Below are 109,523 nucleotides of genomic sequence, written 5' to 3'. Positions count from 1 at the left end.
TGCGCGAAGCGGGCCTGGTGGATGCCGAACGGCGGGGCACGTGGGTCTACTACCGCGCCCGCCCGGGAATCCTGCGCCAGCTCGCCGCCCTGCTGTCGGTCGAGCCCGCCCCCTCGTCGCAGGCGTAAGCCGCCGGGCAAACCCCGTGCCTACCAGCGCCGATCGCGAAACGCGATCAGCGTTGAGCGCCGGATCCCAAGTGCGAGGCGACGTCCGCCTTCCGCTGCCGGCGCTGGCGAGGCCGTCTGGACACATGAGCGGCGAGGGCAGTCATGACGTGCGCGGCGTCGCGACCGACGCCGCGCAGGGTGTTCGAAGCGAAGGATCGCTGGAACTCCAACCCGAGATAGACCAGCCCCGGGTGGGTGGTGGAGATCCCGCCCACCTGCCGGGGCGCGCCATGGTCGAGGGCGCCGAGGGGCTTGAGGTAGGCAACGTCCGGGCGGTAGCCGGTGGCGAAGATGACCGCGTCGACCGGCTCGGGCGTGCCGTCGGCCCAGCTGACGCCGTCAGGGGTGAAGGCGGTGAACATGTCCCGCCGGGAGAGCAGCCCGGAGGCGAGGGCGTCGCGGTAGACGCCGGTGTCGAGCACGGTGGCGTGTCGGACAAGACGGGTAAGGACCCGGCGTGGCAGGCGGTCCGCGCCGGTGACCCGCAGCCAGTGGTGGAGGTCCCGCCCGCCGAGGCGTTGGGGCAGGAAGCGCACGGGTTCCCGGGTGGCGAGCGTGACCCGTGCGTGGGCCGCGATCTCGTAGGCGACCTGGACGGCGGAGTTGCCGGCGCCAACGACGACCACTCGCTTGCCCGCGTACGCCTCCGGCTGGCGGTAGTGGGCGACGTGCCGGAGATCCCCGGCATAGTCGTCCTGGCCGGGGAGTGTCGGCAGGTACGGGTTGCCGAAGGATCCGCTGGCGGCGACGACGCCGACCGCGCCCAGCTCGTCGCCGGCGTCGGTGTGGACGAGGTATCCCCCGTCGCGGCGAGGGCGCACGGCGGTGACGCGGCTGCGGGTGCGGATGTCGACGTCCACGGTCTGCGCGTACCGGCGCAGGTACGCCGTGACCTCGTCGCGGCGGGGGTAGCGGTCCGGGTCGCCGTCGAAGGGCATGCCGGGCAGGGCGCTGTAACGCGCAGGCGAGAAGAGGGTGAGGCTGTCGTAGTAGTCGGGCCAGGAGCCGACGGGCTCGCTGCCCGCCTCCAGGACGACGGGCCGCAGGCCCGCGGTCAGGGCGGCTCGGGCGGCGGCGAGGCCTGACTGGCCACCGCCGATGATGATCACTGGCTCGGATGTCATGGGACGATCATATCGTCGTTTTGTTGAATGACAATATGATGATGGTGGGGGAAGGTAGGGCCATGAGCGACGCCACAGCCGGACAGCCCATAGGGGCATCCCCGCCCGCGCGCGCGGGCGGAGTCCCGGTGGGCCTGGCGCCGCAGACGCAGGAGTTCCTCAAGGCCCTGGGCAGCCCCACCAGGCAGCGGATCATGATGCTGTTCGCGCAGGGCGCTGAGCTGTCGGTGGGCGAGGTGGCCGAGCGGACGGGCATCAGCCAGGCCACGGCGTCGCAGCAGTTGACGCTGCTGCGACGCGGGCGGGTGGTCACCTCCCGTCGCGACGGGAAGACCGTGTACTACCGGGCCGATCGGGGCGGTGCGCTCGCCGCCCTCGCCGAGCTGCAGTCTTACCTGGCGACCTGCTGCTGACCAGCTCGCCCACCGGCGACCCGGCGTTTTAGCGCCGTCCACCCGGAAGCTGCGCAGTCCCCCGACCCGCATAACGAACCTGCAGGCATGACAGGTTAGGTGTGGAGTGTGATGGTGCCGGCTGTTCCGTCGACGGTTACGAGCTGCCCGGGGCGCAGTCGTTGGGTGGCGTCGCCGGTGCCGACGACGGCGGGGATGCCGTACTCACGGGCCACCAGGGAGGCGTGTGCGGCTAGGGTGCCGCCGTCGGTGACCACTGCGGCGGCGCGCGAGAACAACGGCGTCCATGCCGGGGCGGTGGCCTTCGCGACGAGCACTTGACCATCGGCGAAGCCGTCGAAGTCCTCCGGTCCGTGCACGATGGCGACTTCGCCGGTGGCTCGGCCGGCCGAGGCGGGATGCCCGACGATGGCGCCCTCGGCGGTCTCCGTGGTGCCACGGGCCTGTTGCACCGCGCGTTCGATGACGTCGCCGATCAGTCGCGCGGGACGGCCGAGGGTCAACGGCGCGGTCAGGCGGCGTTGGCGCTGCCAGAGCGCGCGCCGCTCTGCGGCCTTGGCGCTGAGCTGTCCGGGGTCGCCGGCGATCGCCGTGGTCATTTCGTCGCGGTTGCAGAAGTGGATGTCGTCGGGCTGCTCGATCGCCCCCAGGTCGGCCAGGTGCCGCCCGAGGCGGGCGGTGCAGGCCCGCAGGACGGGCCAGGCGAGGGTGAACTCGCGCGCCTGCTCCTCGCGGATGACGGCGTAGCGCTGGTTGACCTTTAGCAGCCGGTCGAAGTCAGCCAGCAGCCGCGGGCGGTCGGCCAGCGCCGCTCGGCAGCGTTGTTCGGCAACCACGCGCTGTTCGGCTAGTGAGCGGTAGCGGTCGCCGGCTCGGGGTGGTTGGCCGGTGGCTAGTTCTCCGGCGACCGGGTGATACCAATCGATGCTCTGTACGGCGTGCGCGCCGGGCACCGGCTGGGCGCCGGGGAGTCCGCGCAGCAGCACCTGCGCGCCGCCCTCATCGTCGGGTAGCACGTCGATGAGATGCCGGCGGACGAAGCGAGTCAGGCAGGCTTCCATCTTCCACGCCGACCCGCCGACGATCGCCAGATACCAGAGGTAGATCCCGGCTTCTTGCCCGAGTGCGTCGACGAGCTCGGCCAGTCGCCGCGGTGATGCCGTGTCGACCTGCGCCTCTGCGGTGGCCACAACGCGTCGATAGCCGGGCAGTTGTTGTTCACGCCAGGTCCGCTCCAGTTCGGACAGCACGACGCGGTCGGCGGCATCCGGGTCATAGCTGACCCGGATCAACGCGTTGAGCAGGATCTTGACCGCCCGAGTGCGGCCCTGCCACAGCACGCCGGCCAACAGTTTCGATGACGGGATCGGCGTGGCGTTGTAGTACCAGCCGTTGACCAGCGCGTACCGGAACGGCACTCGCACCCCGACGCTGCCGTACATCCCATCGAGATACCCGTCCTCGAGCACCGGCAGCAGCCAGCTGGCAAACAGCGGAGTGACCGCCTCGGGGAGCCATTCCCCGAGCCGGAAGTTGCGCATCCACAACCCCGGCCCCGGCGCCGTCCACGACACCGGCTCCGGCACCGCGGTCATCGGCCGGGCCTGCAGCAGCCACAGCTGGCCCGCCCGGTCGATGGCCCACTCCACGTCCTGCGGGCGGCCGTCGTACCGGTCGGCGATCCGGCACGACAGCTCCGCGACCGCGTCGGCCTGGCCGTCGGCGAGGACCCGTCCACCGCCGGGGCCGGACCGGGTCATCGCGGTGCGGCTCGCGGTGACCGTCCACTCTTCGCCGGTCGTCTCACCCGACACCAGCGGATCCCCCAACCCCGCGACGGCGGCCACTATCGTCTGATCGCGGTCGCCGGTGACCGGATGCGCGGTGAAGGCCACCCCGGCCGCAACTGGGTCCACCATCACCTGCACTAGCACCGCCATCGCCGCCGTCGCCCCGCCGTGGCGCTGGTGGTAGGCGGTGACCCGCTCGCTGCCGGCCGCGGCGAAGCATCGCCGCACCGCCTCACCCAGCCCGTCGGCCGGCACGTTCAGGTACGTCTCGTACAGGCCGGCGTACGAGGCATCCGGTAGATCCTCGGCCGCTCCCGACGAACGCACCGCGAACCGGTTCCCGCCCAGGCCCTCGACGCCGGCCGCAAGCCGTCCATCCAACTGCGGGTCGTCGAGGGCTGCGGCGGTGACCACGATGCCGGGCGGCACCGGGAACCCGGCCGCGGTCAGGTCCGCCAGCACGGCCGCCTTCCCACCGATGACCGCCCGGTCGACCGGGCTCGCCTGCGCCAGGTCCACGACCGTCAGGTTGGAGTCCATCACCCACCACCATATGTAGCATTGCAAAGTATTGTGACGCTACAGTAGATGCGCTGGGACACAACCGGCAAGAAGGAGCCACAGGTGTTGCCGATGCGACCGGAACTACTCAAGGGCCATCTCGACGCGTTGCTGCTCGCGGTCCTGGAACCCGGGCCACAGCACGGCTACGCCGTCATCGAAGCCCTGCGAGCCAGCAGCGACGGGGCACTGGACCTGCCGACCGGCACCGTCTACCCGGCGCTGCACCGCCTCGAACGCGCAGGCCTGATCGCCAGCGACTGGCATACCGTCGGCGGCCGCCGCCGCCGTGCCTACCACCTCACCCCAGCCGGACAGGCCGCGCTCAGTGAGCAGCGGGCAGTCTGGGACCACTTCTCCACCGCCGTCACCACAGTTCTGGGCAGGCGGGCATGGCCAACGACCGCCTGACCACCCAAGCCGGCGAAGCGCGTCTCGACGCCTACCTGGGCGACCTCGCCGCACGACTGCGCGGACCACGCCGGCGCCGGGAGCAGATCCTCGCCGAACTACGCGACGGACTCCACCACGCCGTCACCGACCGCACCGCCGCCGGCCTGCCCCACGGTGAGGCGGTCGCCGCCGCGATCGCCCAGTTCGGCACCCCGCAAGCGGTCGCCGAGGCCTTCGCCGGGGAACTAGCCACCGCCTACGCCCGGCGCACCATCGCGTGGTACATCGCCACCGGACCTCTCGTGGGCATCTGGTGGCTCCTGCTCCTGCAGCCCCACCCCTGGCGCACCGGCCTGGTCGCCCTATTGGCCGCGATCCCCGTCATCCCACTGATCATCATCGCGATCGCCACCGCAGCCGGAGCCTTCGCCACCACCGGTCGCCTCATGCGCTGGCTACCCGAAGCAACCCCACATCACGCACTCGCCGCGACCACCACCATTGCCGCCCTTGCGCTCGCCGGGGATCTCACGGTGCTCGCCAGCTACCTCCGGTCAGACATCCCGGCCCACTCACTGGCCACGTTCGCCGTCGCCGCCAGCCTCACTCGGATCGCCTGCAGCCTGGTCACGATGCGCCACGCCACCGCGATGAGCACCTCACAGCCCTCCTGATCATCGGACCACCCGCTGGCTGAGCCGCACCAAGCACCCGTGGGTTGATCTCGCACTTCAGTTGACGAACGACAGATCACTCAGCGATAGTTGACTCAATGAACGCTGAGCTTGCTTCCCTGGCCAGGCGCGCACGGATCCACGCCGCACTCGGCGACCCGGCGCGCCTGGCGATCGTGGACGCGCTCAGCCTGGGCGACGCCTCGCCCGGGGAGATCGCCCACACCCTCGACATGCCGACCAATCTCGTCGCCCACCACGTCAAGGTGCTCACCGAGGCCGGCCTCGTCGTGCGGACCCGGTCGGAGGGCGACCGGCGGCGCACCTATCTCCGACTCCAGCCGGCAGCCCTGGCCGCCCTCACCCCTCCCCCGCTGGCCGATGTGGGACGGGTGGTTTTCGTGTGTACCCACAACTCCGCCCGCTCCCAACTGGCCGCCGCCCTGTGGAAGCGACGCACCCACGGGGACGCCGCCTCGGCCGGCACCAAGCCTGCGGCCCGAGTGCATCCCCGCGCACTCGCCGTGGCCCACCGCCACTCCCTCGACCTCGACGCGACCGCCACCGCGCACGTCAACGACGTCGTCCGCGCCGACGACCTGGTCATCGCCGTCTGCGACAACGCCCACGAAGAGCTCACCGGGCCGGTCCGCCCCCGCCTGCACTGGTCCGTGCCGGACCCAGTCCGCATCGACACCGACGAAGCGTTCGAGACGGCCTACGCCGACCTCGCCGACCGCGTCGACCGCCTCGCCCCCACCACCACGTTGAGAGGCACCCGATGACCGACATCAGCGCCCACTACCAGGAGATCACCCTCGACCAGCAGCTCGCCCTGCACACCGCCGCGACCCGGCTGGCCGACGAGTTCGACGACATCTACAGCACCGAGACCATCGAGCGGTTCCTGCACACCAGCTACGACCAGTTCGCCACCGCCGCCAGCATCCCGAACTACCTTCCGCTGCTCGCCGAGCGCTTCGCCCGCCAGCGGTTGCGGGCCCTCGCCCGGGTCGAGGGACACCACCGCGACGGCCGTCCCGTCGTCCTGTTCCTGTGCACCCACAACGCCGGCCGCTCCCAGATGGCCCTGGGCTTCTTCACCCACCTCGCCGGCGACCACGCCATCGCCTGGTCGGGTGGCAGCGAACCCGGCATCGAGATCAACCCCTCCGCCATCGCGGCGATGGCCGAACGCGGCATCGACATCTCCGAGGAGTTCCCCAAGCCGTGGACCGACGAGGTGGTCCGCGCCGCCGACGTGGTCGTCACGATGGGGTGCGGCGACGCCTGCCCAGTCTTCCCCGGTACCCGTTACGAGAACTGGGACATCGACGACCCCGCAGGCCTCAACGTCGCCGATGTGCGGCCAATCCGAGACGAGATCGAGCGCCGGATCCGCCGGCTCCTCGACGACCTGCACGTTCCCGCCACCCGATAACCCGCTGCGCCCCGATGGTCGGGGCAATCAGATCATGGGAGAGAAAACACTGATGACCATCGCACTCCGGCGGCGTCTGCTGGCCGAGTTCATCGGCACTGCCCTGCTCGTCACCGCCGTCGTGGGCTCCGGCATCATGGCCGCCACGCTCTCTCCCGGCGACGTCGGGCTCCAGTTGCTGGAGAACTCGGTCGCCACCGCTCTCGCCCTCGGCGCGCTGATCCTGATCTTCGGTCCGGTCTCCGGCGCCCACTTCAACCCCGTGGTGTCCGCAGCCGACTGGTTCCTCGGTCGCCGTGTCGGAACCGGACTGACCCTGCGCGAACTCGGCGGGTATGCCGTCGCCCAGGTCCTCGGGGCGATCGGTGGGTCGATCCTGGCGAACCTGATGTTCGACCTGTCCGCCGTGGCCTGGTCCAGCAAGGACCGGGCCGCCGGGCACCTCTGGCTCGGTGAGGTCGTCGCCACCACCGGCCTGATCCTGCTGATCTTCGCCCTCGCCCGCTCCGGCCGCGCCCTGGTCGCCCCCGCCGCCGTCGGCGCCTACATCGGGGCCGCGTACTGGTTCACCTCGTCGACCTCGTTCGCCAACCCCGCGGTGACCATCGGTCGGGCATTCACCGACACCTTCGCCGGCATCGCACCCGCCTCCGTCCCAGGGTTCGTCGTCGCCCAACTGGTCGGGCTGGCGGTCGGCGTCGGCCTGCTCGCCGCGCTCTACCCCGACGCCGGGCAGGCCGCCGACCAGGTCGTCGTCCCTGCGGAGGAACGCGACCCGGCACTGGACCAGCGCCCATGACCAACTGCGAGCCGGAGCATGGTGAGGCAGAGATGCGTTACCGCCGCCTGCTCAACCAGCCGCGTCCCGCCGGCCGATACCGGCTGCTCGACCGCAACAGCGACCCCGACCGGTCCCTGCCGGCACCCCGCGCCGAGGCGCACATGAACCGGCCCTACGAGCTGTACTCCAAGGAAGGCATCTGATGTCCAAGCCCAGCGTCCTGTTCGTCTGCGTGCACAACGCCGGCCGTTCCCAGATGGCCGCCGGCTGGCTGCGCCACCTCGGCGGCGACGCCGTCGAGGTCCGCTCCGCCGGCTCCGAGCCCGCCGAGCAGATCAACCCCATGGCCGTTGAGGCCATGCGCGAGGTCGGCATCGACATCACCGCCAACAAGCCGAAGATCCTCGACTACGCCACCGCCGAAGCCTCGGACGTGCTCATCACGATGGGCTGCGGCGACGTCTGCCCGGTCTTCCCCGGCAAGCGGTACGAGGACTGGAAACTCGACGACCCGGCCGGCCAGGGCCTGGACACGGTCCGTCGAATCCGTGACGAGATCCGCAGCCGGGTGGAGAACCTCCTCGCCGAGCTCACCCCCGCCGACTGACGCACCGTCCACCCCCCACGCCCGCCGCCCCCAGACCGGGTGGCGGGCGGACCGAGCGAGGAGCCCTCGTGCCCGACCCGCACCGCCTGATCATCATCGGCTCCGGACCCGCCGGATACACCGCCGCCCTCTACGCCGCCCGCGCCAACCTCGCGCCGCTGCTCATCGAGGGCAGCCAGTCCGGCGGCGCGCTGATGACCACGACTGAGGTGGAGAACTTTCCCGGCTTCGCCGACGGCATCACCGGCCCGGAGCTGATGGATAATCTCCGCAAGCAGGCCGACCGCTTCGGCGCCCAGTTCATCACCGACGACGTCACCCGCGTCGACCTCACCGGCCCCGGCCTGAAGACCGTGTACGTGGGCGAGCAGGCCTACCAGGCCCAAGCGATCATCCTCGCCACCGGGTCCGCCTGGCGGCCCCTCGGCGTCCCCGGCGAACAGGAACTCCTCGGCCACGGCGTCTCCTCCTGCGCCACCTGCGACGGATTCTTCTTCCGCAACCAGGACATCGCCGTCGTCGGCGGCGGCGACTCCGCCATGGAAGAAGCCACCTTCCTCACCCGCTTCGCCCGCAGCGTCACCATCGTGCACCGCCGCGACACCTTCCGCGCCAGCCGCATCATGGCTGACCGCGCCCTCACCAACCACAAGATCCGCGTCGTCTGGAACAGCGTCGTCGACGAGATCATCGGCAACGACGGGGCGGTCGCCGGAGCCCGCCTGCGCAACGTCCACACCGGCGAGACCAACGTCCTCGACGTCACCGGCGTTTTCGTCGCCATCGGCCACGACCCCCGCAGCGAACTATTCCGCGGCCAGATCGACCTCGACGACGATGGATACGTCCTCGTGCAGTCCCCCAGCACTCGCACCAACATCCCCGGCGTCTTCGCCGCCGGAGACCTCGTCGACCACACCTACCGACAAGCCATCACCGCCGCCGGCACCGGCTGCGCCGCCGCCCTCGACGCCGAGCGGTACCTCGCCGTCAACTCCTGAATCTCCGTCGGTCCTGCCGGTCTGAGGGCCGGCAGGACCGACGCGGTCAGCCCGGGGCGCCAAGGAGCGGTCCACCCGACCCGCTGGCTGGCTCTCGGGCTGCACGTCGATGGTGCGGCCCCATACGCTGTGAAGACGTCCCGGCTAGACGGGCGCTGCTGGAAGAAGCATCATGGCCCACATTTTGATCATCGGTGGCAGCGACGCCGGCATCAGCGCCGGCCTGCGCGCCCGGCAGGTCGACCCGTCCGTGGAGACCACCGTGGTCGCCGCTGATGCCTTCCCCAACTACTCGATCTGCGGCATCCCGTACCACATTTCGGGCGACGTGCCGGACTGGCGGGATCTGGCCCACCGCACACGCGACGACCTCGAACGCGCCGGGTTGCGGCTGCTCTTGGACACCCGCGCCCGGCACATCGATCCCACCTCCCGCACGGTCGCGGTGAGCGGACCGGACGGGCGTGAGGAGAACCTGCACTACGACCGACTGGTCATCGGAACCGGCGCAGTCCCGGTCCGCCCGCCGATCGCCGGCCTGCACGAGCTGGGGCCCGCGGACGGGGTACATCTGCTGCACACCATGAACGACACCCTCTCCCTTGCGGAGACGCTGCAGCAGGAACCGGAGTCCGCGCTGATCGTGGGAGCCGGCTACATCGGGCTGGAGATGGCCGAAGCCCTGCACGCCCGAGGCCTGCAGGTCACCATGGTCGAGCAGATCCCGCAGGTACTGGGCACCGTCGACCCGCAGCTCGCGACGCTGGTCGCCGACGAGCTGACACGCCAAGGCGTGCGCGTACTAACCGACACCACCGTCACCGGAGTGACACGCGAAGGCGGCCGGCTGAAGGTGACCGGCCACCGCACCGACCGGGCCGGCGACAAAGGCAGCTTCAGCCAGGTCACAGACCTGGTACTCGTCGTCGTCGGAGTCCGGCCCGACACCGCGCTCGCGCAGACCGCCGGCGTCCGGCTGGGAGTGCGCGGGGCGATTGCAGTGGACCGGCGGATGCGCACCGGCGTGCCGCACGTCTACGCCGCCGGAGACTGCGTGCACACCTACCACCGGCTCCTGGACACCAACACCTACCTGCCACTCGGCAGCACCTCGCACAAACAGGGCCGCGTGGCGGGAGAAAACGCCGCCGGAGGCGACCGGCAGTTCGCCGGCTCGCTGGGCACCCAGGCGGTCAAGGTCTTCGACCTCGTAGCCGCCCGCACCGGCCTGCGCGACGCCGACGCCCGCGAGCACGGACTCGACCCCGCCACGCACGTGGCCCGCGTCGACGACCACAAGGCCTACTACCCAGGCGCCAAACCGATCACGATCGCGATCACCGGCGACCAGCGCACCGGACGGCTGCTCGGCGCCCAGCTCATCGGCCACCGCGACACCGCGGTCGCCACCCGCGTGGACATCTACGCCGGCGCCCTGCACCACCGCATGACTGTCGACGCCCTCACTGACCTCGACCTGTCCTACACCCCGCCGCTGGGCAGCCCCTGGGACGCCGTGCAGATGGCCGCGCAGCTCTGGGTCAGCGCCCACGCCGCCGACCTCCCCTAACCAAATGGCAGCCCACGTATCCGCAACCGCAACGGTCAACGGCAGCTTTGACCCGGCGCCGCTGGTGACGGGTTCCTTCGCGCCAGCCGGAGTGCAGCAGGCGCTCTCGGAAGCCTTCTCGAGCTGCCCGGAGTCGGCCTTGGCGGTGTAGACCTCCCAAGGCTCGTTGCCGGGGCCGCGCAGTCCGCGCACCGGACGTTGGACCACCGACCGCCGGTGGCCGTCGAGATGGTGCCTGAGCCAGACTGGACCTTCCAGTGCAGGGGAAGGTCAAGGCCCGACGACCGGAGGCGATCGGATTTGCGAATTGGGGAACTGGCCGCGGCGACCGGCACCACCACCAAGACGCTGCGCTTCTACGAGGACAGCGGCCTGCTGCGCCCTGCAGGGCGCACCGCTACTGGGTACCGGGAATACACCGAGGAGGCGATCGCGCGGCTGGACTTCATCCGCCGCGGCCGTGCCGCCGGGCTGACCCTGGCCCAGATCCGCGACGTCCTCGCCGTCCGCGACCGCGGCCAGGCGCCCTGCCAGCACGTCGAGGACCTGCTCGCTGCCCGCCTACGCGACCTCGACGCCCAGATCGCCGACCTACGCGCGCTGCGGGACACCGTCGCAGAGCTGCACGCCGCGGCCAGCACTCCCGACCCCGGCAGCTGCCACCCCGAGCAGGTCTGCCGCTACCTGTAACCCACACGCTGCCGAAGGGGCTCGCCATGACCGCCGCCGCCGAAACCGTCCGAGAATCCGACCACGAACACTGCGGCTGCTGCGGCCGCCAACTTCCCAAGAGCGAGGTCGTCGAGCTGGGCAACACCCCGGGGGTGTTCATCTGCGTCGGCTGTGCGATCTGGGCCGCCCGCCGCGCCGGCCCGGCGGCGGCGCTACGCCAGCTGCGGTTCACTCCGCTGGGGACACTGGTGCGGAGGCTCGCCGGTAGCAGCACCGGCGCTGGGCCGCGGGCCGCCATCCCGATCCTGCCCAGCACCGACCTGGACCGCACCGCGGCGTTCTACGTCGCGGCCGGGTTCACCGAAACGGGCCGCCACCAGGGCTACCTGCTGATGCACAACAACGACGTGGAACTGCACTTCTCCCTTGAACCGACCGATCCGGCACCCGGCCAGTGCTTCATCCACGTCACAGACGCGCTAAAGCTGTGGAAGCAGCTGCGCCACCACGCCACCGCAGGGGTAGGCCCGATTGCCGACCAGGACTACGGGCTGCGCGAGTTCGTCCTGACCGACCCCGACGGCAACCGGGTCCGGTTCGGCAGCCCTGCCCGCTGAGGGCGGGCGACAGTCGACCTCAGGCGAGCAGCGGTTCGAAGATGTCGCGGCCCAGCGTGATGGCCTGGTCCTGGTCGAGGACGGTGGCGGCCAGGCCGGGACGGGCGGTGATCCACGCCTGGGCGGTGGAGGCGTCAGCGAAGAAGTTGATGGTCGAGCAGCAGGTGTCGACGGAGCGGCCGGTCGCTCCGGTGGCCGCGTACACGATCACCATTTCCGCCGGCTCGTACGTGGCGGCACCGTTGGTGATGGTCACGCGGACCGGTTGGCCGGTGTGCGGGTCGGCGGAGGTGATCACCGCGTCGGTGCCGAGCATGAACGGCATGCCCAACGCGTCGATGGCGCACATCGCGAACACCTCGACGTCGCCGAGGGACACCACGTGCGGCGTTGGCGTTGGCGAGAACGGGTAGGCCGCGACCAGACGCCCGGCGCTGTCGACGGCGACAAGATCTTCCCGAGCGAGTTCCCGCAGCGCGTTCGCTGTGTCCGCCCCGTTGACGGCAGCGCGGATGTCGGCGTCGCTGGGGGCGGTGCCGGTGGCGGCGAAGTGACGCAGGATCGCCCGGTGCACCTGCCGCAGCCTGTCGGGCAGTTGCTCGGCGCGGCGGGGCCGGTCGGTCCGGATAGCGTCGCCCGGCGGGGTGCAGCAGTCCGCCGGGCTCGGTTCCGTCGCGGCGGTAGCGGTCTCGGCGCCCATCGCCTGGCGCAGGGCAGCGCGGATGCGCTCCTCGGTGGGGAGATCCAGGCGGCACGCCGCCGACCCGTCCCCGCTGCCGCCCATCACGTCCACGCCGTTGACCAGGATCGACGGCGACGGATAGTCCCCCACGACCTCGGTGACCACCGCATGCGGCAGCGGCCGGCCATGATGTCGACGTCGGCGATGGCGCCGGTCATCCAGCTCGACTCGTCCGACAGCAGGAACGACACCGCGTTCGTGATGTCCTCCGGGCTGCCGGGAGCTGGTTACGCCGGGTGCCCACCCTGGCAGCGGACCAGTCCGATGACGTCTTCCGGTACGAGTCGCTCGACCTGGCCACGCGGTTGACGCTGATCCACAAGGAGGGCAGGACCGCTCGCTGTCCCCGCGTCCTTACGGACGAACGCGCATGATCGTCTTCCCCTTGATCCGCTCGGTCGGTTGAAGGCGGCGACGGCGTCGTCGAGGGTCGAGACGTTGCCGATGATTGTCCGCAGTCGTCCGTCCCGCACCCGCCGGACGATCTCACCCAGTTGGACGCGATCGGGCACGACGACGAAGTCGATCGCCAGGGAAGGCTTCGTCGTACTCGCTGAACGCCTTCGGGATGAAGAAATCTGCGGCGTTGACGAGCAGGGTCGCGTCGGCGTGCTCGGCGACGAGTTGCTTTCGGACCTCGGGCACCTGGTCGCGGTCGGTCAGCTCGGCTGTGATGCCCCATGCCTTTCCGTTCTGCGACAAGGCTTCGACCGCGGCCCCGACCTTGTCCTGGTCTCGGCCCGTGATCACGGCGGTGCCGCCCGCGGCGACGACTTGGTGGGCCGTGGCGAGGCCCATGCCGCTGCTGCCGCCGACGACCACGACCTTACGGCCCTCGAAACTCTCACTCATGACAGTTGTTCCTCCCCCACCGAGTCGCGATTTGTGTCGGCAGCACCCGGTTCCCCGGGAGTGGCGCGACGTCCGTAGAACTCGGCGCCGGTGGGCAAGTCGAACAGTTCGTCGCTTAGCGGACGCACCCGGTCGGACGCCCCGAACCTAGCCGTAGTAGAACTGGTCGGTCAAGTCCACTCCTGGGGTCAAGCGGATGCTACTGTGGCGGCAACTTACCCCAGAGCACCCACCGTAACGACGGCACCCAGCCGGCCACTTCCGGACATCTTTTCCGGACTCGATGGTCCACGGAAGGTAGGGGGTTGCGGGAATACAACCGGCCCGTAGGGTGTCTGTATATTTGCGCGTTCAGGTGCGTTTCACCTGGTTCCCCAGCTTCTCGGCGAAAGGCCGGGTAGGGAGAGCTGTGCCCCAGCAGACCCAGTATCACAAGAACCGGGAAGCCGTTTCGCGGCTCGACCCGGAGCAGTACCGCGTGACCCAGCAGGACGGCACCGAGCGCCCGTTCGCCAACGCCTACTGGGACAACCACGAGCCCGGCATCTACGTCGACGTCGTGTCCGGCGAGCCGCTGTTCGCATCGGTCGACAAGTACGACAGCAACTCCGGCTGGCCGAGCTTCACGAAGCCGATCGCCAAGACGAACGTCGTCGAGCGCGAAGACTCCAGCCACGGGATGATCCGGACTGAGGCCCGCTCGCTGCACGGGGACAGCCACCTCGGCCATGTCTTCAACGACGGTCCCCCCGACAAGGGTGGACTGCGCTACTGCATCAACTCCGCGTCGTTGCGGTTCATCCACCTCGACGACCTGGACAACGCAGGGTACGGCGAATACCGCACCCTGTTCACGAGTGACACCAACACTGACACCGACGACAAGTAAGGAGACGACGTGACCACCGAAAAGGCGATCCTCGCCGGCGGCTGCTTCTGGGGCATGGAGGAGCTGTTCCGCCGCCAGCCCGGCGTCGTGTCCACGCGCGTCGGCTACAGCGGCGGCGACGTCCCGAACGCCACCTACCGCAACCACGGCACCCACGCGGAGTCCATCGAGGTCGTCTACGACACCGAGAAGACCGACTTCCGCGCGCTGCTCGAGTTCTTCTTCCAGATCCACGACCCCTCGACGAAGAACCGCCAGGGCAACGACATCGGCACCAGCTACCGCTCGGCGATCTTCTACACCAGCGACGAGCAGAAGCGGGTCGCCGAGGACACGATCGCCGACGTCGACGCCTCGGGCCTGTGGCCCGGTAAGGTCGTCACCGAGGTCACCCCGGCAGGCGACTTCTGGGAGGCTGAGCCCGAGCACCAGAACTACCTGCAGACCTACCCCAACGGCTACACCTGCCACTTCCCCCGCCCCGGGTGGAAGCTCCCGAAGCGGGCGACGGCCTGACACCTCCGGCGCGCGGACCCCGGGTCCGCGCGCCGGCCCGGGCCGAGGTGGTCGGCCTGGACGAGGAGTCAGCCGGATGGGGCATAGATCAAGACTGCTGTCGGCCGTCGTCGGTCACTGCCGCTGACCTGCTCGTTGCGTAGCCTGACGCCGCCCTCGGACCATGCCCGTCGGCTGGCTTGGCTGTGCGAATGGCTGTACAGCCACCTTCTGGTCCGAAACTCCGGGGCGCGCTGCTCGCGTCATTGCGGTCGAGATTAATGGGTGGGCAGCCGTACGGCGCTACTAGCAACGTAGGTGGGCTCCACAAAGTGGCGGGGCATCGACGCGGCAAACCTTCCATCCGCCGTCGATGCCCCGCTCTTGCTTGGGCGGCGGTCAGCCGGGCGGCGACGGGACCTGCGGTGGCTTGCCCGCGGCGCTGCGCCAGTCCAGCACGGCGATGAGCAGCAGCACTGCGGCGGCGGCGGTGGTCGCGGTGGCCAGCGGCGACACCCGCCCCATCAGCGGGGACGCCGCGGCCAGCAGGGCGATGCCGACGATCCTGCGCCGCGAGACCCGGGCGAACACCAGATGCTCCAGGCGGGCCCGGCCGACGAGGAACAGTGCCGGCCCGCCCAGGATTGTCGCCAGCCACGATGGGTGTGTCACCTGGGTGTGGCTGTGCTGCACGATCTCGTGGCCGATTGCGGTGGTGACGATGCCCAGCACCATCACCGCATGCGCGAACGCGGCAGGCGACCCCCCCCCCGGCGGGATCGCCTGCCGCGTCGAGGGCCTTGGGCAGCAGCTCACCGGCCTTTTGGAAGTACACCCGCCACAGCAGCGTCGTGGTGGCGAAAGCGATCACCAGGCCAGCAGTCTCGTGGAGGCCGTGCGGGTGGGTGCTATAGCTGATCCCGACGGCGAGGATGCTCTCACCGAGGGCGATCATCAACAGCTGTTGGTTCCGGTTCGCCAGGTAGTGCCCGGCGACCTGCCAGATGGCATTCCGATGCCGACCCAGCCCGGGCAGCGGCCAGCCCAACCTCGCCGATCCCAGATCCACCACCGCCGCAACCGCCCACCACACCAGCTGGGCGGCGCCGACGGCCACCCCGCCGACTACCCAAAACACCCCGGCCAGGCATAACCACGCCGTTACCCGCCAGTACAACCGGCGCAACCGGTGCGACCGCAGACCCAGCGAGATCACGGCCGGGCGCGCCACCCGTTTCCCTCTTGTTGTTTCATGGCCGCAGCCAGGATCAGCTGCGGGTGATGCGTGTGACGTGCAGACGCATGTCAACGAGCGTTGACACACGCTGACCTCCGGCGCGCCGCTCACGACGCATCGCCGAGCAACTCCTCAGCGGCTTGCCACAGCAAGGACCAAGTGGTCCAGGAAAAGCCTCGCCCCATCGATGATCTTGCGGACATAGCACCCGTTCAATCAAGCTGGCGGCGCATGCGTTCGTCCTTCACCATCACGCGAATGCGACATAACGCCGGATGGACTCCAAGGTCCCATCATCCATGGATTATCTGACGAGCCGCTGGATACACTTGACCGATGAGCGACGAGCAGGTGGCTGCGCCGTCGAAGCAGCGGAGGATCAGTCAACGGGGCATCGCGACGCGAGAGCGGATCCTCGAGGCGGCGAACCGGCTGATGTTCGTGCGCGGAGTGAACGCGACGACCCTTGACGACGTCCGCGAGGCAAGCCAGACGAGCAAGTCTCAGCTTTACCACCACTTCGCCGACAAGCAGGACCTCGTGCGCGCGTTGGTCAAATATCGAGGCGCGCTTGTGCTTCAGCGCGAGCGCGGAGGGCTCGAACGACTGAGATCGTTCTCAGGGCTGGTCCGGTGGCGTAACGCGCTGGTCCAGGCCAACTCGCTGAACAACGGCAAATACGGGTGCGGCCTCGGGTCGATGGCTGTCGAGCTGTCTGATCAAGATGAGCAGGCTCGATCGATGCTGTCGGAGACGTTTGCGGCATGGGGAAAGCTGATCAGTGACGGTCTGCACCGGATGCGGGACAGCGGTGCACTGCGCCAGGACGCCGACCCGGAGAAGTTGGCCACGGGGTTGATGGCAGCTTTGCAAGGCGGCTACTTGCTGGCGAACGCCGCGCACAACGTCGCACCCATGGAAGTTGCTCTGGACATGGCGCTGGAACACATCAAATCGTTCCTCTTGGAGCCGTCCGGCGAGCCGACCCGTTAATTGAGCCCCTTTCATCGTGATCAGGCTGGTCACGGCGGGTGCGAGCAGCCCGGAGATCGATGACGGCGAGGCTCCAGGTAAGACAGCAGTCGAACCAAGATCCGATGCCCCGACCAGGAGCCTCGCCGTGCTGTCTCACCCCGCCACGATCCCGCTGTCCAGCCGAACCCTGAATCACCTCGCCGAATGCCTCCGTAACCACCGCCAGCAGCGTCGATCCCGGTGGCGGCGCCTGAACCCGGCCGGCAAGCCCTACTCACCCTCGCCCATCTGCGCAACGGCGACACCTACGCCCGCCTCGCAGCCGGGTTCAGCATCGGCGTCGCTACCGCCTGGCGCTACGTCCGCGAAGCTGTCGCTCTACTCGCCGCAGCCGCTGACGACCTGGCCGCCGCCATGGCATCCAAAGGCTGGCGTACGCGATCCTCGACGGCACGCTGATCCCGATCGACCGGTTCGCCGACCAGAAGCCCTACTACTCCGGCAAACACAAGCGGCACGGCGTGAACGTGCAAGTCATCGCCGACGCAGCCGGCCGGCTGATCTGAGCATCGACCGCGCTGCCCGGCGCCGCCCACGACCTCAGCGCCGCCCGCGCTCACGGCATCATCGACTCGCTGACCAGCGCCGACGTGATGACCTTCGCGGACAAGGGCTACCAATGGCAGGGAGTGGCCTGCGTTGACCTGGCTTGACCGGGCCCGCCAGGCCGGACGACGACCACACTGACCACGATCGACAAGGCCGTGCCAGCCGGCCTGGACGTGCACCTGATCTGCGACAACTACGGCACCCACAAGACCCCCGCCATCAAGGCGTGGCTCGCCAAGCATCCGCGTTTCCACCTGCACTTCACCCCGACTGGCTCGTCCTGGATCAACCAGGTCGAGCGGTGGTTCGGATACCTCACCGACCAGGTCATCCGCCGAGGAGTACACAAGTCGATCCAGGCACTGGAGGCCGACATCCGCGCCTGGATCAAGGACTGGAACCACAACCCGAAGCCGTTCGTATGGGCCAAGACCGCCGAGGAAATCCTCGACTCCCTCGCGCGATATTGCAGGCGGATTTCCGACGCACCGCACTAGGCCACCGCGCGACAACGTCGTGAGGCCGCGATAGGGCTCGTCCGAGGGGTCTCCGGCGCTCGGCCCGGTAGTCTCAGCCACCGGCCGTCGCCCGCGCCGACTCGGCAGCAGCATGATCGGAGTAGCCGGGGTGTCGGGCGTCGATCAGATCGACATAGGTGGTCGTTCGCGAGAGGTAGTCGACCACAAAGGGGCAGATTGCGGTGATCGTGCCCTCGCGGGCGCGGATCTCGTCGAGTACTCGCCGCACCATCGCGCCCGCCACGCCCTGGTGTTGATGACTCGACTCGACTTCGGTGTGCCGGAGGGCGTACCGGTTGGGCTTCAGGTGGGTGTAGTAGAGCCAGCCGACTAGCTCGCTGTCGCGGTAGAGCTCAAAGCGGCCATGATCGAGGCTGTCGATCAGCTCCTCGGCTACCAGTGGCTGTCCTTCACTGCTCATCGGCTCACCCTTCCAACGTGTAGTTACGCCGCGCGATCAGACAGGCCCCGTTTCGGACCTTGAAGTCCAAGTATGGCATTGGACTGCCCGCCATGCACCGCTCGAGTGCCGCACCTTGGACTAGGTGGTCCGTCCGTGGGCTTGGCAAGAACTGCTCGAAGCCACCGACCGAAGACGAACGAGGCGAGAAGAGAACATGGAGCGATCACCGGCGACCGTTGAGGTGCGCAAGGACGAGACCACCCGCCTCTACGAGGCGCTGATCGATGGCCGGGTCGTCGGTAACCTGGCTTACGAGACTACCGGCGGGCGGGTCTCGCTCACGCACTCTTACGTGGACGAAGACCAACGGCATCGCGGCATCGCGAGCTTCCGATCCAGTCGAGCTCGTCGGTTGTCCAGTTGGTCATCAGGTGTTCCTATCGATCACTTTGATTAACTCACCATGTTGGCTGTTCCTGGTCGTGCCGGTGTACGGGTTGCGTGCAGCGAGGACAGTGAACAGGGTGGCGACGATGGCAAGTCCGCCGTATCCGAGGGCGATCTGCGGTAGCGAGAAGGTGTTCGAGAGTTCCCCGGAGATGAGGCTGGGGAAGGCGGCGCCGCTGTAGCAGAGGAGGTAGATCGCGCTGAAGATCGGTGCCCGGTCGGCCAGGGTGCTGTCGTGCAGCAGGCCGCGGGTGGCGACGCTGATGGCGATACCTTGACCGGAGCCGGCGACGATGGTTGCGGCAATGAACAACGCCAGTGTGCCGATGGCGATCGCTGTGATGATGCCGATCCATCCGGTCAGGAAGATGATCATGCCGATGCGTTGGGCCGCCGCGGATGTGAACCGGCCGCCGAGGGGAGCGCCGAGAACGCTGGGGGCCATGTAGGCGGCGAACACCAGTCCGAGGATGAGCGGGCTGTGGGTGTGGAGCTGATCTTCGACCAGCGCGGGCATGAAGGCCTGGTAGAAAGCCCCGGTCGCCCAGGTGGCCAGGAACACCGCTGCCGCGACAGGGAGCAGATGCCTGACCCGGGCCGGTACGCGGACCCGGGGTAGCAGTGATCGCCAAGCGCCCGGCGTCGGCTCTGCGGTTTCCGGGCTGATCACGATGAGTGCGGCAGATAGTACGAGGAGACCGGCGCAAACCAGGTAGATGAGGTCGCGTGGCCAGGGGCCGAACTGGACCAGGGCGCCGGAGGCGATGGCGCCGAGGGTGAGGCCGAGCATGGGTCCCTGGCTGGAGGCGACGGAGGCCAACCATTCCGGCCTGGTGGGTGCGGTGTCGACGATGTAGGAGGTGAGGCTGCTGCTGGCCAACCCGGTACCGACGCCCATCAGTAGTCGACCGGCCAGCAGGGTGCCGATGTCGTGCACGTTCAGCAGCAGCAGGCAGCCCAGCAGGAGCAGGCCGAGGCTGGCGATCGCGGTGAGCCGTCGGCCCAGATGATTGGACAGTCGCCCCAGCACCAACAGTGCGGCGATAGTGCCGACGGAGTTGGCGACGACGGCCATCGAGATGCCGGCGTTGGTGAACCCGTCCTCGGCCCGGTAGATGTTGAACAGGGGGATCGGCGCGGCCGACGCGGCAAACGAGGCCACCAGGGAGACCACCGCGGATAAGAATGCCAGCCGAAGCGTTCTCCCCCGGCGAGCCTGGTTGATCGCTGGTGCCAGGTTTTGCATCGATATGTGTCTTTCTCTTGTTCTGAACCGCCCCGGAGTTCTGGAGGCGTCGGGTGGGTGCGCACCAGACACTTGACCAGTCCGCTGAGGTGTTCCCTACGAGTCGTCCGACCCTGACCACGTAGCTGACGCTGATCCACGAGGGCCCGGTTGCTGCCCCCAAGTCCTTTATGGACGAACGCGGATGATTGTCTTCCCCTTGGTCCGCTCGGTCGGGTTGAGGGCGGCGACGGCGTCGTCGAGGGCGGCGACGGTGCCGATGTTCGTCCGCACGCGTCCGTCCCGGACCCGCCGGGCGATCTCACCCAGCTGGGCGCGGTCGGACACGACAACGAAGTCGATCGCCGGGCCGTCAGCGGGCCGCGCCTCGGGCGGCCCGGTGACGGTCACCAGCGTTCCTCCGGCTCGAACCAGACCCGCGGACCGCTTCTGGATGTCGCCGCCGATGACATCGAAGACCAGATCGACTCCGCCGACGTCTTCCAGGGTGTCGTTGTCGAGGTCGACGAACTCGTGCGCGCCGAAGTCGACTGCGGTCTGCCGGCCGCTGGCACGTCCGGTGCCGATGACGTAGGCGCCGGCCTGACGGGCGAGCTGCGTCGCCATCGAACCGACGGCGCCGGCCGCGCCGTGCACCAGGACGCTCTGCCCCTCCAGGAGGTGGCCGTGATCGAACAGCCCCTGCCACGCGGTCAGGCCCGCCATCGCGACGCCAGCGCCCACCGTGAACTCGACGTCGCCCGGCAGCGGTGCGAGGTTGCGTGCCTCGACGACGACATACTCCGCGAGGGTGCCGTCGCGAGTCCAGTCCGTAAGGCCGAACACCCGCTGTCCCACCGACAGGCCGGTCGTGCCATAGCTGAGGGCGGTGACCACACCGGCCACCTCGTGGCCGGGGATCGACGGCGTCCGGTCACGGCCGAGGCGATCGATCCAGGTCGAGGGCCACTCCAGCTCATTCCCGGTGAATCCCGACGCATGAACTTCAACGACGACATCGCCGTAGTTCGCGCCCTCAAGACTGGCGAGCCTCGCCGCGTCCGGCGCGGGCCGCTCCACCAGCGTCATCCCCGCCGTTCCCGCGGCCCGGTCCGTCACCACGATCGCTTTCATCTGACTACCTCTCTCAGTAACAGTCCTCGTCTACCCCCGTTATGACGTAACGGGGTCTCCGTTGTCTCCGCGTCCTTACAGACGAACCCGGATGATCTTCTTGCCCTTAGCCCTTTCGGTCGGGCTGAAGGCGGGCGACGACATCGTCGAGGGCCGCGACGTTGCCGATGTCCGTCCGCAGCCGACGATCCCGGACCCGCTGGACGGCTCGAACCATGTCTGAACGCCGGACGGCTACGTCATGTCGTGCTCGAACGCGGTGAGCTGCTCGTTGTCCTGGGCCCCCGCGGGTTCGTGCTGGGGGTAGGCGCCGGCACCGGGATGAACCTTGTCGATGAGATCGAGGTATTCCGGGTTGCGGGCAATGAACTCACCCACGACCGGGCAGATGACGGTAATCTTCTTCCCGCTCTCGCGGATCTCGTCCAGCACGCGAGCGACGAGCTCCGTGGCCACCCGATTGCGTCGGTAGGCGGGGTCGACCCAGGTCGTTAGCAGCACGACACGGCCGCCCACGAACCGGTACGAAAGCTCGGCGATCGCTTCGGCGCCGAGGGCGGCGATCCAGCGGCCGCGCTCCGCGTCGTTGATGACATCGAGCTCCCAGCTGGATTCCACCTCGCTGAGACTTGCCTCGTTCAGAGCAGCGATGAGCGCCGCGTTGTTCTCTTCCCGGGTGGCCGCCTCGGCCTCGAGATTGACCGTCATTGTCACACTTTCTGTCGCGGAGCTAATAGATGGGTTTAGGACAAATGGGTGTGACCCTGGGTTACTCCCGGGTGCTCGGGGTCGATGAGGTCGGCGTACTCGGGGTTGTGCTCGATGAAGGTGCGCACGATCGGGCACATGATGGTGACCCGCTTGCCTTGCACGCGCACGTCGTCCAGGACGCGTCGGATCAGCTCGGTGGCGATGCCCTGTTTGCGGAACTCGGGGAACACCGAGGTGGCCAGCAGCACGAGTCGGTCGTCTCCGGCGACGTTGTAGGTCAGCCCGGCCACCTCTCGGTCCCCGACGATGGCGTCGTAGATGCCGAGTTTCTCGTCGTTGACGACTTGGAAGTCGAACGCGGGGGCGTGGGGATCGTCGATTACCTCGTCGATGAGGACGGCCTGGTCCTGGCTGAGGGTGCCTTTCTCGTCGGGGTATCCGGCCTCGTCGGGGTACTCGAAGGCGTGGCGGGTCGGCTCGGTTGGGTCGGTCATGGGGTTGCGCCCTCGTTGATGGTCATCAGATCACTCCCGGTCGTGGCGGTAGTCGTACTCGCCCAGCCGCATGTCGTCGACGGGAGGTGAAGGCCCAGCCATCGACGTACTTCTCGCTCCTGCGGGGGTCGTTCTCGTGCTTGGGTGTGCCGAGTCCTTACGAGCGAACGCGGATGATCGTCTTTCCCTTGATCCGCTCGGTCGGGTTGAAGGCGGCGACGGCGTCGTCGAGGGTCGCGACGTTGCCGATGTTCGTCCGCAGCCGACCATCCCTGATCCGCTGGACGACCTCACCCAGTTGCGCGCGATCGGCCTCGACAACGAAATCAACCGTCAGGCCGTCCGCCGGCTGTGCTTCGGGCGGGCCGGCAATGGTCACCAGCATTCCTCCGGCTCGGACCAGGCCCGCAGAACGCTTCTGGATGTCGCCACCGATCACGTCGAAAACCAGATCGACGCCGGCGACGTCTTCCAGGGCGTCGTTGCCGAGGTCGACGAACTCCTGCGCGCCGAAGTCGAGCACGGTCTGGCGGTCGGCGGCACGTCCAGTGCCGATGACGTAGGCGCCGGCCTCTTTGGCGAGCTGGGTCGCCATCGAGCCGACTCCACCGGCCGCACCATGTACGAGGACGCTCTGCCCCGCCTGGAAACGGCCGTGCACGAACAGTCCCTGCCATGCGGTCAGGCCCGAGATCGGCAGGCTCGCCCCTACCGTGAAGTCGACATCGCCCGGCAGCGGCGCAAGGTTGCGCGCCTCGATGGCCACGTACTCGGCCAGGGTGCCGTCGCGACTCCAGTCCGCGAGGCCGAACACCCGCTGTCCCACCGACAGACCCCTCGTGCCATAGCCGAGCGCGCTGACCACGCCAGCCACCTCATGGCCGGGGATCGACGGCGTGCGGTCCCGCCCGAGGCGATCGGTCCAGGTCCCGGGCCACGTCAGCTCGCCCGGGGTGAATCCCGACGCATGTACCTCAACGAGGACGTCGTTCCCCGTCGCCTGCGGCTCCGGTCGCTCCGCCAGCCTCATCCCGGCAGTTCCTGCGGCCTCATCCGTCACAACAATCGCTTTCATTTGGACGCCTCTCTGTATCAGTCGCAGACACGGCACTTCACTTCCCCGGGGTCTTGGCGCGACACGATGGCCGACAGTAGGTGCCGGTCGTCTTCACCGCGGTGAGAAAGCTGCCATCGAGTCGTTCCTCGCGTCGTTGGATCGCCTCGTACTGCGACTGCGGATCACTGAGCATCGATGTTTCTCACGTTGTCCGGATCTGAGTCCGCCCGAGTTGCGGGAGGCGACGACGATCGCCGCCCTGATGCGTGAACGACGGCAAATCCTAGCCTTAACGGACTGATGAGTCCAACTCGGGGTTTGGCGTTGAGCGAGTTCAGCTGGGGACGTCTTGGTCCTAACCGCCTATCAGTGCAGCTTAAAACACCGAGGTGATGGTTCACGAGGGCCGAGCGGTTCTGGCAACGAGCGATCAACTGGACTATTCGGTCCGCGAAGGCTAGCCTGCGGAGGTACTCGGTCACCGGGTGATACGCCCGGCCACAGCCCCCCGCTCAGACTGCGGCTCGGCTGCTGCTGGATCCGCGTACCTGGACCGTCACTACCAGGATCTACAGGAAGGCGCGGCTGATGGAAACCGATCATGATCGTGTCGTCGCATCCGCCCGAGCTGTCCTTCCGGCCACTGAGCGCCGGCGCACGGACATGATCACCCGCGGCTTCACGTTCGTCGCCGATGAACCGCACAACGGCGCACGCGGCGAAGGCCCGACGCCGACGGAGTACCTGTTGATGGCGCTCGCGTCGTGCACTGCTCAGACGCTGCGGCAGTATGTCGACTATAAGTACGACACCGCCGGTGACATCACCGTCGAGATCGACTACCACGAACCCGAGCAGGAAGGCGCAGAGCGTTACCTGCAGCGCACTATCACGCTGAGCGAAGAACCTGACCCCGACGACTTGAAGGTGATGCATGACATTGCCGGGAAGTCCCCGGTGACGCTGCTGATTCAGTTCGCATGGAGCGTGCGGACCGAGTTCGTCGGGCCGCGCTGAAATCAGGCCGCTTGCTGCCCGGCGATCACGGCCGGAGCAACAAGCGGTGGTCGTTCCGCCCAGGCTGCGACAGTGATCGGCAGCCGGTGGCGCTGCAACGCCTGGTTCATCCGGGCCCGGACGAGGTCGCGGTAATGACGGGGCGTGCGCGAGCCGTGCGGGTAGGGGTCGGCGGACGTGGAGAGCAGTTCGGGATCCTGGCGGCGCAGCCAGGCGAGGAACAGGTCTTCGACGCCGCGCATCAGATACAGTCATGTCGGGAGAATGTTGCCTACCCCTGCGTCGGCCAGAGTGTCGATCAACTCGTCGATCTCGCTCGGTGCTGTCTGTCAGTTCGGGCGGGATCGGCCAGTTCGGGCGGGATCGGCGCGAGGAACGGTGTGGGCGAGGCCGGCGTCGCGCATGGCGCACAGTGTGATCAGCCGGGCCACGGTGGACGGTGCGCCGGGTTCGACGAGCAAGCGTTGAAGTGCCTCGTCGAGGAAGGCGATGGACATGAGGAGCTCGACGTTGGCACGCTGAGTTGCGACAGCGAGCTGATCCAGGTTGCGGCGGATCACGGATTCCTTGGTGCGGATCGAGAATGAGATGCGGGCGCCGGCCAACGCGTCGATGATCGGTGGCAGCAGCGGGTAGCGACCCTCGGCGCGCTGGTAAGGATCGGTGCTGGTACCGAATGCGGCCCATTCGGGCCGGACTCGTTCGGTAGCAAGTTCGCGTCGCAGAACCTCGGCGATGGTGACCTTGACGAGCTGGCTGTCGAACTCGGCGACCATGTTGAGACCGAGGTGCTCGTAAGTCGGTCGGACCAGACAATAGCTATCCCTGCTGGCCCGACCAGCGCGTCGGAAGGTGACGTGTGACCGAAACCAAGATGAGCGGCCGGACGATCTGGAGGCGGAATCTAGCGGCACCGCTGCGAGCCTTTCTGCGAACTGAGTCCGGCAGCGCCGGCGTGCTCGTGGCCGCCATCGTCGCCGCACTGCTCTGGGCCAACATCGACCTCGGCTCCTACGAAGCCGTCTGGCGCACCCAACTGTCCCTGCGCCTCGGGCACCTCGAGCTCTCCCGCGACCTGCACACCTGGATCAACAGCGGCTTGATGACGTTGTTCTTCCTGGTCGTCGGCCTTGAGGCGCGGCGCGAGTTCGACCTCGGCGACCTACGCGACCGGCGACGTTTCGTGCTGCCCAGCGTGGCCGGCGTGATCGGCATGCTGATCCCGGCGCTGATCTTCCTGGTGATCAACCACGGCGGGCCGGGCGCGCATGGCTGGGGCGTGGCTATGTCGACCGACACCGCCCTCGCGTTGGGCCTGCTGGCACTGCTCGGCCGGGGCGTGCCCGACCGGGTGCGGATCTTCCTGCTCACCGTGTTCGTGGTCGACGACTTGATCGCACTCATCGTCATCGCCCTGGTCTACAGCGACGACATCAAGATTAAACCCATCGTGGTGGCCGTAGCGGCGTTCGCGGTCATGCTGGCCATCGGCGCAGCCGGCGTCCGACGTGGCTCGGCGTACGTGCCGGTCGCCATCGTGATGTGGGGCGCGCTGCTGGTCAGCGGAGTCGACCCGGTGGTGGCCGGACTGGCCATCGGGTTGACCGCGTTCGCCTACTCTCCCGGCCGAGCTGAGCTCGAGCAGGTCAGCGGGCTGTTCCGGTCGTTCCGTGAGCAGCCGACGCCCAAGCTCGCGCGTACGGCTTCGATCGGCCTCGCGAATACGCTATCGCCCAACGACCGCCTTCAGCGCATCTACCACCCTTGGTCCAGCTACGTCATCGTGCCGCTGTTCGGCCTGGCCAACGCTGGCATCAGCATCGACGGTCCGTTCCTGGCCCAGGCGTTCGCGTCGCCTGTCACCTGGGGCGTGCTGCTCGGGTATGTCGTCGGCAAGCCGCTCGCCGTGGTCGGCACCTCGGCCGGGCTCACCTGGATCTCACACGGCCGAATCCGTCCGGCCGTGGGCTGGGCGGGCGTGCTCGGCAGCGGCACGATCGCCGGTGTCAGCTTCACGGTGTCGCTGCTGATCGCCAGCCTGGCCTTCACCGGCGACCAACTGGCCGAGGCCAAAGTCGGGGTGCTCAGCGCCGCGATCGTATCCTCAGCGCTGACCTGGACCGCGTTCCGCCTCACCAACATGCTGCCCAAGGACAAGCGCACCCGGGCGCTCTTCGGCGACATGACGGAGCTGATCGACCTCATCCCAGACGTCGACGAGAAGCAGGACCACGTCCGCGGCCCAGCCGGTGCGTCGGTAACGCTGGTGCAGTACGGCGACTTCCAGTGCCCGTACTGCGGGAAGGCCGAGCCAGTCGTCCGGCAGTTGCTGGGCCACGCCGACCTGCGTTTCGTATGGCGTCACCTGCCTCTGTCAGACGTACACCCGCAAGCCCGGCTAGCAGCCGAGGCCGCCGAAGCAGCGGCCGATCAGGGCAAGTTCTGGCAGATGCACGACCTGCTGCTCGACCACCAGGACAAGCTGAACATCACTGATCTCGTCAAATACGCCGGCGTCCTCGGTCTGGATCAGAAACGCTTCTACGACGATCTGATAAGCCAGGCACACTCCGGCCGCATCGAAAGCGACATCGACTCGGCCGACAACAGCGGAGTGTCCGGCACCCCGACGTTCTTCATCAACGGCCGCCGCCACTACGGCGCCTACGACATCACGACCTTGACCGCCGCCATTCGTATCGCCCGAGCCCGGGCCCGCCTCGGCCGCGAGGCACCAGCGACCCGTAAATGAGCGCGTTCCCGTTGACTCGACAGCACGCTGGTCGGCCGTCAGATCCTGCCGCGCGAACTCTTGCCTTGACGCGAAGCGATGGGAGCGTCAAGAGGATTCGAGACCTCATCGAGGCTTGTGCAGAAGCGCCGGCGCGGCGTAGCCGATCGACGGTGGCCGGGGCCGACGCTACGCGTGCGAGCCGTCTACCCCGGCAGCTTTGATCCCTTCACTCCCGGGCATTTGAATGTGGTGAACCGGGCACGCGACCCCTTCGACGAAGTGGTCGTGCTCGTCGCGGTCAACAGCATCAAGCATCCGGGCACCGACGAAGAGGAGCGAGCGGCCGCCACGGCCGCGGACCTGGACGCCTGGCTGAGGCTCCGAGGGGAGTTCGCCAGCACGCGGAAGGACGTCACGAGGCGAGGGGTGAAGCGCACCAAGACCATCCTGCAATCCGCTGTCCAGCCAATCCACTGTATTTGCTACCCATCCAGGCCGGCGTAAGCGCGTAGCGCCTCGTGAGTCGTCGGCAGGCCGTGTTGGCGGAGCGGGCCTTGAGGCCCCGAAGAGCCGAACACATGCGGGTTATCGATGAGCCAGGCGACCACCGCCCGCTGTGCCGCCGTCAGTTCCTCGAAGCCGCGGCCGTGATCCGATTCCATCTGCGGAAACGCGCACCCCAGCACCACGTTGAAATGGTTGTGCCAGTTCGACGTGGGTTGCTCGGCGAGCACCGCCGCAACGAGGTCCGACCGTACCTCCCCGGCCACCGGTGCGGCGAAGGCGTCGAGCACTTCGAGTGCCACGTAGCTGGGGCTCGCAAACCAGATTGTCTGCCCGGTGTCCTGTTGGCGAATGGCCGCCCGTCCGCGTAGCTCGGCTATTGCCGAGTCCGGCACCTCTTCACCGGCCAGCTGCGCCCACGCCACAGCAGCCGCCCATCTCAAGTCGGGATCTGTACCTGCAAGGTTCCTGTCGAGCAGGTCCGCTACAGGCTGCGTCAACGCACCGCCGACCAGTCCTAACGCGATCAGCGCCGCTCCCACTATCTGCGCCGGGCGCTGGTCGTCGGAGGCGATTTCGAGCAGGCGGGGGCGGATCGACGTCATCTCCTCCGAAAACCAGGCCAAGGCATGGATCGCCTCCCCGACCACCTCGGCGTCTGGGTCAGCCAGGCATGTCAACAGCAGCGGGACGCCGGCCCGGACGGCATCGTACGCGGCGAGCGCGTGCCGGGTCTCGAACAGGCGCCGCTCGGGCTTAGTGAGCGGAAGCGGCTGCCTCTGCCCTGTTCTAACGACCTCGCACCAATCCTTCATCGCTTGCGACCAGCGGCGCCAGGTCTCCTCGGGGACTTGGGCCACGTCGTTGCGGATTTCGGCGATGGGGAAGCCGCTGGCGGGTATGTCGTAAGGCGTGTAACCGACAGCGAGGCAGGAGAGCAGCTGAATGACTTCGTGCCGGGCGGGCGTGGCGGGGTCGGCCAGCAGCTCCAGCAGGAACGGAACCGCGTATGCGCTGGCCTCGTAGCGGGTGCCCTGGTGGTAAATGTTGCCGTACAGCTCGTACATTGCCGCGCCACGGACCTCGGCGTCGGATGACCGCAGATCACGAATGAGGCCAGGCACGTCCTCGGCACTTCCGTACGCGTGCGTCAACGACGCCCAGTCGACGCTGTCCAGATCAAGTCGCACCCGCCGCATTCTCCACGAGGTGAGCCCACCATGGGGTACCCCTCGTGGTTTCGACCGCCGCCAGCCGGCCGCGCCGGTCGCTCGGCCATCTCCCTAGCGGATCAGATGCCCCTGGTCGCCTCGCAGTCCAGGATCGTGCCGATCTAGTAATGCAGGTCGCCGTCAACCCACCCGCCTGCCAGTCGGAAGTTGGCTCAAGATAACGAGAAGCGCCCGGCCATGGCCGGGCGCTTCTCATTATCTTGAGCCACCGCAGGTCAGAACAGCTTGGATGGCTCAGGATGAATGAGGAGTGGCACTCTCGCCTCAATCGCTTCTGCCGACGTAGGCCGCGAGGTGCTCGCCGGTGAGGGTGGAGCGGGCGGCGACGAGGTCGGCGGGTGCGCCCTCGAAGACGACCCGGCCGCCGTCGTGGCCTGCGCCGGGGCCGAGGTCGATGATCCAGTCGGCGTGCGCCATCACCGCCTGGTGGTGCTCGATGACGATGACCGACTTGCCGCTGTCGACGAGCCGGTCGAGCAGGCCGAGCAGCTGCTCGACATCGGCCAGGTGGAGCCCGGTGGTCGGCTCGTCGAGGACGTAGACGCCGCCCTTCTCGTCCATGTGGGTGGCCAGCTTGAGCCGCTGCCGCTCGCCGCCGGACAGCGTGGTGAGCGGCTGGCCGAGGCTGACATAACCCAGCCCCACGTCGGCCATCCGCTGCAGGATCTTGTGGGCGGCCGGCGTCCGCGCCTCGCCCGCGCCGAAGAACTCCTCCGCCTCGGCCACCGACATCGCCAGCACCTCGGCGATGTCGCGCCCACCGAACGTGTACTCCAGCACCGACGCCTGGAAGCGCCGCCCCTCGCACTCCTCGCAGACGGTGGCCACCCCGGCCATCATCGCCAGGTCGGTGTAGATCACGCCGGCGCCGTTGCAGTTCGGGCAGGCGCCCTCGGAGTTGGCGCTGAACAGCGCCGGCTTCACGCCGTTGGCCTTCGCGAACGCCTTGCGGATCGGGTCGAGCAGCCCGGTGTACGTGGCCGGGTTGCTGCGCCGCGAGCCCTTGATCGCTGCCTGGTCGACCGACACCACTCCGTCCCTTCCGGACACCGAGCCGTGGATCAGGGAGCTCTTGCCCGAGCCCGCCACCCCGGTGACGACGACCAGCACGCCGAGCGGGATGTCGACGTCGACGTCCCGCAGGTTGTGGGTGTTGGCGCCGCGCACCTCCAGCACCCCCGACGGCGTCCGCACCGACGGCTTCAGGGAGGCGCGGTCGTCCAGGTGCCGCCCGGTCAACGTGCCGCTCCCCCGCAGCCCGTCGACGGTGCCCTCGAACACCACCTCGCCACCGGCAGTGCCGGCGCCGGGGCCGAGGTCGACGACGTGGTCGGCGATCGCGATCGACTCGGGCTTGTGCTCGACGACCAGCACGGTGTTGCCCTTGTCACGCAGTCGCAGCAGCAGGTCGTTCATCCGCTGGATGTCGTGCGGGTGCAGCCCGATGGTCGGCTCGTCGAACACGTAGGTCACGTCGGTCAGCGACGACCCGAGGTGCCGGATCATCTTGGTGCGCTGCGCCTCGCCGCCGGACAGCGTCCCCGAGGACCGGTCCAGCGACAGGTAGCCGAGCCCGATCTCCACGAACGAGTCGAGGGTGTGCCGCAGGGCGCCGAGTAGCGGAGCGACCGACGGCTCGTCGACGTCGCGGATCCAGCCGGCCAGGTCGCTGATCTGCATCGCACAGGCGTCGGCGATGTTGATCCCCTTGATCTTCGACGACCGGGCTGCCTCGCTGAGCCGGGTGCCGTCGCACTCGGGGCAGGTCGTGAAGGTGACCGCGCGGTCCACGAACGCCCGGATGTGCGGCTGCAGCGCCTCCTTGTCCTTGGACAGCATCGACTTCTGGATCCTCGGGATCAGCCCCTCGTAGGTGAGGTTGATGCCCTCGACCTTGATCTTGGTCGGCTCCTTGTAGAGCAGGTCGTGGAGCTCCTTCTTGGTGAACTTCCGGATCGGCTTGTCCGGGTCGAAGAAGCCGCAGCCGGTGAAGATCCGGCCGTACCAGCCGTCCATGCTGTAGCCGGGGATGGTGAGCGCGCCCTCGTTGAGTGACTTGCTGTCGTCGTACAGCTGGGTCAGGTCGATGTCGGAGACCCGGCCCATGCCCTCGCAGCGCGGGCACATGCCGCCGGTGATGCTGAAGGAGCGCCGCTCCTTGGTGCCGTCTGCCTTCGTGACCGCCCCTGCACCGCTGATCGAGGCCACGTTGAAGGAGAAGGCCTGGGGCGAGCCGATGTGCGGCTGACCGAGCCGGCTGAACAGGATGCGCAACATCGCGTGCGCGTCGGTGGCGGTGCCGACCGTGGAGCGGGGGTTGGCGCCCATCCGCTCCTGGTCGACGATGATCGCGGTCGTCAGCCCTTCGAGTACGTCGACCTCGGGCCGCGCCAGCGTCGGCATGAAGCCCTGCACGAAGGTGCTGTAGGTCTCGTTGATCAGCCGCTGCGACTCTGCGGCGATCGTGTTGAACACGAGCGAGCTCTTGCCCGAGCCGGAGACGCCGGTGAACACCGTCAGCCGGCGCTTCGGGATCTCGATGCTGACGTCCTTGAGGTTGTTCTCCCGCGCGCCGTGCACGCGGATCAGATCGTGGCTGTCGGCAACGTGCAGCGCAGGCGACTGTGTGTCCGTCCTCGTGGCCATGCTCATCGTGTCTCCATCTGTTAGGCGGGGTCGCCTTCGCGGTCTCCGTCGGCGTCGCCTGGCTCGATCTGACCAGCTTCGAGCAGTACGTCTGGTTCTCCTTCGCCGGCGCGGTCGCGGCACCGGTCCCCTGTCTACCTGATCGGCGGTCGGCGGCGTCAGACCAACCAGCGGCCGTCGCGCATCAGCTCGCGGTCGGGCAGCTCGTTCACCTCGCGCCAAGCCTGGATGCGGCGCGGGGAGATGCGGAACCAGCGGTACGGCGTGGCGAGCGCACGTGGGTCGAAGCCGGTGTGCGCGACGAACCGGTCACCCCGCTCCTGCGGCAGCGCGTCGATCTCGAGGACCTCGACTTCGCCCTCGATCATGGTCACGTCGCGGGTGTGGCCCAGCCCCAGTCGAACGGCCCGGGTTGCGGCCAGGTTCCTGCCGGTCGGGCTGTCCGTCGGTGTGGCCATCAGCAGCGCCTCGCCGTCCCAGTCGAAGGACAGCGGCACCAGGTACGGCGCACCGTCCGCCGAGGCACTGGCTACCCAGACGTCGATGTCGTGGGTGAGCCGATGCTCGGTGTCGCGACGACGCTGAGCGCGGGAGCGAGGGTCGGCACTCATCGGTCCTGAAGCAGCCCGAGGACGTTGCCATCGGGGTCGGTGACCGTGGCCATCAGGCGGCCGCCACCGACGTCGTGCGCAGGCTCCTTCACGGTGGCACCCGCGGCGGTCACCTCGGTCAGCTTCGCCTCGATGTCCGGCACGTGCCAGTAGGTCACCGGTGAGGTCATGCCCTGCGGCCCACCACCCGGCACCAGCCCGATGTGCTGGCCCGCGGCCTCGAAGCCGACGTAGTAGGACGCGTCGGTCTGCGGCGGTACGCCGAGCAGGGCGGTGTACACAGCCTTTGCCGTCGCCAGGTCGGACACGGGATGCAGCACAGTCTTGATTCCCTGGGTGGAAGAGTCGCTCATGCTCACTCCTGAAGTCGTGGGTCACGCCGAACCGGTGGATCCGGGCTGAGTGGGAGCGGGTCGGCTCAGCGCAGCTGCTGGATGCGGACCATGTTGCCGGCGGGATCGCGGAAGGCGCAGTCGCGAACGCCGTACGGCTGATCGGTCGGCTCCTGGACGACCTCGGCGTCGCTGGCCTGCAGCCGCTCGAAGGTGCCGTCGAGGTCCTTGGTGGCCAGGATGATGCTGGCGTAGGTGCCCTTGGCCATCATCTCGGTGATGGTGCGGCGCTCGTCGTCGGTGATGCCGGGGGTGGCGGCCGGCGGGTGCAGGACGATGGACGTGCCGGGCTGGTCGGCGGGGCCGACCGTGATCCAGCGCATCCCGTTGTATCCGACGTCGTTGCGAACCTCGAAGCCGAGAGTGTCGCGATAGAAGGCCAGGGCTGCGTCCGGGTCGTCCTGTGGGAGGAAGGTCTGGTGAATGGTGATGTCCATGGCGGTCACGCTACGTGCGGCTCGGGGGCGGGCGCTTCTCGATTCCTGATCGGTCTGGTCACCTGTTTCGCCACACACGGCGGCATCCCCGCCGTCGCGCGCGCCGCGTCGCGCCGGTAGGTGCTGGGCGGCACACCGACCAACTCGGTGAAGCGAGTGCTGAACGTGCCCAGCGACGCGCAGCCGACCGCGAAACAGACGTCGGTGACGCTGAGGTCGCCACGGCGCAACAGCGCCATGGCGCGCTCGATGCGCCGCGTCATCAGATAGGCGTACGGCGACTCGCCGTAGGCGAGCCGGAACTGGCGGCTGAGGTGCCCGGCCGACATGTTCACGCCGCGGGCGAGCGCCTCGACGTCCAGCGGCTGCGCGTACTCCCGGTCGATCCGGTCGCGAACGCGCCGCAGCAATGCGAGGTCGCGCAGGCGCTGAGTCTCGGCGGGACTGCTGGTCACCTACGAGATCGTGCCACGTCGCACCGGAGCTGCCCAGCGCCGCTGGCGTCCCACCCGCTCCGCGTCCGGCTGATCGCCGCGGTGGAGCATGATCAGGGCTCCCGGTCGCTGCTGCCTTGCACGGCTTTGGTCGTGAGGAGCGGCGGGTAGTGGGGGGCGAGGCTCCCCGAACGCCGCCGGTAGTCGGCGACGAGGTCCAGAAGGTCCCGGCCCGTCGGCCGCCGGCCGGGCCGGATGTCGCAGGTGCCGACCTTGCCCTCCTGGATCAGGACGTTGGGGTCGAGGGTCATCCCGAACAGATCGTTGGCCGAGTCGCCGCGGGTGAGGCCCTCATATCCCCAATGGAAGGGCAGCACGATCTGGTGGATGATCCGGTTCTCTACCCGCAGCGGGGTGAGCCGGTCGGTCACCAGCACGCGCGCCTCGATGGCCGCGCGCGTGCTGATCATGTGGGCCCACGCCAGGTGGGTCAGCCGCCGTTCGGCCGCCAGATCCGGCGACACCTCGACGAACATCTCCGGCTGCAGCTCCGACAGGGTACGGACGAAGCGGCTCATGCCGCCGGCGGTGTGGTGCTCGGTGAGTCGGCTGATCGTGAAGACGTACGGGAAGACCTCGCTGTGCGGCTCCGGCGGGCTGGGGTTGAGCGAGTTGACCGGGTGGGTGTAGACCTTGCGGGTCGGGTTGGCCTGCTGGCCGTAGAGCGGGTTGCGCACCGGCGATTCGACCGGCTCGTAGTGGGTGGGCAGCGGCCCGTCGAGCACCCCGGCCGGGGCGTACAGCCAGCCCTTGCCGTCGCCCTGCATGATGAACGGGTCGTCGCCGGCAAGCGCCTCCACGCCCACGGCGCCACGGGCCGGCCGATACGACGGCGGTTTGGTCTTCTCGAAGTCCGGCACGTCGTACCCGGTCCACTCCCCCTTGTCGGCGTCCCACCAGACGTACTTCTTCCGCTCGCTCCACGGCCTGCCCTCCGGGTCGGCCGAGGCGCGGTTGTAGAGGATGCGCCGGTTGGCCGGCCAGGCCCAGCCCCACTCCGGGGCCACCCAGGTCTGCTCCGAGCCGGGCTTGCGGCGGGCGGCCTGGTTCACGCCGTCGGCGAACACCCCGCAGTAGATCCAGCATCCGCCGGCCGTGGAGCCGTCGTCCTTCATCTCGGTGTACACCGACAGCGGCCGGCCGGTCGCCACCTCGAAGCCGTTGATCTCGCGCAGCACCGCCTCGGCGCTCGGCTCCGCCTCAGGGCCGTGCGTCGGATAGTCCCAGGCGAGATCCAGCAGCGCCCGATCACGCGGCCGGGTCGAGCCCGCCACCCGTTCCCGGACGAGGCGGCCGAGGTGGTAGAAGAACCAGAGTTCGGAGCGGCAGTCGCCCGGCGGGTCCAGGGCCTTCTCCCGCCACTGCAGCAGCCGCTGCGTCTGGGTGAAGGTGCCCTCCTTCTCCACGTGCGAGGCGGCGGGCAGGAAGAAGACCTCGGTGCGGCACTCCTCCGGGACGATCTCGCCGGTGGCCACCTCCGGGCTGTTCTTCCAGAACGTCGCGCTCTCGATCATGAACAGGTCCCGGACCACCAGCCAGTCGACGTTGGCCATGCCCAGGCGGTGGGCCTTGCCGTGCGCCGCGCCGACCGCCGGGTTCTGGCCGAGCAGGAAGGAGCCCTTGACCTTGCCGTCGATCATGTTCAGCACCTGCTGGTACGCCCCGTGGTCGCCGGTCATCCGGGGCAGGTAGCCGTAGCAGAAATCGTTCTCCGCCGTCGCCGCCTCCCCCCAGTACGCCTTCAACAGGTTGACCCCGTACGCCTTCGCGTTGCCCCAGAAGCCCTTCTGGCCCGGGTGCGTGATGCTCGCGATCCAGTCCCCGAACGTCAGGTGGTCGGCGTGGTGCGGCATGGGCAGGTAGCCGGGCAGCAGGTTGAACAGCGTCGGGATGTCCGTCGAGCCCTGGATGCTGGCGTGCCCGCGCAGCGCCAGGATGCCACCACCCGGGCGGCCCATGTTCCCCAGAAGCAGCTGGATGATCGCCCCGGTGCGGATGTACTGCACGCCAACGCTGTGCTGGGTCCAGCCCACCGAGTAGACGAGCACGCTGGTGCGCTCCCGGCCGGAGTTCTCCGTCCAGGCCCGGGCCAGCTCCAGGAACTTCTCCTGCGGGATGCCGCAGACCCGCTCCACCATCTCCGACGTGTAGCGGGCGAAGTGCCGCTTGAGTATCTGATAGACGCAGCGGGGATGCCGCAGCGTCTCGTCCCGCTCGGCCTGCCCCCTGATCGGCGGGCCGTGCGACTCGTGCTGCAGTCCGGCCGCGGTTTCCCGACCGGTCTCGGTGTCGGGTAGCGCACCGCGCTGGTCATACCCCTCGTACTGCCAGGTCACCTGGTTGTAGCTGGCATTGTTGGGCTTGAAGCCGGAGAAGATCCCGTCCAGATCCTCGGTGTCGAGGAACTTCTCGCTGACGATCGTCGCGGCGTTGGTGTAGGCCAGCAGGTACTCCCGGAAGTCGAGCTCGTTCTCCAGGATGTAGCGCACCACACCACCGAGCAGCGCGATGTCCGTGCCCGCCCGGATCGGCAGGTAGGTGTCCGCCAGCGCGCTGGTGCGGGTGAACCGGGGGTCGACGTGGAAGACCTTCGCCCCCCGCCGCTTGGCCTCCATCACCCACTGGAAACCCACCGGATGGGCCTCGGCCATGTTCGAGCCCTGGATGATGACGCAGTCCGAGTTGGTGAGGTCCTGCTGGAAGCCTGTGGCGCCACCGCGACCGAAGCTGGTCCCCAGACCGGGGACGGTGGCGGAGTGTCAAATCCGGGCCTGGTTCTCGATCTGGAGTGCCCCCATCGCCGTGAACAGCTTCTTGATGAGGTAGTTCTCCTCGTTGTCCAGCGTCGCCCCGCCCAGGCTGGAGATGCCCAGCGTCCGGTTCAGCGGCCGCCCCTCGTCGTCGACGTCCTCCCAGGTGGCGTCCCGGGCGGCGAGGACCCGGTCGGCGATCATGTCGAGCGCCACGTCGAGGTCCAGGTCCTCCCACTCCGTGCCGTACGGCCGGCGGTAACGGACCTTGGTCTGGCGCAGCGGGCTGGTCACCAGGCTCTTGCTCGCCGAGCCCTTCGGGCAGAGCCGACCCCGCGAGATCGGGCTGTCCGGGTCACCCTCGATCTGGATGACCTGGTCGTCCTTGACGTAGACCTTCTGGCCGCAGCCCACCGCGCAGTACGGGCAGACCGAGCGGGCCATGCTGTCTGCGGTCTCGGTACGCGCAGTCAGCGCCGCCGACCGGGCCGACTGCGCCGCTGCGCCCCGGCCGAGCGGGTCCGTGCCGGTGAGCTGCCGGTAGACCGGCCAACCCTCGATCCAAGTGCGCACACCCATCTCAGCACCTTTGGAGCGAACGGGACGAAATGCGAACGGCATGACAATAGATGAGCGGTCCACCGGGGCGCAGCAAGATGAGCGGCGGAGGGCAGGGCCAGCAGCTGCGCCACCCGGCGGCCGTCGCGGTCCGGGACACCCTGCTGCGCCCGAACCCGGCCCGCGACGGCCTGCGCTCGATGATCCGGTACCCGGACTTGGCAGCCCCCGCAACCGGCCCGATGCGCCTGGCACCACAACTGACCGCGGCGCCAGCCGGCGGCGATCCGGGGACCGCCGCCGGCTGCTTTCAAATCGATCGGACTACCGGTCGGGCCGGTGGATCACCTGGATCCCGTTCACGATCGGCGGGGCGTACCCCCTCCTCCCCACGAAGCGGATGTTCAGCTGGCCGTCGGTGACCTGCACGTAGAAGACGTGCTGGTCGGCGGCGAAGCTACCCACCTCGGCGGCGGTGTCGTGTGCGGGCAACAGGACGCCGCCCTCCACGATGACGTCGTAGAGGCGGGTGTTCGGCTGCCGGTTGGCAACCTCGGCGAAGCGCAGGTCGACCTCGTAGACGCCCGCCGGTAGCCCGTCGAACCGGTACTCGACCGGATCCTGCCGCAGGTCCTGGTAGAGCGGGTCCTCCTCGGTTCCCGAGATCGGCCGTGCCGTGCTGGCGACCCTGGATTGGCTGCTGGTGTAGCCCCAACTCCCGGGGCTGTACCGCTGGTCGGCCGACCAGAGATCACCCGACAGGTCCGTGTAGCCGCCGCCGCCGGCGTTCACCGCCTGGTAGTACGCCGGCACGACCAGGCGGACGGGAACCTCCAGCCGCGGCTGTCGTCCGCTGTTCGTCTGGATGAGCATCGTCGCGCTGTACGTACCCGGTGTGAGCCCGGTCGTGTCCACGCTCACGCGGATCGGCTGGGTGGCGCCGGGAGCGACAGTGCCGCTGGCCGGGTCCTCGGACAGCCATGGCACGTCCACGACGTTCGGCACGCCGCTCTCGATCAGGTACACCCTGTTCGGGTCCTGGTCGATCATCCAGAGGTTGCCCGTCGAGTCCAGCTCGAGGCCCGCGCCACCGAATCCGGGGCTCGGGTGCGGCAGGGTGCTCAACACCGCACAGTTCGCGGGGTCGAGTTGGTAGACGGTGTCCGTCTCGCTGTTGGTCGCCGCCCAGACGATGTTGGAGGCGCCGTTCCAGGCGAGGCCGGAGATGTTGCCGTCCGGCGGGCTGCACTGGGAGATGACGGCACCCTTGTCCGGGTGGGACAGGCCCTTGATGTGGTACAGGATTCCCTCGTTCCACCCACCGACGTAGAAGGTGTCGTCGTCCGGCCGGTAGGCCAGACCGCGTTGCGAGATCGACGTCCACGGGAAGGAGCCGGTGATCGAGCCAACCTCCGCACCCGTGTTCGGGTTCCAGCAGTGGATCCCGTTGTCACCGCCCACGTTGAGCTGGCACATCACGCCGCGGCCGGCATCGTAGGCCATGTCGGCGGGCCACTCCCCGCCTCCCGGTGCCGGCCAGTTGCGCCCGGTCGGGGTGCCGGTGACGGAGAACTCGTGGTTGCGGTTGTTGTCCGGGACGTCGGAGAGCCAGACGTCTCCGGTGAAGCCGACGCCCCAGGCCAGGGAGAGCCCGCTCGGCACCCAGGACCGGATGACGTCGCCGGGTGCGGTCGGCGACCAGCCGGAAGGCGCCTTGCCGGCGTACAGGCCCTTGGTGTTGCGGGCGTTCGGGTTGTACTCGGGGTTCTTCGGGAGCCCGTTCGTCGAGCCCGTGGTTACCTTGCCACCACCGGTTTCGGCGGCCTCCCACGTCATGTCGCGGCTGCCGGTGTTGCGCAGGGTGAGCACCCTCGTGCGGGTCTGGCCGGGCGGCACGATGAACTCGAGCGCGCCCGGTGCCACCTCGGCCCGCGCGGTGCGCAGCACGAAGTCCCGGGTGGCCACCTCGTCCTGCTCATCGAGCACGACCTCGGCGGACTCGGCGGTGTAGTTGGTCGCCGTGGCCTCGATCGTGTACGTGCCCAGGCTCAGCTGCATCCGATAGCTGCCGGCTGCGTTCGTCGTCGTGGAGCGGACGACCGATCCGTTCTGCAGTGCGCGGACGGTCGCCCCGGCCACGGCCTGGTGGTCGTTGGCGTCGGTGACGGTGCCCTGGACGAAACCGCTCGGGGGTAGCCGGTAGAGCACCGCGAACGTCGGGTCGCCGATCGCGGCCGCGTTGAACGAGTACTGCAGTGCGACGTTTCCGCTCTCGTTCTCGATCCCGATCGTCGCCGAGTTGCCCTTTTCCCAGCCGTCGTTGTCGATGTTGCGGTACTCGGTCTGGACTCGTCCGTTCTCATGGAGCACGACCTCGAAGTCCATGCGGTGCGAGGAGTCGCCGAAGAAGGTGACATTCCGCCACTCGATCACGAACGTCCGGGCCGGCGCCGACCCCAGGACCTGGGTGCGAACGCTGGCCGCGCCGTCGACGACCAGGTCGTCCCAGTACGGGTAGATGGCCGCGTTCGGGGCCGCCGTGCTGGGAATCGAGGTGTTGAAGAACTCGCTGTTCGGTCCCAGGAAGTTCACCAAGCCGTTCGTGGACACGTGGGCGGTTTCGTACGTCTGGCCGTAGAAGGAGAACGGGAACGGCAGGTCAACCTGGGTCGACTGGTCGTCTCCGCTCAGCGGCAGAACGGTGTCGGCCTCGAGGTAGCCCGGCGTGGAAACCTGGCAGAAGTAGCCGTACTCGTCCCTGCGCTGCGGCAGCGTGAAGTCGAGCGTCTCGTCGCCGTCGACGACCAGATGTTGCTCCTGTTGGTCGCTGCAGCCTCCCGCCGCGGCCCGGACGTCATACTCGCCCTCCGGCACGCTCGGGAAGCTGTACCCGCCGTTCGCGTCCGTGGTCGCCGGCGCGATCGGCTTACCGAGCACCGTCACCGTCGCATTCGCGACCGGCTCGCCGTCGTTGTTGCGGACCTGGCCCGACACGGCGTGCGAGGGCGCCGGCTGCAGGGCCAGGTCTTGAATTGTGGTCGCGCCCTCGCTGATGACCAGCCCGCTGACCGCCTGCTGGCGGAACCCGAACGCGGTCGCGGTCACCTCGTAGGTGCCGACCGGGAGGACCATGGTGTACCGGCCGTTGGCGTCCGTTGCCGTCGTCCGGTCGGCCGGCCCGGCGACGCGGATGGTGGCCCCGCTGATCGGGCTGCCGTCGGCGGCGTTCGTGACCGTGCCGCTCAACGTCCCGACCGGGCCGCGCGGGGACTGGTCGACCGCGGCGAATGCGTCGAGGCGTCCCTCCCCCCACACGTTGTTGTCGGCGTCCGTGCCGCCACAGGACAGATCGGAGGTGTCGATGGCGGTGCTGTCCAGCAGTGCCCTGGTGCCGGCGATGTCTCCCACCAGCGTCGCCGCCGCCGACCACATGAGCGCGACGGTGGCCGCGACGTGCGGCGAGGCCATCGACGTGCCGTCGAACGACGCGTACGAGTTGGGCGGCACGCTGCTGCGCACGGCGACGCCGGGAGCCGCGATGTTCGGCTTCGGCTCGCCGTTGAATCCGGACGGCCCGCGGCTGGAGAAGTCGGCGATGTTGTTGCCGATGTCGAACGCGCCGGCGCTGTAGCTCTCGATGTAGTCGCCGGGCGATCCCGAGCTGTTGCAGCCCGGGCCGCTGTTGCCGTTGGAGAACGCGGGGAAGATGCCCGAGGCCACCCAGGCGTTCACGATCGCCTGGTAGAACGGGTCGCCACCGCCGCCGCCCCACGAGTTGTTCACGATGTGCGGCCGCAGGTCCGGCCGCGGGTTCTGCCCGTTGAGGTCGGTCGGCGCGAGTACCCACTCACCGGAGGCGAGCAGCGCGGACAGCGAGCACGAGAACGACTCGCAGCCCTTGGCCGCGATCCAGCGAGCGCCCGGCGCGACGCCGATCTGGTTCGGCCCCGGTTCGCCGTCGTCGCCGACCATGGTGCCCATGGTGTGCGTCCCGTGGTCGGCGTTGTCACAGGGAGCCAGTGACGGGCTGCCGCACACGTTGGACGGATCGAACCAGTTGTAGTTGTGGTCGAAGTTGCCGCCGCCCTGGTTGCCGCGGTAGTGCGCGACGAGAGCCGGGTGGTCGAACTGGACGCCGGTGTCGATGTTGGCGACGACGATCCCCTCGCCCCGGATGCCGAAGGTCGACCAGACCTGGGGCGCGTGGATGCGGTCGATGTTCCACTCGACCGCGTTGACCTCGGGCTGCTCCTTGTTCGGCTTCGGGTCGGGAATGTGGTAGGTGCGGTCGGCGAGGACCCGTTCCACGCCCGGGTCGGCCGCTATCTCCTTGAGCACCGACTGACCCGCGGTGACCCTGACGGTGTTCGTGATCCAGAAGCGTTGATGCTTCACACCCCGCTTCTTCAGCAGCGCCAGCAGGCCCGCCTGGCTCTGGTCCGCGGTCCGCTTCAGCTGATCCATCACGAACTTGCCGCGGGCGTTGCGGTCCTGCATCCCGGCCGCCCGACCCAGGTCGGCCTTGTCGCGCAGTACCGCCCAGAACGTCGCCTGCTTCGTCCCGGCGGTCTGTTCGAGGACCTTCTTCTCGACCTTGTCCAGCGAATCGGCCGCGGCCGGCGATCCGATGGCGGAGACGGCAGCGACCATGGCGACGACGAGCAGCGCCGCCATGGCTGTTCTGCGGGGACCCCCGCGCAGAGTACGGCCTCCCCGTAATGACCTACTCATGTTCCACCCCTCTCGTGGCCTCACCGGACCGTCACCCGTCCGGCCTGCTGTTGAGGGTCGAGGGAAGGCATGTGGCAAAACCCTGCAGAATTCTGAAACCCGCGGGGCAGGTCAGGGGTGTATCGGACACGGGGTCAGGTTGGTGACAGAGGCATTGACCGCGTTCGGTCGACCGGTCGAGCGTTGACCTGGGATGGGGCGGCTTCTGCCGGGTCGTTGATCCGCCGGCTGGTGGCGGCGGACTACCCATCGGTTCCATAACGGGGGCGTGATGGAGCTTCGGGTGTTAGGTCCGGTGGAACTGCAGGCGGCCGGGCGGCTCGTGGACGTGGGGGGTCCAAGGCAGCGTTGTGTGCTGGCCGCGCTGGCGGTGGACGTCGGCCGGCCGGTGATGGTGGACACCTCGTTGATCGTGCCTGGGGCCAGGCTCCGCCGGATCGGGTGCGGCACACGCTGTACGTCTACATCGCCCGGCTGCGAGGGTTGATCGCCGCGGCCGCGGCCGCCGATGGAACCGTGGCGGCCGTCGTGCGCCGCTCGCGTGGGTACGTGCTGGACGTCGACCCCGACCGGGTGGACGTGCACCGGTTCCGTCGGCTGGTCGAGCAGGCCCGCGACCCGCATTGTCCGGACACGAAGCGGGTGGCACTGCTGCGGCAGGCGCTCGCCCTGTGGCGGGGTACCCCCCTGGCGGACCTGCCGGGTGACTGGGCGGCGCGGGTGCGCGAGGGGTTGCAGCAGCAGCGCCTCGACGCGGTCGTGTGCTGGGCAGAGGCCGAGCTGCGCCGGGGCAACGCCGGCGATCTGGTCGGCCCGTTGACCGACCTCATCGCCGAACACCCCTTGGTGGAGCCCCTTGCCGCGCTGCTGATGCGGGCACTGCACTCGACCGGGCGCACCGCAACCGCCCTGGACTGCTACGTCGCGATGCGCCGACGGCTGGTCGACCAGGTGGGCATGGAACCCGGCGCCGAACTGCAGCAGCTGCACCGGGCGATCCTGCGTGGCGACCTCGACCAGGCATCCGGATGGGGACGGGAGAGAAGCGGGCACGCCGTACCGGCGCAACTGCCGCTGGATGTGCACGGCTTCGCCGGCCGAGACACGGAACTGTGCCAGCTCGACGCGATCCTGACAGCGGCCGGCGAGGAACCCACCACGGTGGCCATCCTCGCCCTGACCGGTACCGCCGGGGTGGGAAAGACCGCGCTGGCGATGCACTGGGCCCACCGGGTGGCCAACCGGTTCCCGGACGGGCAGCTGTATGTGAACCTGCGGGGTTTCGACGCGAACTCACCCGCCACCCGCCCAGACGAGGCGCTACGTGCTCTTCTCGACGCGTTGCAGGTGCCGCCGCAGCGCGTGCCCGCCAGCCTGGCGGCACAGGTCGGCCTGTACCGCAGCCTGCTCGCCGACCGGAGAGTGCTGGTGGTGCTGGACAACGCCAGCGACGCGGACCAGGTCCGTCCGCTCCTGCCCGGCTCCCCCGGCTGCCTCGTCGTCGTGACCAGTCGCAATCAACTTCCGGGCCTGGTCGCCGCCGAGGGCGCTCACCCGTTGACGCTCGGCCTGCTCTCGACCGACGATGCGCGGCAGATGTTGGCCCGCCGCCTCGGACCGGAGCGCGTGGCGGCCGAACCTCGGTCGGTGGACGACATCATCGCCCGGTGCGCGCAACTGCCGCTGGCCCTGGCCATCGTGGCCGCCCGCGCCGCGACCCATCCGGAGTTTCCCCTTGGCATGCTCGTCGCCGACCTGGGCGACAGCTCCGGTGGCCTCGAGCCGTTCAGCGGCGGGGACCCGAGCACCGACGTGCGGGCCGTTTTCTCCTGGTCGTACCGGACGCTCAGCCCGAGCGCGGCCCGCCTGTTCCGGCTCCTGGCCGTTCACCCCGGCCCGGACATCGCCACGACCGCCGCGGCCAGCCTGATCGGTGCGCCGCCGGGGCAGGTGCGTCCGCTGCTGGCCGAGCTGGCCCGGGCGCACCTGGTGACCGAGCACCCTGCCGGCCGGTTCGCGTTCCACGACCTGCTGCGTGCCTACGCCACCGAACTCGTCGAAGCGGTCGACGCCGACACGGACCGGAGCGCGGGCGCTTGCCCGCGTCCTTGACCACTACCTGCACCCGCCGCGCAGGTCCGCGGTAAACTCGCCCGTCTCGGTTAGCTTCCCCGCCACTCGCCGTTGCGCCCGTCCACTGTGGTCGGCATTATCGAGTTCACCGGCGTCAGTGGGGAGGACGCGTGGGCACACGGATTGCGGGGGTTCTCCGTCGGCGCCTGCGGTGGCGTGGCCGTCGAGCGGCCGGCTTCCTGGGGCTGTTGGCGCTGTCCGCGGCGCTGCTGGCCTGGGGTCGGGGGGTCACCGGCTACAACCAGCAACTGCTGCTCAACATCGGCGCCAGCATCGTCATCGTGGCCTTCTCGTACGCGATCGTCGATCCGCTGTTCGAGGAGCTGCGCCGCTCACGGGTCGAGGAGCATCCGCGCTTCGACGACGAGGAGTTCAGCGCGCACGTGGCGACCGCGACCTCGATGGTATCCATCATGGACAGTGGCAGTCACCTGCTGGAGGGAGCGGGGCGGGACCGTTTCCTGCGCGCGCTGCGGACGGCGTTGGGCAACGGGGTGCTCGTGCGGGTGCTGCTGCTGGATCCGGACTCGGCGGCGGCGTCGCAGCGGGCGGAGGAGATCCGACCGGTGAACGTCCGCGAGGTGATCGTGGACAACCTGCGCCGGCTGAACGACTTCGCCGAGGCGCTCGACGCGGAGGCCCGGGCCCGGTTCCAGGTGCGCATCTACGACGCCTCGCCGACGGTGCACATGTTCCAGTGGGACGACAAGGCGCTGATCTCGTTCTTCCCGGTGGGGGTGCGCGCGCACACCGCGCCGCACCTGGAGGTGTTCGTGGGCAGCCCGCTCGGCGAGTTCGTGGAGAGTCGCTTCGACGAGTTGTGGCGGCATCCGAGCACCCGGCGGCTGGACGAGTACATCTGCCTGCCGCTGGCGCTGCGGTACGACGGGGTGGTGCTGCGTTCCTGCGCGGTGCACTTCGTCATGCTGACCGACGGATGCTGCATCGACGGTTCGCCGATCGTGGACCAGTTGACCGACCACGGTACCGGGCCGTTGGAGGTCGAGTTGTCCCGGCCGCTGGCGGTGGACGGCTGGTCGGGTACCCGGTACCGGCTGGCCCGGGTGGACGAGGACGCGCAGCGGGCGTGTCCGGGAAGCCTCCCTACGGCTTCGCCCTGGCGTCCGAGATCCGCCACAACGCCGACGGCCGCCCGATCGCGATCAAGACCCTGGCCCGCCGCGAGGATGAGGCCGCCGTGATCCGGCGCATGGTCGGCCGGGTCCTGGACGACGAACCGACCACCCTCGCCGCCGTCGCGGCCGAACTGAACCGGGACCAGGTTCCGACCCGGGGCGGGACGACCGGGAAGAACACCTCCGGGTCCGCCTGGTGGGCGCACACCCTTAACCGCATCCTGCGGGATCCGCGCCTCGCCGGGTACGACGCCGAGATCATCTACGCGACCCGCCCGGACGGCCGGAAGTCGGCGAACGTCGCCGGTTACCGGATCATCCGGGACGCCGACGGGGCCCCGGTCGTGGCGCACCCGGCGATCATCGACGCCGAGACATGGCACGCCCTACAGGCCCGCCTAGACGGGCGTCCCGGGGCCGCCCCGGTGCCGACCGGGATTCAGGCCCTCCTGTCTTCCCTCGGGATCCTGCGCTGTGAATGCGGCGCGATCATGAAATCTCACCGGTCCGCCGCCCAGCGGTCCCGGTCGTCCTACCGGTGCGCCCGCCCGCGAGGACTACGCCGACCGGGTCAGCATGCGAACGACTGCGCGATCGCGATGGACGCCCTAGACGACTACGTCGCCCGCCGGATCTTCGCGCTGATCTCTACCGCCGACGCCGACGCCGACCCGGACACCCTGGACGTCCTCGCCGAGGCCGCCCGACTGTTCGGCCTCGCCTCGGCTGACCCAGCGACCGCCGCGAAGCGCGGCGCGATCGCTGGCGAACTGGACGACGCCGAGCGGGCGCTAGACACCCTGTACGACGACCGGGAACAGGGCGGCTACTCGGGGAAGGTTGGCCAGCGCCGATTCCTGGACGCCGAGCGGGCCCTGTCGGCGCGTATCGACGTCCTGACCGAGCAACTAGCGGCGATCGACGCCGCCGCCTCGCCCCTCCTCCCGATCGCCGAATGGCTGGGCGAGCCGGGCGAGGACCCGATCGGTCCGGGGTCCTGGTGGGACCGGGCCCCGGTCGCCGAGCGTCGCGCGTTCGTGTCTCTGTTCGTCCGCGAGATCACCGTCCGGAAGTCCCCCGACGGCATGACCCGCCCGCCGATTGAGTCCCGCGTGTCCATCACGTTCGTCCGGCCCTCGGAAGACCACTAGGGCGCGTATCGGGTCGTGATCAATGAGCATCGCAGCTTCCGGGGCGGGTGCCCGTCTGGGGTACGGGGCCCGGCGATCTGCGGCTGCGCCGTGTGGGCGCGAGTGACCGGAAGCGATGCCGCAGGCAGGCAGCGGCGGGGTCCGAGGGCCGCGGCTGCATGCCCGCCGGGATGGTGTGTCAGACCATGGCGAGCCGGTCCACCAGCAGCTCCACCCTCGGCTCGGTGTCCTCCGGTGGCAGCCGTCCCGCTCGGGTCAGGGTGGCCAGCCCGTGCAGGGCCGCCCAGAACACCTCGGTGAACAGTGCTGGGTGGACGCCGTCGCCGGCGACCTCTCCGAGGCTTTCCAGCAGGGCGGCGAAGGCGTCCTTAAGAGGTTGTGGGGTGTCCTCGCTCGCGAAGGCCAAGCCGCCGTCGAGCTCGAACATGGCGTCATAGACCGCCGGGTTGCGTGCGGCGAAGTCGAGGTAGGTGCGGGCGAGGGCGGTGACCCGGGCGCGCGGGCCGTCCGCGGCGGAGGTCGCGGCCCGCAGCGCCGCGGCCATCTCGGCGGCGCCGTCGAGGGCGACGGCGCCGATGATCTCGCGTTTGCCGCGGAAGTGGCTGTAGAGGACGGGCTGGCTGTATTCGATGCGCTCGGCGAGCCGGCGGGTCGTGACCGCGTCCCAGCCCTGCTGCTCGGCGAGTTCGCGGGCTGTCGCCACGATGAGGCGCTCGCGCGCCGCCCGTTCGCGCTCCTTGCGTGCCTGTACCGACATGATTCGATCCTAGCACCGCTAGACAAGCAAGCGGCAGCAGTACTAGCGTTGCCACGCCAGCTATCAATGCTAGATCCCAGGAGGGGTCAACCATGCTCAACGCGCTCGAGGTGTTCACCACCGTGGTCGTCGGCCTGATGGTGGGGGTGGAGTTCTCCGTCGCCTTCGTCATCAACCCGATCCTCAACGCACTCCCCGGTGACAGTGGCCAACTCGGGCGCGCCCACGGGGCCGGATGCTCGGCGCCGTGATGCCGGTCTGGTACATCACCTCGCTCGTCCTCGTCGCGGTCTGGGCCATCGCCGGATGGCACCACCACGGCAACGGCCTCGTCGTCACCGCCGGCGCGCTGCTGATCCTCAGCGTGATCATGTCGATCCTGCTGCTCGTCCCGATCAACAACCGGGGCAAGACGTGGACCCCTGACAACCGGCCCGCCGACTGGAAGCAGCAGATGAACCGCTGGGACCGCTTCCACTACGTCCGCGTCGCCGTCATCATCGCCGCCTTCGCCCTGCTGGTCGCCGCCCTCACCTGACCCGCGGGCCGACACCACGCCCGTGGCGCACAATCCCCACTGCCCGGGCGGCAGCGGGCCACCGAAATCCCGACATCCGGGAATGCAGCTGCCGCTGAGAGCCACAACTGCGATCCCGACAACTGCGCCCCTCGATGACCTGCGCGGCTCCCGGCTCTGATTCGGGTGAGGTCTTTGATCCAGATCACCGAGGCACGCAGCCGAAGCCCGGCGAGGTAGCTTTCCGGGGTCTTGTCGTAGCGGGTCGCGATGCCCCGCCACGCCTTGAGCTTGTTGATCAGGCGCTCGACGGTGTTCCTCTCCTTGTGGAACTCGGCGTCGTGGTCGACGGGGCGTCCCCCTTTGCGACCCTTCGTCTTCCGGTTGGCGGCCTGGTCCCGTTTCTCCGGGATGACGGCCTTGATGCCGCGCCTGCGCAGGTGGGCGCGGTTGCCGCGGGACGAGTACGCCTTGTCCCCGGCGACCGCGTCCGGCCTGGTGCGAGGCCGCCCCACTGGGCCGCGGATCCGGATCTTCCCCAGCACCGGAATGAACTGTGGGCTGTCGGCCGCCTGTCCCGCGGTCAAGACGAACGCCAACGGCCGGCACTTGCGGTCGGCGGCGAGATGGACCTTTGACGTCTGCCCGCCCCGTGAGCGCCCCAGCAGAGCGGCCTTCAGCCGGACCCTGCGCCGGCGCCGGACGCGTCGCTGCTCGTCCCGCTCGGGATCGGCACCACCGTCCTGCCCGCTTCGTCCCTCGGGACCGACCCCCTTTGACCTGGCCTCCTCCTCTTCGGCGGCAGCCTTCTCCAAAGCGGCGAGCACGTCCTGGCTCGTGTGCATCCCGGCGGCATCGTGATGGGCCCGCACGGTGGTGGAGTCGATACTGACCAGCGACAGATCCACCTCACCCCGCTTCGCGGCCTCCGCGATCAGGCCCTCCAGCAGGGCCTCGAACACGCCGGCGTCACGCCACTGCCGGAAACGATTGGACACCGTCGACCAGGCACCGAATTCCTGCGGCATCTCCCGCCACTGCCCGCCGGTCCTGAACCGCCAGACCACGCCCTCGAACTGCTGGCGCAACCGCTCGGGGTACGGGCCATACTCGCCGATCGGCAGGTACGGCTCGATGAACTCCCACTCCACATCGGTCAGCTGCGCACGCGTCACGCAAGACGATCTACCGGATCGAAGATCAGCACGAGGGAAGAACCCGCGCTCATTGATCACGACCCGATACGCGCCCTAGTCCCCCAAATAGGCTGGCCCCGGCCGAGCGATTCCGCCGCCGACCAAGGCCCTAACGGCCGGTTTCCTGGTCGGCGCGCTGGGCATCGCGACGCGGCAGTTGTGGCTGCTGTACCTGGGGTACGGGCTGCTGGGCGGCATCGGTCTCGGGATCGGCTACATCTCCCCCGTCTCCACGTTGATCAAGTGGTTCCCGGACCGGCCGGGCCTGGCGACCGGGCTGGCGATCATGGGCTTCGGCGGTGGCGCGATGGTGGCCTCTCCCCTGTCGCGGCAGCTGCTGTCGTTCTACGACCCGGGTTACGACCCGGCGAACGCGGGCTCGACGGCCTCGGGCGGCGCGCTGGTGTGGCTGGCCGCTGGTGACCACCGCGAACGTGTCGGCGGCGAACGCGGTGAAGACCCGATCGTTCTGGCTGCTGTGGGTGGTGCTGTTCTGCAACGTGACCGCCGGGATCGGGATCCTGGAGCAGGCCAGCCCGATGATCCAGGACTTCTTCCGGGAGGGCGGCACGTCGACGGTGTCGGTGGCGGCGGCGGGTGGCTTCGTGGGGCTGCTGTCGCTGTTCAACATGGCGGGTCGGTTCGTGTGGTCGTCGACGTCGGACCTGATCGGGCGGAAGCCGATCTACCTGCTGTACCTGGGCGTCGGCATGGTGCTGTACACGCTGCTGGCCCTGGTCGGGCAGACGGCGACGGCGTTTTTCGTGCTGCTGGCGTGCGTGATCCTGTCGTTCTACGGAGGCGGTTTCGCCACCGTGCCGGCGTATCTGCGGGATCTGTTCGGCACCTTCCAGGTGGGGGCGATCCACGGGCGGCTGCTGACGGCGTGGTCGGCGGCGGGGGTCGCCGGGCCGCTGATCGTCAACGGGTTCCTGGACGCCCAGGGCAAGCCGGGGACGTTGACCGCGGCGGCGTACCGGCCGGCGTTGTTCACGATGGTCGGGGTGCTCGCGGTGGGGTTCATCGCCAACCTGTTGATCCGGCCGGTGCCGGAGCGGTTCCACGAGCCGGCGGCGGGCCGGGACGCGGATGAAGCCACGGAGCCGGCGACGGCGGAAAGGAGCGGTACGCGATGAACGAGGTCAACCAGCACCGGCAGCAGGCCCGGTTGTGGATTTCCTGGTTGGTGGTGTCGGTGCTGCTGGGTTACGGCGTGGTGCAGACGGCCATCACGGCGGCGAAGTTGTTCACCCATTGACCGGGGCGGCCCGGGGGCTCACTCCCCCGGGCCGTTTGTCATGACGGGGACGGTCAGAGGCCGCCGGCGACGCGGAGCACCGCGCCGGTGGTGTAGGAGGCGTCGGGGCCGAGCAGCCAGGCGATGGCGCCGGCGATCTCGTCGGGTTCGCCGGCGCGGCCCATGGGGATGCGTCCGGCGGCGCTGTCGGCCCGGTCGGGTACGCCGGAGAGGGCGTGGATGTCGGTGCGGATGACGCCGGGGGCGACGGCGTTGACCCGGATGCCGTGCGGGGCGAGTTCCTTGGCCAGGCCGATGGTGAGGGTGTCGGTGGCGGCCTTGACGGCCGCGTAGTGGATGTATTCGCCGGGGCTGCCGAGGGTGGCGGCGGAGGAGGAGACGTTGACGATGGCGCCGCCGCGGGCCATCCGGCGGGCGGCCTGTTGGGCGCAGAGGACGTACCCGATGAGGTTGACGTCGACGACCTGGCGCAGGTCGTCGGGGCGCAGGTCGACGAAGGGGCCGATCGGGCTGGTGATGCCGGCGTTGTTGACCAGGCCGGTGAGCGGGCCGAGGTCCGCGGCGGCGTCGAAGAGCTGCCGCACCTGGTCGGGGTCGGTGGTGTCGGCCCGGACGGCGATGCCGCGGCGGCCGGCGGCGTGGATGTCGGCGACGACCGCGTCGGCGGCGGCCTGGTCGCGGCGGTAGCCGATGGCGACGTCGTGGCCGGCGGCGGCGAGCCGGCGGGCGGTCGCGGCGCCGATGCCGCGGCTGCCGCCGGTGATGATGGTGACGGGATTCAAGGGACCTCTCCTGCCGTGGCTTCGCCGCGACGTTACCCCGGTGCGCCCGCTCCGGCGGCGGAGAGGATGATCACAGCGGCGGGTCGATCAGCGGTGGAGGTGCGCGGTGGCGGGTGTGGGTGTCGGTGACCTGGTCGAGGACTTCGAACTGCCGGACGAGACGGGCACGCCGCGGCGGTTGTCGGAGTTCCTGGCCGCCGGCCCGGTGGTGTTGTTCTTCTACCCGGCGGCGATGACGCGGGGGTGTACCGCGGAGAGCTGCCACTTCCGGGACCTGGCGGCGGAGTTCGCGGCGGTGGGCGCGCAGCGGGTGGGAATCAGCCGGGACCCGGTGTCGAAGCAGGCGGAGTTCTCCCGGCGGCACGGGTTCGACTATCCGCTGCTGTCGGACGTCGACGGTGTGGTGGCGGAGGCGTTCGGGGTGCGGCGGCGGTTGCCGTTGGGGGCGTTGAGCACGCGGCGGATGACGTTCGTGATCGGTCAGGATCGCCGGGCGCTGGCGGTGGTGCACAGCGAGCTGAGCATGAACGAGCACGCCGACGCCGCGCTGCGGGCGTTGGGGGGTTGATCTTTCCGGTGTCGTACCCGCCTGGTATCAAGGCTGCCATCAGACGTGGGTACGGAAGAGGGCAGTGATGGCGGGCCAGGGTTTGTCCACTGACGAGGTGCGGAGCATCCGGGAGGCGTTGGCCGCGGGTCGTAAGCCGAAGGTGGTGTTCACCGCCGCCGCGGGGCAGATCGCCGGTCAGGTCGGTCAGGTGGTGGAGTTGACCGATCCGGAGGTCTCCGACGAGTTCCTGGTGGTCCGGTTCGGCCGGGACGAGCTGCCCTTCTCCCCCGCCGACGTGGCAATCGCGCCGCGGGGCGCGGGCCGGAAGGCGGCGGAGCCGAAGCCGGCGGTCGAGGAGCCGGCGGCGCCGGCGGAGCCGGAGTTCGTGCTGGACACGCCGCCGGTGCCGGCGCCGCGTCGGGAGGAGCAGAAGGTGGAGCAGGCGGAGGCGAAGCCGGCGCGTCGGGGGGTGAAGGCGGCGAAGCCGAAGGGCCCGGCGGGTCTGACGGTGACGTTGGCGTACGCCGAGGGTGAGTGGACCGTGGCGGCGCAGCAGGGCAGCAAGGTCCTCGCCAAGCCGTACGTGGTGAAGCCGGCGGAGGCGCTGCGGATGGTGGCGCTGGTGGACGTGCCCGGGGTGCAGGAGGCGGTCGAGCAGATCCTGGCCGCCGAGCGGGCGGAGGCGGAGCAGCAGGCCGAGAAGCTGCGCGCCGAACTGGCCGAGATCGAGGCACGACTGGCGGAGCTGCGCGAGGCCCAGTGACCACCGGCCACGGCCGTTGCCGCGCCCGGTTCTCCCGGCCGCACTCGTGAGGGCCGGCCGTAGGTCGGCCGTCCCCGATGGTCGTGACGCCGCTGAGTTGCCCGCCGGTCGCGCCGGCCACGACCCGGTAGACGCCATCGCTGATCTCGTCGTGGGTGAGCCAGCGCCAGCCACCGTCGTCGCCGGTGTGTGCCGCCGACCGAGAACACCCGTCGAGTCGATCCGATGATCTCATTGGTGCTTCTCTAGTTCGGCCAGCGTGGCGAGGGCGCCACCGTAGGAGCCGAGCTGCGTTTTCCGTTGTCCACGCTGGCCGCAGCCCGCATCGTCGGTTCGCAGGGGTCGCCTGGATGAGGCGGTCCGCCCCGACACCTTGTGGTGTTCTACGTCACGCGCTAGCGTGCCTCATCAGGTCATCATATGACCTGATGAGATCCGGGTGACGAACCAATGGAGACGGAGCGCACGGCATGCACGACGCCGCGAGGATGGCGCCAAAACGGGTCGGAGTGATCGGGCTCGGCGCGATGGGGATGGGCATGGCGGCCTCGCTGCGTGCCGCGGGCTTCGAGGTCGGCGTCTTCGACGTCCGGTCCGAGGCGTCCGCATCGTTCGCCCGCGACGGCGGGACTGCGTTCACCTCCCCGGCTCGACTCGCCGAGACCGTGGACGTCCTGGTCAGCGTGGTCGTCAACGCCGCCCAGGTGGAGGAGGTCCTGTTCGGTGTCGACGGCGCCGCGGAACGGCTCCGCCCGGGCAGCGTGTTCGTGATGTGCTCGACGGTCGACCCGCAGTGGTCGATCGCCCTCGAGCGCCGACTCGCCGAGCGGCACATCCGCTATCTCGACGCCCCGATCTCCGGCGGTGCGGCCAAGGCCGCCGTTGGAGAGCTGACCATGATGACATCCGGTGCCCCCGAGGCCTACGCCATCGCCGACCCGGTGCTCGAGGCGATGAGCCAGACCGTCTACCGCCTGGGCGACACCGCCGGAGCCGGCTCGAAGGTGAAGATCATCAACCAGCTGCTCGCCGGGGTGCACATCGCCGCGGCGAGCGAGGCGATGGCGCTCGGCATCAAGGCGGGGGTGCGCGCGGAGGACCTGTACGAGGTCATCACCCACAGCGCCGGCAACTCGTGGATGTTCGAGAACCGGATGGCCCATGTCCTGGCGGGCGACTACACCCCCCTCTCGGCGGTGGACATCTTCGTCAAGGACCTCGGGCTCGTCCTCGACAGCGCGGCACCCCTGCGGGCGCCCCTTCCACTCGCCGCGGCGGCCCACCAGATGTTCCTCCAGGCGTCTGCCGCGGGACTGGGCCGGGAGGACGACAGCGCCGTCATCAAGATCTTCCCGGGGGTCGACCTGCCGGTACCTGCCGAGCCGTCCGGCGAGGTGACGTCAGATGCCTGACAAGGGGCTCAAGCTGGGCTGCATCGCCGACGACTTCACCGGTGCGACCGACCTCGCCAACAACCTCGTCCGCGCCGGCATGCGCGTCGTGCAGATGATCAACGTGCCCGACCTCTCGATCGCGGAGAGCGTGGACGCCGACGCGGTCGTCATCGCGCTGAAGTCACGAACCATCCCGGCCGCAGAGGCCGTGGACGTGTCCCTCGCCGCCCTCGCCTGGCTGCGGGCGGCGGGTGCCGAACAGATCTACTTCAAGTACTGCTCGACCTTCGACTCCACTCCTACCGGGAACATCGGCCCGGTCACCGAGGCACTCATGAAGTCCCTCGACACCGACTTCACCATCGCCACGCCCGCCTTCCCGGACAACGCGCGAACGGTCTTCAAGGGTCACCTGTTCGTCGGTGACGTTCTGCTCAGTGACAGCGGGATGCGACACCACCCGCTCACCCCGATGACCGATGCCAACCTCGTCAGGATCCTGGCCGCGCAGGCCACGAGGCCCGTCGGACTGATCGACCACCGCGTTGTCAGCCAGGGCGACTCCGCGATCCGCGCGCGTGTCGAGCAGCTGCGCAGCGAAGGCGTGGGCATCGCCATCGTTGACGCGGTGAGCAACGACGACCTGCTCCGACTCGGACCTGCCCTCGCCGGTATGCCGCTCGTCACAGCCGGCTCCGGTGTCGCCATCGGACTCCCGGCCAACTGGGGCATCGTGCCCTCGAGATCCGCCTCGGCCCTGCCGCCGACCACGGGTCACCAGGCCGTGATCTCGGGTTCGGTCTCGGAGGCCACCAACGGCCAGGTGAGCGACTACCTCCGACGCGGCCTGCCGGCATACTCGGTCGACCCGCTCAGCATCGGAAGCGGGCAGGACGTCGTCGGGCAGGCGCTCGAGTTCGCCGACCAGCATCTCGCGTCCGGGCCGGTCCTCGTGTACTCGACGGACGGTCCGGAAGGCGTCAGGTCGGTACAAGGCCGGCTCGGGGCGGTGGAGGCGGGGGCGCTCGTCGAGGACGCGCTCGGGCGCATCGCCCGGGGACTCGTCGACCGGGGCGTGCGCCAGCTCATCGTCGCCGGCGGCGAGACGTCAGGGGCGGTCATCCAGGCGCTCGGTGTCGATCAGCTCCGCATCGGCGAGCAGATCGACCCCGGTGTGCCGTGGTGCGCCGCGCCGCTCGCCGGCGGCGAGACGCTGCACGTGGCACTCAAGTCCGGCAACTTCGGCACACCGGACTTCTTTACCAAGGCTTTCGCCGTGCTCGAAAGGAGCAACGCCTGATGGAGCAGGTCCTCGACGAGACCCTCATCGACGCGGCTCGGGAGCAGATCGTCCGGGTCGGTATCAGCCTCTACCAGCGCGGATACGTCCATGCGAGCGCCGGCAACCTCAGCGCCCGGGTCGGCGACGATGTCCTCATCACCCCGACCGATGCCGCTCTGGGCTTCCTCGAGCCGCAGCGGATCGCTGTCGTCGACAGCGAGGGGCGGCAGCGCTCAGGAGAGCGCGCCAGCAAGACCGTCGCGCTGCACCGCAGGATCTACGCGGCCACGTCCGACGCGGCGTTCGTCATCCACACCCATTCGACGCACCTCGTGGCGCTGACGCTCTCGGGTGTCCACTCCCCCGAGGACATCCTCCCGCCGATCACGCCCTACTACGTCATGAAGGTCGGGCACGTCCCGCTCATCCCCTACCACCGTCCGGGCGACCCTGCCGTCGTCGATCTCGTCGAGGAAGCCATCGTCACGAGCGCCCGCCGCGGCATCCGGCTCGGCGCGGTGATGCTCGAGCGCCTCGGGCCCGTGGTCTGGGGTCCCTCCGCGGCGGCCGCCATGGCCGTTCTCGAAGAGCTCGAGGAAACGGCCAAACTCTGGCTCCTCACCAACCGCCAACCGGATCCACTCACCCCCGAAGCGATCCAGGAGCTCAAGGACATGTTCCGCGCGCCCTGGTGACACCACTCCCGTCCCCCACATGGAGAGGTCGCATGTCCACCTCAGTCTCCCAACCCACCGCCGCCGTCGACCGACAGCGGGAGAACGCGGTGTTCCGCAAGGTCGTCCTGCGGGTCGTCCCGTTCCTCATGCTCTGCTACGTCGTCTCGTACCTCGACCGGGTCAACGTCGGATTTGCCAAGCTCCAGATGTCGGACGACCTGGGCTTCAGCGAGGCAGCCTTCGGTCTCGGAGCCGGACTGTTCTTCATCGGCTACTTCATCTTCGAGGTCCCGTCCAACGTCCTGCTGCAGAAGGTCGGGGCCAGGGTCTGGATCGCCCGGATCATGATCACTTGGGGGCTCGTGTCCGCGGCCTTCATGTTCGTGACCAACGAGGCGATCTTCTATGTCCTGCGCTTCCTGCTCGGTGCCGCCGAGGCCGGCTTCTACCCGGGCGTGATCCTCTACTGCACCTACTGGTTCCCGTCGCAGCGTCGCGCCAAGGTCATCGCCCTGTTCATGTCCGCGATTCCGCTCGCCGGCATCTTCGGCAACCCGCTCTCCGGCTGGATCATGGACCAGTTCGACGGCCGGAACGGCCTGCAGGGCTGGCAGTGGATGTTCCTCCTCGAGGCGATCCCTGCTGTCCTGGTCGGCATCTGGACGCTGTTCTACCTCGACAGCGGCGTGCGCAGCGCCAAGTGGCTCGACGAGGAGGAGAAGCAGCTCGTCGAGACCGCGATCGCGCAGGACAGCGCGCACAAGGACGTCCACGCACCCCTGTGGACCGCGTTCAAGGAGCCGAAGGTGTGGCTCATGTCCCTCATCTACTTCTGCTTCGTCATGGGCCAGTACGCCCTGACGTTCTGGATGCCCACCTTCGTCAAGTCGACCGGTATCGAGGGAGCCCTGGCCGTCGGCGTGCTGAGCGCGATTCCCTACCTCGCCGCCCTCGTTGCGATGAACCTCTTCGGCTGGTCGGCCGACAAGCGTCGCGAGCGGCGCTGGCACCTCGTCGTCCCCGCGTTGATGGGAACGGTCGGCTTCACCCTCGCCTCAGCGTGGAGCGGCTCGACCGCCCTGTCCCTCGTCGCCCTGTCGATCGCGGCCGCCGGCGTGCTGACCTGTGCCCCGCTGTTCTGGTCGCTGCCCACGTCGTTCCTCGGCGGTACGGCTGCGGCAGCTGGCATCGCGGTGATCAACTCGGTCGGCAACCTCGCCGGCTTCGTCAGCCCGTACATGATCGGTGCCATCAAGGACGCCACGGGATCCATCGAGACCCCGATGTACATCCTGGCTCTGGTTCTGGCCGTCGGCGCCGCCGTCGTCCTCACCACCAAGAAGGACGTCGTCAACCGCTGACGACCCGGCCGCACAGCTCTTCCCGAAGGAAGCCCTCATGCCCAGATTCGCGGCAAACCTGTCGATGATGTACGCCGAGCACGAATTCCTGGATCGTTTCGCCGCCGCCGCGGCGGACGGGTTCCAGGGTGTGGAGTACCTCTTCCCCTACGACCACGACGTCTCCGAGCTGCGGACTCGTCTGGACGACCACGGGCTTCGGCAGGTGCTGTTCAACGCGCCTCCCGGCGACTGGGCTGCCGGGGAGCGGGGCATCGCCTCGATCCCGGGCCGCGAGGCGGAGTTCCACTCCTCCTTCGGTCAGGCCCTCGAGTATGCCGCGGGGCTGGGGTCGTCGCGCATCCACGTCATGGCCGGCCTCGTGCCGTCCACCGAGGATGCCCGCGACCGGGAGCGCAGGCTCGACGTCTACCAGGGCAACCTCGCGTGGGCGGCCGAGCAGGCCGCCCACGCGGGAGTCGACGTGCTCATCGAGCCGATCAACCCGCGCGACATGCCCGGCTACCTGCTCTGCGGTCAGCGGGACGCGCACGAGATCGTCGAGCGCATCGGGGCGCCGAACCTCAAGGTGCAGCTCGACCTCTACCACTGCCAGATCGTCGAGGGCGACCTCACCACGACCCTGCGCCGCGACCTGCCCACCGGGCGCGTCGGTCACCTCCAGGTGGCCGGCGTCCCGGACCGCCACGAGCCCGACACGGGAGAACTCAACGTGCCCTACCTGTTCAGCGTCATCGACGACCTCGGCTATGACGGCTGGATCGGCTGCGAGTACCGCCCACGAGCCGGCACGAGTGAGGGCTTGGGCTGGCTCACCGCCTGGCAGGGGGTGTCGGCATGAGGATCGTCATCACCGGTGGTTTCGGCTTCATCGGCATCCAGGTGGCCGCCGAGCTGCTGGCCCGAGGTTCGTTCCGCGGCACGGCCATCAGCGAGGTGGTCCTTGCCGACCGCTTCGTCCGACGTGACCTCCCCATCGCAGCCGACCCCCGCGTCCGCGTGGTCGAGGGCGACCTGCTCGCCTCCCTCGACGCCCTGTTCGCCGAACCCGTCGACGTCGTCATCCACCTGGCGTCGGCAGTCTCCGCCGAGTCGGAGGCAGACTTCGACCTCGGGATCCGGGCCAACCTCGACTCGACGCGTACCCTGCTGGACTCGGCGCGGCGGCAGAGCGAGTCGGGCGGGCCGGTCCCCGTCGTCTTCTTCTCCAGCAGCGTCGCGGTGTACGGGTCGGACGACTCCCTTCCGCTGCGCTCGCCCGTGAGCGAGTCGACCCTCGCCACGCCCCAGTCGAGCTATGGCACCCAGAAGCTCTTGTGCGAGCAGCTCATCGCCGACTACACCCGCAAGGACTTCGTCGACGGACGCGTCGCACGGCTGATGACCGTGGCGATCCGGCCGGGCAAGCCGAATGCCGCTGCCTCCGGGTTCCTCTCCGGAATCATCCGCGAGCCCCTGGCGGGCAGTCCCGCCACCTGCCCTGTCGATCCTGACCTTCGCGTCGCCCTCGCCTCGCCGCGGACCACGGTCAAGGGGATCCTCGCCGTCGCTGAAGCCGACCGCGGCCACCGGCAGGGGCAGCTCGTCGGCCGCCTCCCGGTCAACCTTCCGGCGCTCACCGTGACCGTGTCCGAGATGCTCGACACGCTTCGACGCGTCGCCGGGGATGCGGTCGCCGATCTCGTGACGTTCGCCCCTGACCCCGCCGTCGAGGCCATCGTCGCCTCCTGGCCCGCGGTGTTCGACAACACCCGGGCGGCGACCTTGGGCCTCTCACCGGATCCCGACTTCGAGTCCGTCGTGCGCCAGTACCTCGGTGACCACCGCGATGCGGTGTCCCCGGCGGTGCTGGCGCACCCGGGATCCGAAACGATGGGTGGATAGACTCGGATGGTGCTTCCCAAGGTGCGTGGCCCCGTCCGGTTGGCCGACCGCGTCGCCGAGCTCCTCACCGACGAGATCCGCTCCGGGCGTCTCGCCGTCGGCGGCAAGCTCCCGACCGAGGTCGAGCTCGTCAAGCAGCTGGGCGTGAGCCGTACGGTGGTCCGGGAGGCCGTCTCGCGGCTGCGCAACGCCGGACTGGTCGAGCCCCGGCAGGGGCTGGGCGTCTTCGTCATGGCCCCACGGACGGAGCCGCTCGACCTGTCGATGGAGGCCCTGGAGACAAGGGCGAAGGTCCTCCAGATCGTCGAGGTCCGGCGTGCCATCGAGGCCGAGGCCGCAGCTCTCGCGGCCGCACGGGTGACGGCCGACGACGTGGCGCGGATACGGGAGGCGCTCGTCGCCATCGACTCGGCCGTCGCCGAGGGCCGTGACGGCGTGGACGAGGACCTGGCGTTCCACCGCTGCATCGCGGAGGCGACCCACAATCCCGTCCTTGTCGCGACGCTGGGTTACCTCGGCGAGGTCATGCGCGGCGGCATCCGCGTCACCCGCGCCAACGAGGCCCGGCGCGACGACTTCATCCAGCAGGTCCGGCGCGAGCACCACGCCATCGCCGAGGCCATCGAGTCCGGCGACTCCTCGGCCGCGGCGGCCGCCGCGCGCATGCACATGAGGCGGGCCGCCGAACGACTCCAGGACGCTGGAGAGAACTTCTGGAATGAGGCGGCCGGCCTCGACGGCGGCCTCAGCAACTCCCTCTGACCGCCGGGGCTGAAACGCCCCGCGGGGCCGGTGCGACCCCCTGGCACCGGCCCCGCACGCGTCGCTCAGTGCTGCGGGATGTGCGCCACCCCGATGCGCTTGCGGAACACCCAGTACGTCCAGCCCTGGTAGGCCAGCACGATCGGGGTGAACACCACCGCCACCCAGGCCATGATCTTCAGGGTGTACGGGGTGGAGGAGGCGTTGCTGACGGTCAGCGTGCCGGCGGCGTCCAGGGTCGACGGCAGCACGTTCGGGAACAGCGCCGCGAACAGGGTCGCCACGGCCAGGGCGATCGCCACGGCGGTGCCGGTGAACGCCCAGCCCTCCCGGCGTACCCGGGCGGCGGCCAGACCACCGACCAGGGCGAGGGCCGCGCCGACGGCGAGCACGACGGCGGCCACACTGGAGCGGATGGTCAGCGTCCAGGCCAGGAACGCCACCGCGACCACGGCGGTGCCGACGCCGAGGCGCACCGCCAGGGCGCCGGCGCGCTCGCGGATCTCACCGGTGGTCTTCAGGGCGATGAACACCGCGCCGTGGGTCAGGAACAGCCCGAGGGTGGTCACCCCGCCGAGCAGGGCGTACGGGTTGAGCAGGTCGAGCAGGCCGCCGACGTACTCGTGGTCGGCGTCCAGCGGCACGCCGCGCAGGATGTTGGCGAAGGCGACGCCCCACAGGATCGCCGGCAGCAGCGAGCCGAAGAAGATCGCCTGATCCCAGCGGCGCTTCCAGGACGCCTCGGGCCGCTTGTGCCGGTACTCGAAGGCGACGCCCCGGGCGATCAACGCCAGCAGGATCAGCAGCAGCGGCAGGTAGAAGCCGGAGAAGAGGGTGGCGTACCACTCGGGGAAGGCGGCGAACATGGCACCACCGGCGGTGATCAGCCAGACCTCGTTGCCGTCCCAGACCGGGCCGATGGTGTTGATCAGGACGCGCCGTTCCCGGTCGTCGCGGCCGAGCACGGGCAGCAGCATGCCGACGCCGAAGTCGAAGCCTTCGAGGATGAAGTAGCCGGTGAAGAGCACGGCGACGAGGAGAAACCAGACGGTCGTCAGTTCCACGATGGGCTCCGGGATCAGTAGGCGAACGCCAGCGGGCGCTCGGCGTCGTCGGTGTCGTCGTCAACGGGGGCCGGGGTGAGGTCGGGGACGCCGGCCTTGGCGTAGCGGACCAGCAGCCTGAACTCGACGACGGCGAGGGCGGCGTAGATCAGGGTGAAGGCGGTGAACGAGGTGAGCACCTCGGTCAGCGAGACGCTCCGGGAGACGCCGTTGCGGGTGAGCATCTCGCCGAAGACGATCCACGGCTGGCGGCCCATCTCGGTGAAGATCCAGCCGAAGGAGTTGGCTAGCAGGGGCAGCACCGGCATGACCAGCCCGGCGCGCAGCAGCCACCGGCTGGTCGGGGTGCGGCCCTTGCGCTGCGCCCAGAGCACCAGCAGGGCGATTGCGGCGGCGGTCAGCCCGAAGCCGATCATGAAGCGGAAGCTCCAGTAGGTGACCGGGATGATCGGGGTGTAGCTGCCGGCGCCGTACTGGCTGGCGTACTGGGCCTGCAGGTCGTTGATGCCCTGCACCGTGCCGTTGGGGTCGCCGGTGCCGAGGAACGACAGCAGGTACGGGATCTTGAGGGCGAAGACCTCGCGGCTGCCGTCGAGGCTGCCGACGGTGAATACGGAGAACGAGGCGGGGCTCTCGGTGGTGTAGAGGCCCTCGGCGGCGGCCATCTTCATCGGCTGCACCTCGGTCATGATCTTGCCCTGAGTGTCTCCGGTGATCAGCACCAGGGCCGAGGCGACCATGACCACCCAGGCGCCGAACTTGGTGGCGAACCGGTAGGCGCCGGTGTCGGCGCTGCCGGAGTTGCGGATGACGTGCCACAGGCCGACGGCGACGATCAGCGAGCCGGCGACCAGGAACGCGCCGGCCAGGGTGTGCGGGAAGGTGACCAGCGCGACCTTGTTGGTGAGCACGGCGCCGAAGTCGGTCAGCTCGGCCCGGCCGGTGGTCGGGTTGACCCGGTAGCCGACCGGGTTCTGCATGAACGAGTTCGCGGCGAGGATGAAGTACGCGGACAGGTTGGTGCCGATCGCGGCGGCCCAGATGGCGGCCAGGTGCAGCCGCTTCGGCAGCCGGTCCCAGCCGAAGATCCACAGGCCGATGAAGGTCGACTCGAGGAAGAACGCGACCAGCGCCTCGATGGCCAGGGGCGCGCCGAAGATGTCGCCGACGAAGCGGGAGTAGTCGCTCCAGTTCATGCCGAACTGGAACTCCTGCACGATGCCGGTGACCACGCCCATCGCGAAGTTGATCAGGAAGAGCTTGCCGTAGAACTTGGTGAGCTTGAGGTAGCGCTCGTTGCCGGTGCGGTGCCACAGGGTCTGGAGGATGGCCACCAGGATCGACAGGCCGATGGTCAACGGCACGAAGAGAAAGTGGTAGACGGTGGTGACACCGAACTGCCAGCGGGCGACGTCCAACGCGTCCACCTGAAACCCCCAGCCGTGCATACTACGAGACGTAGTAAATACTACCGGGCGTCGTAGAACAGCGGCAGGGCCGGGGGTCCCGACCCGACCCGGGACCAATGACCCTGATCACCTCTGCCGCCCGGCCCGGGATCGGGCCCCACCGTCACCCCGGCCCGTGCGACCATCCAGCACTGATGAACAGCACCGCTTGGCGGCCGCCGCTGATCTGGCGCGCCGCCCAACTGCTCGCCCGCGGCATCGTGGGCCTCTTCGCCCGCCTTGAGGTCACCGGCGACGTGCCGGCCGACCTGCGCCGCGGGCCGCTCATCCTGGCCGCCAACCACATCAGCCCGTTCGACCCGGTGGTGCTCGCCGCCGCCTCCCGCGCCCGGGACGTCGCTCCCCGGTTCATGGCCACCGGAGGGCTGTTCCGGGCCCCCGTGGTCGGGTCGGCCATGCGCCGCGCCGGGCACATCCGCGTCAACCGGGGCACCGCCTCGGTCCACCAGGCCCTCGACGACGCCGCCGCGGCGGTCGCCGCCGGCTCGGTGATCCTGGTCTATCCCGAGGGGAGGATCGGCCTGGACCCCGGCATGTGGCCCGAACGCGGCAAGACCGGCGCCGCCCGGCTCGCCTTCGCCAGCGGCGCCCCGGTGATCCCGGTGGCCCAGTGGGGCTCCCACGAGGTGCTGCCGTACCGGACGACGCCTCAGGGGGTGCTGCGCGGACTCGCCCGGGCGCTGGTGCGCCGGCCGCTGATCCGGGTGCACTTCGGCGACCCGGTCCACCTGCGTGACCCCGGCACGCCTGGCGCGGCCCGGCAGGCCATCGACCGGATCATCGACGCGATCACGGACGAACTGATCCCGCTGCGCCCCGACGAGCCGGACCGCCCCCGCCACGTCGACCCCAGCCGCCCGGTGGACACCGCCCGCTCGCACCGGCGGCGCCGACCAGCCTGACCGCCGGCGACCGTAGCGGCGTCGCACGACAACTGCCGCCCCGATGATCGCCCCCTGGCCGCCGGGCGGTCACCCTGCGGCCACCGCCGGGAGGCATACTGCGCTGCGTGCTGCCCCGCTCCGGCTACCTCGACGCCCCCGCGCCGCTCGCCTTCGCCCACCGGGGCGGCGCCGCGGACGGTGACGAGAACACCGCCGCCGCGTTCGCCCGCGCCATCGCGCTCGGCTACCGGTACGTGGAGACCGACGTGCACGCCACCGCCGACGCGGTGGCGGTGATCTTCCACGACGCCACCCTGCACCGGGTCACCGGCGAGCACGGGCGCATCGCCGACCTGCGCTGGGCCGACCTGGCCTCGGTACGGGTCGGCGGCGCCGCGGTGCTGCCCCGGCTCGACGAGGTCCTCGCCGCCTGGCCGGAGGTCCGGTTCAACATCGACGTCAAGGCCGACCGCGGCGTCCAGCCCACGGTGGACACGGTGACCCGGGCCGGCGCCGGGGAGCGGGTGCTGCTCGCCTCGTTCAGCGACGCCCGGCTGACCCGCCTGCGGGAGCAGGCCGGGCCGAAGGTCGCCACCAGCCTCGGCATGCGCGGGGTGGCCCGGCTGCGGATGGCCTCCCTGCACGGGCGGTCGCTGCGGCTGCCGCCGTCCGTGGTGGCCGCCCAGGTCCCGGTCCGCTACGGGCGTATCCCGGTGGTGGACCGGCGGTTCCTCGCGTACTGCCACCGGTTGGGCTTGCAGGTGCACGTCTGGACGATCGACGATCCTGCCGAAATGCACGACTTACTTGATCTTGGTGTGGATGGCATCATGACCGATCACGTCGGCGTGCTGCGCGACGTCTACCGCAGCCGCGGCCACTGGGCCGCCTGAACCCTGGCAGAGGAGCCCATGGCCGAGACGGTCAGCCCCACCCTGCACGAGCCCCCGTCGAGCACCCGCCGCGAGCGCACCGGCTGGTACTTCTACGACTGGGCCAACTCTGCCTTCCAGACCACCGTCATCACGGTCTTCCTCGGCCCGTTCCTGACCACCGTCACCGAGCTGGCGGCCGGCTGCGAACTCGGCGCGGACCACTGTGAGGGGTACGTGCACCCGCTGGGCATCCGGGTCGCCGCCGGCTCCTACTACCCGTACCTCATCTCGTTGTCCGTCTTCCTCACCGTCTTCGTGCTGCCGGTGATGGGTGCGATCGCGGACCGTTCCGCGCACAAGAAGCGGCTGCTGGCCGCCGCCGCGTTCACCGGCGCCGCCGCGACGATCGCGATGGCCTTCGTGACCGGCGGGCGCTACCTGCTCGGCGGGGCGCTGTTCCTGATCGCGAACATCTCCTTCGGCGCGGCCGTGGTGGTCTACAACTCGTTCCTGCCGCAGCTCGGCGGCCCCGACGAACGCGACGCCATCTCCAGCCGCGGCTGGGGTATCGGCTATCTCGGCGGCGGTCTGCTGCTCGCGCTCAACCTGGTCGCGATCACCGTGCTCAGCGAGGAGGGCAACCCGCAGCGCACCCTCGACCTGGCCCGCTGGTCGATCGTGTCGGCGGGCGTGTGGTGGGCCGCGTTCACCCTGGTGCCGCTGCGCTGGCTGCGCGAACATCCCGCCGCCGCGGCCGCCGTCGCGGCCCGGGCCGGCGGCCGCAACGTGGTCGCCGACGGGTTCCGGCAGCTCGGCCACACCCTGCGGAACATCAAGGCGTACCCGCTGACGCTGTTCTTCCTGCTCGCCTTCCTGGTCTACAACGACGGCATCCAGACCGTCATCACCCTGGCCAGCCAGTACGGCACCAAGGAGCTGCGGCTGGAGCAGAGCACCCTGATCACGACGATCCTGCTGGTGCAGTTCCTCGCCTTCGGCGGGGCGCTCGCCCTCGGCGCGCTCGCCGGGCGCGTCGGCGCGTGGAAGACCGTGCTGCTCAGTCTGGTGCTCTGGATCGGTGTGATCATCGCCGCGTTCCGGCTGCCCGCCGAGGAGCCGCTGCCGTTCATGCTGCTCGGCGGGGCGATCGGGCTGGTGCTCGGCGGCAGCCAGGCGCTGAGCCGGTCGCTGTTCAGCCAGCTCATCCCCGCCGGCAAGGAGGGCGAGTACTACGGCTTCTACGAGATCAGCGACAAGGGCACCAGCTGGCTCGGGCCGCTCGCCTTCGGCCTGGTGTTCCAGCTCACCGCCTCCTACCGGGTGGGCCTGGTCTCACTGCTAATCTTCTTCGTGGTCGGGTTCCTGCTGCTGGCCGCCGTGCCGATCCGGCGGGCCATCGTGGCCGCGGGCAACACGCCGCCCCGGGTGCTCTGAGCCCGGCCACGCGCCGACCGGATCCGGTCTGGTCGATGGACTAGGCTGCCCGGACGTGACCGACGACGCCGCTGCCGCCCCGATCTGCCTGGCCCGACCCCTCCCGGGCCCGGACGACCCCCTCGCCGGTGGCTGCGCCGCGGCGCGCGCCGTCGACGGGCGGCCGCTGCACGCCGCCGCGCTGAAGTTCTTCTGGGGGCCGATGGACTGTGGCAAGTCCACGATGGCCCTGCAGATGAACTACAACCACGCCCGGCAGGGCCGGCGCGGCCTGGTCACCACCCGCATCGACCGGTCGCTCGGCCCGCAGGTCACCACCCGGATCGGCCTGGCCCACTCCGCCATCGAGGTCACCGACTCGCTCGACCTGCGCGACCTGGTCCGCGGCGCCTGGGCCGAGGGGGTACGCGTCGACTACCTGATCTGCGACGAGGCGTCCTTCTACAACCTGGAGCACGTCGAGCAGATGGCCGAACTGGTCGACAACTACGACGTCGACGTGTACGCCTTCGGCCTGGCCACCGACTTCCGCTCCTGCCTGTTCCCGGCCGCGCAACGGCTGTTCGAGCTGGCCGACGAGGTGGCCCGGATCCAGGTCGAGGTGCTCTGCTGGTGCGGCCGGGAAGGCCTGCTCAACGCCCGGGTGGTCGAGGGGCGGGTGGTCCGCGAGGGCGAACAGGTCGTCATCGGCGACACCGTGGACAGCGCCGAGGTCCGCTACCAGGTGCTCTGCCGCCGCCACTACCGCAGCGGCGACCTCGGCCCCCGCGGCTGACGCGCGCCGGTCAGAAAGGATCGCCGCAGACCCGCCACTTTCCGTGCTCCTGCACCACCGGCAGCTTGCGCTCCTCGCTGTCGCCGCCGTCGCGGGTCACCCGCACGGTCACCGTCCCCCGCGGACGGCCACCCAGGGTGGCCACTGACACGTCGGTGATCTCCCAGCCGTTGACCTGCGGCGGGGTCCGCACCCAGCTGCCGAAGCCGACCTGGCTCCACCGGCTGCGGGTGTCGGAGCACAACCTGTCGTAGGCCCGGTCGGTGTCGCCGGCGGCGACCTCCCGGAAGAAGTCCTCGGCGGTCTGCCGCACCGGCCCCTTGGCCTGCAGCACCACCTGCACGTTCCAGACGGCCAGACCGGCCACTCCGACCAGACACAGGCCCAGCCCCCAGCCGCCCAGCACCAGACCGGTGTGCACCGGCCGGCGGGGCCGGGCCGGCCGGGTCCAGGGCTGCTCCTCGCCCATCACCCCCGACCGTAGAGAACCGCGGGCCGGCGCGCAGGAAACTCGCCCCTGTCCCGCGCGCCCCGGCAACTGGAACTGCTCTGCCGAAAGTCGGCGCGAGTACCTGCCAGAGGGTGTCAGGATCCTGTCGACAGACTGGCCGGCATGACAGTCAACGCCGACCTCGCCATGGTCAACCTCGACAGTTCCGACCCGGTCGCCCACGCCGGGTTCTACCACCGCGCCCTGGGTTGGGAGATCACCCACAGCCAGGCCGAGTACGCCATGATCAGCAAGGACGGCGTCTCGATCGGCTTCGGGCTGGTGCCGGGCTACGCGCCGCCGACCTGGCCGGACGAGACCGCCGGCAAGCGCTACCACCTCGACCTGTACGTGGACGACCTGGCCCTGGCCGAGAAGGAGTTCGTGGCGGCCGGCGCGTCGAAGCCGGACTTCCAGCCTGGCGGCGAGCGGTGGGTGGTGCTGATCGACCCGATCGGCCAGCCATTCTGCATCTGTCCCCGCCCGCGGGGCTGAGCCCCGGTGGCCGGTTCGCCGGGTGAGTGGCGCTCACCCGGCGAACCGCGTCATGGCAGTGGGCTGTCCGGGCCGTCAGCCGCGGCGGCGGGCCCGGGCCGCCCAGATGACGTACGCCGGGTCGCGGTCCAGGTTGTGCCGGTCCCGGTCGTAGCGGCGGGTGGTGCGGGGATCGGCGTGCCCCATGGCGTCCTGCACGTCCTCCAGCGGCACCCCCTCGGCGCGGGCGGTGGTGGCGAAGGCGTGCCGCAGCGAGTGCGGCGACAGCTTCGCCCACGCCGGGATCCCGGCCGCCCGGGCGAGCCGGCGCACCAGCCGGAACACCGAGTGCCGGTCCAGGCGGGCGCCGGTGGCGGTGACCAGCAGCGGACCGGTCAGCTCCGGCACGGTCACCCGCTGTGCGGCGGCCCGCCCCGCCAGGTAGGCGTCCACCGCGTACGCGGTGCCCGGGGTCAACGCCCGCCGGCGCACCTTGCCGCCCTTGCCGACGAAGCGCACGCTGCGGTGCCCCCGCTCCGCGCCGAGGTCGTCGAGGTTGAGTGAGACCAGCTCGCCCACCCGCAGGCCCAGGTCGGCCAGGAGGGCGATGGCGGCGCGGTTGCGCGCGGCGGTCGGGCCGGCTTCCGCCTCGGCGGCCGCGAGCAGGGCGTCGACCTCCTCGGGGGTGAGGCCGATGGTGGCGGAGTGGTCCCGGTCGATCCGAGGCCGGTCGGCACCGGAGACCGGGTTGGCGTCGACCGCGCGCAGTTTGACCAGGAAGTCGTACCAGCTGGACAGGGCGGAGAGCCGGCGCGCGACGGTGGCCGGGGTGAGCGGCCGTCCGCTGCGGACGCCGAGAGTGGACTCCAACGCCCGGCCGTAGGCGTTGACGTCGAGGAAGTTCGCCCGCAGCGGGTCCAGCCCCCGCCCGGCGCACCAGCTCAGCCAGCCCGCGATGTCCCGCCGGTACGCGTCGCGGGTGTGCTCGGACAGCCGCCGGTTGCGCAGCCACGCCTCGGTGAAGTTGGCCGGCCCGCCAGGCAGGGCGGGTCGGGCCGACGTGCGGGGCAGCACCGGGACGTCGGAACGCAGCATGTGAGAAAGGTTCTCAGCCCCGGCCGCGAATCGCGACGAGGCGCGCCCGACGGGTATCCGACAGCACTCCGGTCAGGCCGCCTCCGCCGTCAACCGACCGGAATGCGGAACTGACGTTCCTGACAGCAACGTGCGGAAACGGAGGGATTTAGGTATCCCACCCGTGGTGCGATTGGATTGCGGCTTTCGCTCACGACGCTGTCTTGGATTCGGAACCACGGGGCCGAAAGAAGAAAGGACATCATGACCAGGAGTGACGGCACCCCCGCAACGTCGGACGCCGGATACGCGGCTGCGCTCGACACGGCCGAGACTCTGCTGGGCTTCCGGCTGGAACGTTTCCTCGGCCCGGCACCGGGCGAACCGGTCAACGGGGACGACTTCAAGCGCATCGCGACCATGCACGCGTTCGGCGACGCCTGGCCGCGCACGGAGCACCTCGACACCCGGACGCGGGCGCTCGTGTCCGTGACGATCGCGGCCACGCTCGGCGTTCTTGAGCCCCTGCGTGGCCAGGTCCGCATCGCCCTCAACAGCGGAGCCAGGAAAGAGGAGATCGTCGAGGTCTTCATCCAGATCGCGGCCTATGCCGGCGTGGCTCGCGCGTTCGACGGCTACCAGGTCGCAACTGAAGTCTTCGCCGAGCGCCCGGCGCAAGACTAGGCTTGTCGCCCGGTGCAGGCGAGGACGCCGGCAATCTCCTCGGCGATCGTGCCCTCCGCGCCGAAGCGGCCTCCCGCCGGATGCGACCGCGTGTCATGGCCGAATCTGTCAGCCGGTGGACGGCGGCGGCGAGTGAGTCTCCTTCCCGGTGTCGGCGCCGGTCGGGCGCGGCGTTACCGTCGGCGGGTGCGCGCCAGCCGGCTGGTCTCCTTGCTGCTGCTCCTGCAGACCCGGAGGCGGATGACCGCCCAGGAACTCGCCGACGCCCTGGAGGTGTCGGTCCGCACCGTCTACCGGGACGTCGAGTCACTCGGCGCCGCCGGGGTGCCGGTGTACGCCGACCGCGGCCCGGCCGGCGGATACCGGCTGCTGGAGGGCTATCGGACCCGGCTGACCGGGATGACCGCCTCGGAGGCGGAGGCGCTTTTCCTGGCCGGCATGCCCGGCCCTGCCGCCGAGCTCGGGCTCGGCCCGGTGCTGGCCGCGGCGGAGCTGAAGCTGCTCGCCGCGCTCCCCGACGAGTTGGCCGACCGGGGTGGCCGGATGCGGCAGCGGTTCCACCTGGACGCCCCGGGGTGGTTCCGGGACCCGGAGCCGACCCCGCACCTGGCCGCGCTGGCCCGGGCGGTCTGGGAGGACCGGATGGTCGAGCTGCGCTACCGGCGCTGGAAGACGCCGCGCGAGGTGACCCGCCTGCTCGCCCCGCTGGCCGTGGTGCTCAAGGCCGGCCGGTGGTACCTGGTGGCCCGCTCCGGCGACCAGCTGCGCACGTACCGGGTCGCGGAGGTGCTCGATCTGGTGGTGCGGGACGAGCGGTTCGACCGGCCGGGCGACTTCGATCTGGCCGCGTACTGGCGGGAGTGGACCGACCGCTACGAGCGGGGCGTCTACCGCGACGAGGCCCGGGTGCGGATGACCGTGGCGGCGCTGGAGTTCATGACGTACGTCTTCCCGCCGGCGATGAGCCGGGCGGCCCGGGCCGCGGCCGGTGAGCCCGACGAGCACGGCTGGGTGCACACCAGGGTGCCGATCGAATCGGTCAAGCAGGGGCACGTCGAGCTGCTCAAGCTCGGCGCCGAGGTGGAAGTGCTCGCCCCGGCGGAGCTGCGGGACCGGTTCACCGCAACCGCGCACGCGCTGGCCGGACTGTATCCCGCGCCGGTCGACCGGCCGCCCGCGTGAGCGCTGGCCGAGTTCCAGAGTGACGACCTGGTGTCACCTAGCCCGGGCGAACCGGGCGCCGGTGGTAGGCGCGAACCATCTCCTCCATGTACTCCGACACCAGAGTGGCCGCCTCGGGGGTGTCGGGGCGGGCGGGGATCGTCGTCCAGGTGGCAGTCATTGTCACCGTCCGATCCTCACCGGGCCGTCAACGGCATTTCCGGCCGTCAGGGCTGCGCCGGACGCCAGTAGACGCCGTGTTCGCGGGCCAGCAGCGCATCGTCGACCAGGTAGCGCCGCAGCGACACGTGATCCGCCTCGCCGCCCTCGCACCAGGCGCGCAGCGCCGCGTCGACCGCGCGCTCCGGATACCGTACGCCCGGCTCGAACGACCGCTCGGCGATGTGTTCGAGCAGCACCCGTCGGCGTCCACGCTGGGCGGGCAGCCGGACCAGGACCCCGTCGCGGAGAAACGTCCGCAGGATCGCCGCCGGCGGGCTCTCCGCGGGTAGTGGCGACGGCGGACCGCCCGCCCGGGCCAGGTCCCGCAGCCGTTCCCCGTCGACCCGCAAGCCCGCCCCGTCGTCGGCCAGGATCTCCGCGTCGACCAGTCGACGGACGGCGGTGGCAACGTCGCGGGCGGACAGTCCGGTACGCGCGGCGACGCCGGCGGCATCACGGTCGCCGAGCACGATCGCGGCGAAGACCAGGCGGCGCCGGTCGTCGGCGAGCGCGCCCGCGAGAGTCTGTGCGGTCATGGCGGCAGCCTGCCAGCCCGGCTGCGGTCCCGGCGAGGTTTTTCCGGGCTGACGCTCGGCCGGTGCGCCGTGCAGCCGGGCTGCCGCTCAGCCGGTGGGCCGCTCGGCGACCAGGACGATGCGGCGCAGCAGGTCGGACAGCAGCCGCCGCTCGTCCGGGTCGAGCGCGCCGAGCAGGCGGCGCTCCTCGTCGCCCACGACGTCCATCGCGCGCAGCCAGGCGGCCCGGCCGGCGTCGGTCAGCTCCACGTCGACCCGGCGCCGGTCCGCGCTGGACGGAATCCGATGGACGAAGCCCCGCCGCAGCAGCGCGTCCACCCGGGCGGTGATCGAGGCGGGGGCCATGCCGAGGTCGGCGGCCAGTGCCGACGGTGCGGCGCGACCGCGTCGACCGGCCAGGGCGTGCAGGGTCCCGAACTCGTGTGCCTGCAGGTCGAGGTCCGCCAGCGCCCGCTCCTTGACGGCACGCAGCTGCCGGGTGAGGAACGACATCCGGGTCACCGGGCCCTCGACGTCCGGGTCCAGGTCGGGCAGGACGGGCAGCCAGCGTTCGACGTGGCGGTCGATGCGGTCGCGGTCGCTCACCCGACCACCGTACGTCAACTTCGAAATATTCGTTGTCAAAAGGTTCGACATCAAAGTAGTTTGTCGGCGTGACGCATCCGCTCCGGCTCCGCTCGTTCCGCCTGCTCTTCCTCGGCCGTACCGTCTCCGCCGTCGGCGACGCGGTGGTGCCCACCGCGCTGGCCCTGGCCGTTCTCCGCGCCACCGGCTCCACCGCCGCGCTGGCCATCGTGCTCGGCTGCGCGATGGTCCCCCGGCTGCTCCTACTGCCCCTCGGCGGCGTGGTCGCCGACCGCTTCGACGCCCGGCGGGTCGCGATCGGCACCGACCTGGTGCGCTGCGCCGCGCAACTGGTCGTCGGTGCCGAACTGCTCGGCGGCGCACCCGCGCTCACCCACATCGCGGCGGCCTCGGCCGTCGGCGGCGTCGCCTCGGCCTTCGCCATGCCCACCGCCTCGCCGCTGGTCGCCGGCACCGTCGAGGCCGCCGGGCGGCAGCGCGCCAACGCCCTGATGGGCGTCACCGCCAACGCCAGCCGGCTGGCCGGCCCGGCCCTGGCCGGCCTGCTGATCTGGACCGCCGGCCCCGGCTGGGCGTTCGTCCTCGACGCGCTTTCGTTCGCCCTCAGCGCCCTGCTGCTGTCGGTCATCCGGGTGCGGCACGTACCGGTGCCGCGCCGGTCCATCCGCACCGACCTGGTGCTCGGCTGGCGGGAGGTCCGCTCCCGCGACTGGTTCTGGAGCAGCCTGCTCGCGCACGGCGTGTGGAACGGCGCAGCCGCCGTGCTGCTGACCCTCGGCCCGGTGGTCGCGGTGGACCGGCTCGGCGGCGAGGGGGTCTGGGTGCTGCTGCAACAGGGCGGCGCCGTCGGCATGCTCGCCGGGTCCCTGCTGGCCGCCCGGGTCCGGCCCCGCCGGCCGGTGCTGGTGGCCAACCTCGGGCTGGCCACGTACGCGGCGCCGCTGCTCCTGCTCGCCGTCGCCGCGCCCGCCCCGGCCGTCATCACCGCCTACTGCATCGCGCTGACCGCGCTGGGCTTCCTCAACCCGGTCTGGGAGACCCTGGTGCAGGGCCAGTTCCCGCCGCAGGTACTGGCCCGGGTGACCTCGTACGACTGGCTGGTATCGCTGGGCGCGATGCCGATCGGGTACGCCCTCGCCCCGCTCGCCTCCCGGGCCTGGGGACCACCCGTCCCCCTGGCCGTGGCCGCCGCGCTGGTCGCCCTGGCCTGCGCCGGCACCGCCGCCGTTCCCGCCGTACGCCGGCTGGGCTGGCCGGTCAGCGCCCCGCCCGCACCCGCGGAGACGGTACCGGCGGGGCGCTGACCGCGTGGTCACAGCGCGTGCCCGGTGGTGGCGTCCACGTGGTCGGGAACGGCCTCGTGCCGGTCCCCGACGCTGGACGTGCCCGACGGCTCGAACATCAGGATCGACGCGCCCTGCGGGGCGGACGGCCGGTGCTCGACCCCGCGCGGCACCACGAAAACCGCGCCGCGCGGCAGCACCACCTCGCGAACGGTTGCGTCGGCGCCGTCACGCAACGCGATGTTCAGCTCCCCGTCGAGCACCAGGAAGAACTCGTCGGTGTGGTCGTGGGCGTGCCAGACGTGCTCCCCGGCCACCTTGGCGATCCGCACGTCGTAGTCGTTGACCCGGGTCACGATCCGCGGGCTCCACAGCTGGTCGAAGCCCGCCAGCGCGGTCGCCAGGTCCGTCGGCTCATCTCTCATCGGCCCATCCTCACTCTCGTCGGCAACCGGTCACAGCCGACGGTGCATGACGTGCAGGCCCACCCGGCCGAGCGTGGGATGCGCGAAGGCCTCCGGCACCGTACCGATCACCGCGAAGCCGAGCCGCCGGTACAGCTCCACCGCCCCCTCGTTGCTCTCCACCACCGCGTTGAACTGCATCGCCGCGTAGCCCTGCCGGCTGGCCCAGTCCAGCGCGTACTCCGCCAGGGCCCGGCCCACGCCACGGCCCCGGGCGTGGGCGGCCACCATGAAGCTGGCTGTGGCGACATGCGAGCCCGGCCCCGGCCGGTTGGTGCCCATCTTCGCGGTGCCGAGGACCTTCCCGTCCTCCTCGGCCACCACCGTGTGGCCGGGTGCCCGCTCCACCCAGACGTCGTGAGCCACTTCCGAGGTCCAGGCCGGGTCGTACGGGAAGGTCTCCTGAGCGGTGATGACGTCCTCGACGATCGGCCAGACCTGGTCCCAGTCGGCCTCGGTGAATTCACGGATCCGCATTCGCGGCACGATAGCCGGACGCTTGATCGCCGGCGACCCGCTTTCCGGCGGTGGCGCGGCGCGGGTGCTGCCGGACGCGCTGCGTGCCGCGAACCGCGCCTACCTGGAGGACCCGATGCGCAACGCCGAGCGGATCGACAAGCTGGCCAGCTACCGGGAGGTCAGGCCAGGGTGAACGCGTTCAGAAGCCGGTGATCCAGATCTCTTCGGACAGCGCGGTGGGCCGGCCGGGGCGCGTTTCATACTTGTCGCCATGCTCTGGGGTGTCAGCGGTCCGCTCTTCCTGGTCGACTACGTGACGGCGGTCGCCGGGGCGCTGGCCGTCGCCCTGTCGATCAGGTCGCTGACCGGCTGGCGTACCCGGGGCGCGCCCCTGACGACGGTGGAGCTGGCCTACCTCCGCGACCGGGCGCTCCTGGCCTGCCAGGTGGGCCTGGCCGCGCTCCGCCGCGCCGGAGCGGTGCACGTGGGCGAGCTGTCGACGCTGTCGGTGGACGCCCCACCCCCGGCCCGGTCGACCCCGCTGGTGCGAGCCCTGCACGCCGCACTGAGGCAGCCGCAGACCTGGGCCGCCCTGCTCGCCGACCCCGGGGTGGCCCGGGCGCTGCGGCGGCTGGTCGGCGGGCTCGTCCGCGACGGCTGGTTGCTGACCCCGGCCCAGCGACGACGCATCGCGCTCGGCACCCTGCCGCTGTTCGGCGTGGCCGTCGTCGGACTGACCCGGCTCCTGGAGAGCGCCGTCGAGGGGCGCGAAGCCGGTGGTCCCGCCTCCGTGGTCGGCCTCCTGCTCGCCTGTGTGGCGACCCTGCTGACCGGCTGGTGGCTGTGCGAGGTGCCCGAGACCGGGGCGGCCGCCCGCCGCCTGCTGCGCCGGCTCCGACGGGAACACGCCGAGCTGGCGCCGGAACACCGACCGGCATGGAGCGAGCACGGCACGGACGAGCTGCTCACCGCGATGGCGTTGTTCGGGCCGCGCCCGTTGCTGGCCGTCGAGCCCGCGTTCGCTCAACTCGTCGGCGTCGACCCCGAGCGCACCCGGCCGGCCGCCTCCGCCAAGCGCCCCTGACCGTCCGTCACCGCCGACGCCGGCCTTCGTTCGCCTGCCCGCGGCGCGACTTCCTACAGTCGGCAGGTGCCGTTTCTTGCCACCCCCGCCGTGCCGCCCGGCACGATGGCGGCGCTGACGCAGCCCGAGATCCACGCGGAGGGCCTGCTGCTGCGGCCCTGGCAGCCGTCGGACCGCCCGGCCGTCGTGGCGGCGTACGCCGATCCCGCCATCCAACGCTGGCACTGCCGATCGATGACCGACGACGAGGCCCACGACTGGATAGCCGCCTGGCCGGACCGGTGGCGCGGGGAGACCGGCGCCGGGTGGGCCGTGCTCGACGCGCGGAACGTCGTCGGACAGATCAGCCTGCGTCGGGTCGCGCTCGCCGAGGGCCTGGCCGAGGTGTCGTACTGGGTGCTGCCGGACGCACGCGGTCGTCGCGTCGCCACGCGCGCGCTCACCGCGCTGGCTGCCTGGTGCTTCGACACGCTCAAGCTGCACCGCGCCGAGCTGTGCCACTCCACCGCGAACGTCGCCTCCTGCCGGGTGGCGGGGTACGCCGGCTTCGCCGCGGAGGGCACCAAACGACGCGAGGGCCGCCACGCCGACGGCTGGCACGACATGCACCTGCACGCACGCCTCGCCGGCGACCTGTGACCGGGGCGGGCACCCGTCCGGTTGTCAACCGCGGGGCAGCTCGCGGGAACGTTGCCGCACGCCCGCGCCGCCGTACGGGTAGTCGGCCACCAGTGGGGCGCTCGCCTCGTCCAGCAGCCGGGTCTGCTCGGCGTCCAGGCTCAAATTGGCGGCGGTGAGGTTGTCGTCGAGCTGCTCGGTGGTCCGGGCGCCGAGGATCACCGAGGTGACCGCCGGCCGGTCCGCCAGCCAGGCCAGCGCCACCGCGGACATGGACACGCCCCGCTGCTCGGCCACCTGACGTACCGCGTCGAGCACCCGCCAGGTGCGCTCCTGCGCGTTGCGCCCGGCGTACGCCTCGACGCCCCGCTCCGGGTCCTCGCCGAGCCGGGTGGCCCCGGTCGGTGGGGTGTCCCGCCGGTACTTGCCGGTCAACCAGCCCCCACCCAGCGGCGACCAGGGCAGGATGCCGATGCCCTCGTTCTCGCAGACCGGCACGATCTCGAACTCGATCTCACGGACCAGCAGGTTGTACTGCGGCTGCAGGGTCACGATCGGGGTGAGGTTGAGGTGCTGGCTCAACAGGGCGGCCTTCTGCAGCTGCCAGCCGGTGAAGTTGCTCACGCCGGCGTAGCGGATCTTGCCGGCGCGGACCGCGTCGTCGAAGAAGCGCAGCGTCTCCGGCAGCGGCGTCAGCGGATCCCAGGCGTGCGCCTGGTAGAGGTCGACCGCCTCGACGCCGAGCCGCCGCAGGCTGGCGTCGAGGGCGCGGGTGAGGTGCACCCGGGACAGCCCGGCGTCGTTGGCCCCGGGCCCCATCGGGAACCGCCCCTTGGTGGCGATCACCACCCGGTCCCGCATGCCGGGCCGGTCGCGCAGCCAGCGTCCGACGATCTCCTCCGACCCGCCGGCGGAGTAGACGTCGGCGGTGTCGATGAAGGTGCCACCGGCCTCGACGAACCGGTCGAGCTGGGCGAAGCTGCCCGCCTCGTCGGTCTCCGCGCCAAAGGTCATCGTGCCCAGACAGAGGTTCGACACCACCGTTCCGGTGGCGCCGAGGGTGCGGTAGCGCATGGCTTCCTTCCGATCGTCGACGAGACGCCGCCGATCCTGCCACCGCTGGTGGCGGGCGGCAGCGCGGGGTCGGCAAGGCCACGAGCGGCCGACCGGCACTCGCGGCTCTGCTCGAGATGGGGCAGAGTGGCCGGTACGGCTCGGCGAGGAGGGCGATGACCGTGGAGGGACCGACCGGGGTGGTGTTTCCCGAGTCCGGCGGAGGGCGCAGCACGACGTCGCTCGGCCGCGCGGTCGTCGCCGACGCGCTGCGCGCCGTCGACCCCGTCGGTGCGCGCTCGGCGGAGCACGAGACGAACTGGCGGCACGGCTACCTCGGACACTTCCGACGACTGGTCGAGGCGGGCCTGCTCTCCCGGGATGCCGCGGTGACCATCGCCCGCGACGGGCTCGCCTCGCTGCATTCGCGCATGCGGGTAGTCCCGGACGGCGGCCCCGAAACCGCGCTGGACCAGGTCTTCTCGCTCCCCACCGATCACCAGCCGCTGAGCACGGCCACGGTGGCCGGCACCGGCGAGGTGGAGCGGGAACTGTCGCTGCCGTACCGGGGTCAGCGGCTGCGCGGCGACGACCTGCACCGCAGGCTCGACGACTGGGCCGCCCGCGGCATCATCGAGCCGTCGTGCGCCGAGGCGGTACGCGCCGTCATGGCGAACCCGGACTGGCTCGACCTGCGCGATCAGCGCATCGTCGTGCTCGGCGCGGGCGCCGAGATGGGCCCGCTGCCGTCCGTGCTGCGCTGGGGCGGCGACGTGGTGGCGGTCGACCTGCCGCGCCCGGAGATCTGGCGGCGCCTGCTGCGTACCGCGCGCCGGTACGGCGGGCGGCTGCACCTGCCGGTGCCGCCCGGCACGGCGGACGACGACGCGGCGCTGACCGCCCACGCCGGCGCGGACCTGCTGCACCGCCTCCCACAGGCCGCCGAGTGGCTGCTCGGCGTGGACGGCCGGCTCGTGCTGGGCAACTACGTCTACGCCGACGGGGCGACCAACGTGCGGGTCGCCATGGCGGTCGACGCGCTCACCCGTCACCTGCAGGAACGTCGCGACGACGCGGCGCTCGCGTTCCTGGCCACCCCCACCGACGTGTTCGCCGTCCCGGCCGAGGCGGTACGCCACGCCGAGCGGGGCTACGCGGCCCGCGGCCTCGCCCGGCGGTCGCTGCGGGTGCTGTCCGGCGGCCGGCTGCTGCACCGCAACTATCCCCCGGGCGCCGACCCCGGCATCAATGACAGCCTGGTGCCGCAGCAGGGTCCGAACTACGCGCTCGCCAAGCGACTGCAGCGGTGGCGGGCGACGGTGGCCCGGGACGCGGGGGCGACGGTCTCGTTCAAGGTGGCGCCACCGACGCGTACCCGCTCGGTGCTGCGCAACCGGGCGCTCGCCGCCGCGTACGCCGGCGCGCACCGGTTCGGCATCGAGGTGTTCGAGCCCGCCACCAGCAACACCCTGATGGCCGCGCTCCTGGTGCACGATCTGCGCACCGGCGGCGGTCCGGCGCTGGCGCATCCCTGGCAGGACGAGGCGTCCGGGGCGGCGCACGGCGGACTGTGGCGGGTGCCGTACGCGCCCCGCAGCGCCCTGGGGCTCGCCGTCCTGCTGGGCCTCGGCGGCGCGCGGGCCTGAGCCGCCTCCCGGCTCGAGCAACCGGTCGGGATGACCGGAAATACCCGCTTTCGGCGGTGGAGTTGGTGATGATCGAGGCGTGAGCGCCAGGATGCCGACTCTCGTGCCGCCGATGCTCGCCACGAGCGGCGCGTTGCCCGGCGGCTCCGGCTGGGGATACGAGTTCAAGTGGGACGGCGTGCGCGCGATCGCGTACGTCGCCGACGGGGTGCGGCTGCTCAGCCGCAACGACCGTGACGTCACGCGGGCGTATCCCGAGCTCGGCGAGCTTGCCGAGCTGCTGGCTGGGCGGCGGGCGGTGCTGGACGGCGAGATCGTCGCACTCGACGCCAACGATCGGCCCAGCTTCTCCGCGCTGCAGCACCGGATGCACGTACGCGCACCGTCCGCCGCGCTCGTCGCCAAGACTCCCGTACGGCTGTACCTGTTCGATCTCCTCCACCTCGACGGGCGGGACCTCACCCCAAGGCCGTACGCCGAGCGTCGCACCGCCCTCGAGGAGTTGGCGCTCAGCGGTCAGAGCGTCGACACCCCGCCCCACTGGACCGGCGACGCCGGACGGGACCTGGCCACCGCAGCGGCCGACCTGGGCCTGGAAGGCGTCGTCGCCAAGCAGCTCGGCTCGCCGTACGAGCCGGGCCGCCGGTCACCCGCGTGGGTCAAGGTGCCCCTCAACGACACCATCGAAGTCATCGTGGGCGGCTACAAACCCGGCGCCGGCCGGCGGGCCGGCACCATCGGCTCCCTGCTGCTCGGCATGTACGACCCGCACCGAAAGCTGACCTACATCGGCCACGTCGGCACGGGCTTCACCCAGACCGTGCTACGGGACCTGCAGGAACGCCTGAATCCGCTCCGCCGAGCGGACTCCCCGTTCGACTCCCCCGTGCCGCGCGAACACGCCCGCCACGCCGTCTGGGTCGACCCGGTCCTGGTCGGCGACGTCACCTTCCGATCCTGGACCGCCGACCGTCGACTGCGCCACCCCTCGTGGAAGGGGCTCCGTAGCGACCGCGATCCGGCCGAAATCCGGCTACAACGCTGACCGGCCTACGTGCCGACCCGGCGTGTTTCGAGCGTGGTCGAAGCCGGCCCGCTCAGCTGCCAGAAGTCCTTTGGTAGCTGGTCGACGAAATCCCCGTACTCCTTTGCGCTGATCGACTCGCGCAACGTGTCCAACACGGCACGCGCACCGTCGGTCGCCGACTGAAGATCCACCCCGGCCCGGGCCTGCACCCGCTCGAGGAAGTCGGCGAGTCCGAACGGTTCGGCATTTTCGGTGCGCTTGGCTACGCATCCCCGCAGCTCCTCCGGGAGCTGCGAGGCGAGGTCCCGCGCCTGGCCGCCACTGATCCGTTCCGCCAACGTCTGCAGCGTGGCGCGGGTGATGGGCTCGGCCGGCGCCGGCGACGCCATCGGTCGACTCGCGACCGACTGGATGAACTCGATGTAGTTCACCTCGGATCTCCTCTCGAACCGGATGGTGGCGGGTACCCGCGCAGCCGGGGATCTACCGGCTCATCCCCGCCGGCCGCCCGGACGTGGGTCAACTCATGCGCCCGGCGGCGGCGGCCGGTGTGCGATCCGGCGGGCGAAGGGCGCCGCGTACAGGCCAGCGCTGGTAATCGCGTAGAACACGGGCAGCACCGCGAAGATCAACAGGCCGACCAGCGGCGCGACCAGGTAGCCGACGAGCCCGGCCGCGGCGTACAGGACGACCCCGACCAGCGCCCGGACCCGCTCGGCGGGATAGAACCGCTCGGGGACCTCTTCCTTGACCAGGTCGGGGTGCCGGGCCAGGTAGTGGAAGAACACCAGCCAGCTCGCACACAGCAACGCGCCGATCAGCGCGTAGAAGGCAATGGCCACCCGCTGGTCCGGCCGGTTGTGCCCGAGGAGCGCGTGCGAGACGACCGCGGTCGGGAACGGCATCAGCGCCGTGGCGAACAGGATGAAGAGGTTTGCCCAGTGCAGGCCCCGATCGGTCTTGCGGATGCGGTGGAACGCCGCCTTGTGGTTGAGCCAGACGACGGCCACGTACGAGTACGACGCGAAATATGCCGCGTAGGTCGGCCAGTGGTCCAGCAGCGCGGACAGCAGATGGCCGGGCTCGACGTCCGGCACCCGCAGTACGGGGTCCAGCACCAGCAGAGTGATGATGATGGCGAGAACCGCGTCGCTGAAAGTGATGGCACGGCTGATGTCCGACCGGGTGCCGGGGTCCTCGATTGGCCTGGCCACCGCCCGTGCCTACCCCCGGGCGCACGCCCTAACCGCCAGCTCCTCGAATCGGGTCAAGAGTGCAGATCATGCGCGGCGCCGCGCCATGCATGGTGTCTGTTGCGGCCCGGTCGCGACGATCTGTTGCGTGGCGGGCCGGTCCGCGCCACGTACGCCCGGATCAGCCGCCGCGGACCGACGGCGTCGGCGCGGGCGAGCCGCCGGCCACGGCACCCGGATGCGGCGTGTTGGTCGGGGCCGGCCCGAGCCCGGCCGGTACGGGCAGGGCGCTGCCCTTGACGAACTCGTCCCAGCCGACGTTCCAGGCCGTCCAGCCGTTGCCCGCTTCCAACTTCACCTCGGTGCCGGTGAAGGTGACCAGGTCGCCGACCTGCGTAACGCCCATCAGCCAGTCGGCGGCAGCGGCGGAGACGTTGGTGCAGCCGTGCGAGACGTTGGTCTGGCCCTGATCCCCCTCGGACCACGGCGCGCCGTGGATGAACTCGCCTCCATCGGTGAGCCGCTGGGCGTCCTCGACGTCCACGACGTAGCCGCCCATCGGGTCGCCCCGGGTGTCGAACGTCGTGTACTGGTGCTTTTCCATGATCACCATCTTGCCGCTGGAGGTGGGCGTACTCGGCTTGCCGAGGCTGACGGGGATCTTGCGGATCAACTTCCCGTCGCGCAGTACCGACATCTGCTTGGTGGCGTTGTCGATCTCCAGGGACACCTGGCGACCGATCTTGGAGGTAGCGGTCCGGTCGGCGTCACCGACGCGGTCCTTGCCGATCGGCAGGCCCTCCAGGCCGGACCGCACACTGATCGTGGTGCCCGGCCGCCAGAAGTCGGGTGCGCGGTAATAGACCTCGCTGCCGTCGTCCAGCCAGGACCAGGTGCCCGGCTGCGGGGGGTTCGTCTTCACGAACAACCGGCGCTGCACATCCGCCCTGGCGGCTTTGGGAATGGGCGGGTCGAACGCGACGGTCACCGGCATCGCCGTGCCGTACGTCTGGTTGCCGTCGAAGTACAAGGTGCTGGTGATCGCCGGCTTTGTCGATTTCGGCGTGGTGGTGAAGGTGGTCTTCCGGGTGGTCGTCTTTCCCTTGTCGCCGGTGGCGGTGACCTCGGCGGTGTAGGTCCGTTTGGGCTGCAGCGGCTTGCTCGGGACCCAGGCCGACCCGTCTTCGCGGGGCTCGGCCTTGACCTCGGCGCCCTTGTCGTCGGTGATCCGCACGGCGGTGATCCGACCGCCGCTGACCCGGGTACCGACCTCGGCGCTGATCGGCACGTCCCGCGACTGGTCGCCGGGCGTCACCGTGAGTTCCGGCGGCGCCACCTTTCTCTCCGGATGCCGGGCGCCCGGCATGCGGTCAGCGGTACATCCATCGAGGACCAACGGTGTGGCCGCGAGCACCGACAACAACGTCAATCGTCGCCTGAACCCCATACTGTCCCCCGTTCCTGTCTTCCCCTCCGCCGCCTTCTCCCCAGGGAGCCGAGGTATATGCGCAACTTCTACAGATTCGGAAGGCCGCCGGTGCGCGACGTTTTCCCCGGGCTGTGCCATCGGTAGAAATGGACCGACGATTTCCTTCCGTGCCGGGTTGGAGGGAAAGGGTCACCGGCGGGCGGGGCATCCTATTCTGACTCGGCCGCGCACAAGTCTCGCCGCCGCCGCAGGGGCTGCTTTCTCCAACCCGGCCGCGCCCAGGCTGCCGAGCATTACCGTACGTTGCGTGACTACCTCTCGTGTTGCTGCTGCGACGATGAGTGTCACCCTGGCGATGTCGGCTGTTGCGGTCCTGCCCCCAACAGGGGCGGCGGCCGCGCCGGACGTGGCGTGCCCGAGGGCCGCGCCGCCGGTGCCTCCGCCCGCCACACCGTCTCCACCACCGGTTGACCGCGCCCAGCGGGAAGTCGGGGGAACGGCGCTGGCGACGTCCGGACTGGCGATCCCCGAGGGTGCGCCGTCGGCGCCGGCGGTGACCGCCACCTCGTGGCTCGTGGCCGACCTCAACAGTGGTGAGGTGCTGGGTGGATGTGCCCCGCACGAGCGGCGAACGCCGGCCAGCGTGCAGAAACTGCTGCTGGCCGCGGCCCTGATGCCCCGCCTCGATCCGAAGCAGGTCGTCGAGGTGAAGCGGGAGGATCTGGCGGATCTCGACCCGGCCAGTTCATTGATGGGGGTGGTCGAGGGTGGCCGGTACTCGATCGAGAACCTGTGGCAGGGGCTCCTGCTCAGATCGGGCAACGACGCGGCCAACGTGCTGGCCCGAGCCGGCGGCGGCGAGAGAGCCAGGCAGGGCGGAGTCGACGCGATGAACGACGAAGCACGCCGGCTGCGCGCGAACCAGACCCACGCCGCAACCCCCTCGGGCCTGGACGGCCCAGGTCAGTACACCAGCGCGTACGACCTGGCGCTCATCGCCCGGGCCACCTTCGCCCGCGAGGACTTTCGGCGATATGCCGCAACCAGGGTGGCGGAGGTACCGGCACAGCCGGGAAAGCCGGCGTTCCAGATCACCAACGACAACACCCTGCTGGACCGCGTTCCCGGCATGCTCGGCGGGAAGACCGGCTTCACCTCTCTGGCTCGGCAAACGTACGTCGGCGTGGTGGAGCGCGACGGCCGGCGGCTCGCCGTCACCCTGCTCGGGGCGGAGACCGCACCGCTGGGAAGTCTGGGGGAGGCGATAGCCCTGCTCGAATGGGGCTTCGCTCTTCCTGCGGACGCGTCCGTCGGCCGCCTGGTCACACCCGAGGAAAAGAAGTCGTCGGCACTGGCGTTGCTGACCGGCCTCGGCCTCGGCGCCACTGCCGCAGTGGTGGTCCTGGTCGTCGCGGCTCCCTGGCGGCGGACACATGCGCGCCGACCAGGCAACCAACGGTAAGTAGGCCTCACGCGACGTGGATGGTCAGAGCAGTCCAGGCCCCCAGGTAGATCTTGTCGCCGTCCTTGATCGGTACCTGGACGAGCGGGTCGATCGGGTTCGACGACGGGTCGTTGAGGTACGTGCCGTTGGCCGACTCCAGGTCGACCACCGCCCAGCCGTCCTGCTGAGCGACCAGGAGCGCGTGCAGATGGGACACGCCAGGATCTTCGGGCGGGCCGACCAGATCGATGTCCGGATTGACGCCGCGCGACCGGCTGCGCCGCCCGATCACCATCTGCTCGCCGGTCAACACGAAGCGCCGCTCGGGCGCGAACTGCGGGAACGCCATCCCCCCGGCGTCCTCGCCACCCATCGCCTTGACGACCTCGAAGTACGCCGAGTCCGCGCGCACGACGACCGTCCACCCCTGAGACGCCGGCCCGGACGGCGCCGGCCCGGACGCGGGCGGTGTCCGGGCGGCTGAGGGCACGGTGTTTGCGGGGTTCACGGGGGGCGCGAGCAGGAAGTCGTACCCGTCCTCTTCGCAGAAGCGCCCCGTTTGGGGCGTGCTGCACACGGGGCACGACTTGACGTCGGGCGGCGCGACCGGCGGCGGTGCGGGCGGCCCCGCCGAAGCCGGCGGCGGTGCGGCGGAAGCCGCCGCCGGTGGTGCGGAGGCGCCGCCCATCAGGGCGCCGCAGACGTCGCAGTAGTCCAGGGTCGCGGACTCGTGTCCCTTGGGGCAGGTCGCCATCAGCCCTCCTGCTTCTTCTTCACCCGGACCGTCTTGACGGACCGCACGTTCGTGATCTCCGCGTCGACGCCGGCCACCTGCTTCTTGAGCCGTACCGTGCCGGTAGGCGCGTCGACCACGTCCACCACGCGGGCGAGCAGCTTGGCGGTGTCTTCATGGCCGGACGCCACGGCGAGTTGCACGGCCCGGCCGAGCTTCGCGGTGGCGGTCTCCACGTCGCCTGCGTCGCGCGCCGTGAGCCCTTCCTGGATCACCGCCGCCAACTCGGCCTGGCCGGTGTAGTGCGCCACCTGCGGGTTGATCTTCGTGGAGAGAGCGGTGTCGTCGGTCCACCGGGCCAGGACCAGCTTCTCGGTGAGCACCTGGCCTCCGCTGACGAGGCTGATCCGCGCGGCGAGCACCTCCTCGCCGACCGCGTCCGGCTCGACCTCGATCGAGACGTGGTAGTCGCGGCTCTCCGCGCCCCACGCCCCGGTCGGGTAGTCGCCGATCCGGCCGCTCACCTCCGCTCGCCGGCCGGTGAGGTCCTCCACCTGCGGGTACACCTGTTTCACGAACCGGATGGTGGCGCCGGCCGGGGTCCACACCCGCAGCGACACGTCGGCCACCGACTTGCCCATCGCGGTCTCCGTCATGGCCTGGAACGCGGCCGGCAGTTCGGCCGGGTCCTCCAAGCCGTCGGCGGTGCCCAGCAGGGTGGAGGCGATCAGGCGCAGCTCGCGCGCCACCCAGTCGTCGCCGACGCCGCGGCTGTCGCAGACGAATCTGCCCTCGCAGGCGTCCAGCACCCGCTGGAAATCCCGCGGGCTTTCGTGCTGGTTCTGCCCGTCGGTGAGCAGGATCGCGTGCTTCACCTCGGCCTGCTCGCCGGCGAAGAGGTGGTTCGCGAGGTCCAGCCACCGGCCGATGGCCGTACCCCCGTCGGCTCGCAGTCGGGCGACCGCCGCCTTCGCCTCGGCCCTGGTCTGCCCGGACGCCGGGACCATCCGGGCGTCGGCCGGGTAGACCATGTGCGCTCCCGATGTGCCGGCGACGACAGCGAACGCGACCCCGTCCCGGAGCGTGTCGATGGCGATGGCTGTCGCCTTCTTCGCCTCGGCGATCTTCTTGGCCGGCATCCCCATGGATCCAGAGACATCGACCATGATGACTTCCGCCGCGCTCGGCGCGGCATCCGTGTTGCGCAGGTCGCCGCCCTGGGCGGTCACCGTGATGATTGCGTCGACGACCCGCCCGCCCTCGGGCAGGTACTCGTTCTGGTCGACCTCGGCGGAGAACAGTGCGCTCATGGAACAGAGCCTCCTGATGGTGAATAGGAGAGAACGGCGACGGCGATGTTGTCGTGGCCCCCGCCGTCCAGCGCGACGGTCGTGAGGTGCCGCGCGACGTCGATCAGCCGGCCGGACGACGCCGCCGCCAGCGCGGACGGGTCGGACAGGTAGTGGTGCAGTCCGTCGGAGCAGAGCAGCACCCGTCCGGGGGCGGCCGGCCGCAGCGAGACGACCTGTGCCTCGACGTCGTCCGAGTCGGCGCCGAGCCAGCGGATGAGCGCCCGCGACCCGGGGTCGGCGTCGAGGGTCGCCGGGACCGAACGCCCGGCGGCGAGTTGGCCGGCCACCGAGTCGTCGACGGTGAGGCAGGAGGGGTCCGGCCCCAGCCAGTACGCCCGGCTGTCGCCGATCCAGCCCACGGTCACCGCGTCGGCGGTGACGATCCCGGAAACGTACGTGCAGCTCGGCGGCGTGTCCCCGGCGTCCGGACCGGCGGCGGCGGCGCGGGCCGCCGCCGCGGCCGCCCGCGCGCCTTCGACGGTGGCCTTGGGCGGGTCGACGCCGCGGGCCAGCGCCGCCAGGAGTGTCCCGAGGCCGGCCTCGGCCGCGCCGTACGCCGCGGCGTCCGAGCGGGTGGATGTCGACACCCCGTCGCACACCACGGCCGCGTTGACGCTGCCGGCCCGGCCGACCGCGACCGCGTCTTCGTTGCGGCGTCGGCGCAGGCCGCGGTCGGTCACCCCGGCGACCGTACCCAGGTCCAGCTCGGCGTGATCCCGCCCGATCGACCGCCGGCGCCCACAATGGTCGCAGTAGGCGTCTTCGTCGACGTACGCCGCGCCGCACGCGGCGCAGGAAGCGCCGGCGGCTCGCGACGACAGCCAGATGGTGGGGACCGAGAGCGACGCCAGCTCACCGGTCACCAGGTTGCGTCCGCACACCTCGCAGAACCGGTGCTCCGGCTCGCTCGGAGGCCCGTGCTCGGGGCAGGCGTTCCCGTTCACACGAGCGTCCTGGGTCGAACGGCGTTGGCCCGGTCGACGAGCGCGATCCGGGTGTCCGTGTCGCGGGCCAGCTGCGCCATCGCCCGGTACGCCTGCTCCAGCCCGAGGCGCAGCCCTCGCTCGGTCAGCTCATGGCCCAGCACCCCGGCGCCGGGCGGCAGGCGATGCCCGGGCAACCGGGTCGCGGTGATCCAGGCAAGGGCCGCCTCCAGCACCTCGACGGCGAGCCGAGCGCGGCGCTCGACATCGAGGCTGAGCCGTTCCAGCCGCCCGGACGCGTGCAGCAGGTCGTCGGGCTTGACCGGGTGCGCGGTGGCGCGCAGGCTGGCGCGCACGGCGGCCACCTGGGCGACGACGTGCAGGCTGGAGCTGTCCGGCACCTGGTCGAGTACGGCCAGCGCGCCAGCCCGGTCCTCGACCGCCAGCCGGATCCGGGCCAGCCCGAAGGCGGCACTGAGGTAGCCGTGGTCGACCCGCCACACCCGCTCGTAGAGCCGCTCGGCCGCGCTCGGGTCGCCGGTGCACTCGACCGCGGCGGCCAGCGCCAGCCGGGCGGCCGGCTCGCCCGGCAGCTCGTTGTAGACCGCGTCGAACGCGACCCGAGCCTCTCCCGGGGTGTTCGCGGCCAGCGCGGCCAGGCCGCGGTACCAGTCCATCCGCCAGTCGAACGGATCGGCCGCTGCCAGCTCGTCGAGGCCGGCGAGCGCGCCGGCGAGATCGCCCTGCTCGATGCGCGCCCGGACCAGCCGGAGCGCCACCTCGACGCTCTGCACCGGCGCGGCCGTCAGCTCTCGGATGACCTCGTCCGGGTCGGTGACGCTCAGCGTGGCCAGGAGGCCGGCACCGGGATCGAGGACGTCGACCTGCGGCAGCGGCAACGCGGCGGCGACGCTCGCCGGGCGGAGATCGGTGACCACCGCGTCACCGACCTCGCCGGCACCGGTGCCGAACGCCCGCCGCTCGGGCGTGAACCGGCGGGACAGCGTCGGCCGCGGCACGCCGTCGGCGGCCGACACCACCTCCCGGAGTACGCCGAGCAGCTGCTCGCTCATCTCGGCCGCGGACTGGAATCGCCGGGCCGGTTCCCGGTGCGTGGCCCGGCGCAGCAGCCGGTGGTACGACTCCTCCTGGGCCAGCAGCGGCACCTCCGACGGGTCGGGCAGCCGGTCGGCGTACGTGCTGGAGAACCCGCGGAACTCGAAGCTGAGCACGGCGAGCGACCGCCCGACGGTATAGATGTCGGAGGCCACCGACGGGCCCACGGCGGCCACCTCCGGCGCCTGGTATCCGGGCGTTCCGTAGATTGCGCTGACGTCGTCGTCGGCCCGCCGGACGCCGCCCAGGTCGATGAGCTTGAGCTGCTCCTCGGCGTGGATGACGTTGTCCGGCTTGAAGTCGCAGAAGATCAGGCCGCGGTCGTGCAGGTAACCCAGCGCGGGCAGAATCTCCACCCCGTACGCGATCACCTCCGGCAGCGGCAGCACCCGCGCGCCCTCGGCGCGCCGGGCCACCAGCATGTCCCGCAGCGACTGGCCGCCGACGTACTCCATGACGATGTAGCCGACCAGCTCGCCCGTCTTCGGATCGGGGTGCTGCACAAAATCGTGGATCTTCACGATGTTGGGGTGGTCGATCTCGACCAGGAACCGCCGCTCGGTCACCGCCGACGCCATGGCGTCGCCGTCGCCGGTGTTGATCAGCCCTTTGAGGACGACCCAGCGATCGCTGACCGAGTCGCTCACGTTGCGGTCCCGGGCCAGGTAGATCCAGCCCAGCCCGCCGTACGCGAGCGCGCCGAGCACCTCGTACCGGCCGTTGACGAGGTCGCCGGCGCGCAGCCGCGGCAGGAACGAGAACGGGTGGCCGCAGCTGGGGCAGAAGCCTTCGGCCCGGCCCGGCTTGCCGTCCCGCCCGCGGCCCACCGCCGCCTCGCACTGCGTACAGAAGCGCCGCGACTCGGCCACCTTCGGGTCGCTCATGACTGCCGTGGCCGGGTCGCGCAGCGGTACCCGCGGGATGTCGATCAGCCCGGCGCCGAGACCGCCGCGCGCGGCGGGGCGGCTGCGACCGGATCCGGTGCGCACCGAGCCGGCGCTGACCGTGGCGACGGACGGTAGCGTCGCTGCGGCGGTCGCCACGCTGGCGCCCGGGGACGTCACAGCTGCGCCCGCCGGCGCTCGGCGCCCGCATTCGTCGCAGTAGCCCTCGGCGCCGTACGAGCCGGGGCAACCGGACCGGACACACCTCATTGGTGCCCCCTCTCCGTGAGCTCGTTGAGGTATCGCAGGTAGGCGACCATGGCGCGGGTGGCCGCCGGCAGGTCGCAGGGGCTGGTGTAGAGCAGGTCCTGCGCGGTCCGATGCCGCACGGCGAGCTCGGCGTGCTCGGCCAGGCCAAGCCGCCCCGCTCGGGCGCGGTAGGCGTCGAGCCGGCCGCGCAGCTCAGCCCGGCGGCGCAGCAGTCCTTCGGCTGCCTCGCGCAGGTGGGCCGCGCGCTCCCGGGCCTCCGCCACCGACCGCTCCACCACGGACAGCTCGTCCGCGAGCCGGGGCCAGCGCTGCTCGCGGTGCAGTTGGTCGAGCTGGGCCAGGTGCGCCCGCAGCGCCGGGACCGCGTCGGGAGCCGGCGGCAGGCCAGGGTTGGCGATCTTCTCGTTCGCGACGGCGTACGCCCGGCCGGTCTCGTCCTCGGCCGCGGCCACCTCGTCCACGGCGGCCCGCAGCCGCCGCACCCGGTCCGGGTAGGCGTCGCGCAGCCGGGTCAGGTCGGCCAGCCGGGCGGTGACCGCCTCGATCTCGGCAGCCAGCGCCGACGGGGGTCCAGCTGTGTCCAGCAGGTCACACATCGCGTCGAAGGTCGCCTCGGCCAGGCGTACGTCGAGACGCTCCACCTCGGACCCCGTGGCGGCGTACCCCAGCGCCTCGGCGGCCGCCCGGGCCCGGTCCAACGCCTTGGTCAGCGGCTCGAACCGAGCCGCGATCTCCGCGTACGCCGACTGGACGCCGTCGAGCGTCCCGGTGACCTCGGCGCTGGCCCGCTCCAGCTCCTGGGCCAGACCCATCGCGGTCACCCAGTTCGGCGGCGCCCCGGCCAGCGGGTCGTCGACCACCATGCCGTCGGGCGCAAGCGGTAGGACGGGACCGCGCAGCAGCACGGTCAGCTCGTGCAACTCGTCGTCGCCGGGCCTCGACCGCTCCCCGCGTACCGTCTTCACCCGGTCCAGCACGGACCGCACCGCGGCGAACTGCGACCACAGGACGTCGAGCCGCGGGAGTGTCTCGATGGCGACCCGGCGCGTCTTGCCCCGCAGGTCGTCGCCCCGCAGCACGACGAGGCCGGGATGGGCGTCCAGCGCGTACATGGCGGCCGAGATCCGGTCGTGCGCCGCGACGAGCCCGACGATGGCGAAGTCGACCTCGTCGCGGCTCATCGGCGCTGGCGTCGTCACGGTCAGTCCCGATAGCGGGCGGCCGGTGGCTGCGGCGTGCTGCCCAGCGCGGTGAGCCACTTGTTGTAGAGCCGGGTCCAGGTGCCGTCCGCGCGTAGCCGCTCGAGCACTCCGTTGACGAACCGCACCAGGTCGGGCGACTCCTTCTGCATCGCCATGCCGTACGGCTCTTCGGTGAACCGCTCGGGCAGGACGGTCGTACCCGGGTCCTGTGCCGCGAAGCCGGCCAGGATGGCGTCGTCCGTCGAGACCGCGGCGACCTGGTTCTGCTGCAGCATCACCAGGCAGTCCAGCGCGTCCGCCGCCGACACCGGCAGCGCCTGCGGGGCCTTCGCCGCGATGTTCCGGATGGATGTGCTGCCGGTGGCCGCGCAGACCTTTCGGCCGGTGAGATCCCTGAGGCCCTTGATCGGCGAACCCTTGGCGACCAGGATGGCCTGGCCGGCGCTGAAGTACTCGGTGGAGAACGACACTCGCTGCCATCGGTCGCAGTTCATCGTCATGCTGCGGATGACGATGTCGACGGCACCCGTCTGGACCGCCTGCTCCCGTTCGGCGGTCCTGACCGCCCGGAACAGCACCTTGCCGGGGTCGCCGAAGATCGCCCTGGCGATCTCGTGCGCCAGGTCGATCTCGAAGCCCACCAGGTCACCCGTGCCCGGGTCGCGGTATCCGAAGCGGTAGTTGTTCTGGTCGACACCGACGACGAGCCGTCCTCGCCTGGCGATCTGCGCCATCGTCGAGTCGGCCGGCATCCGCCCCGGCGTGGGCAGCGCGCCGGACGGCCGGAGGCTGGCGCGCGGGTCGCACGAGCCGGGCGGCACCGCGGCCGAGGTCGGGATGGCCGCCGGGTCCTGCGCGCCGACCGGGCGGGGCGCGGTCGCGTCCACCCGCCCGTCGGGCAGCGACCGGCTCGTCGCACACCCGGTCACGCAGAGGACGGCCACCAGCGCGACTGCACATCGTTTCATCGGTACTCCGCCAATCGCCGCTGGATCCCGAGGGCCGCACCGACGATCAGCAGCGTCGCCAGAACGACGACGCCGATGTCCGTACCGGCGAGTGCCCCGGCGGCGCGGCCCACCTCCCGGTCGAACCGCTGCCCGTTGTGTTCGATGGCGGCGGCCAGGTGCTCGTCGAGCTGGTTGAAGATGCTGGCCGTCGAGTCCGGGCCCGTGCCGACCGCTGCGGCGACCGCCTGCGCGTACTGTCCGCCGTCGTCGAGCGCGCGCAGATTCTTGTGGGCCGCAAGCCACTTCTGCGCCTCACCGGTCGCCGCCTGCGCCGCGCTTCGGGTGTCCGGGTCCGCGTCCGAGACGGCCGGCAGCCCGCCCCGCCCGGTCACGCTCGCCATGGCCCGGACGTAGTCCTCCTCGAACCGTGCGCCGTTGCCGCGGGCGATCAGCGTGTGCGCCTCGTCGGCGCGCGCCTGCAACGCCGCGATGCGAACCCCGGCGAGCTGCGCGACCGGTTCCGAGCCCTGCTCCCGGCTCGCGTCGAGCCTCCCGGCCGCCAGCACCGCCGACACCCCCAGCCACACGACCAGGACGGCCGCGGCAGCGGTTGCGCCCACCAACCCGATGTTGAACAACCGGTTGGTGCGCCGGGCCAGGTAGCGCTGCACCATGACGAGCGCGGCGATCGTCAGCAGCCCGAGCAGGACCGCGAACCACGGAAACGCTCCGGCGGCGCCGCGCGCGTCGTCGAGCTCGCTGGACGTCGCCTCATAGAGCTCCTGGACCGCGGGCAGCAGCCGCTCCCGCATCAGCCCCGACGCCTCGCGCAGGTACGCACCGCCGAGCGGCACGCCCTGCCGGTTGTACGCCCGGGCGGCCTCGACGAGTCCCGTGTAAACCGGCAGCTGGCCGATGATCTGCACGACCGCCGCGTCACCCCGGCCGCCGCCGGCGCGCCCTGCGGACACCACGGCCAGCGCCGCGCCCGCGTCGGCGATGTCGGACTGGTAGCGCTCGCGTAGGGCCACGGGTTCGACGCCGCCGGTGAGGAAGGCGCTCGCCGCGGTGGCGTCGGCGTCGGACAGCGCGCGGTAGAGCCGCTGCGCGGCAACCGTCAGATCACCGCTGCGCGCGGTGGCGCCGTTGACGAGGTCGATCCGCTGACGTACGCCGACCGCGCCGGCCGCGCCGGTGGCGACGCCGAGCACGATGAGTACGGCGGTGGCGAGCGCCAGCCGCCCAGGGGTGCGACGGAGGCGACGTCGGACGTCCGGAAGTCGTGTCGCAATGGTTGCCGGTCCGCGAACGAGAGTCACGCCTACCACCTCGGGAATCAAGGTAGAGGACGTCTTCAAGCCCGATGAGCGGCTCGTTTTCGCTGTTCCGGCCGCGCGTTGTACGCGCAATGCCAGGAGGACGTCGCGCTACCGCTACAAGTGGTGCAGGAGGAGCAGGCCGAAGGCGGCGGCGAGCGCGGGGCACCCCACCACGGTGATGATGCGAAGTCGTGCGGCCAGGTCGGCGTCCCAGTCCTCGACTGCCCCGGAGGCGCGGCGGATGAGCGGGGTGGCGGCGCGCCCCGCGCCGAAACCGACACCGGCGAGCGCGGCGACCTGCAGGCGCTGACCGCCGAGGAAGACCGCCACCGCGAGCACGTACGGGGCGGTGGCCGACACGTACGTCCGCACGCCGGTGCCGAGTTCGAAGCCGAATCGCAGCGCTCCGCGCCGGGGGCTCCGCCGCAGCACGTCCTGCGGCACCTGGCGGGGGTTCTGTGGCAGGGGGATGGTCACCACCCCGGCCTCCCGGAGCACTCCCAGCAGCGCCACCGTCACGATGGTCGCGTACCGCCAGGACGCCGGCAGCGGCGCGGACAGCCCGGAGAGCGCCCCGAGGACCACCCCGCTGAGCAGGCCGCCGGCGATCAGCCCCAGGACGAACAGGGTGAGGAGCTTCCCCTGCGGGTTGCGATCTCGCCGCCCGGGCGAGGCCAGCGCGTACGCGCTGTTGCGGGTTCAAACCGAGCCGGAGAGGGTGTAGCCGGCGAGCCCGCCGACAATCGCCCAGGTGAGCACGTGCCCGTACGCGGCGGAGAGCATCGCGCCGGCGGTGAGCAGCAGGACGGGTACGAGCGGGTCAGTGACCCAGCGGCGCAGCGGCCGCACGGGTCCTACGGATGGCTGACGACTCGTCATACCCTGCCGCCGGTGAGCGTGCGCCAGGTGTTCTGTCCCACGATTCCGTCGACGTAGAGCCCGTTCTTCCGCTGGAAGTCCCGTACCGCGGCATCGGTCTGCGAACCGAAGTACCCGGTGACGGGCAGGCTGTATCCGTGTTTCCTGAGTTGCCGCTGCACGCCGCTCACGGCCTGACCGCTGTTCGAGTAGCGCACGGTGATCACGAGGGCGGACCACGTCTTGGCGTCGACAACACCGCTCGCTGTGATTCCCTTGGCCGTCTGGAACTGCTTCACCCTGGTCTCCGTGCCGCTGCCGAAGATCCCGTCGATCGTGGTGGGATAGCCGCGCGCGGTCAGCAGGTGTTGCACGGTGTAGACGTTCGTGCCGGTCTGGCCCCGCTTCGTCGTCGGCCAGCTGACCGAGGAGAGGCAGCCGCAGCTGGTGTTCCAGCGGCAGATCGACCTGACCCAGCCCGAGCTGGTCTTCTTGTACCCGTCGTGGCACCGGCGCTCCACATGGCACGCGCAGGCGCCGCACGCGCCCTGGTAGCGCCACAGCCAGCCGTCGTACGTGCCGGCGTAGCACTGGTTCGGCCGCAGTTTCCAGGTCGTGCCGTTGTTCTTGTGGAAGCCGGCGTACGTGCCGCTGGTGTTGCAGGCATCGCCGAAGATCGGGCTCGGACCGCAGCCGGGGGAACAGTTGTGGTCCGTGGCGTACGTCGGGCACCCGCCGTAGATCGTGTATCCGTCGGCGTAGGCGCGGCGCGCGGCCGGGAAGATGCTCAACGCGGCCATTCCCACCGCAGTGCCGGCCTGGAGCAGCGTGCGCCGGGACAGCGCCCAGGACAGGGTGAAACGACTCCTGGTCCGATTCGCCGGCCCGCGCCGCCGGGACGCGGTGCCGGTACCGGGGTCTGTCCCCCTCAGCGGGGGTACGGCGTCGAGGGTGGTCACAGCGTGCCTCCCTGTGGGCTCGGGTGGACGGTCGGCCCGGCACCGCCGCCGGACGAGTTGTCGGCCTGGTCGAGCAGGTGGCGCAGTGCCGCCCGGGAGCCGACCGGCTCGGATCGCCGGATGCGCCCGGTCGCGTCGATCACGACCGCGAACGGGGTGGCGATGACGTCGTACCGGTCGAACAGGTCCCCCTGTTCGCCGAGGACGGTCATCGGCAGGTCTGCCGCTTGTGGCGGGACAGCCTGCCGGTAGAGGACTCGAAGCACGGCATCGGTCCGTTGACTTTGTTCCGCGGCCTCGTCGAGCAGTTGGCCGCAGGTCGTGCAGCTGGGGACCAGAAAGAGCAGGACCAGGGTGTTCGGGGCCGGCGGCGCCAGGTCACGGAACCGGGGCGCCGGCGAGCCGGGCCGCAGGCCGACGGACGCAGGGCGGCCGACCGCGCCGTTGGACAGGGCGTGCACCTGACGTACCAGGCCGGACACCACGAGGGCCAGCAGCAGAATCGCGATCCAGCTCAGGATCAGCGCGCTCGTCTGGAAACTCATCCGGGTACGCCTCCTTGTTCCACCGGCACGGGCGGCTGATCCGGGTCGTGCATGGCGGCGGGCAGGTGCGCCAGGAGCGCGGTGAACGTCGCTGCGGCGAGCAGGACGATCGTGAGTGAGGTGCTGGCTCGCCCCACCGGCACGACCGCGCCGGACAGCAGTGATCCGACCACGGCCAGGCCGGCGAGCGTGGCCGCGCGCGCCACCACCCAGCCGGTCATCGGCACTTCCACCCGCGAGCACCCACAGGGGACGGCCCGCCCAGTCGACCTCACGTACAGGCCGTAGCCCACGTACGTGGCAAGGAGTGCGGCACTGCCGGCCAGGACCACGGCCAGCAGCCGGCCACTGCCGTCGCGGAGCAGGGCGACGACTCCGGCTGCGCCGAGCAGGCCCTCGGTCGCGATCACCAGCGCCGCGACGATGGACGGCGCCGGAACCACCCGGTGGGCGGCCACCGCGGTCGACAGGGCCGCCGGCTTCGAGAGGTGCTCACCGCAGGCGGTGAGCAGGGTGAGCAGCACGGTGTACGCCGCCACGCTGGCCACCAGGGCGGACACGACGGCCTACTCGACCGACTGGACGCGTAGCCGGTCCACCAGGTCCGGTACCCGGTCGACCACGGTGTCGGCCAGTGGTAGCACGGTCACCCAGGTGTCCGCGGCGGCGAGCACAAAATACGGCTTGCCGTCCGAGAGCGTGTCCCGGAAGAGCTCTCCCGCCCGGGTCCGCAATCCGCGCCACGACGGCAACTGTCGCGCGCGCTCGGCGGTGAGCGGCGCCAGGTCCAGCAGGCCGAGTCCGGGCACCTGCTTGATCACGGTTGCCGGCGCCGCGATCCGGCTGCCGGCACTGGCATCGGGACGCACCGCGAGACCGTCGCCGTGCTCAGCGATCCGAAGTGTCCGCAGCACCGCGAGCAGATCTGCGGTCGAGGCGCCGTACAGCTGGGTGACGAAGCAGTACCGGCGCCCTCGCCACGCCGCCACCAGCCGGTCCTCGTCGAGCTGGACCTGCGCGTCGTACGACGTCACGCGCGCCGTCAACAGGGCACCGCCCTGATAGTTGAGCTGCTCGTCGAAGTCGGTGACGCCGAGCGCCTGGGCCAGCTCGTCGGCCAGGCCGACCGAGCCGGCCGTGAACTCGTGCTCCCGGCCGGCGATGGTCAGCTCGACCACCGAGGTGAACGGCGCGCTGAAGTCGAGTGGGCCGCTGAGCAGGAACCGGCGGCCGTCCATGGCGCGGTGTGCGACAGGTGCCTCCGCGGCTGCCATCCCCACCACCCCCCGTGGGTAGCAACGTGGTGGCCTTGAATTATCCGTGCGCGCAAATATCCTGACAAGCCCGATGTCGTGCTCCCGTCACCACCCCTTGACCGCTCGTACCCCTGCGATGGTTTGATCGGGGCCACCCGGGAGCGCCGCGCGGGTGATGACGGGCGGCAGGAGGTTGCGGTGGATCGCTTCGATGGCCCAGCCGCACCGTTGGACGCGCACGACCTCGTCGCGGCGTCGTTGCCATTCGGCAGCTCACGGACCTTGCCGGCCCGCGCCTACACCTCGCCGGCGGTGCTGGCATGGGAACGCAGACACCTCTTCGGCGGAAGCTGGGTCTGCGTCGGCCGGCACGAGGAGCTGCGCGGGACGGCCAACCAGCGGGCGGTCACCGTCGGCGACATCGGGGTGCTCCTGACCTTCGACGGCGCGACTGTGCGAGCGTTGGCGAACGTGTGCCGGCACCGCGGCCACGAACTGCTGGCCGCGGGCGCGACAGCGGACCGGGCGGCGATCGTGTGCCCCTACCATGGATGGGCCTACCGGCTGGACGGCACGCTGGCGGCGGCGGCTGCCATGGGCGGAGTGGAGGGGTTCGATCCCGCGGACCACGGCCTGATCGAGCTGCCGGTAACGCAATGGCAGGGCTGGGTGTTCGTCAACGCGGCGGGCGAGGCTCCCCCGTTCGCCGAATACCTCGGCGCCCTGGACGGGCTGATCGAGCCGTACCAGCCCCAGCGCCTGCGCCTTGGCGACCGCCACGTGTACGACGTCGCGGCGAACTGGAAAGTGATCGTGGAGAACTACCACGAGTGTTACCACTGCCCGCGCATCCACCCGGAGCTCTGCCGGGTCTCGCCGCCGACATCGGGCGACAACTGGGACCTGCCGGGTGCCTGGATCGGCGGTTCGATGGACCTGCGGGAGCACGCCGAAACCATGTCGCTGGACGGTCGGTCACGCGGGCTGTTCATCGACGGGGCTCCCCGCCGCACGGTCCGGTACGTCGGGCTCTTGCCCAACCTGCTGATCTCGGCACACCCCGACTACGTCATGACGCACCGCATCGACCCGCTCGCGCCGGACCGGACGCGAGTCGAGTGCAGCTGGTACGTGCCGCAGGACGTGACGGAGGTGGCGTACGCGGTGGAGTTCTGGGACATCACGAATCGCGAGGACTGGGCGGCGTGCGAGTCGGTCCAGCGTGGGCTGTCGTCGCCCCACTACCGGGTAGGACCGTTGGCGCCGAACGAGGACGCGGTCTATCAGTGGATGAGCTTCCTCGCCCGGGCCTACCAGGACCCCGTGGCCGCGGTCACGGCCGCCTGCGTATCCCGCAACGGCGACCAAGAACCCGACGGCAGCCCAGATTCACTTGATGGACGGGCACTTCTCGCTGGTCGGGAGCGGTGGCCCGGGACAGCGGCCGGTGGACAGTGAGGCGGCCGTCGCCGACCGTGGGGGATGTCAGAGGGGGGCTCTACCCTCGCGACGTGCTCTCGCAAATCACTGGCTTGTCCCGCCATTTCACGGCGGAAACGCTCCAGACGTACTTGCTGGACCGCTCAGTACGCACGGAAGACGGCTGCCTCGTCGTGCATGGCTACGGTAACCAGCGTGGCGTGCACCAGAAGGTGGCGGGTCGGGCGTGGGCCCACATCGCCGCGTTTGTTGTCTTCGTTGGCGACTACAACCCTGAGTTGGACGTTCACCACGTCTGCGGTGCGCCGGACTGTATTGAGCCCACCCACCTGCGTCAGGTCAGTCATGCCGAGAACTGCCGCAGCCGGAAACAGCAACCTCAGTGCCGCAATGGACACGACCGCGAGATCGATCCCCGCACCGGCCGCTATCGCAAGGTCTGCCGGCACTGCAACAGCGATGCGCAGAAGCGGTGGCGCGAACGGCAAGCACGCCAGGTTGCCGAAGGCCGCGCCAGCTACGGCCGCCCAGCGGGTTGACAGCGGCTGCATGAACTAGCTAGCCGCCGCGGTCGGGGCGGTTGTGCATCTGCCGGCCATAACCGTCGAGGAGGCCGGGACCTGTCCTCGATGAGCGGCATCCTGGCCGACAGCTCCTATCGTCTGCTGCCGGCCTGACGGCCCGGCCTCACTTCAGGTGCCGGGCGAAGAACCGGTTCCCGTCGTCCCCCTCGAACTGCGGGACGCCGGTGTGCCCGCCCATATTGGCGTGCAGCGTCTTCTCCTTGGAGCCGAAGGCGTCGAACAGGTCCAGGGCCAGCTGCCGGTCGTTTCCTTCGTCGTCCCACTGCAGCAGGACCTGCAGCGGAATGGTGACCTGCCGGGCCTCCTCGAACATGGTGCGGGGCACGAAACTCCCGGCGAACAGAAGGGCGGCCGAGATGCGCGGCTCGACCACCGCCAGCCGGAGACCGATGGCGATCACCCCTCCCGCGTACCCGACCGGGCCGCCGATCTCGGGCAGCGAAAGGAGGGCGTCCAGGGCGGCCCGCCATTCCGGGACCGCCTTTTCGACCAGCGGGAGGACGAGCCGGTCGACGATCTCGTCGTCGACCGGCTCGCCGGCCTCCAGCGCCCGGCGCAGGTCGGCGCGGGCCTCCTCGGCGGCGGCGGAACGGGGCCGGTCACCGCTCCCGGGGAGTTCGATGGTGGCCGCGGCGAAGCCCTCCGCCGCGGAGTGCCGGGCCCGGGCCACCAGTCGGGGGTACATCATGTGCAGTCCGCCGGGGTGGCCAACCAGGATCAGCGGCGCCGGTGCGGATGCGGATGCGGATCCAGGCGTCCACAGGACGCCGGGGATCTCGCCGAGGGTGAATTTGCGTTCGAGGACGCTGTCGTCGAGGCGCTGTTCGGAAGTGAATTGCATGGTCGTGCCTTTCGGGAGTGCCCTTGAACGGCGCTCCCGGACGACCTATCGCCCGACCGTGACCCCGGAGGGGAGCACCCATGTCGATACTGCGTTCACGGGTACCACCTCGGCGTTCTCTCGCACGGCCTCCGGAAAACTAGCAGTAGTCGCCGTGGTCCGCCTACAGGTTTTTGTGGAGGCTCCGTGGCCGGATGCCACGGAGCCACTCGCTTGAAGGGCTTTAGGCCACCGTTGGCTTCAGCGCCACCTCGACGGGGAGCAACGAGGTGCCGTCGGCGTTCACGGTCAACGGGGTGGTGTGCACGGCCGTCGGGTAGCGCCGCGGAGTGCCGCGCGGACGCCCCGGGGCTGGGGCGTCCGCGCCGGTGCGCCTACGCGGCAGATGGCGGCCTGGTGCTCCCGGCGATCGCCGGAAGCCGGGTCTCGACTCCGGCCAGGAGGATCGCCAGCCCGTTCTCGAACCGCTCGTCGGCGTCACCGAACTCGGACTCCTCGATCATCTGGCTCAGGTGAGGGAACTCGCCGGTCGCGAGCAGGGTCGTCAGGTACGGGCCCATGCGCTGCTGCCAGGCGAGGCGATCGACGCCGGACTGGTCCGCGGCGGCCCGCTCGGCCAACTCGGCCTGCACGGCACCGTTGACCCAGTGGCGAATCGGGTTGAGCACGTCGAGCATCTCGTCGATGCTCAGGCCGCAACCGCCGAGCAGGGCGAGGTCGCGCTCCGTGCCGCGCAGGACGTTGGGGCCGATGATCGGCCGGCCGGCGAGGAGTGGAGCGAGCCAGGGGTGCCGACACAGGATCTGCCGGTGGCGGCGAGCCAGGGTCGCCAGGTCGGCGCGGACGTCGCCGGTCGGCTCCTGAGGCTCGAAGCCGACCGCATGATCGATCATCACCGCGTACAGGTCTTCCTTGGCGGGCAGGTAGCGGTAGAGCGTCATCGCGCCGGTGCCGAGCTCCTTGGCGATGCGTCGCATCGAGACAGCGTCGATGCCTTCGGAGTCCGCGATCTCGATCGCGACCGCGGCGATCCGCTCACGGCTGTACGTCGGCGCCGGGCCTCGGGCGGGCTTCTCCGGTCGCATCCAGATGATCGGTTCCAGCTCGGCCACGCCAGCCATTCTACGCGCCCACCAGCGACTTGCGTACGCCGTACCCAGTTGGCTACGGTGAAACCGCATACGGCGTACCCAGTTAAGGGGTTGGTCATGGATGATCCGATCGTGTACACCACCGGCCTGCGGAAGGACTTCGGCGACGTCGCCGCGCTGACCGGCCTGGACTTAGCGGTGCCGCCGCACGTCGTCTTCGGGCTGCTCGGCCCGAACGGCGCGGGCAAGAGCACCACCGTGCGGATCCTGAGCACGCTCACCAGAGCCAGTGGCGGGCAGGCCGTCGTCGCCGGGTTCGACGTGGCCCGCGAACCGGACAGCGTTCGCAGGGTGATCGGGCTGGCCGGCCAGGACGCCGCACTCGACGACGCGCTGACGGGCCGGGAGAATCTGCGGATCTTCGGCCGGCTCTCGCGGCTGGGCGTGCGTGGCGCCCGGCGGCGTGCCGATGAGTTGCTGGAGCGCTTCGATCTCGCCGACGCCGGCGACCGGCTGGTCGGCACCTACTCCGGCGGCATGAGTCGCCGCATCCACCTGATCGCCAGCCTGCTGCGCGCCCCCAAAGTGCTCTTCCTCGACGAGCCCACCACCGGGCTGGACCCCCGGAGCCGGATCGGGGTCTGGGAGTCCGTCCGCGACCTGGTGGTCGACGGCACCACCGTGCTGCTCACCACCCAGTACCTGGAGGAGGTGGACCAGCTCGCCTCGGCCGTCGCCGTGATCGACCACGGTCACCTGATCGCCGAGGGCAGCCCGGCCCAGCTCAAGTCCCGGATCGGCAGCCACATCGACGTCGTGGTGGAGTCAACCGACCACCTGCCGGGCGCCATGGCGGTGCTGGAGAACCTTACCGGTCAGCCGCCGGAGGCGGACGGGCCGCACATCGTGGTCGCCGCCGTGGGCGCGGTGCCGCCGCTGCCGCGGGTCGTGCGCGAGCTCGACGCGGCCGGCATCGGGATCCGCGACGTCGGGGTCCGCGAGCCGAGCCTCGACGACGTCTTCCTGTCCCTGACCGGCAAGCAGACCGCGTCGACGGCCGAGACCCCGAAGGTGATGGCATGACTCTCCTGGCCGACGGCTGGACCCTGACCGTACGGAAGCTCCTCCAACTGCGTCACCAGCCCGGAACCCTGGCCGCCATGCTGATGGGGCCGGCCGTCTTCGTGGTGCTGTTCGGATTCGTGTTCGGCAGTGCCATCGCCGTACCAGGCGGCGGGAACTACCGCGAGTACCTGATGCCCGGGCTGTTCGTGATGACCACCGTGACCGCCATGTCCACGGCGATGGTGACCGTCGCGACGGACCAGGAGCGTGGCGTGATGGATCGCCTGCGCTCGATGCCGACCCGTCGGGCGGCCGTGCCGCTCGGCCAGACCGGTGCGGACGGGCTCACCGGACTGTTCGGGCTGACGGTCCTGCTGGCCTGCGGGCTCGCCGTCGGCTGGCGGGCCCACCACGGCGTCGGATCGGTCCTGGCCGGGATCGGTCTGCTCCTGCTGTTCCGCTACACGATGTCGTGGATCGGCACCTTCCTCGGGCTGGTGGCACCGTCGGCTCAGACCGCGGACAACCTGGCGCCGCTGACATTCCCCATCAGCATGCTGTCCAACGCCTTCGTGCCCACCGGCGGGATGCCGGCCTGGCTACGGGCGGTCTGCGAGTGGAACCCGATCAGCTCGACGGTCGCGGCGTGCCGGACGTTGTTCGGCAATCCCGGCATCCCCGGGCCGGACTCCGCCTGGCCGCTGGCGCATCCGGTGACCTCGACCCTGCTGTGGCTCGCCCTGCTGTTGGTGATCTTCGTGCCGCTGTCGGTACGCCGCTTCGCCCGCGCCGGGCTGTAGGGGAACTTCCCGCGTCGCCGATCGCTGGCCCCTGTGGTATCGAGTCGCCGTACGTCCGCAACAGCGCCCGCAGGATGTCGCTGCGGGCGCTGGCGTATCCCAGAGCACTCGCACTACGGCATGCCGGAAATGGTGAGATGCTCACCATGACCGTGTACGACCTCCTGCCGCCTGAACTGGCAGCCCGACGGCGAGGTTTCACGGCGACCTGAGAACGGCAGAGGAGGCGGCCCAGGCACCGGGCTCCACGCGGGTCCCGCGCAACGGTAGGACGTTTGACGTCTTCCTGGACCCGGTCGGCAAGCCCTTCTGCCTGTGCGCCAGGCCCGTCTGATCGACTCGTCGCGGTCACGGATGAGGGGGAACCATGTCAGGACAACCACCTCTTCCCGGCCCAGTCCGGACAGGTGATCCGGGTCGATCCACCGCGCCTGCTCGAATGCACCCGGGCAGGGCAGCAGCTGTGCTGGCGTCTGGACCCGACCGGACCCAGCGCGTGCCGGCTGGCGCTGACGATCACGGTCGACCATCGCAGCAGCGCGGCCGCTGACGCACCAGGCTGGCGGTGCGGTACCTCAACGCCTGCTCGCCGTCGCCCTCTCCCCCGGAACACCCGAACATGGACGGCGCGCCTCACCTCCTACCCGGAGGACACCATCAGGCGCGCCGTCCGGCCAGCCGCCCACGGCGCACACCAGCGTGATTCCTTACGCCAAGGAACTGTCATTATGATGTAGCGGCGCTATGTCCGTTCTGTCCCCCCGCTCTTAGCTATCGGATTACCAGTAACGGTTATCTGATAATTCCCCGGATCGACGCCTGGCGGGATTGCTGGCAGGGTTGGGCCGCATGACGGGGATGTCCGGGGCGGACGTGCGGGCCGCGGTCGACGAGATGGCGCGGGTGCTCGGTCCGGTCACCGACCGGGACTGGGCGGTGCCGGCCGGGGGCCTGGAGTGGTCCTGCTGGACCACCGCCGCTCATGTGGCGCACGACCTGCTGGCCTACGCCGGCCAGGTGACCGGCCGCCCCGCCGCCCGCTACCTCCCCTTCGACCTGCGGGTACGCGACGACGCGAGGCCCGCGGAGGTCCTGGCGGTCGTCGCCGCGTGCGCGGGACTGCTCTCCGCCGCCGTCGACACCGCCGATCCACAGGTCCGCGCCTGGCACTGGGGGCCCTGCGACCCCGGCGGATTCGCCGCGATGGGCGTCGCCGAGACCCTGCTGCACACGTACGACATCACCCGGGGGCTCGGCCTCTCCTGGCAACCACCCGCGCGGCTGTCCGCCGGGGTGCTGCGCCGGCTCTTCCCCGGCGACCCGGCCGGGAACGCTCCGGAGGTGTTGCTCTGGATGACCGGCCGCGCCGAACTCGGCGACCGTCCACGGCGCACCAGCTGGAGCTGGCGGGCGGCGATTCAGTGAACGGAAAGTGCTCGCCCAGCCGGCAGGGAAACCTTCAGCGGCCGCGCCGCCACGGCAGACGCCAGCGGCGGCGGGCCTTCGGCGGGGCGGTTGCCGGTTCCACGGCCGCCGCCGCGACCCGTTCCGCCGCCGTCCGCTCCCGATCCGCGCGCCACCTGCGTACGGTGTCGTCGGCGTTGACCGGGCGGACCACCACCCGCGGCCCGGTCGGGGTACGCAGCCAGGCCACGATCTGCGCGTTGAGCTCGGCGACGAACGTTCGCACCGACTCCTCGGTGGGCAGGTCGCGCACCTCGTCGGGGAGCTGCTCGATGCGGCGGCGCAGCTGCAGCGGGGTCGGCAGCAGCAGGTCGGTGGGGAGCGCCTCCCGCTCCAGGAAGCTCTTGATCCACCAGGACTCGTCGTACGGCAGGTCCCGGCCGGGGATCGGCTTGCCCGCCCCGGGCAGGCCGTCGAACTCGCCGCGCTCCTGAGCCGAACGGATCTGCGCCTCGACGGTCGCCTCCCAGCCAGTCGTCACCCTCGACACCTCCCGCACCCACCGTATCCGCTGCCTGCGGTCGGGTTCAGCGCGCGCGGTGGCCGGGGAATTCCCCGCCCCTCGTGCCCGGCAGCCGGCGGTGACCCGGCGTACATTCCTCGGTGGGGTCGCCGGCGACGGCCCGTACCGGCGTCAGGAGGGACCACCGGCGTGCGCGACTGGCTGATCGGGCTCGGCGTGGCGCTGGCCTGTCTGATCGCCAGCTGGGCGCTGCTGGTGCTGCTGGCCCGGCGGCTGCCCCCGGGCATCCTGCGCGACCTGGCCGCGTTCATCCCCGACTGCCTCACCACCGTGCGTCGGCTGCGAAAGGACCCGCGGGTCCCGCGCCGGGCGAAGATCGCCATCGTCTTCGCCGGGCTCTGGTTGGCCAGCCCGATCGACCTCATCCCCGAGTTCCTGCCGGTCATCGGCCCGCTCGACGACATCGTCGTGGTCGCCCTCGCCCTGCGCTACGCCGGCCGGCAGGTCCCCCGGGAGGTGCTGCTCGCCGCCTGGCCGGGCGAACCGCGCCTGTTGAACCGGCTGCTCGGCCCCACCAACCCCGAACCGGCCGACCGCTGACGCCGCCAGCTCCGCGCCGCCTCAGCGGCGGCGCCCGTCCTGGCTGGCTGGTGATCCCGCGCGGATGCACCCACCGGGGTCATGATCGGCCGCGCCAGCGGACGTGCCGGTGCCCGTCGCGGGGGAACGGCGGCCGGGCGGGCAGCACCTCCTGCAGGACGTACCCGCTCTTCGCCGCCACCCGGCAGGAGGCCGGATTGTCGACCTGGTGCAGCAGCTCCAGCCGGGCCAGGCCGCTTGCGGCGAAGCGCGCGAACGCCCACTCGGTCACGGCGGCGACGGCCCGGGGCGCCACCCCGCGGCCCCGCGCGGGCGCCGCCGTCCAGTAACCCACCTCCGCGTACGGCCGTCCCGCCGTGACGTCCTTGAGGACCACGTTCGCCACCAACCGTTCCCCGTCCGGCCACGGCTCGAGCACCGCGAAGCTGAACCGGCGGTCGGCCGCCCAGCCCTGCCGGCTGCGCCGCAGGAACGCCACGGCCTCCGCCCTCGTGGTGACCGGGTACCGGGTCCAGCTGCGCAGCACCGGATCCCGGTACGCCGCCAGCAGGGCGTCGAGGTCGTGACGGCGCCACGGGCGGAGCACGAGTTCCGGGGCACCGGCCGTCGCGACCGCTCGCAGTAGAACGGACATCCCAGTAGTGTGACCCCTTCGTCCCGCCCACGGCGACGGCCCTGATTGTGGCTGGGGCGCTGCGGTGTCCGCGCTGGCTCCGGTCGGAAAGCAGCTCAGGCAGCAGCCCCCAGCGCCCTCAGCAGGGCAATGCTCTCCCCTCGTTCGGTCAACGCGAACGAGAGCCGAATCGCGTCCGGGTGGCCGGCGGCCGAGACGGTGAAGGACGTCATCAACCCACGGGCGACATCGGTGACCACCAGCGACGGGCGGGGCAGCTCCGCGAGGACCTTGGCGACCGGCCGGAAGGTGAGCCAGTGCGACTGGAGCAGCAGCAACCGTCGGTCGGTCAGCAGGACGTAGCACTGCTTGTCGTCGCCGGTCGTGACCCAGTTCCCTCCGGTGAGGATGGCCGACGCCGCGCCCCACGCCAGGTTCGCCTTGATTGACATATTTATGCGGGCGCCGCTCGCCACCTCCGGCCGTTCGCCGTCCTGGAGCAAAGGCGCCGCAGTACTGACCAGAGCCTGCTGCAGCTTCTGCCTCATGGGATGCTCCCGGTACATCGCCACCGTCGGCCGTCGTGGGCCTCAGTCGAAGACCAGATGAAAGCCACCGTACGGCGGATGGGAAACGGCGCAAAGAAGGCGTTCGGACAGGACCGCCGCTGTAGGTGGGGACCATCACCTCTACGGGCGGGTTCAGGACGTGATCGCCCAGGCGTAGCGTCAAGGTCATGTCGACGAGACGGGGGACGTCATGGTGAGTTTCGGCGCGCTGGTGGGAATCGGCCTCGTGGCGCTGGGTCTGGTGCTCACGCCCGGCCCGAACATGGTCTATCTGGTGTCCCGGTCGGTGACCCAGGGGCGGCGGGCCGGGCTGATCTCGCTGCTCGGCGTGGCCGTCGGCTTCCTGGTCTACCTGGCCGCCGCGGTGGCCGGGATCGCCACGGTCTTCGTGCTGGTGCCACCGCTGTACGCGGCGGTGAAGCTGGCCGGCGCGGCGTACCTGTTCTGGCTGGCCTGGCGGACGCTGCGGCCCGGCGGCCGCTCGGCGTTCACCCCGGCCCCGCTGCCGCCGGACCCGCCGCGGCGGCTGTTCTCCATGGGCCTGGTCACCAACCTGCTCAACCCGAAGATCGCGATCCTCTACATGTCGCTGCTGCCGCAGTTCATCGACCCGGCGCGCGGTCACGTGGCGGTGCAGAGCCTGCTGCTCGGCCTCACCCAGATCGTGATCGCCCTGACGGTGAACGCGCTGATCGTGCTCACCGCGGGGTCGGTGTCGGCGTTCCTCGTGCGGCGGCCGGGGTGGGCGCGGGCGCAGCGGTACGTGATGGGCAGCGTGCTGGCCGGCCTCGCGGTGCGGATCGCCGCCGACCGGTCCCGCGCCGCCGTCGCCACCCCCTGAACCGCGTCAGAGCGCGTCGGGCTGCCCGAGCGCCGGATGCCGCTCGCCCGGCCGGGCGTGCCAGGTGGGGTCGTCCTCGCGCAGGGTGGTGTCGATCCGCAGCCGCGACCAGTCGTCGAGCTCGGGCAGGTCGTCCGGGTCGAACCAGCCGACCTCGGTGGACTCGTCGTGGTCGGCCGTCGGGGCGCCGCCGACCGGGCGGCAGCGGAACCACACGTTGAGGTACTCGCACGCGTCGCCGTTGGGGTAGACGACGGGGTGGGTGGCGACGCCGCCCACCCGTTCGATCTCGACGCGCACGCCGGTCTCCTCCAGGACCTCCCGCAGCACCGCGTCGGCCGGCTGCTCGCCCGGGTCGATCACCCCGGCGGGCAGCGACCAGCGGCCGTTGTCGCTGCGCCGGGCCAGCAGCACCTGCCCGGCGTCGTTGCGCACCACCGCGCTGACCCCGGGCAGCAGGAGCAGTTCGCTGCCGATGTATTTGCGCATGCGAATGATGTACGGGGAGATCGCCATGCGCCGCACCCTACCGCCGCGGGTCGCGGTGCCACCGGCCCGTCCCGGCCACCTCCCGCGGTGATGCTGCCCCGCCACGCCACCCGGAACGGACCGCGCCGTGGGCCGAACGTTGGTGCACACCACCACTAGACTTCGCCCTCGATGGACGCCCAGCCCGCCCCCGCCGCCGACACCCGCCCCTGCGCCCACTGTGGACGGGAGGTGCCGCAGCGCGCCGGCGCTGGCCGGCCGTTCCGATACTGCCGGGACAACGATGGTGCCTGTCAGCGGGCCTCCCGCAACTCGCGGATGCGGCACCGCAACGCCCCCGGCCTGCCCGGCCAGGTCGCCCGCACCTGGGAGGCGGTGGACCGGCTCGATCAGATCGTGGCGACCCTCACCGAGGCGCTGCACGCCGAGCTCTCCCCCGCCGGGGTGGAGCGGCAGCTGGCGCAGTTGCGCGCCGACGCGGCCGCCCACGTGGCGGCCGCGCACACCGAGCGGGATGAGGCCCGCCGCGACGCCGAGGACGCCGCCGCGGCCGCGGCCCGGGCCCGCCAGGAGGCCCGCGCCGCGGTCGCCGACCGGAACGCCGCCCGCGAGCGGGCCGACCGGGCTGCGGCGGAGGCCGCCCGCGCCGCCGAGCGGGCGGAGCAGGCCGAGACGGCCCGGGACGAGGCGCGGCGGGAGGCCAGCGCGGCGCAGGCGCTGCGGGTGCAGGCCGAGCGGGACCGCGGCACCGCCCGCCACGAGCTGCGTACCCTCCGGTCGGAGCTGGAGGGCGAGCGGCGGCGTAGCACCGACCTGACCGCCGAGCGGGATATCGCACGCGGCGACGCCGAGCGGGCCGCCCGCTCGGCCGGCGAGGCCCTGGAGCGGGCCGAGCGCCTGGGCACCGAGGCCGCGCAGGCGCGTACCGAGGCTGAGGCCGGGCGCGCGGAGGCCGCCCGGGCGCGAGCGGAGGCCGCCGGGGCCGACCGGGCCCGTCAGCAGGCGGACGACGCGCGGGGCCGGGCGGAGGCCGCGCAGCAGGAGGCGGTGGCAGCGGCGGCGGCGGCTCGCCAGGAGCTGGCGGTCCGGACCGACGAACGGGACGCGCTGGCAGCCGACCTGGCCGCGGCCCGCGACGCCGCCGCGGCCGCCGAGGCCCGGCTGGCGGAGCTGACGGTACGGCTGCGGGCCACGGAGGCCGACCGTGACCTGGCCCAGCGGCGGGCGGCGCAGCTGGCCGACCAGGTCAGCGACCTCGCCAGTGCCCTGGCCCGGCTCGGGTCCCGCCAGCCCGAGAGCGCCTGACCCCCAGATGTTGACTGCTCAACTTTCGCGGTACGCCGGCGCCGCGATCCTGTCCGGGACCCTGCCGTTCGACGCCGGCGTCCCGGCCACACCCGGCCGGCTGGCTGCGGAAGCAGTTCGCCCTGCCCGAGTGAGCGACCGGACCTCCCCGAGGACTGGGACGGGTCAGCGGGCGACCTCCACCAGCGGCGATGATGCCCAGGTGGGAAAGACGTACGAACGCATCGACGGCCGGCTCCGCTCCTTCATCGAGAACCAACCACTCTTCTTCACCGCCACCGCGCCACTGGCCGGCGACGGCACCATCAACCTCTCCCCCAAGGGCCTGCGTGGCTCCTTCGCCGTCGTCGACGACCGTACGGTCGCCTACCTGGACTTCGCCGGCTCCAACGCCGAGACCGTCGCCCACCTTCGGGAGAACCGCCGGATCACGCTGATGTGGTGCGCGTTCTCCGGCCCGCCGAACATCGTGCGGGTGCACGGGCGGGGCGAGCCGGTGTTCCGCGACGATCCCCGGTGGATGGATCTGATCGGGCTCTTCCCGGACATCGACACCAGCGTGCACGGCCTGCGGGCGATCATCCTGGTGCGCGCCGAGTTGATCCGCGACACCTGCGGCTACGCGGTGCCGCTGATGACCTACGACGCCGACCGCGACCTGCACGCCAAGCGCTTCGCGCGCGAGGACGACGCCTCGCTGAGCGACTACTTCGCGAAGAAGGACCACGTCGGGACCAGCATCGACGGGCTGCCCGGCCTGCCGCTACCCCTCCCGCCCACCCCGGCCGGCTGAGCGGCCCGGTCAGTGGATGCCGGCCATCAGGTGCCGGATGTGCCGGGCGAACATCGCCGCGCCGAGTCCCAGCGCCACCGACGCCAACCCGAAGGTGAGGAAGTACGTCGGCTCCGGCCAGGTCTCGGCGAGCCGGGCCACCTGCCCACCGATCGCGTCACCGACGGCGACGGCGAGGAACCACAGGCCCATCATCTGGCTGGCGTACTTGACCGGGGCGAGCTTGGTGGTGGCCGACAGGCCGACCGGGCTCAGCGACAGCTCACCGGCGACCTGGATGGCGTACACGGCGATCAGCCACCACGGGGAGACCAGGTCGCCGCCGACGGCGGCCTGGGCGGCGGCGGCCATCAGCACGAACGACACGCCGTTGAGCACCAGACCGACGGCGAATTTCATCGGCGTGGACACCCGGTGCCCCAGCCGCAGCCAGAGCCAGGCGGCCAGCGGCGCGCCGATGATGATCAGGATCGGGTTGACCGACTGGAGCCAGGACGCCGGGAAGGTGAATCCGAGCACGTCCCGGTCGGTGCGGTCGGCGGCGAAGATGTTCAGCACCGACCCGGCCTGGTCGTAGATCAGCCAGAACGCCGCGGCGAAGACGAACAGCCACAGGTACGCCTTCATCCGGCTGCGTTCGGTGCCGCTGATCTCCCGATCGGCGAGGATCCGGGCGAAATAGGCGATGGTGACCAGCACGGTGACGATGGTGAGCAGGTTGACCACGTTGTTCACGGTGAACAGCCCGGCCAGGGCCAGGGCGGCGAGCACCACCAGCACCACCAGGGTGGCGACGGCGACGCGGGTGAGCGCCCGGCGACGGTCCGCCCCGAGCAGCGGGTCGGCCGGTCGGACGCCGGCCTCGCCCAGGTTGCGCCCGCCCAGGACGTACTGCAGCACCCCGAAGGTCATGCCGATCGCGGCGGCGCCGAAGCCCAGGTGCCAGTTGATCTTCTCGCCGAGGAAGCCGGTGATCAGCGGGGCGATGAACGCCCCCAGGTTGATGCCCATGTAGAAGATGGAGAACCCGGCGTCGCGGCGCGGGGAGTCCCGCTCGTACAGGTCGCCGACCATGGTCGAGATGTTGGGTTTGAGCAGGCCCGTGCCGAGCACGATCAGCGTCATGCCGACGAACACGCTCCACCCGGCCGGCACCGCCATCACGTAGTGGCCGGCCGCGATCACCACGCCGCCCCACAGCACGCTACGCCGCGCCCCGATGAGCCGGTCGGCGACCCAGCCCCCGGGCAGCGCCATCAGGTACACCATCGCGTTGTAGGTGCCGTAGACGGCATTGGCGGTGGACTCCCGCATGCCCAGCCCCTCGTCGGCCACCGCCGCGGTCAGGTAGAGCACCAGGATCGCCCGCATGCCGTAGAAGCTGAACCGCTCCCACATCTCGGTGAGGAACAGCGTCGCCAGCGCCCTCGGATGACCGAAGAAGGTCCGCTCCGAGGGCG

Annotated in this window: 115 protein-coding genes and 6 pseudogenes (2 of these 121 running past the window's edge); 61 read left to right on the top strand and 60 right to left on the bottom strand. The window is 70.5% G+C overall.

Going from position 1 to position 109,523, the window contains the following annotated elements; all coding sequences use genetic code 11:
• Nucleotides 1-128 carry the 3' end of an ArsR/SmtB family transcription factor gene (locus tag GA0070624_RS21735; protein ID WP_091343914.1) on the top strand. Its footprint begins 256 nt before the window's first position, so only the last 128 of its 384 coding nucleotides appear in the window; its start codon lies off the left edge, out of view; it ends in the stop codon at nucleotides 126-128.
• A gap of 47 nt (nucleotides 129-175) precedes the next feature.
• On the opposite strand, the gene GA0070624_RS21730 is transcribed toward GA0070624_RS21735, so the two are convergent.
• The gene (locus tag GA0070624_RS21730) at nucleotides 176-1,294 is read right to left on the bottom strand and encodes a flavin-containing monooxygenase (protein ID WP_091343912.1); all 1,119 of its coding nucleotides are present in this window, start codon (nucleotides 1,292-1,294) and stop codon (nucleotides 176-178) included.
• A gap of 62 nt (nucleotides 1,295-1,356) precedes the next feature.
• Here GA0070624_RS21730 and GA0070624_RS21725 point away from each other — a divergent pair, with 62 nt between their 5' ends.
• Entirely contained in the window at nucleotides 1,357-1,707 is a 351-nt protein-coding gene (locus GA0070624_RS21725) for an ArsR/SmtB family transcription factor (protein ID WP_091349248.1), read from the top strand.
• Between the two features lie 95 nt (nucleotides 1,708-1,802).
• Here GA0070624_RS21725 and GA0070624_RS21720 read toward each other — a convergent pair whose 3' ends face one another.
• Nucleotides 1,803-4,037, bottom strand: coding sequence for a PEP/pyruvate-binding domain-containing protein (locus GA0070624_RS21720; RefSeq protein ID WP_091343909.1), 2,235 nt, complete (start codon nucleotides 4,035-4,037; stop codon nucleotides 1,803-1,805).
• A 93-nt stretch (nucleotides 4,038-4,130) separates the two neighbouring features.
• Between GA0070624_RS21720 and GA0070624_RS21715 the strand changes: the two genes are divergently transcribed.
• The 9 genes from GA0070624_RS21715 (at nucleotide 4,131) to GA0070624_RS21675 (ending at nucleotide 10,525) form a co-directional block, all read left to right on the top strand.
• Nucleotides 4,131-4,469: a PadR family transcriptional regulator gene (locus tag GA0070624_RS21715; protein ID WP_091349244.1), complete on the top strand. Its 339-nt coding sequence runs from the start codon at nucleotides 4,131-4,133 to the stop codon at nucleotides 4,467-4,469.
• Nucleotides 4,451-5,125, top strand: a complete 675-nt coding sequence (locus GA0070624_RS21710; RefSeq protein ID WP_091343907.1) for a permease prefix domain 1-containing protein — start codon at nucleotides 4,451-4,453, stop codon at nucleotides 5,123-5,125. Before GA0070624_RS21715 ends, GA0070624_RS21710 begins: the two co-directional genes overlap by 19 nt.
• Nucleotides 5,126-5,223: 98 nt before the next feature.
• Nucleotides 5,224-5,910, top strand: coding sequence for an arsenate reductase/protein-tyrosine-phosphatase family protein (locus tag GA0070624_RS21705; protein WP_091343905.1), 687 nt, complete (start codon nucleotides 5,224-5,226; stop codon nucleotides 5,908-5,910).
• The gene (locus GA0070624_RS35940; protein WP_091343903.1) at nucleotides 5,907-6,566 is read left to right on the top strand and encodes an arsenate reductase ArsC; all 660 of its coding nucleotides are present in this window, start codon (nucleotides 5,907-5,909) and stop codon (nucleotides 6,564-6,566) included. The genes GA0070624_RS21705 and GA0070624_RS35940 overlap by 4 nt, the downstream gene beginning before the upstream one ends.
• Before the next feature lie 52 nt (nucleotides 6,567-6,618).
• A complete protein-coding gene (locus GA0070624_RS21695) occupies nucleotides 6,619-7,365 on the top strand; it encodes an aquaporin (RefSeq protein ID WP_091343901.1) in 747 nt (248 codons plus the stop codon).
• Nucleotides 7,366-7,397: 32 nt separating this feature from the next.
• Nucleotides 7,398-7,550 carry a hypothetical protein gene (locus GA0070624_RS21690; protein WP_176731812.1) on the top strand — a complete coding sequence of 51 codons (153 nt, stop codon included), beginning with the start codon at nucleotides 7,398-7,400 and terminating at the stop codon, nucleotides 7,548-7,550.
• The gene (locus GA0070624_RS21685) at nucleotides 7,547-7,954 is read left to right on the top strand and encodes an arsenate reductase ArsC (protein ID WP_091343898.1); all 408 of its coding nucleotides are present in this window, start codon (nucleotides 7,547-7,549) and stop codon (nucleotides 7,952-7,954) included. Before GA0070624_RS21690 ends, GA0070624_RS21685 begins: the two co-directional genes overlap by 4 nt.
• Nucleotides 7,955-8,022: 68 nt before the next feature.
• Nucleotides 8,023-8,955 carry a thioredoxin-disulfide reductase gene (gene trxB / locus GA0070624_RS21680; protein WP_091343896.1) on the top strand — a complete coding sequence of 311 codons (933 nt, stop codon included), beginning with the start codon at nucleotides 8,023-8,025 and terminating at the stop codon, nucleotides 8,953-8,955.
• Nucleotides 8,956-9,127: 172 nt separating this feature from the next.
• The gene (locus GA0070624_RS21675; RefSeq protein ID WP_091343895.1) at nucleotides 9,128-10,525 is read left to right on the top strand and encodes an FAD-dependent oxidoreductase; all 1,398 of its coding nucleotides are present in this window, start codon (nucleotides 9,128-9,130) and stop codon (nucleotides 10,523-10,525) included.
• Nucleotides 10,526-10,579: 54 nt separating this feature from the next.
• Here GA0070624_RS21675 and GA0070624_RS35935 read toward each other — a convergent pair.
• A pseudogene (locus tag GA0070624_RS35935) lies at nucleotides 10,580-10,708 on the bottom strand (glyoxalase/bleomycin resistance/dioxygenase family protein); the annotation flags it as partial.
• Between the two features lie 117 nt (nucleotides 10,709-10,825).
• On the opposite strand from GA0070624_RS35935, the gene GA0070624_RS21665 reads away from it, so the two are divergent.
• Both GA0070624_RS21665 and GA0070624_RS21660 read left to right on the top strand, forming a co-directional pair.
• Nucleotides 10,826-11,215: a heavy metal-responsive transcriptional regulator gene (locus GA0070624_RS21665; protein ID WP_091343893.1), complete on the top strand. Its 390-nt coding sequence runs from the start codon at nucleotides 10,826-10,828 to the stop codon at nucleotides 11,213-11,215.
• A 26-nt stretch (nucleotides 11,216-11,241) separates the two neighbouring features.
• A complete protein-coding gene (locus GA0070624_RS21660) occupies nucleotides 11,242-11,814 on the top strand; it encodes a bleomycin resistance protein (RefSeq protein ID WP_091343892.1) in 573 nt (190 codons plus the stop codon).
• 19 nt (nucleotides 11,815-11,833) lie between these two features.
• Here GA0070624_RS21660 and GA0070624_RS21655 read toward each other — a convergent pair whose 3' ends face one another.
• Complete coding sequence (locus GA0070624_RS21655) at nucleotides 11,834-12,661, bottom strand: alkylmercury lyase family protein (RefSeq protein ID WP_141715122.1); 828 nt, start codon at nucleotides 12,659-12,661, stop codon at nucleotides 11,834-11,836.
• Nucleotides 12,662-13,042: 381 nt separating this feature from the next.
• Nucleotides 13,043-13,408, bottom strand: coding sequence for an SDR family NAD(P)-dependent oxidoreductase (locus tag GA0070624_RS21645; protein ID WP_091343888.1), 366 nt, complete (start codon nucleotides 13,406-13,408; stop codon nucleotides 13,043-13,045).
• Between the two features lie 409 nt (nucleotides 13,409-13,817).
• Between GA0070624_RS21645 and msrB the strand changes: the two genes are divergently transcribed.
• Together msrB and msrA are read left to right on the top strand one after the other, a co-directional pair.
• Nucleotides 13,818-14,297, top strand: coding sequence for a peptide-methionine (R)-S-oxide reductase MsrB (gene msrB / locus GA0070624_RS21640; RefSeq protein ID WP_091343886.1), 480 nt, complete (start codon nucleotides 13,818-13,820; stop codon nucleotides 14,295-14,297).
• A gap of 9 nt (nucleotides 14,298-14,306) precedes the next feature.
• On the top strand, nucleotides 14,307-14,813 hold the full coding sequence (gene msrA, locus GA0070624_RS21635) for a peptide-methionine (S)-S-oxide reductase MsrA (protein ID WP_091343884.1): 507 nt from the start codon (nucleotides 14,307-14,309) through the stop codon (nucleotides 14,811-14,813).
• A 378-nt stretch (nucleotides 14,814-15,191) separates the two neighbouring features.
• On the opposite strand, the gene GA0070624_RS36480 is transcribed toward msrA, so the two are convergent.
• Together GA0070624_RS36480 and GA0070624_RS36930 are read right to left on the bottom strand one after the other, a co-directional pair.
• Entirely contained in the window at nucleotides 15,192-15,527 is a 336-nt protein-coding gene (locus tag GA0070624_RS36480) for a low temperature requirement protein A (protein WP_091343883.1), read from the bottom strand.
• Between the two features lie 124 nt (nucleotides 15,528-15,651).
• A pseudogene (locus tag GA0070624_RS36930) lies at nucleotides 15,652-16,008 on the bottom strand (low temperature requirement protein A); the annotation flags it as partial.
• A gap of 357 nt (nucleotides 16,009-16,365) precedes the next feature.
• Between GA0070624_RS36930 and GA0070624_RS21620 the strand changes: the two are divergent.
• The 3 genes and pseudogenes from GA0070624_RS21620 to GA0070624_RS21610 form a co-directional block, all read left to right on the top strand.
• Entirely contained in the window at nucleotides 16,366-17,022 is a 657-nt protein-coding gene (locus GA0070624_RS21620) for a TetR/AcrR family transcriptional regulator (protein WP_091343880.1), read from the top strand.
• 127 nt (nucleotides 17,023-17,149) lie between these two features.
• Nucleotides 17,150-17,693, top strand: a pseudogene (locus GA0070624_RS21615) (transposase family protein); the annotation flags it as partial.
• Nucleotides 17,694-17,747: 54 nt separating this feature from the next.
• Nucleotides 17,748-18,110, top strand: a pseudogene (locus GA0070624_RS21610) (transposase); the annotation flags it as partial.
• A gap of 73 nt (nucleotides 18,111-18,183) precedes the next feature.
• On the opposite strand, the gene GA0070624_RS21605 reads toward GA0070624_RS21610, so the two are convergent.
• From GA0070624_RS21605 to GA0070624_RS21595, 3 genes are all read right to left on the bottom strand, one after another.
• A complete protein-coding gene (locus tag GA0070624_RS21605; RefSeq protein ID WP_091343878.1) occupies nucleotides 18,184-18,552 on the bottom strand; it encodes a GNAT family N-acetyltransferase in 369 nt (122 codons plus the stop codon).
• Nucleotides 18,553-18,961: 409 nt separating this feature from the next.
• The gene (locus GA0070624_RS21600; RefSeq protein ID WP_245718921.1) at nucleotides 18,962-20,299 is read right to left on the bottom strand and encodes an MFS transporter; all 1,338 of its coding nucleotides are present in this window, start codon (nucleotides 20,297-20,299) and stop codon (nucleotides 18,962-18,964) included.
• Nucleotides 20,300-20,395: 96 nt separating this feature from the next.
• Nucleotides 20,396-21,340: an NADP-dependent oxidoreductase gene (locus GA0070624_RS21595; protein WP_091343874.1), complete on the bottom strand. Its 945-nt coding sequence runs from the start codon at nucleotides 21,338-21,340 to the stop codon at nucleotides 20,396-20,398.
• A 91-nt stretch (nucleotides 21,341-21,431) separates the two neighbouring features.
• Here GA0070624_RS21595 and GA0070624_RS36470 point away from each other — a divergent pair, with 91 nt between their 5' ends.
• Nucleotides 21,432-21,563 (top strand): hypothetical protein, encoded by a 132-nt coding sequence (locus GA0070624_RS36470; RefSeq protein ID WP_281180997.1) that lies wholly within the window; start codon nucleotides 21,432-21,434, stop codon nucleotides 21,561-21,563.
• A gap of 11 nt (nucleotides 21,564-21,574) precedes the next feature.
• On the opposite strand, the gene GA0070624_RS21590 is transcribed toward GA0070624_RS36470, so the two are convergent.
• The 4 genes from GA0070624_RS21590 to GA0070624_RS21575 all read right to left on the bottom strand — a co-directional run bounded on the left by GA0070624_RS21590 (nucleotide 21,575) and on the right by GA0070624_RS21575 (nucleotide 23,795).
• Nucleotides 21,575-22,048: a GNAT family N-acetyltransferase gene (locus GA0070624_RS21590; RefSeq protein WP_091343872.1), complete on the bottom strand. Its 474-nt coding sequence runs from the start codon at nucleotides 22,046-22,048 to the stop codon at nucleotides 21,575-21,577.
• A 35-nt stretch (nucleotides 22,049-22,083) separates the two neighbouring features.
• On the bottom strand, nucleotides 22,084-22,545 hold the full coding sequence (locus GA0070624_RS21585; RefSeq protein WP_091343870.1) for a GNAT family N-acetyltransferase: 462 nt from the start codon (nucleotides 22,543-22,545) through the stop codon (nucleotides 22,084-22,086).
• Between the two features lie 157 nt (nucleotides 22,546-22,702).
• A complete protein-coding gene (locus tag GA0070624_RS21580) occupies nucleotides 22,703-23,620 on the bottom strand; it encodes an NADP-dependent oxidoreductase (RefSeq protein ID WP_091343868.1) in 918 nt (305 codons plus the stop codon).
• A 37-nt stretch (nucleotides 23,621-23,657) separates the two neighbouring features.
• On the bottom strand, nucleotides 23,658-23,795 hold the full coding sequence (locus GA0070624_RS21575; RefSeq protein WP_091343866.1) for an Ada metal-binding domain-containing protein: 138 nt from the start codon (nucleotides 23,793-23,795) through the stop codon (nucleotides 23,658-23,660).
• Between the two features lie 395 nt (nucleotides 23,796-24,190).
• Between GA0070624_RS21575 and GA0070624_RS21570 the strand changes: the two genes are divergently transcribed.
• On the top strand, nucleotides 24,191-24,619 hold the full coding sequence (locus tag GA0070624_RS21570) for an OsmC family protein (protein WP_091343864.1): 429 nt from the start codon (nucleotides 24,191-24,193) through the stop codon (nucleotides 24,617-24,619).
• 2 nt (nucleotides 24,620-24,621) lie between these two features.
• On the opposite strand, the gene GA0070624_RS21565 is transcribed toward GA0070624_RS21570, so the two are convergent.
• Both GA0070624_RS21565 and GA0070624_RS21560 read right to left on the bottom strand, forming a co-directional pair.
• A complete protein-coding gene (locus tag GA0070624_RS21565; RefSeq protein WP_091343862.1) occupies nucleotides 24,622-24,861 on the bottom strand; it encodes a hypothetical protein in 240 nt (79 codons plus the stop codon).
• A gap of 87 nt (nucleotides 24,862-24,948) precedes the next feature.
• Complete coding sequence (locus GA0070624_RS21560) at nucleotides 24,949-25,395, bottom strand: radical SAM family protein (RefSeq protein ID WP_091343860.1); 447 nt, start codon at nucleotides 25,393-25,395, stop codon at nucleotides 24,949-24,951.
• A gap of 98 nt (nucleotides 25,396-25,493) precedes the next feature.
• Between GA0070624_RS21560 and nhaA the strand changes: the two genes are divergently transcribed.
• Nucleotides 25,494-27,371 carry a Na+/H+ antiporter NhaA gene (gene nhaA, locus GA0070624_RS21555; RefSeq protein ID WP_091349241.1) on the top strand — a complete coding sequence of 626 codons (1,878 nt, stop codon included), beginning with the start codon at nucleotides 25,494-25,496 and terminating at the stop codon, nucleotides 27,369-27,371.
• A gap of 174 nt (nucleotides 27,372-27,545) precedes the next feature.
• Nucleotides 27,546-27,857 (top strand): adenylyltransferase/cytidyltransferase family protein, encoded by a 312-nt coding sequence (locus tag GA0070624_RS36645; RefSeq protein WP_342672753.1) that lies wholly within the window; start codon nucleotides 27,546-27,548, stop codon nucleotides 27,855-27,857.
• Here the strand turns inward: GA0070624_RS36645 and GA0070624_RS21545 are convergent.
• The 8 genes and pseudogenes from GA0070624_RS21545 to GA0070624_RS21505 form a co-directional block, all read right to left on the bottom strand.
• Nucleotides 27,836-29,047 (bottom strand): HEAT repeat domain-containing protein, encoded by a 1,212-nt coding sequence (locus GA0070624_RS21545; protein WP_176731811.1) that lies wholly within the window; start codon nucleotides 29,045-29,047, stop codon nucleotides 27,836-27,838. The two genes, GA0070624_RS36645 and GA0070624_RS21545, sit on opposite strands and share 22 nt — an antisense overlap.
• Nucleotides 29,048-29,353: 306 nt before the next feature.
• Nucleotides 29,354-31,741: an ATP-binding cassette domain-containing protein gene (locus GA0070624_RS21540; RefSeq protein WP_091343854.1), complete on the bottom strand. Its 2,388-nt coding sequence runs from the start codon at nucleotides 31,739-31,741 to the stop codon at nucleotides 29,354-29,356.
• A 152-nt stretch (nucleotides 31,742-31,893) separates the two neighbouring features.
• Nucleotides 31,894-32,346, bottom strand: a complete 453-nt coding sequence (locus tag GA0070624_RS21535; RefSeq protein WP_091343852.1) for a pyridoxamine 5'-phosphate oxidase family protein — start codon at nucleotides 32,344-32,346, stop codon at nucleotides 31,894-31,896.
• Complete coding sequence (locus GA0070624_RS21530; protein WP_091343851.1) at nucleotides 32,343-32,699, bottom strand: VOC family protein; 357 nt, start codon at nucleotides 32,697-32,699, stop codon at nucleotides 32,343-32,345. The genes GA0070624_RS21535 and GA0070624_RS21530 overlap by 4 nt, the downstream gene beginning before the upstream one ends.
• Before the next feature lie 65 nt (nucleotides 32,700-32,764).
• Nucleotides 32,765-33,175: a VOC family protein gene (locus GA0070624_RS21525; RefSeq protein WP_091349238.1), complete on the bottom strand. Its 411-nt coding sequence runs from the start codon at nucleotides 33,173-33,175 to the stop codon at nucleotides 32,765-32,767.
• Between the two features lie 5 nt (nucleotides 33,176-33,180).
• Nucleotides 33,181-33,630: a helix-turn-helix transcriptional regulator gene (locus tag GA0070624_RS21520; protein WP_091343849.1), complete on the bottom strand. Its 450-nt coding sequence runs from the start codon at nucleotides 33,628-33,630 to the stop codon at nucleotides 33,181-33,183.
• Nucleotides 33,631-33,743: 113 nt separating this feature from the next.
• Nucleotides 33,744-36,998: pseudogene (fdh, locus tag GA0070624_RS21515) on the bottom strand (formate dehydrogenase); the annotation flags it as partial.
• A gap of 303 nt (nucleotides 36,999-37,301) precedes the next feature.
• Entirely contained in the window at nucleotides 37,302-41,651 is a 4,350-nt protein-coding gene (locus GA0070624_RS21505; protein ID WP_176731810.1) for a carboxypeptidase regulatory-like domain-containing protein, read from the bottom strand.
• A gap of 498 nt (nucleotides 41,652-42,149) precedes the next feature.
• Here GA0070624_RS21505 and GA0070624_RS21500 point away from each other — a divergent pair, with 498 nt between their 5' ends.
• The 3 genes from GA0070624_RS21500 (at nucleotide 42,150) to GA0070624_RS21495 (ending at nucleotide 46,128) form a co-directional block, all read left to right on the top strand.
• Nucleotides 42,150-43,820 (top strand): AfsR/SARP family transcriptional regulator, encoded by a 1,671-nt coding sequence (locus GA0070624_RS21500; RefSeq protein ID WP_176731809.1) that lies wholly within the window; start codon nucleotides 42,150-42,152, stop codon nucleotides 43,818-43,820.
• A gap of 131 nt (nucleotides 43,821-43,951) precedes the next feature.
• A complete protein-coding gene (locus tag GA0070624_RS34910; protein WP_176731808.1) occupies nucleotides 43,952-45,043 on the top strand; it encodes a hypothetical protein in 1,092 nt (363 codons plus the stop codon).
• Nucleotides 44,929-46,128 (top strand): recombinase family protein, encoded by a 1,200-nt coding sequence (locus GA0070624_RS21495; protein ID WP_176731807.1) that lies wholly within the window; start codon nucleotides 44,929-44,931, stop codon nucleotides 46,126-46,128. The genes GA0070624_RS34910 and GA0070624_RS21495 overlap by 115 nt, the downstream gene beginning before the upstream one ends.
• Nucleotides 46,129-46,306: 178 nt before the next feature.
• Here GA0070624_RS21495 and GA0070624_RS21490 read toward each other — a convergent pair whose 3' ends face one another.
• The gene (locus GA0070624_RS21490) at nucleotides 46,307-46,885 is read right to left on the bottom strand and encodes a TetR/AcrR family transcriptional regulator (protein WP_091343836.1); all 579 of its coding nucleotides are present in this window, start codon (nucleotides 46,883-46,885) and stop codon (nucleotides 46,307-46,309) included.
• A gap of 92 nt (nucleotides 46,886-46,977) precedes the next feature.
• On the opposite strand from GA0070624_RS21490, the gene GA0070624_RS35320 reads away from it, so the two are divergent.
• Both GA0070624_RS35320 and GA0070624_RS21485 read left to right on the top strand, forming a co-directional pair.
• Nucleotides 46,978-47,136: a hypothetical protein gene (locus tag GA0070624_RS35320; RefSeq protein ID WP_218105245.1), complete on the top strand. Its 159-nt coding sequence runs from the start codon at nucleotides 46,978-46,980 to the stop codon at nucleotides 47,134-47,136.
• Nucleotides 47,136-47,423, top strand: coding sequence for an anthrone oxygenase family protein (locus GA0070624_RS21485; RefSeq protein ID WP_245719172.1), 288 nt, complete (start codon nucleotides 47,136-47,138; stop codon nucleotides 47,421-47,423). Before GA0070624_RS35320 ends, GA0070624_RS21485 begins: the two co-directional genes overlap by 1 nt.
• 161 nt (nucleotides 47,424-47,584) lie before the next feature.
• Here GA0070624_RS21485 and GA0070624_RS21480 read toward each other — a convergent pair.
• Nucleotides 47,585-48,577: pseudogene (locus tag GA0070624_RS21480) on the bottom strand (IS5 family transposase); the annotation flags it as partial.
• A 440-nt stretch (nucleotides 48,578-49,017) separates the two neighbouring features.
• Here GA0070624_RS21480 and GA0070624_RS21475 point away from each other — a divergent pair.
• Both GA0070624_RS21475 and GA0070624_RS36465 read left to right on the top strand, forming a co-directional pair.
• On the top strand, nucleotides 49,018-49,734 hold the full coding sequence (locus GA0070624_RS21475; RefSeq protein ID WP_245718920.1) for an MFS transporter: 717 nt from the start codon (nucleotides 49,018-49,020) through the stop codon (nucleotides 49,732-49,734).
• On the top strand, nucleotides 49,731-49,856 hold the full coding sequence (locus GA0070624_RS36465; protein ID WP_281180995.1) for an MFS transporter small subunit: 126 nt from the start codon (nucleotides 49,731-49,733) through the stop codon (nucleotides 49,854-49,856). Before GA0070624_RS21475 ends, GA0070624_RS36465 begins: the two co-directional genes overlap by 4 nt.
• 53 nt (nucleotides 49,857-49,909) lie before the next feature.
• Here GA0070624_RS36465 and GA0070624_RS21470 read toward each other — a convergent pair whose 3' ends face one another.
• Nucleotides 49,910-50,638, bottom strand: a complete 729-nt coding sequence (locus GA0070624_RS21470; protein WP_091343834.1) for an SDR family oxidoreductase — start codon at nucleotides 50,636-50,638, stop codon at nucleotides 49,910-49,912.
• 106 nt (nucleotides 50,639-50,744) lie between these two features.
• Between GA0070624_RS21470 and GA0070624_RS21465 the strand changes: the two genes are divergently transcribed.
• From GA0070624_RS21465 to GA0070624_RS21425, 9 genes are all read left to right on the top strand, one after another.
• On the top strand, nucleotides 50,745-51,206 hold the full coding sequence (locus GA0070624_RS21465) for a peroxiredoxin (RefSeq protein ID WP_091343831.1): 462 nt from the start codon (nucleotides 50,745-50,747) through the stop codon (nucleotides 51,204-51,206).
• Nucleotides 51,207-51,273: 67 nt separating this feature from the next.
• Nucleotides 51,274-51,951 carry a hypothetical protein gene (locus GA0070624_RS21460; protein WP_091343829.1) on the top strand — a complete coding sequence of 226 codons (678 nt, stop codon included), beginning with the start codon at nucleotides 51,274-51,276 and terminating at the stop codon, nucleotides 51,949-51,951.
• A gap of 470 nt (nucleotides 51,952-52,421) precedes the next feature.
• A complete protein-coding gene (ltnD, locus tag GA0070624_RS21455) occupies nucleotides 52,422-53,363 on the top strand; it encodes an L-threonate dehydrogenase (RefSeq protein WP_091343827.1) in 942 nt (313 codons plus the stop codon).
• Nucleotides 53,356-54,645 (top strand): 3-oxo-tetronate kinase, encoded by a 1,290-nt coding sequence (gene otnK, locus GA0070624_RS21450; protein WP_091343824.1) that lies wholly within the window; start codon nucleotides 53,356-53,358, stop codon nucleotides 54,643-54,645. The genes ltnD and otnK overlap by 8 nt, the downstream gene beginning before the upstream one ends.
• Entirely contained in the window at nucleotides 54,645-55,322 is a 678-nt protein-coding gene (locus GA0070624_RS21445) for a class II aldolase/adducin family protein (RefSeq protein WP_091343822.1), read from the top strand. The genes otnK and GA0070624_RS21445 overlap by 1 nt, the downstream gene beginning before the upstream one ends.
• 32 nt (nucleotides 55,323-55,354) lie before the next feature.
• Nucleotides 55,355-56,665: an MFS transporter gene (locus GA0070624_RS21440; RefSeq protein ID WP_091343820.1), complete on the top strand. Its 1,311-nt coding sequence runs from the start codon at nucleotides 55,355-55,357 to the stop codon at nucleotides 56,663-56,665.
• Between the two features lie 37 nt (nucleotides 56,666-56,702).
• A complete protein-coding gene (otnI, locus tag GA0070624_RS21435; protein ID WP_091343819.1) occupies nucleotides 56,703-57,506 on the top strand; it encodes a 2-oxo-tetronate isomerase in 804 nt (267 codons plus the stop codon).
• Nucleotides 57,503-58,549 carry a D-erythronate dehydrogenase gene (gene denD / locus GA0070624_RS21430; RefSeq protein ID WP_091343817.1) on the top strand — a complete coding sequence of 349 codons (1,047 nt, stop codon included), beginning with the start codon at nucleotides 57,503-57,505 and terminating at the stop codon, nucleotides 58,547-58,549. Before otnI ends, denD begins: the two co-directional genes overlap by 4 nt.
• Nucleotides 58,550-58,555: 6 nt before the next feature.
• Nucleotides 58,556-59,311, top strand: coding sequence for a FadR/GntR family transcriptional regulator (locus tag GA0070624_RS21425; RefSeq protein WP_091343815.1), 756 nt, complete (start codon nucleotides 58,556-58,558; stop codon nucleotides 59,309-59,311).
• A gap of 65 nt (nucleotides 59,312-59,376) precedes the next feature.
• Here the strand turns inward: GA0070624_RS21425 and cydB are convergent, their stop codons facing one another.
• Both cydB and GA0070624_RS21415 read right to left on the bottom strand, forming a co-directional pair.
• Entirely contained in the window at nucleotides 59,377-60,375 is a 999-nt protein-coding gene (gene cydB, locus GA0070624_RS21420) for a cytochrome d ubiquinol oxidase subunit II (RefSeq protein WP_091343814.1), read from the bottom strand.
• A 14-nt stretch (nucleotides 60,376-60,389) separates the two neighbouring features.
• Nucleotides 60,390-61,802, bottom strand: coding sequence for a cytochrome ubiquinol oxidase subunit I (locus tag GA0070624_RS21415; protein WP_218105243.1), 1,413 nt, complete (start codon nucleotides 61,800-61,802; stop codon nucleotides 60,390-60,392).
• A 176-nt stretch (nucleotides 61,803-61,978) separates the two neighbouring features.
• Between GA0070624_RS21415 and GA0070624_RS21410 the strand changes: the two genes are divergently transcribed.
• From GA0070624_RS21410 to GA0070624_RS21395, 4 genes are all read left to right on the top strand, one after another.
• Nucleotides 61,979-62,746: a lysophospholipid acyltransferase family protein gene (locus GA0070624_RS21410; RefSeq protein ID WP_091343809.1), complete on the top strand. Its 768-nt coding sequence runs from the start codon at nucleotides 61,979-61,981 to the stop codon at nucleotides 62,744-62,746.
• Between the two features lie 107 nt (nucleotides 62,747-62,853).
• On the top strand, nucleotides 62,854-63,621 hold the full coding sequence (locus GA0070624_RS21405) for a glycerophosphodiester phosphodiesterase family protein (RefSeq protein WP_091343807.1): 768 nt from the start codon (nucleotides 62,854-62,856) through the stop codon (nucleotides 63,619-63,621).
• Between the two features lie 18 nt (nucleotides 63,622-63,639).
• Complete coding sequence (locus GA0070624_RS21400) at nucleotides 63,640-65,037, top strand: MFS transporter (RefSeq protein WP_091343805.1); 1,398 nt, start codon at nucleotides 63,640-63,642, stop codon at nucleotides 65,035-65,037.
• A gap of 55 nt (nucleotides 65,038-65,092) precedes the next feature.
• Nucleotides 65,093-65,812 (top strand): thymidine kinase, encoded by a 720-nt coding sequence (locus tag GA0070624_RS21395; RefSeq protein WP_091343803.1) that lies wholly within the window; start codon nucleotides 65,093-65,095, stop codon nucleotides 65,810-65,812.
• Between the two features lie 10 nt (nucleotides 65,813-65,822).
• Here the strand turns inward: GA0070624_RS21395 and GA0070624_RS21390 are convergent, their stop codons facing one another.
• Nucleotides 65,823-66,281: an Rv0361 family membrane protein gene (locus GA0070624_RS21390; protein ID WP_091343801.1), complete on the bottom strand. Its 459-nt coding sequence runs from the start codon at nucleotides 66,279-66,281 to the stop codon at nucleotides 65,823-65,825.
• Nucleotides 66,282-66,425: 144 nt separating this feature from the next.
• Between GA0070624_RS21390 and GA0070624_RS21385 the strand changes: the two genes are divergently transcribed.
• Complete coding sequence (locus GA0070624_RS21385) at nucleotides 66,426-66,797, top strand: VOC family protein (RefSeq protein ID WP_091343799.1); 372 nt, start codon at nucleotides 66,426-66,428, stop codon at nucleotides 66,795-66,797.
• Nucleotides 66,798-66,872: 75 nt separating this feature from the next.
• On the opposite strand, the gene GA0070624_RS21380 is transcribed toward GA0070624_RS21385, so the two are convergent.
• Nucleotides 66,873-67,871 (bottom strand): tyrosine-type recombinase/integrase, encoded by a 999-nt coding sequence (locus tag GA0070624_RS21380; protein WP_091343796.1) that lies wholly within the window; start codon nucleotides 67,869-67,871, stop codon nucleotides 66,873-66,875.
• 243 nt (nucleotides 67,872-68,114) lie between these two features.
• Here GA0070624_RS21380 and GA0070624_RS21375 point away from each other — a divergent pair, with 243 nt between their 5' ends.
• Both GA0070624_RS21375 and GA0070624_RS21370 read left to right on the top strand, forming a co-directional pair.
• Complete coding sequence (locus tag GA0070624_RS21375; RefSeq protein ID WP_091343794.1) at nucleotides 68,115-68,534, top strand: carboxymuconolactone decarboxylase family protein; 420 nt, start codon at nucleotides 68,115-68,117, stop codon at nucleotides 68,532-68,534.
• Nucleotides 68,535-68,720: 186 nt separating this feature from the next.
• Nucleotides 68,721-69,716, top strand: a complete 996-nt coding sequence (locus GA0070624_RS21370) for a helix-turn-helix transcriptional regulator (RefSeq protein WP_091343791.1) — start codon at nucleotides 68,721-68,723, stop codon at nucleotides 69,714-69,716.
• 37 nt (nucleotides 69,717-69,753) lie between these two features.
• On the opposite strand, the gene GA0070624_RS36460 is transcribed toward GA0070624_RS21370, so the two are convergent.
• The 3 genes from GA0070624_RS36460 to GA0070624_RS21360 all read right to left on the bottom strand — a co-directional run bounded on the left by GA0070624_RS36460 (nucleotide 69,754) and on the right by GA0070624_RS21360 (nucleotide 71,038).
• On the bottom strand, nucleotides 69,754-69,882 hold the full coding sequence (locus tag GA0070624_RS36460; protein ID WP_281180994.1) for a hypothetical protein: 129 nt from the start codon (nucleotides 69,880-69,882) through the stop codon (nucleotides 69,754-69,756).
• A gap of 40 nt (nucleotides 69,883-69,922) precedes the next feature.
• Complete coding sequence (locus GA0070624_RS21365) at nucleotides 69,923-70,453, bottom strand: DUF2087 domain-containing protein (protein WP_091343789.1); 531 nt, start codon at nucleotides 70,451-70,453, stop codon at nucleotides 69,923-69,925.
• Between the two features lie 87 nt (nucleotides 70,454-70,540).
• Nucleotides 70,541-71,038: a MarR family winged helix-turn-helix transcriptional regulator gene (locus GA0070624_RS21360; RefSeq protein ID WP_091343787.1), complete on the bottom strand. Its 498-nt coding sequence runs from the start codon at nucleotides 71,036-71,038 to the stop codon at nucleotides 70,541-70,543.
• Between the two features lie 68 nt (nucleotides 71,039-71,106).
• On the opposite strand from GA0070624_RS21360, the gene GA0070624_RS21355 reads away from it, so the two are divergent.
• Nucleotides 71,107-72,342, top strand: a complete 1,236-nt coding sequence (locus tag GA0070624_RS21355; RefSeq protein ID WP_091343785.1) for an MFS transporter — start codon at nucleotides 71,107-71,109, stop codon at nucleotides 72,340-72,342.
• 8 nt (nucleotides 72,343-72,350) lie between these two features.
• Here GA0070624_RS21355 and GA0070624_RS21350 read toward each other — a convergent pair whose 3' ends face one another.
• Entirely contained in the window at nucleotides 72,351-72,746 is a 396-nt protein-coding gene (locus tag GA0070624_RS21350; RefSeq protein ID WP_091343783.1) for a cupin domain-containing protein, read from the bottom strand.
• A gap of 30 nt (nucleotides 72,747-72,776) precedes the next feature.
• On the bottom strand, nucleotides 72,777-73,262 hold the full coding sequence (locus tag GA0070624_RS21345; RefSeq protein WP_091343782.1) for a GNAT family N-acetyltransferase: 486 nt from the start codon (nucleotides 73,260-73,262) through the stop codon (nucleotides 72,777-72,779).
• Between the two features lie 22 nt (nucleotides 73,263-73,284).
• On the opposite strand from GA0070624_RS21345, the gene GA0070624_RS35315 reads away from it, so the two are divergent.
• The 3 genes from GA0070624_RS35315 to GA0070624_RS21330 all read left to right on the top strand — a co-directional run bounded on the left by GA0070624_RS35315 (nucleotide 73,285) and on the right by GA0070624_RS21330 (nucleotide 74,967).
• The gene (locus GA0070624_RS35315; protein WP_218105442.1) at nucleotides 73,285-73,437 is read left to right on the top strand and encodes a hypothetical protein; all 153 of its coding nucleotides are present in this window, start codon (nucleotides 73,285-73,287) and stop codon (nucleotides 73,435-73,437) included.
• 78 nt (nucleotides 73,438-73,515) lie between these two features.
• Nucleotides 73,516-74,328: a TIGR04222 domain-containing membrane protein gene (locus GA0070624_RS21335; protein WP_091343781.1), complete on the top strand. Its 813-nt coding sequence runs from the start codon at nucleotides 73,516-73,518 to the stop codon at nucleotides 74,326-74,328.
• A gap of 66 nt (nucleotides 74,329-74,394) precedes the next feature.
• On the top strand, nucleotides 74,395-74,967 hold the full coding sequence (locus GA0070624_RS21330; protein ID WP_245718919.1) for a GNAT family N-acetyltransferase: 573 nt from the start codon (nucleotides 74,395-74,397) through the stop codon (nucleotides 74,965-74,967).
• A 24-nt stretch (nucleotides 74,968-74,991) separates the two neighbouring features.
• Here GA0070624_RS21330 and GA0070624_RS21325 read toward each other — a convergent pair whose 3' ends face one another.
• Nucleotides 74,992-76,020, bottom strand: a complete 1,029-nt coding sequence (locus tag GA0070624_RS21325; protein WP_091343779.1) for an aldo/keto reductase — start codon at nucleotides 76,018-76,020, stop codon at nucleotides 74,992-74,994.
• Nucleotides 76,021-76,175: 155 nt separating this feature from the next.
• On the opposite strand from GA0070624_RS21325, the gene GA0070624_RS21320 reads away from it, so the two are divergent.
• The gene (locus GA0070624_RS21320; protein ID WP_091343777.1) at nucleotides 76,176-77,645 is read left to right on the top strand and encodes a hypothetical protein; all 1,470 of its coding nucleotides are present in this window, start codon (nucleotides 76,176-76,178) and stop codon (nucleotides 77,643-77,645) included.
• Between the two features lie 79 nt (nucleotides 77,646-77,724).
• The gene (ligD, locus tag GA0070624_RS21315; RefSeq protein ID WP_245718918.1) at nucleotides 77,725-78,690 is read left to right on the top strand and encodes a non-homologous end-joining DNA ligase; all 966 of its coding nucleotides are present in this window, start codon (nucleotides 77,725-77,727) and stop codon (nucleotides 78,688-78,690) included.
• Between the two features lie 5 nt (nucleotides 78,691-78,695).
• Here the strand turns inward: ligD and GA0070624_RS21310 are convergent, their stop codons facing one another.
• From GA0070624_RS21310 to GA0070624_RS21300, 3 genes are all read right to left on the bottom strand, one after another.
• Nucleotides 78,696-79,103 carry a DUF2267 domain-containing protein gene (locus tag GA0070624_RS21310; RefSeq protein WP_218105242.1) on the bottom strand — a complete coding sequence of 136 codons (408 nt, stop codon included), beginning with the start codon at nucleotides 79,101-79,103 and terminating at the stop codon, nucleotides 78,696-78,698.
• A 93-nt stretch (nucleotides 79,104-79,196) separates the two neighbouring features.
• Nucleotides 79,197-79,886: a TMEM175 family protein gene (locus tag GA0070624_RS21305; protein ID WP_218105241.1), complete on the bottom strand. Its 690-nt coding sequence runs from the start codon at nucleotides 79,884-79,886 to the stop codon at nucleotides 79,197-79,199.
• A gap of 160 nt (nucleotides 79,887-80,046) precedes the next feature.
• Nucleotides 80,047-81,312 (bottom strand): L,D-transpeptidase, encoded by a 1,266-nt coding sequence (locus tag GA0070624_RS21300; RefSeq protein ID WP_091343775.1) that lies wholly within the window; start codon nucleotides 81,310-81,312, stop codon nucleotides 80,047-80,049.
• Nucleotides 81,313-81,601: 289 nt separating this feature from the next.
• Between GA0070624_RS21300 and GA0070624_RS21295 the strand changes: the two genes are divergently transcribed.
• Complete coding sequence (locus GA0070624_RS21295; protein ID WP_245718917.1) at nucleotides 81,602-82,756, top strand: D-alanyl-D-alanine carboxypeptidase family protein; 1,155 nt, start codon at nucleotides 81,602-81,604, stop codon at nucleotides 82,754-82,756.
• A 7-nt stretch (nucleotides 82,757-82,763) separates the two neighbouring features.
• Here the strand turns inward: GA0070624_RS21295 and GA0070624_RS21290 are convergent, their stop codons facing one another.
• The 13 genes from GA0070624_RS21290 to GA0070624_RS21230 all read right to left on the bottom strand — a co-directional run bounded on the left by GA0070624_RS21290 (nucleotide 82,764) and on the right by GA0070624_RS21230 (nucleotide 95,123).
• The gene (locus GA0070624_RS21290; protein WP_091343771.1) at nucleotides 82,764-83,492 is read right to left on the bottom strand and encodes an FHA domain-containing protein; all 729 of its coding nucleotides are present in this window, start codon (nucleotides 83,490-83,492) and stop codon (nucleotides 82,764-82,766) included.
• Nucleotides 83,492-84,781 carry a VWA domain-containing protein gene (locus GA0070624_RS21285; RefSeq protein ID WP_091343769.1) on the bottom strand — a complete coding sequence of 430 codons (1,290 nt, stop codon included), beginning with the start codon at nucleotides 84,779-84,781 and terminating at the stop codon, nucleotides 83,492-83,494. Before GA0070624_RS21285 ends, GA0070624_RS21290 begins: the two co-directional genes overlap by 1 nt.
• Nucleotides 84,778-85,767 (bottom strand): PP2C family protein-serine/threonine phosphatase, encoded by a 990-nt coding sequence (locus tag GA0070624_RS21280; protein WP_091343767.1) that lies wholly within the window; start codon nucleotides 85,765-85,767, stop codon nucleotides 84,778-84,780. The genes GA0070624_RS21285 and GA0070624_RS21280 overlap by 4 nt, the downstream gene beginning before the upstream one ends.
• Nucleotides 85,764-87,905: a serine/threonine-protein kinase gene (locus GA0070624_RS21275; RefSeq protein WP_245718916.1), complete on the bottom strand. Its 2,142-nt coding sequence runs from the start codon at nucleotides 87,903-87,905 to the stop codon at nucleotides 85,764-85,766. The genes GA0070624_RS21280 and GA0070624_RS21275 overlap by 4 nt, the downstream gene beginning before the upstream one ends.
• Before the next feature lie 107 nt (nucleotides 87,906-88,012).
• Entirely contained in the window at nucleotides 88,013-89,215 is a 1,203-nt protein-coding gene (locus tag GA0070624_RS21270) for a hypothetical protein (protein WP_141715121.1), read from the bottom strand.
• Nucleotides 89,216-89,217: 2 nt separating this feature from the next.
• Complete coding sequence (locus tag GA0070624_RS21265; protein WP_091343760.1) at nucleotides 89,218-90,186, bottom strand: glutamate ABC transporter substrate-binding protein; 969 nt, start codon at nucleotides 90,184-90,186, stop codon at nucleotides 89,218-89,220.
• Nucleotides 90,183-91,487: a hypothetical protein gene (locus tag GA0070624_RS21260; RefSeq protein WP_141715120.1), complete on the bottom strand. Its 1,305-nt coding sequence runs from the start codon at nucleotides 91,485-91,487 to the stop codon at nucleotides 90,183-90,185. Before GA0070624_RS21260 ends, GA0070624_RS21265 begins: the two co-directional genes overlap by 4 nt.
• A gap of 114 nt (nucleotides 91,488-91,601) precedes the next feature.
• Complete coding sequence (locus GA0070624_RS21255) at nucleotides 91,602-92,072, bottom strand: hypothetical protein (RefSeq protein ID WP_218105240.1); 471 nt, start codon at nucleotides 92,070-92,072, stop codon at nucleotides 91,602-91,604.
• Nucleotides 92,073-92,186: 114 nt separating this feature from the next.
• Nucleotides 92,187-92,336 carry a hypothetical protein gene (locus GA0070624_RS21250; protein WP_218105239.1) on the bottom strand — a complete coding sequence of 50 codons (150 nt, stop codon included), beginning with the start codon at nucleotides 92,334-92,336 and terminating at the stop codon, nucleotides 92,187-92,189.
• Nucleotides 92,337-92,362: 26 nt separating this feature from the next.
• Nucleotides 92,363-93,304: a peptidoglycan-binding domain-containing protein gene (locus tag GA0070624_RS21245; protein ID WP_176731805.1), complete on the bottom strand. Its 942-nt coding sequence runs from the start codon at nucleotides 93,302-93,304 to the stop codon at nucleotides 92,363-92,365.
• Nucleotides 93,301-93,849 (bottom strand): hypothetical protein, encoded by a 549-nt coding sequence (locus GA0070624_RS21240; protein ID WP_218105238.1) that lies wholly within the window; start codon nucleotides 93,847-93,849, stop codon nucleotides 93,301-93,303. The genes GA0070624_RS21245 and GA0070624_RS21240 overlap by 4 nt, the downstream gene beginning before the upstream one ends.
• Complete coding sequence (locus GA0070624_RS21235) at nucleotides 93,846-94,409, bottom strand: MauE/DoxX family redox-associated membrane protein (RefSeq protein ID WP_091343751.1); 564 nt, start codon at nucleotides 94,407-94,409, stop codon at nucleotides 93,846-93,848. Before GA0070624_RS21235 ends, GA0070624_RS21240 begins: the two co-directional genes overlap by 4 nt.
• A gap of 6 nt (nucleotides 94,410-94,415) precedes the next feature.
• Nucleotides 94,416-95,123: a hypothetical protein gene (locus tag GA0070624_RS21230; protein WP_091349215.1), complete on the bottom strand. Its 708-nt coding sequence runs from the start codon at nucleotides 95,121-95,123 to the stop codon at nucleotides 94,416-94,418.
• 180 nt (nucleotides 95,124-95,303) lie between these two features.
• Between GA0070624_RS21230 and GA0070624_RS21225 the strand changes: the two genes are divergently transcribed.
• Together GA0070624_RS21225 and GA0070624_RS21220 are read left to right on the top strand one after the other, a co-directional pair.
• The gene (locus tag GA0070624_RS21225; RefSeq protein WP_091343749.1) at nucleotides 95,304-96,563 is read left to right on the top strand and encodes an aromatic ring-hydroxylating oxygenase subunit alpha; all 1,260 of its coding nucleotides are present in this window, start codon (nucleotides 95,304-95,306) and stop codon (nucleotides 96,561-96,563) included.
• A gap of 53 nt (nucleotides 96,564-96,616) precedes the next feature.
• Nucleotides 96,617-97,084: an HNH endonuclease gene (locus GA0070624_RS21220; RefSeq protein ID WP_091349212.1), complete on the top strand. Its 468-nt coding sequence runs from the start codon at nucleotides 96,617-96,619 to the stop codon at nucleotides 97,082-97,084.
• A gap of 148 nt (nucleotides 97,085-97,232) precedes the next feature.
• Here the strand turns inward: GA0070624_RS21220 and GA0070624_RS21215 are convergent, their stop codons facing one another.
• Nucleotides 97,233-97,970, bottom strand: coding sequence for an alpha/beta hydrolase (locus tag GA0070624_RS21215; RefSeq protein ID WP_091343747.1), 738 nt, complete (start codon nucleotides 97,968-97,970; stop codon nucleotides 97,233-97,235).
• Between the two features lie 374 nt (nucleotides 97,971-98,344).
• Nucleotides 98,345-99,082 (bottom strand): TetR/AcrR family transcriptional regulator, encoded by a 738-nt coding sequence (locus GA0070624_RS21210; protein WP_218105237.1) that lies wholly within the window; start codon nucleotides 99,080-99,082, stop codon nucleotides 98,345-98,347.
• Nucleotides 99,083-99,178: 96 nt separating this feature from the next.
• On the opposite strand from GA0070624_RS21210, the gene GA0070624_RS21205 reads away from it, so the two are divergent.
• The 3 genes from GA0070624_RS21205 to GA0070624_RS21195 all read left to right on the top strand — a co-directional run bounded on the left by GA0070624_RS21205 (nucleotide 99,179) and on the right by GA0070624_RS21195 (nucleotide 102,351).
• Entirely contained in the window at nucleotides 99,179-100,144 is a 966-nt protein-coding gene (locus GA0070624_RS21205) for an ATP-binding cassette domain-containing protein (RefSeq protein ID WP_091343745.1), read from the top strand.
• Nucleotides 100,141-100,926, top strand: a complete 786-nt coding sequence (locus tag GA0070624_RS21200; RefSeq protein WP_091343742.1) for an ABC transporter permease — start codon at nucleotides 100,141-100,143, stop codon at nucleotides 100,924-100,926. The genes GA0070624_RS21205 and GA0070624_RS21200 overlap by 4 nt, the downstream gene beginning before the upstream one ends.
• Nucleotides 100,927-101,784: 858 nt before the next feature.
• Nucleotides 101,785-102,351: a maleylpyruvate isomerase N-terminal domain-containing protein gene (locus GA0070624_RS21195; protein ID WP_091343740.1), complete on the top strand. Its 567-nt coding sequence runs from the start codon at nucleotides 101,785-101,787 to the stop codon at nucleotides 102,349-102,351.
• Between the two features lie 34 nt (nucleotides 102,352-102,385).
• Here the strand turns inward: GA0070624_RS21195 and GA0070624_RS21190 are convergent, their stop codons facing one another.
• Nucleotides 102,386-102,871: a DnaJ family domain-containing protein gene (locus GA0070624_RS21190; RefSeq protein WP_091343737.1), complete on the bottom strand. Its 486-nt coding sequence runs from the start codon at nucleotides 102,869-102,871 to the stop codon at nucleotides 102,386-102,388.
• Nucleotides 102,872-103,042: 171 nt separating this feature from the next.
• On the opposite strand from GA0070624_RS21190, the gene GA0070624_RS21185 reads away from it, so the two are divergent.
• On the top strand, nucleotides 103,043-103,453 hold the full coding sequence (locus tag GA0070624_RS21185) for a YkvA family protein (protein WP_091343735.1): 411 nt from the start codon (nucleotides 103,043-103,045) through the stop codon (nucleotides 103,451-103,453).
• Nucleotides 103,454-103,532: 79 nt separating this feature from the next.
• Here the strand turns inward: GA0070624_RS21185 and GA0070624_RS21180 are convergent, their stop codons facing one another.
• Nucleotides 103,533-104,087: a GNAT family N-acetyltransferase gene (locus GA0070624_RS21180; RefSeq protein WP_091343733.1), complete on the bottom strand. Its 555-nt coding sequence runs from the start codon at nucleotides 104,085-104,087 to the stop codon at nucleotides 103,533-103,535.
• 95 nt (nucleotides 104,088-104,182) lie between these two features.
• Entirely contained in the window at nucleotides 104,183-104,614 is a 432-nt protein-coding gene (locus GA0070624_RS21175; RefSeq protein ID WP_141715119.1) for a hypothetical protein, read from the bottom strand.
• A 211-nt stretch (nucleotides 104,615-104,825) separates the two neighbouring features.
• On the opposite strand from GA0070624_RS21175, the gene GA0070624_RS21170 reads away from it, so the two are divergent.
• Nucleotides 104,826-105,476 (top strand): LysE family translocator, encoded by a 651-nt coding sequence (locus GA0070624_RS21170; RefSeq protein WP_091343729.1) that lies wholly within the window; start codon nucleotides 104,826-104,828, stop codon nucleotides 105,474-105,476.
• Between the two features lie 6 nt (nucleotides 105,477-105,482).
• Here the strand turns inward: GA0070624_RS21170 and GA0070624_RS21165 are convergent, their stop codons facing one another.
• Nucleotides 105,483-105,992 carry an NUDIX hydrolase gene (locus tag GA0070624_RS21165; protein WP_091343726.1) on the bottom strand — a complete coding sequence of 170 codons (510 nt, stop codon included), beginning with the start codon at nucleotides 105,990-105,992 and terminating at the stop codon, nucleotides 105,483-105,485.
• Between the two features lie 144 nt (nucleotides 105,993-106,136).
• Between GA0070624_RS21165 and GA0070624_RS21160 the strand changes: the two genes are divergently transcribed.
• Both GA0070624_RS21160 and GA0070624_RS21155 read left to right on the top strand, forming a co-directional pair.
• On the top strand, nucleotides 106,137-107,270 hold the full coding sequence (locus tag GA0070624_RS21160) for a coiled-coil domain-containing protein (RefSeq protein WP_091343724.1): 1,134 nt from the start codon (nucleotides 106,137-106,139) through the stop codon (nucleotides 107,268-107,270).
• Between the two features lie 202 nt (nucleotides 107,271-107,472).
• Entirely contained in the window at nucleotides 107,473-108,063 is a 591-nt protein-coding gene (locus GA0070624_RS21155; protein ID WP_091343721.1) for a pyridoxamine 5'-phosphate oxidase family protein, read from the top strand.
• Between the two features lie 9 nt (nucleotides 108,064-108,072).
• On the opposite strand, the gene GA0070624_RS21150 is transcribed toward GA0070624_RS21155, so the two are convergent.
• Nucleotides 108,073-109,523, bottom strand: the 3' portion of a protein-coding gene (locus tag GA0070624_RS21150; protein ID WP_091343719.1) for a peptide MFS transporter. The gene runs 31 nt beyond the window's last position; the window shows 1,451 of its 1,482 coding nt (coding positions 32-1,482); its start codon lies beyond the right edge, outside the window — the gene reads right to left on this strand; its stop codon occupies nucleotides 108,073-108,075.

This window comes from Micromonospora rhizosphaerae, from assembly GCF_900091465.1.
GTDB classification, from domain to species: domain Bacteria; phylum Actinomycetota; class Actinomycetes; order Mycobacteriales; family Micromonosporaceae; genus Micromonospora; species Micromonospora rhizosphaerae.
This window is presented reverse-complemented; position numbering and strand designations above follow the sequence as displayed.

Bases quoted from the DNA above. Each gene is read 5' to 3' on its own strand.
- GA0070624_RS21445 (WP_091343822.1), top strand. From the start codon at position 54,645: ATGGAGCAGGTCCTCGACGAGACCCTCATCGACGCGGCTCGGGAGCAG.
- GA0070624_RS21485 (WP_245719172.1), top strand. From the start codon at position 47,136: ATGCCGGTCTGGTACATCACCTCGCTCGTCCTCGTCGCGGTCTGGGCC.
- GA0070624_RS21180 (WP_091343733.1), bottom strand. From the start codon at position 104,087: ATGTCCGTTCTACTGCGAGCGGTCGCGACGGCCGGTGCCCCGGAACTC.
- GA0070624_RS36470 (WP_281180997.1), top strand. From the start codon at position 21,432: ATGATCTTCTTGCCCTTAGCCCTTTCGGTCGGGCTGAAGGCGGGCGAC.
- GA0070624_RS21605 (WP_091343878.1), bottom strand. From the start codon at position 18,552: ATGAGCAGTGAAGGACAGCCACTGGTAGCCGAGGAGCTGATCGACAGC.
- otnI (WP_091343819.1), top strand. From the start codon at position 56,703: ATGCCCAGATTCGCGGCAAACCTGTCGATGATGTACGCCGAGCACGAA.
- GA0070624_RS21595 (WP_091343874.1), bottom strand. From the start codon at position 21,340: ATGAAAGCGATCGTGGTGACGGACCGGGCCGCGGGAACGGCGGGGATG.
- GA0070624_RS21325 (WP_091343779.1), bottom strand. From the start codon at position 76,020: ATGCGCTACCGCACCCTCGGCGCCACCGGAACGGTGGTGTCGAACCTC.
- GA0070624_RS21720 (WP_091343909.1), bottom strand. From the start codon at position 4,037: ATGGACTCCAACCTGACGGTCGTGGACCTGGCGCAGGCGAGCCCGGTC.
- GA0070624_RS21170 (WP_091343729.1), top strand. From the start codon at position 104,826: ATGGTGAGTTTCGGCGCGCTGGTGGGAATCGGCCTCGTGGCGCTGGGT.
- GA0070624_RS21585 (WP_091343870.1), bottom strand. From the start codon at position 22,545: ATGACCGACCCAACCGAGCCGACCCGCCACGCCTTCGAGTACCCCGAC.
- GA0070624_RS21165 (WP_091343726.1), bottom strand. From the start codon at position 105,992: ATGGCGATCTCCCCGTACATCATTCGCATGCGCAAATACATCGGCAGC.
- GA0070624_RS21160 (WP_091343724.1), top strand. From the start codon at position 106,137: ATGGACGCCCAGCCCGCCCCCGCCGCCGACACCCGCCCCTGCGCCCAC.
- GA0070624_RS21265 (WP_091343760.1), bottom strand. From the start codon at position 90,186: ATGAAACGATGTGCAGTCGCGCTGGTGGCCGTCCTCTGCGTGACCGGG.
- GA0070624_RS21705 (WP_091343905.1), top strand. From the start codon at position 5,224: ATGAACGCTGAGCTTGCTTCCCTGGCCAGGCGCGCACGGATCCACGCC.
- GA0070624_RS21230 (WP_091349215.1), bottom strand. From the start codon at position 95,123: ATGGCAGCCGCGGAGGCACCTGTCGCACACCGCGCCATGGACGGCCGC.
- GA0070624_RS21540 (WP_091343854.1), bottom strand. From the start codon at position 31,741: ATGAGCATGGCCACGAGGACGGACACACAGTCGCCTGCGCTGCACGTT.
- GA0070624_RS21365 (WP_091343789.1), bottom strand. From the start codon at position 70,453: ATGACCGCACAGACTCTCGCGGGCGCGCTCGCCGACGACCGGCGCCGC.
- ltnD (WP_091343827.1), top strand. From the start codon at position 52,422: ATGCACGACGCCGCGAGGATGGCGCCAAAACGGGTCGGAGTGATCGGG.
- GA0070624_RS21695 (WP_091343901.1), top strand. From the start codon at position 6,619: ATGACCATCGCACTCCGGCGGCGTCTGCTGGCCGAGTTCATCGGCACT.
- GA0070624_RS21710 (WP_091343907.1), top strand. From the start codon at position 4,451: ATGGCCAACGACCGCCTGACCACCCAAGCCGGCGAAGCGCGTCTCGAC.
- GA0070624_RS21590 (WP_091343872.1), bottom strand. From the start codon at position 22,048: ATGACGGTCAATCTCGAGGCCGAGGCGGCCACCCGGGAAGAGAACAAC.
- GA0070624_RS21620 (WP_091343880.1), top strand. From the start codon at position 16,366: ATGAGCGACGAGCAGGTGGCTGCGCCGTCGAAGCAGCGGAGGATCAGT.
- GA0070624_RS21730 (WP_091343912.1), bottom strand. From the start codon at position 1,294: ATGACATCCGAGCCAGTGATCATCATCGGCGGTGGCCAGTCAGGCCTC.
- GA0070624_RS21410 (WP_091343809.1), top strand. From the start codon at position 61,979: ATGAACAGCACCGCTTGGCGGCCGCCGCTGATCTGGCGCGCCGCCCAA.
- GA0070624_RS21175 (WP_141715119.1), bottom strand. From the start codon at position 104,614: ATGAGGCAGAAGCTGCAGCAGGCTCTGGTCAGTACTGCGGCGCCTTTG.
- GA0070624_RS21335 (WP_091343781.1), top strand. From the start codon at position 73,516: ATGCTCTGGGGTGTCAGCGGTCCGCTCTTCCTGGTCGACTACGTGACG.
- GA0070624_RS21425 (WP_091343815.1), top strand. From the start codon at position 58,556: ATGGTGCTTCCCAAGGTGCGTGGCCCCGTCCGGTTGGCCGACCGCGTC.
- GA0070624_RS21690 (WP_176731812.1), top strand. From the start codon at position 7,398: ATGCGTTACCGCCGCCTGCTCAACCAGCCGCGTCCCGCCGGCCGATAC.
- nhaA (WP_091349241.1), top strand. From the start codon at position 25,494: ATGAGCGGCCGGACGATCTGGAGGCGGAATCTAGCGGCACCGCTGCGA.
- GA0070624_RS21300 (WP_091343775.1), bottom strand. From the start codon at position 81,312: ATGGGGTTCAGGCGACGATTGACGTTGTTGTCGGTGCTCGCGGCCACA.
- GA0070624_RS21200 (WP_091343742.1), top strand. From the start codon at position 100,141: ATGACTCTCCTGGCCGACGGCTGGACCCTGACCGTACGGAAGCTCCTC.
- GA0070624_RS21530 (WP_091343851.1), bottom strand. From the start codon at position 32,699: ATGAGCGACTCTTCCACCCAGGGAATCAAGACTGTGCTGCATCCCGTG.
- GA0070624_RS21715 (WP_091349244.1), top strand. From the start codon at position 4,131: ATGCGACCGGAACTACTCAAGGGCCATCTCGACGCGTTGCTGCTCGCG.
- GA0070624_RS21285 (WP_091343769.1), bottom strand. From the start codon at position 84,781: ATGAGCGCACTGTTCTCCGCCGAGGTCGACCAGAACGAGTACCTGCCC.
- GA0070624_RS21525 (WP_091349238.1), bottom strand. From the start codon at position 33,175: ATGGACATCACCATTCACCAGACCTTCCTCCCACAGGACGACCCGGAC.
- GA0070624_RS21390 (WP_091343801.1), bottom strand. From the start codon at position 66,281: ATGGGCGAGGAGCAGCCCTGGACCCGGCCGGCCCGGCCCCGCCGGCCG.
- GA0070624_RS21505 (WP_176731810.1), bottom strand. From the start codon at position 41,651: ATGGCGGCGCTGCTCGTCGTCGCCATGGTCGCTGCCGTCTCCGCCATC.
- GA0070624_RS21645 (WP_091343888.1), bottom strand. From the start codon at position 13,408: ATGAGTGAGAGTTTCGAGGGCCGTAAGGTCGTGGTCGTCGGCGGCAGC.
- GA0070624_RS36480 (WP_091343883.1), bottom strand. From the start codon at position 15,527: ATGGTGCTGGGCATCGTCACCACCGCAATCGGCCACGAGATCGTGCAG.
- GA0070624_RS21240 (WP_218105238.1), bottom strand. From the start codon at position 93,849: ATGAGTTTCCAGACGAGCGCGCTGATCCTGAGCTGGATCGCGATTCTG.
- GA0070624_RS21580 (WP_091343868.1), bottom strand. From the start codon at position 23,620: ATGAAAGCGATTGTTGTGACGGATGAGGCCGCAGGAACTGCCGGGATG.
- GA0070624_RS21385 (WP_091343799.1), top strand. From the start codon at position 66,426: ATGACAGTCAACGCCGACCTCGCCATGGTCAACCTCGACAGTTCCGAC.
- GA0070624_RS21725 (WP_091349248.1), top strand. From the start codon at position 1,357: ATGAGCGACGCCACAGCCGGACAGCCCATAGGGGCATCCCCGCCCGCG.
- GA0070624_RS21345 (WP_091343782.1), bottom strand. From the start codon at position 73,262: ATGCGGATCCGTGAATTCACCGAGGCCGACTGGGACCAGGTCTGGCCG.
- GA0070624_RS21400 (WP_091343805.1), top strand. From the start codon at position 63,640: ATGGCCGAGACGGTCAGCCCCACCCTGCACGAGCCCCCGTCGAGCACC.
- GA0070624_RS21440 (WP_091343820.1), top strand. From the start codon at position 55,355: ATGTCCACCTCAGTCTCCCAACCCACCGCCGCCGTCGACCGACAGCGG.
- GA0070624_RS21575 (WP_091343866.1), bottom strand. From the start codon at position 23,795: ATGCTCAGTGATCCGCAGTCGCAGTACGAGGCGATCCAACGACGCGAG.
- GA0070624_RS35320 (WP_218105245.1), top strand. From the start codon at position 46,978: ATGCTCAACGCGCTCGAGGTGTTCACCACCGTGGTCGTCGGCCTGATG.
- GA0070624_RS21195 (WP_091343740.1), top strand. From the start codon at position 101,785: ATGTCCGGGGCGGACGTGCGGGCCGCGGTCGACGAGATGGCGCGGGTG.
- GA0070624_RS21320 (WP_091343777.1), top strand. From the start codon at position 76,176: ATGACCGTGGAGGGACCGACCGGGGTGGTGTTTCCCGAGTCCGGCGGA.
- GA0070624_RS21570 (WP_091343864.1), top strand. From the start codon at position 24,191: ATGGAAACCGATCATGATCGTGTCGTCGCATCCGCCCGAGCTGTCCTT.
- GA0070624_RS21460 (WP_091343829.1), top strand. From the start codon at position 51,274: ATGGCGGGCCAGGGTTTGTCCACTGACGAGGTGCGGAGCATCCGGGAG.
- GA0070624_RS21375 (WP_091343794.1), top strand. From the start codon at position 68,115: ATGACCAGGAGTGACGGCACCCCCGCAACGTCGGACGCCGGATACGCG.
- GA0070624_RS36465 (WP_281180995.1), top strand. From the start codon at position 49,731: ATGAACGAGGTCAACCAGCACCGGCAGCAGGCCCGGTTGTGGATTTCC.
- GA0070624_RS21535 (WP_091343852.1), bottom strand. From the start codon at position 32,346: ATGAGTGCCGACCCTCGCTCCCGCGCTCAGCGTCGTCGCGACACCGAG.
- GA0070624_RS21350 (WP_091343783.1), bottom strand. From the start codon at position 72,746: ATGAGAGATGAGCCGACGGACCTGGCGACCGCGCTGGCGGGCTTCGAC.
- GA0070624_RS21380 (WP_091343796.1), bottom strand. From the start codon at position 67,871: ATGCTGCGTTCCGACGTCCCGGTGCTGCCCCGCACGTCGGCCCGACCC.
- denD (WP_091343817.1), top strand. From the start codon at position 57,503: ATGAGGATCGTCATCACCGGTGGTTTCGGCTTCATCGGCATCCAGGTG.
- GA0070624_RS21290 (WP_091343771.1), bottom strand. From the start codon at position 83,492: ATGGCGACCTGCCCCAAGGGACACGAGTCCGCGACCCTGGACTACTGC.
- GA0070624_RS21490 (WP_091343836.1), bottom strand. From the start codon at position 46,885: ATGTCGGTACAGGCACGCAAGGAGCGCGAACGGGCGGCGCGCGAGCGC.
- GA0070624_RS21205 (WP_091343745.1), top strand. From the start codon at position 99,179: ATGGATGATCCGATCGTGTACACCACCGGCCTGCGGAAGGACTTCGGC.
- GA0070624_RS21560 (WP_091343860.1), bottom strand. From the start codon at position 25,395: ATGGTCGCCGAGTTCGACAGCCAGCTCGTCAAGGTCACCATCGCCGAG.
- GA0070624_RS21215 (WP_091343747.1), bottom strand. From the start codon at position 97,970: ATGCAATTCACTTCCGAACAGCGCCTCGACGACAGCGTCCTCGAACGC.
- GA0070624_RS21565 (WP_091343862.1), bottom strand. From the start codon at position 24,861: ATGCGCGGCGTCGAAGACCTGTTCCTCGCCTGGCTGCGCCGCCAGGAT.
- GA0070624_RS21675 (WP_091343895.1), top strand. From the start codon at position 9,128: ATGGCCCACATTTTGATCATCGGTGGCAGCGACGCCGGCATCAGCGCC.
- GA0070624_RS21660 (WP_091343892.1), top strand. From the start codon at position 11,242: ATGACCGCCGCCGCCGAAACCGTCCGAGAATCCGACCACGAACACTGC.
- otnK (WP_091343824.1), top strand. From the start codon at position 53,356: ATGCCTGACAAGGGGCTCAAGCTGGGCTGCATCGCCGACGACTTCACC.
- GA0070624_RS35940 (WP_091343903.1), top strand. From the start codon at position 5,907: ATGACCGACATCAGCGCCCACTACCAGGAGATCACCCTCGACCAGCAG.